Source organism: Allopontixanthobacter sediminis (assembly GCF_009828115.1).
Taxonomy (GTDB): Bacteria; Pseudomonadota; Alphaproteobacteria; order Sphingomonadales; family Sphingomonadaceae; genus Allopontixanthobacter; species Allopontixanthobacter sediminis.
This window is the reverse complement of record NZ_WTYL01000003.1, coordinates 72501-185060: the sequence shown is the minus strand read 5'-3', so window position 1 is coordinate 185060 and position 112560 is coordinate 72501. Positions and strand designations below refer to the sequence as shown.

Here is a 112560-nt window from a genome sequence, read left to right as displayed (position 1 = left end):
GCGGCCCCGGTCGAGCGTGAAAGCCGCGAACATGGCGGAGAAAAAAACAAAGGCAGCCAGCGCCATGTGACCGCGGCTTTGATCGTTTCCGTCAGTAATCAGGTAGACAAGCAGATCTGCCACGCCAAGCAACAGGCCCAGCACCCACGGGCGCAGCGACCAATCGCTATCAAACTGAACCGGCGAAGCCTGCGTGTCTGGGGTCATGCGGCGTTGTCTGCCTGTTCACCGCTTACAGCAAGCCCCGAAACATCCGAGTTATTATGGCTGCGGCGGTGCGGGTGGCGGCGGCGCGCCGGGTGCGCCCTGCTGCTGTTGCTGCATCATCTGCTGCATCTGCTGCATTTCTGCCATGCGCGCCTGGAAATCTGCCAGCGACATGAAGTCGATCAGTTCAACATCGAACACCAAATCGCTGTTCGCGGGGATCACTTCCTCGCCGGTTTGGGGGTTTGCCTTGCTTTCCGCGCCATAGCCCTTTTCCGAGGGGATCGTCATGAGATACGTCCCGCCCTTCTGCATTTTCATCGCGCCTTCGCGGAAGCCGGGGATCATCCCTTCCAGCGGCAGCGGCGTCTGCTGGCCTTCATCGAACACCGTGCCATCCGCAAGCTTGCCGGTGTAATTCACCAACACCACGTCGGTTGCCGAAGGATTTGGGCCTGCGCCCGCGGTTACCGTTTCGACCGACACACCGGCAGGCATGGCTGCGTAGGCGATGCCGGCGCCGATCAGGATCACCGCAACGACACCCAGCCACAGCTTGGTCAACGACCCTCTGGCGATCGGATGCAGCGGAACACGGGTAATCTCGGTCATGAAAGGTCCTGTTTGGTGAATGGCCTGATTGGTGGATGGCATACACAAAGCAAAAAGGGCACGGAATGCACCGTGCCCTGATGGCTGATCATCGTGTCTGGTTCAAGCGGGAAGTCCCGCAATTGCCGGACGGAACCTACTTGATCCCGTCACGCTCCATCCGCTTGCGTTCCAGCTTGCGGGCGCGGCGAACGGCGGCAGCCTTTTCACGGGCGCGCTTTTCCGATGGCTTTTCATAGTGCCGGCGCAGCTTCATTTCGCGATACACGCCTTCACGCTGCAGCTTCTTCTTGAGCGCGCGTAGGGCCTGGTCGACATTGTTATCGCGAACCATGATCTGCATAAATTCAAACACCTCACAGCAAAGGTACAGAGCCCGCGTCACGGCGGGGTTGCGCCTACAGCTAACCATTAGAAATTGTGCCGAATCCTGTCCGGATCGGCTCGAACTGCGGTGCGCTTAACGAATCGAAGGTGTTTTGGCAAGGGTCTGAACGCGTTCCCGCGCCAAATACCGCCAAGTGCGCGCCCTGGAAGAGCGCAGATGACGAAAGGCGATTGTGCGTCTAAGGGACGGGCCATGACCTCTGTTTCTTCAATGGCCCCCCTGGCGGCCACCGTCAATGTGGCGCTGGGCGGCGCGGCAGGTGCGGTGCTGCGTTACCAGCTCGGCCGAACCATGACCCGCTTCATCGGCCCGCAGGCGATTACCGCATTCCCGTGGGCGACACTGACCGTCAACGTGCTCGGCGGGTTCGCGATGGGGTTGCTGGCGGGCTATCTCGCGCGCAGCGGGGCCAGCGGAGAGCAATGGCGGCTGCTGATCGGCGTCGGCCTGCTCGGCGGGTTCACCACCTTTTCGTCCTTCAGCCTTGAACTGATGCTACTGATCGAGCGGGGACAGCCGGCAGCGGCGCTGTCCTATGCGCTGATCTCCGTCATCGCCAGCCTTGCCGGGCTATATCTCGGCCTGATCATCACGAGGATCGCCGCATGAGTGCCGCCCAGTCGCCGCCCGCCGGGAACGCCGGTACCTCCGCCGAAGTCCGCCAGTTCACCATCGGACGCGATGACGATGGGGTACGGCTCGACCGGTGGTTCAAGCGCCATCTGCCGCAGATCGGCTTTGCCACCGTTTCGCGCTGGGCACGGACCGGGCAGATCCGGATCGACGGAAAACGGGCGAAGGTCGACGACCGGATTGCTGCGGGCCAGATCCTCAGGGTGCCGCCGGGCGGGGATACGCCGGACCGCGGACCGAACCAGCGCCGCGTACTGACCGAAGACGAAATCGCCGAAGCGGACGCGATGGTCATCACGCAAGACCGTGCGGCGATCGTGCTCAACAAGCCGCCGGGCCTCGCCACGCAGGGCGGCACTGGCATGGTCCGCCATGTCGACGGTCTGCTGGATGCCTTCGCGGAGACTGGCCCCCGCCCGCGGCTCGTCCACCGGCTCGACAAGGATACCAGCGGTGTCCTGCTGATTGCCCGGACCCCCGGCAGCGCTGCTTTCTTCTCCAAGCGGTTCTCCGGCCGTACTGCGAAGAAAGTCTACTGGGCGCTGATCGTCGGGGTGCCCGATGTCTACGAAGGACAGGTTGACGCGCCGCTATCCAAGCAGCCGGGCACCGGCGGCGAAAAGATGCATGTCGACGAAGCCAATGGCCAGAAGGCCAGCACCCGCTACCGGGTGATCGAGCGGGCCGGAAACAGCGCGTGCTGGGTCGAGTTGCAGCCGCTCACGGGGCGCACGCACCAGCTTCGCGTCCACATGGCGGCAATTGGTCACCCGATCGTCGGCGACGGCAAATACGGCGGGCAGGATGCGTTCCTGACGGGCAGCATCAGCCGCAAGCTGCACCTTCACGCGCGGCGGCTGGTGATCGACCACCCCGACGGTACGCCGCTGGATGTGACGGCAGACCTTCCCCCGCACTTTGCTGCCAGCATGGAGCAGATGGGTTTCGACCTGACGCTGAGCGACGCCCTGCCCAGTGACGAGCCCACCCCGATGTCGCGTGACCAGAAAAAGCAGTCCGCGCGCCAGCATTCCAAGCAGATACGCAAGGAACGCCGCGGTGAGCGTCGCGAACGGGTCGCCGGTGGACGGAATGAAAAGGACGGTATCGCCAAGGGTCGGCCCAAAACCGGCGGCAAGGCAGCGGCCCCCGCGAAACGCGGTCCGACCAAGGGCAAGGGTTCACCCAAGCCCGCCGCGAAAGCCGGTACCAAAACCGGCGCGCCAAAGCGGGGCGGACCGAGCAAAAAGGGACGCTGATGCACCCGATCAGAGCTTTTCGGGACGAAGATCGCCGGCTGCACGAAGCCCTGATCGACCAGATCGGCTTCGGGATGATTTTCGCGCAGACCCCCTTGGGGCCGCGGGTAGCCCACACGCCGCTCATTTCCACCGGAGACGGCGCGCTGCAGTTTCATCTTGCCGTCGGGAACGGCCTGACGCAGCACTTGCCCGGAAACACCGCCCTCGCCGTGGTAAATGGGCCGGACGCTTACGTCTCGGCTCGGTGGTATGGTCAGCCGGACCAGGTGCCAACGTGGAACTATGTCGCACTCGAACTGGAAGGCCACGTCCGGCGGATGGAGGAGGAAGGTCTGAGCGCCTTGCTTCAACAGTTAGTCGACCGGCAGGAGGCGAGGGTCACGGAAGGTCAGCCGTGGACCATGGACAAGCTCTCGCCCGCCCGCCTCACCGGTTTGCTGAAAGGCATCGTCGGCTTCGAAATGGAAATCGGCAGCTGGCGCGAGACGGTCAAATTATCACAGAACAAGTGGGCAGCCGAGCGCGAACGGGTCACGCGTGGGCTGGATAGCGCGGGCGCCAACGGAATTGCCCGGCTGATGCGGGACTTGGTTTCATGAGTGTGCGACTGGCGGTATTCGACTGCGACGGGACGCTGGTCGACGGGCAAGCAAGCATCTGCGAGGCTATGGACCGCGGGTTCGCATCGGCGGGGCTGCCACCGCCCGATCACCATCTGGTTCGGAGGATCGTCGGTCTCAGCCTTCCGCAAGCGGTAAGAATATTAGCGCCCGGCGCCGCCGCCTCCGATCAGGTCCAGGTCGTCGAAGGTTACAAACAAGCCTTCCGCGACAGCCGAACCGAAGGCCGATTGGAAGAGCCGATGTTTGACGGAATTGCCGAATTGATCGTGCAATTGCGCGAACGCGGTTGGCTGCTTGCCGTGGCGACCGGTAAATCGGATCGCGGCCTCGAAAGCTGCCTTGCGGGGCACGGCGTGATCGACCATTTCATTTCCCTGCAGACGGCGGACCGGCACCCTTCGAAACCACATCCGGCGATGCTCGAAGCGGCCATGGCAGATGCCGCCGCAATGCCTCGGGATACGGTGATGATTGGCGACACCAGTTTCGATATCGACATGGCCCGCGCGATCAATGTGCGCGCCATCGGGGTCGACTGGGGCTATCACACTTCGGCCGAATTAACCGCGGCAGGCGCGCAGGCGGTTGCTACGTCGGCACAAAATCTGGGAGAATTGCTGGGATGAACGATGATGCGGCGAGGAACCGGTGGTTTCTTCTCAACCTGGCGAGAATTCTCGGCGTAGCGCTGGTGATCACCGGGTTGCTGGTGACGCAGGGCACCATCGGCTGGCCGATCGAGGTTGGCTATGTGCTGATCGTGCTTGGGATTATCGACGCATTCGTGGCCCCGCAATTTCTCGCACGCCGCTGGCGGAGCCCGAAAGAGTGAAAAGATTCTACCGGGACGTAAGTGTCGAGCCGCGTGAGCACGGGTTTGGCGTGCTGCTGGATGGCCGCCCGATCAAGACCGCTGCGGGTTCGCCGCAGACTGTTCCCAATCGCGCTATGGCCGATGCGTTGGCGGCCGAATGGGCAGCCCAGGGCGAAGAGCTCGACCTGGCGAAGTTCCGCTTCCGTGATCTCGCCGATTACGCGATCGACATTGTCGGCCGGGAACGCGGCACTACCCTCGATAAATTGCTCGGCTTCGCCGAAACCGACACACTGTGCTACCGCGCCGATCCGGAGCAGGCATTGTACCGCCGCCAACTGGAGATGTGGGAACCGCTACTAACCGCGCTGGAGGATGCTGAGAACGTCCAACTCGCCCGCGTCAGCGGGATTATCCACCGCGCCCAGCCAGCGGAAACACTGACCGTCCTTCGCACTCGGCTTGCGGCACTGGATGATTTCACTGTTGCGGGGCTGCTGACGTGTACGTCGCTTGCGGCGTCGCTGTGCATCGGATTGGCTGCGCTGAGGCCGGATGCCGATCTCGATGCGCTGTGGGATGCCGCCAATCTCGAAGAGCTTTGGCAAGCCGGGCTTTGGGGAAAGGATGCCGAAGCGGAGGCCCGGCTGGCGCAGCGCAGTGCGGAATTCCGGCGCGGCGCAGAGTTCTTGCGGCTGGCAGCAGGCTAAGTCAGCCGACCCAGTCGGAAACCTGTCCCGCAACATCGTTGGCCGCGCGGTTAATCGCGTCGCCGACAGGGGCTGCTTCCGCCGCCACTCCCGGTACGATGCTTTCGAAACGGCGGGTCTGCACTTGGTCACCCGCGCCGCTCCGGATCGCATCGAACCGCACGATGACCGATTGGGTGCGCGCGTCATAACCAAATTCCCGAAGCGTCCCCCGGACGCTTTCGGATGGCGGCACAGCGACTTCATCCGTGTCGACCACGATTCGGCCCGACCGCGTGCGGATAGTTTCCGCAAGTAGACGGCGGAACAGGCGGGCAGGCTGTTCGACCCAGAATGCCTCCTTTAGATACGCCACACTGGAATCGTCGATCTGCACCGGGACGCGTTGGACCGCCAGCTTTGCCGGCGCCTCCAGCTCCATGACCATGATTGCGCCGCTGATCGTCCCGCTCGGCCCCGCACCCGCAGGGGCCTGGGTGGTCGGGGTCAGTGTCAGCAAGCTCGGTGGAGGCTCCGACCCGATGCTGATACAACCCGAGAGCGAAAGGGCCAGGGCCGCAAGGACCAGACCGGCGGCGGGCCTGCTGCGCCGGAACCGGCTTCCGTTGGACGCACACTGGGCATCGAACATAGGATTGGCCTTCTCGTTAAGGACGTCAGTGATCATTCTTCATAGTCCGGCAGTTTAGGACCGCTGAGGATGGACGTAGCGCCCTGTGTTTCAATCTTTTCGGTCACCTTGCGCAGCGCCTTGCTGGTCGCCTGCAGATCGCGCAGGGTTGCTTCGGCCGCGGGCAGCGTGGTTTCGGTAAGTTGCTTCGTGACCGGCCGCGCATCCTCCAGCGTGTCGGAGAGGGACTGCGCCGCGTTGCTTGCCGAGGTTAGGGTACTGCGCAGTTCCACCGCGAGCGATTGACCTTCCTTGTTCAGCAATTGATCGGTCGATCCCATGACTTTCTCGAACGCGTCGAGTGCTTCGGAGGATTCACGCAAGGTAACCTGCAATTCTGCGAGCGTACGCTCCACCTGCGGGGCGGCTTCGGCGAATTGCGCGGTCATCTGGTTGGTGTTGCGCAGTATTCCGGCAATCTGGCTCTGGTTATCATCCGAAAGCACCGTCGTCAGGCGCTCGGTCAGGGTTGCCAGCCGTTCCAGCAGCAGCGGCGCGTTGGCGAGCAACTCACCCAATCCGCCGGGCTTGGGCGGGATCAACGGCACGCCTTCCGGGCAAGCGGTGGATTCGCAGGTGATCGGCGGCGCACCCTTGCGGGCACCATCCAGCAGGATTGTCGAAACACCGGTGAAGGAACCCTGGATGGTGGCGGTTGTGCCGACCAGGATGGGCACCTTCTCGTTCACCTTGATTCGTACCCGGACATATTCCGGATCCGTTTCCCACAGCGAAATCCCCGTCACCTGGCCCACGGGAACGCCGGCAAAGGAAACTTCGGATCCGCGGGCAAGACCTGATACGGATTGCTTGAAGAGGATGTCGTAGTCGTTCTGGTCCTCCGCGCTAAGGCGCGAAAGCCAGACGATACCGAATGCCAGCGCCGCCACCAGTAACAAAGTTATGGCACCGACCCAGACATGATTTGCGCGTGTTTCCATTGCCTGCCCCTATGCCCTTGAGGATGGCGCATTGTCCATCATGTTGTCGGCCCTGGCCGCTGACTTTTCAGAGGATTTGGCCATTGACCCCTGCGCAGCGCGGCCGCGTGCGCCGTTGAAATATTCCTGGATCCACGGATGGTCGGTTGCCAGCAGTTCAGGGATCGTGCCGACCGCGATCACCCGCTTGTCCGCCAGCACCGCCACCCGGTCACAAATGGCATACAGAGTGTCGAGATCGTGAGTGATCAGGAAGACGGTCAAACCCAGCGTCTGCTGCAATTCGCGGGTCAGCCGGTCAAATTTATCCGCGCCGATCGGATCAAGGCCGGCGGTCGGTTCGTCCAGGAACAGCAATTCCGGATCGATCGCGAGCGCCCGGGCGAGACCGGCGCGCTTGCGCATGCCGCCGGACAGTTCGGATGGGTACTTGTCCACCGCATCTTCCGGCAGGCCGGACAGGACCACTTTGTACCGGGCGATTTCGTTCAGCAGTTGTTCGCTGATTTCGGGATAGAATTGCTTGATCGGCACTTGCACGTTTTCACCGACCGTAAGCGTCGAAAACAGCGCGCCGCCCTGGAACAGCACACCCCAGCGGTTGCGAGCGCGGATATCTTCGTCCGTTTCGGCTTCAGTGATCGACCGCCCGAACACGTCGATGTTTCCCTCGTTGGGGCGCTGCAACCCGATGATTGAGCGCATGAGCACCGATTTGCCGGTGCCGGACCCGCCGACCACGCCTAATATCTCGCCGTTACGGACCTTGAGGTCGAGGTTCTCGTGCACTGTCTGGCTGCCGAACCGGTTGACCAGCCCTTCCACCACGATCGGGAAATCCCCCTTGAAACGTTCGTGCCGTCTTAGGGTCCGGGGTTCTTCTTCGTCGCTCATGCCCAGCCAATCTGCGTAAAGAACACGGCGAAGAACGCGTCGAGGACGATGACCATGAAGATCGCCTGGACCACGGCCTTGGTCGTCCGCAGGCCAACCTGTTCCGAATTGCCCGACACCTGCATGCCCTGATAACAGCCCGCGATCGCCACGATCAGTCCGAACACCGGCGCTTTGACCATGCCGACGTAGAGGTCATACATCGGCACGACTTCTTGTATCCGCGACAGAAAGGTCAGAAACGGAATATCCAGGGAAATACTGGCGATGAAAGCACCGCCGATAATCCCCATGCAGGCGGCGTAGAAACCCAGCAGCGGCATCATCAGCACCGCGGCCATGATCCGCGGGATCACCAGGGCTTCGATCGGGGAAATCCCGATCGTACGCATGGCATCGACTTCCTCGGTAAGCTTCATTGTGCCGATCTGCGCGGCAAACGCAGAACCCGACCGTCCCGCGACCATGATCGCGGTCATCAGCACGCCCAGTTCGCGCAGGGTAAGCCGCCCGGTCAGGTTGATGGTGTAGATTTCCGCACCGAATTGCTGGAGCTGCACCGCTCCCTGCTGCGCAACGACGATCCCGATCAGGAAGCTCATCAGGCCGATGATCCCGAGCGACGTTACACCGACCCGTTCCAGTTGATGCACGAAGGCCTTCCTGCGGAAGCGGCGCGGGTGCCGGATGATCGAACCGAATCCGGCGATGACCTCTCCCAGGAAACTCAACAAAGTGAGGACGCCAGCACCGAAGTTGGCGACGCCCTCACCCACGGCGCGCGGTACCCGCATCATCACGCCTTCGCGGGGCGCCCGGACGGTCGAAGAATCCGCGCTTTCGCCCAGCGCCTTTATAAGCCGCTCGGCGCGGCTGCTCGCGCCGACCACCTTGGCGCTGTGCTTTTCGGCGAGCTGGCTTGCGGTCCACGCCCCAACGGTATCGATTTCGGTAACGCCTGACAGATCGATCTCATCAAGTTCGACATCGATCTTGCGGAGTTCGCGGTCGACGAAGCCAATGGTGGAAACCAGGTAGGGGCCGGTCAGCACCAACCGCGGCGGGCCATCGCCGCCTTCATCAAGGTAAAATTCTGCCGGGGAAGTCACCGAGGAACTCATAAGTGCCAGCTATGGTGGCAAAAGTCCGCCACGACAAGCGGGATACTGCGCTGCACGGCCAATGATGCGGCGCTCATCATCGTTGCTTCTGGCTGGCCCCGCTGGCAAAGGCTGCGGCGATATGACCAGCGAACTTTCAAAGACCTTCGACCCGGCCGCAATCGAACAGCGGTGGTACGCTCATTGGGAAGCATCGGGCCTGTTCCGTCCCGAACGGCCCGATGCGCAGCCCTTTACGATCGTCAATCCGCCGCCCAACGTCACAGGGTCCCTGCATATTGGCCACGCGCTCGACAACACTCTGCAGGACATCATGGTCCGCTATGAACGGCTGCGCGGCAAGGATGCGTTGTGGGTGGTCGGCACCGACCATGCCGGGATCGCCACGCAAATGGTGGTCGAGCGGCAACTGGAAGAATTGCAAGACAAACGCACGAACTATTCGCGCGAGGATTTCATTTCCAAGGTCTGGCAATGGAAGGAGGAAAGCGGCGGCACGATAACCGGCCAGCTGCGCCGCCTTGGCTGCTCGATGGACTGGTCCCGCGAACAATTCACCATGGACCCGCACTTTTCCGACGCGGTGATGAAAGTGTTCGTCGACCTCTATAACGATGGACTGATCTACCGCGACAAGAGGCTGGTGAACTGGGACCCCAAGCTGAAAACGGCGATCTCCGATCTGGAAGTCGAAACACAGGAGCTCAAAGGCAGTTTCTGGCATTTCAAATACCCTCTTGCCGACGGTGAAACGCTAGCAGACGGCCGCAATTACATCGAGGTCGCAACTACCCGGCCCGAAACGATGCTCGCCGATATGGCGGTGGCGGTCCACCCGAAGGACGAACGCTACGCCAGCGTGGTCGGCAAGTTCGTTACCCTGCCGATCACCGGCCGGCGCATCCCGATCGTGGCCGACGAACATGCCGACCCCGAACTGGGTAGCGGTGCGGTGAAGATCACCCCGGGCCATGACTTCAACGATTTCGAGGTCGGTAAACGGGCGGGCTTCGCGCCGGGCGAGATGCTCAACATGCTCGATGGAGAAGCGAATGTCTGCCAGACTTCGGACGAACTGATTCCGGATGAATTCCTCGGCCTTCACCGTTTCCGCAAAGAAAAGCTGGACGGCGCGCGCGAATTGGTGGTCCAGCGGCTGAAGGAACAGGGTTATCTGATCCCGCACGTCACGAAGAACAAGGAAGGCGAAGAGGAATTGCACGATGCGGAACCGCGCACGATACAGACCCCGTTCGGCGACCGCGGCGGCGTGGTGATCGAGCCATGGCTGACCGACCAATGGTATGTCGATGCCGAGACACTGGCGATGGCCCCACTGGCCGCAGTCCGCAGCGGCGAAATCGAAATCGTCCCGAAAAGCTGGGAAAAGACTTTCTTCAACTGGATGGAGAATATCCAGCCGTGGTGCGTGTCGCGTCAATTGTGGTGGGGCCACCAGATTCCCGCCTGGTTCGGGCCGGATGGTGAAATCTTCGTCGCAATGACCGAAGAGGAAGCGCAGGCCAAAGCTGGTCCCGATGTTATTTTGATGCGGGACAACGACGTCCTCGACACCTGGTTCTCCTCCGCCCTATGGCCCTTCGCCACGCTTGGCTGGCCGGACGAAAACGCGCCGCTTTACCAGAAGCATTATCCCAACGATTTGCTGATCTCCGGCTTCGACATCCTGTTCTTCTGGGATGCGCGGATGGCGATGCAGGGGATGCACCTGACCGGCAAGGCACCGTGGAAGCGGCTTTACCTGCACGGGTTGGTGCGCGCGGCGGACGGGCAGAAAATGTCGAAATCCAAGGGGAACGTGGTCGATCCGCTCGGCCTGATCGACCAGTATGGCGCGGACGCGCTGCGGTTCTTCATGGCGGCGATGGAAAGCCAGGGCCGCGACATCAAGATGGATGACAAGCGGGTCGAGGGATACCGCAACTTCGCCACCAAGCTGTGGAATGCCACCCGGTTCTGCCAGGCCAACGGCATCGGCGCATCGACCACTCTGGCAGCCCCCGCCGCGACCAGCGCGGTCAACCGCTGGATTATCGGCGAGGTGGTCGAGACGCTGGCGAAACTGGATCAGGCGCTGGCCGACCTGCGGTTCGATGCCGCCGCCAACACAATTTACCACTTCGTCTGGGACAATTTCTGCGACTGGTACATTGAGCTCATCAAGGGCAATTTTGACGAGGAAACCAAGGTCGTTGCCGGATGGGTGCTCGACCAGATCCTGGTCATGCTCCACCCCTTCATGCCGTTCGTAACCGAGGAATTGTGGAGCAAGCAGGGCGACCGGGCAGATTATCCGCTGATCACCGCCAAATGGCCCGAGCCGAACGCCGCCGTCGACGCGAGTGCGAAGGCTGAAGTCGAATGGCTGATCGCGCTCACCAGCGCCTTGCGGGCGGCCAAGAATGAACTCGGAATACCGCCGGGCGCCAAGCTGGAAGCCTATCTGGCGCAGCCTTCGCCAGCGGCAAAGACCGTCATCGCCGGAAACCAGGCCGCGATCGAACGAATTACCCGGATCAGCGCGGTCCACTTCGAAGCGGCACCCGCTGGCCCAGGCATGCAGATCGGCGTCGGTAAGGACAGTTTCGTGGTTCCGCTGGAAGGTCTGGTCGACATCGAAGCCGAAAAGTCACGTCTGACCAAGGCACTGGAAGTGTCCGCTAAGGAAGCCAAATCGCTCGAGGGGCGGCTTGGAAACGCCAATTTCGTCGACCGTGCAAAACCTGAAGCAGTCGAGAAAGCCAAGGCCGATTTCGCACACCACAGCGCGGAGGTCGAGCGGATTACGGCGGCACTGGGGCGGCTGGGGTGAGCTACGGCGGGCCTTTCCCCATCCTCTTCAGTGGAGGGGAGGCGAGATTTTGCGAGGCCAAGCGGAGCCTAGTCGCAGCAAGGTGGTGTTTTCTTCATTGCCGAAGTCACCACCCCCAACCCCCTCCTCTGAAGAGAAGGGGGCTTTAGTGGCGCTTATTCTCGCCACTACGGTTCCCGGCGAGCCGGAGATCTTCGCCTCGGTTCAAGGCGAGGGCCCTTCTGCTGGTGCGCCCTGCACTTTCATCCGCCTGTCACGCTGCAATCTAGCCTGCGTCTGGTGCGATACCGCCTACACCTGGTATTTCGAAGGCGATGATCGCCCGCATCGCATCAGCGAGACTTTCAACCGCAAGGCCAATCAGATCACCCTGAGCGAAGCGGACGTTGCGCAGCGGATCACCGAACTTGGCCAACGGCGTCTGGTGATTACCGGCGGGGAACCGCTGCTTCAGGCACCTGCCCTTGCCGCGCTGCTGGAACTGCTGCCCGACCTGACGGTGGAGGTCGAGACCAACGGCACCACCACCGCCCCACCCCGGCTCGATATCCGGATCGATCAATATAACGTCAGCCCGAAACTAGCGCACAGCGGCAATCCGGCAGAATTGGCGCTGCTGGCGGAACGGCTCAGCCATTATAGCGCGGATAGCCGGGCGTTCTTCAAATTCGTGATCGCGTCGCCGAGTGATGTGGACGAAGTGACCGCCCTCGTCCGCGCTCACGCCATCCCGCCCGCGCGCGTGTTTCTGATGCCCGAAGGCACCGACAGTGCTACGCTGCGAGAGCGGGAAAAGTGGCTGGTGCCGCTCTGCCTCGAACACGGCTTCCGCATGAGCGACCGCCTCCACATCCACCTGTTCGGCGATACCAGGGGAACTTGAGAAAAGGAGGGCTGCGGCAGCAGGCTCAAAGGCCGACCGGCCGCCGGCCGGTCGGCCGCCAACGCGAAGGCGTTGGCGAAGTTAACTGGCCGCGAGCGAGAACTATGCCCCTTGGCTGCGCCACCTTTGAACGGTGCGCTGCACAGCATCCTCTTCACCACCGCTCTGGCGCCAGAGCTCGACGAAGCTTGGGTCTTCCGACGCGGGGCGCTTCGATTCCTCGAGGTTATCGAACGAAACGCGGATCGGAATTGCCACGCCTTCACCGCAGATGATGCATTCTCGGTTGCGCAGCGCGGGGATTGAATCGAGGAACCCGCGCGCGCCTTCCGGCATGGCGGATTTCACGAAAGCCTGGTCGCGGTCGTTGTTGAGGCGCATCGAAATAATCGTGCCGCATTGTGACAGCACGCCTTCGGCAAGGTCGGATGGACGCTGGGTAATCAGGCCCAGCGAGATACCGTATTTACGACCTTCCTTGGCAATCCGGCTGAGAATCTTGCCAACCGAAGACCCGTCGGCGTTGGCTTCGTTGGGAACATAGCGGTGGGCTTCTTCGCATACGAGCAGGATCGGCGAGGTCTTTTCGTCACGCCCCCAGATCGCGAAATCGAACACCAGCCGCGACAGGACGGCAACGACGGTGGCGGTAATGTCCGATGGCACACCCGAGACGTCGATGATGGAGATCGGCTTGCCGGCGCTCGGCATGCGGAATACCTTCGAAATGAAGTCCGCCATCGTGTCGCCAACCAACATGCCGGAGAACATGAACTGGTAGCGCGGATCGCTCTTCAACTCGTCCAGCTTGGTCTTGATCCGCATGAACGGCGCGCTGGATGTTGCCTTGTCCAGCTGGCCCATTTGGTTCTGGATTTCGTTCGACAGGTCGGACAGCAGATAGGGTACCGGCGAATCTACGGTGATCTTGCCCATCGTTTCCGCGAGCCGGTTCTTCATCCGCGCTTTCAGCAGGCACCGGGCGAGAATATCGGCATCGACCTGCCGCTCGTTGCCATTGGAGGACAGCAGCACTTCGCAATGCTCTTCAAAATTCATCAGCCAGTACGGCATCTGCAGATTGGTGACGTCGAAGATCTTGCCGGTCGTCTTGAACGCCGCAGAATATTCGCCGTGCGGATCGATCATGACGATGTGGCCTTCGGGCGCGGCTTCGCAGATCCGGTGCAGCAGCAGCGCCGCACTGGTCGATTTCCCGGTACCGGTCGAGCCCAGCAGCGCGAAATGCTTGCCCAGCAGCGCATCGACATAAATACCCGCGCGAATGTCCTTGGTCGGATAGACGGTGCCGATCTGGATGTTGGCGCGGCCATCGCTGGCGTAGATCTGCCGCAAATCGGCCGTCGTGGCTGGATAGATCAACGCGCCCGGAATAGGATAACGGGTCACACCGCGGCGGAAACTGTGGATCTTGCCGGTCAATTTTTCTTCCTGGCCCTCGCCGAGGAAATCGATGTTGGCGATGATCCCGCCACCTGCCCGGCGGTCCTGCCGCTGATTGCGCACGCTGGCCAGCAGCCAGCTGTTGCCCACGCGAATCTTGATCTGGCTACCGACCTGACCGGCCAAGCCGATCGACGGATCGTCATCGGCCATGCATTCGTTCAGCCGATCGAGATCAAGCGCAATTTGCGAACCGGAACCGGCGATTTCCAGCACTACCCCGATCGGGCGCACCGCGTTGTCGGCCGTATTCAATCCGGAAGACGTATGGCCGGGAAGCGCGCTATCCGCGTCAGGCCGGTGAAGGTTTCCGTGAGCCATATCAGTCATGATTAGGTATTTTTCCCGTTGAACAGTATCTGATTGGTAGTCCGCGGAGGGTTAATATCGCGTCAACGACTGCCCTGCGCGTCAGCCGGGAAATCGTCACATCATCGCAAAGACACGTCCGGCCATCCAGCCCATGAAAATCGACAGGAACACCGCGATCAGGCCGTAGAAAAAGGCCTGCTTTTGGGAGAACACCTCGACGAACCGTTCGAAGCCGACCTTCCTGACCTCGACCTCCGCAATTGCAGATGCAATCACGCGGCCCCGGGTGATCGCGAAGGTCTCGGCGGTGTAGGTGCCGGTCTGGACATTGGAGGGCAGCGAAATGCGCGCCTGGTACAGCACCTGTTCGTTGATCTGCACTCCGCCCATGTCTTCCTTGTACAGCCCTTCGCGCTGGCGCAGGTCGACGAGTCCTTCGGTAAATTTCGTCTGCTCTTCGGGATCGATCGTTCCCGTCGGCGAGAGCTGGATGAAACCAAGCCCCAGTTCGTAGATTGCGGCAGTCCGTTCATCCACGATCTCCGAAATCGGCGCCGAGGAGGCGACCGCGAAGAATGACGGGGCGGACCGGAAATCGGTGGTGGTGGCATTGATCCAGATGCCGCCGATGCGTTCCTTCTCGCGCACCCGGATCGCTCCGGTCGGGCCCTTGAGCACCACGACGATTTCGTAATCCCGCCCCGCGCGTGCGCCGCTCGGGTCGAGGATCGCGCCAAATAGCAACAACTCCGTGCCGACGAAACCCTGCCGCACCTGCACTTCGTGCTGCGAAACTTCCGGCACAAGGATGGGATCGCGCTGGGCACTGGCCGGCTCGGCCAGGCAAAGCGCCATAACGCAGATTGCGAGAAATGACCGGACTAGGTTCATAGAGAAACCACAGTGAAAATCTCGTCAGGCCGGAAGCCCAGACCGAACAGCATTCGCAGCGCCACCATCAGGACGATCGAAGACAGCACCAGCCGAAGTATTTCCGGACGAGCCACCTGGGCAATTCTGGCCCCGATTTGTGCGCCCGATACAGACCCTAGCAGCAGCAGCACCGCAAGGACGATGTCGATCGCCCGGGTCGTCAGCGCGTGCATCATCGTAGTAGCAATGGTTACAAACAATATCTGGAACAGCGACGTTCCAACGACGACATTTGCGTTCATGCCGAGGATGTAGAGCATCGCAGGAACCAGGATGAATCCGCCGCCAACACCCATGAGCATGGTCAAAATCCCCACCACGATGCCGAGAATGAGCGGGGCCAACGGGGAAATGTACAGGCCCGAACCGTAGAACCGCCAACGAAGGGGAAGCGCGGTCACAAGTGGGTGATGGCGCCGCTTCTTCACAGACCGGCTGATGCCCTTTTCAGCGGGCAGCATCGTCTGCAATGCTTCCTTCAGCATCAGCGACCCGATGGTGCCGAGCATCAGCACGTAAAGCACGTTGATCACGATATCGATCTGGCCGATCGCCTGGAACCAGCGAAACAGGATCGCCCCAATCCCTGCACCGAATATGCCGCCGACGACCATCACGGTGCCCATCCGGTAATCCACCCCGCCGCGCCGCCGGTGGGCAAAGACTCCGGACACGCTGGCCCCCGTCACCTGGGTCGAAGCGGATGCCGCGGCGACGGTAGGGGGGATGCCATAGAAGATCATCAGCGGTGTGGTCAGGAACCCGCCGCCGACCCCGAACAAGCCGGACAGCACGCCGGTGATCATGCCCAACAGCACGATAACCAGCCCGTTGACTGACAAATTCGCGATAGGAAGATAGACGTCCATTAACGTTGCCCTAAACCACGCCCGCAGTGGATTAAAGCTGAACCGTGCAAGGCATCCGGTTAAACCGCCATGCGCGGGTCAAAAGCCGGTCGTGAGCGTGATCGCGACGCCGGACTTGGGCTGAGCGTCACCTGCTGCGCTCAGACGGTGTCAACTGCTAGACGGACGGGTACTTGCCTCAACTGGACGTTAACCGAAGCGCTCGGTCCGATGTCGAGCCGGGCGCCTCCTTTTTGCGCTCCGCCCCACGCGCCCGCTCCGGCTCGCAAACTACCGCTATCGAAACGCAGAAAGTCGCGATCGACCTTTGCCTGCTCGTCAACAAACGCGGTCGCGAAATCGCCGCCGACGTATCCTGCCGCGAGGTGGGTCTCGCCGCGCAATCCGAATGGCAAGGATACCGGCGGAATCTCGGTCACCACGAACGCAGCCGGCCTTAGTTCCACGACCATGCCAGATACATGCAGATCTCATCCGCCGCACCAATGAGAAAAAACACCACGGCAAACAGCAACAACTCATGCTGAAACAGCATAAGCCACTCAAAAGCCGTAAAAGCTCCGAAAGTCAAAACAGTGCCCCCTATAGGTATTTGTTCCTCCCGGAGGCTTAGGAAGCTTGCAACGCGCAAAGATTTGCGAAAGAGGGGGCCGCATCTGATTATGGCAAAGACAACTCCCCCCCTTCGCGAATTTTTCGCGCCCGTGCGCGCCCTGTTTGTCGGCGATGCCTCGGCAGGCATCCTGCTCATCGTGGTAGCTGCCGCGGCAATGGCGATGGCGAATTCGCCGCTGGCGTCCGAATACTTTCACTTGTTCCACGGCGCGCTGCCATGGACACCGATCGCCAAGCTGAACACCGCGCACCTATGGATCAACGACGGTTTGATGGCGATCTTCTTTTTCGTCGTCGGACTTGAGGTCAAGCGCGAATGGATCGAGGGCCAGCTCTCGACCAACGAACAGCGGCGCCTGCCCATCCTTGCCGCAGCGGCGGGGATGGCAATCCCGGCGCTCGTCTACTCCTTCTTTGTTTGGAATGAACCCGCCCGTCTGCTGGACGGTTGGGCAATTCCCGCCGCGACCGATATCGCCTTCGCGATGGGCGTTCTCGGGCTGCTCGGCAATCGGGTTCCAGCGTCGCTGCGACTGTTCCTGCTGACCGTAGCCATTGTCGATGATATCGGCGCGGTGCTGGTCATCGCCCTTGTCTATACGCCAGGCATCAAGCTGGCGTGGCTGATCGCCGCGCTCGTGACTGTCGGCGTCATGTTCGGGCTCAACCGGATGCGCATCACCAACACCGCGCTGTTCATCGGTCTCGCCATCGTGCTGTGGTACATGGTGCTCAATTCAGGCGTTCATGCGACCATTGCAGGGGTGGTCGCAGCGCTGACCATCCCGATGGTGGGCAAGAACGATAACACCATGCTCGAGCGCATCGAACATTCCATGGCGCCGTGGAGTGCCTACCTGATCGTGCCCATCTTCGGCTTCGCCAACGCCGGCGTTGCGCTGGCGGGTATCGGTCTCGCTGGAATCCTCGCGCCCTTGCCGATTGCGATCGCGGCAGGACTGTTCCTCGGCAAGCAGATCGGGATATTCAGCGCCATCTGGATTGCCGACCGGATCGGTTTTGCAGAACGCCCGCACAATGCGAGTTGGCCCGAGGTATGGGGTGTGTCAATCCTGTGTGGGATCGGCTTCACCATGTCGCTGTTTATCGGCGAACTCGCCTTCCCCGGTTACCGCCTGCTGATCGATGAAGCGAAGATCGGCACGTTGCTCGGCTCGCTCATCTCGGCGGTCGTCGGTTTCACGATCCTGCGCATGACTACAGCCCATCCCAAGGAGCGGTACGGCAACCAGGATTAGGCGGCGCGCGGGTTTACCACCCTACCAGCTGCCAGTGTTTTCCATGCTTGCCCAGGGTTCCTGCGGCGGCAGGTTGCCTTCCTGAAGAAGTTCGACAGAAATGCCGTCGGGCGAACGGACAAAGGCCATATGTCCATCGCGGGGCGGGCGGTTGATCGTCACCCCCGCGTCCATCAGCCGCTGACACGTTTCATAAACGTTATCGACGCGGTAAGCGAGATGGCCGAAGTTTCGCCCCCCGCTGTATTCTTCCGAAGCGCTGCCATCCTCTGGCGGCCAGTTGTACGTCAATTCGACTTCCGCTACCCCCTCTTGTCCCGGCGCCGCGAGAAAAATCAGGGTGAACCGGCCTTTCTCACTGTCGAAACGCCGCGTCTCCTCCAGGCCGATGAGGTTGAAGAACCTTACCGTGGCATCTGGATCGGAGACGCGGATCATGGTGTGGAGGTAATGGGTCATCTGGTAGTCGCCTTTTCGTTCAAAATCAGTTCATCGACAGAAATGCACATTTCATCGCAGATGAGGCGCCACGCCGAGTTACTCGAGGGACGATTCGATGAATGGACTTTCTGATCAAGCAACGGGCAGAGCAAGCGATGGTTCTCTCGAGCGCCGAAACTATTTCAAGGATCCACTAACGCTGCGCTGGCTCGGAACTGCTGCGATCCTTTCGGCAGGAATGATCGTTGGCGGCTACCTCCTCGGCAATGGACTGTTGCGCGCCAAGGAAGCCGAACATGCGGTGACCGTGCGCGGCCTTGCGGAACGTGACGTGACTGCAGATCTGGCGACCTGGACGATCTCCTATGCGACTACTTCAACTGACCTCGCCACCGCTCAGGAGAAAGTGCGCCAGGACACTGCAACGATCGAGAAATTCTTCGCCGACCTCGGCTTCCCCGGCGCTGAACTGCAGCCGACCGGGGCCAATGTCGCGAGCAACACCTATGAAGGGGTGACCAGCTATACGGTACGGCAGCGGCTGTCGCTGCGCACAACCGATATCGACCGCGCGCAGAAAGCTGTCAGCCGCCAGTTCGACCTGGTCAATCGAGGAGTATTCCTCGAGGAAGGGTCTGCCATGGCCTATTCATTCACGAAGCTGAACGAGATCAAGCCGGAGATGGTGGCGGAGGCCACTCGGGATGCGCGCTCGTCGGCGGAACAATTCGCGGAGGATAGCGGTACCGGTGTCGGCGCAATCAGCGACGCGACACAAGGGTATTTCACCATCGAGGCCCGCGACGGGGATGTCGGCGGCTGGGGTGTCTCCGATACACCGTTCAAAAAAGTCCGGGTGGTGACCACAGTCAACTTTCTGCTGAACTAAATAAAAGGGGTCCGCGCCGTTATGGCGCGAACCCCTTTTTGACTCTGTAACGTCCGCTTAGAAGCTGGCGCTCAGGGTGAACACGAAAGCGTCATCGACGAAATCGTAGGCGCCTACGGGGATGTCACCTTCGGCACCGATGTACGCAACACCAACGCTGACCGGACCGTAGACGGCTGCTTCCGCGCCGATCGACCAGTCGAAAGCCTTGCTGTCGTTGGTGTAGGTCAGGAAGCCATCGGTGTAACCCAGATGGCCGGTAACGGTGACCGGAGTGCCGGGAATGCCGACGCCGAGATCGGTGTAGAGATAGAGGTTGTCCGTCCCGCCAAGCGAATCCTGCTCGGGCGCATAGGCCACGCCGACAGTCGCTTCGGCAGGCCCAAAAGTGAAGCCGAGCGAGCTATAGAATTCGGTATAATCGAATTCGCCCGGACCAGCGTTGGGATAGATATACTGAATCACCCCGACGTCGAGCGCGAGCCCTTCGGTCACGTTGCCGCTCCATCCGCCATAGATGTCGAGTTCGGTTGCGCCGTACCCTACCGTGTCCTCATCCAGCGAGGACGCCCAGGTGCCAATGTAAAAGCCCGAATCGTGAGCAACATCGACGCCGCCCTGGATGGCAAGATCGCCGCCAGACAGGTCGACGCCGCGGAACCGGTATTCGCTGGCGATAGCGACGTTGGCAGAAACCGTAATCGACGATTCGCTTTCTTCCTGCGCAAAGGCCGGAACCGCGAAAAGTGCCGAAGTAGAAAGAATAGTTGCAGCGGTGAGGCTGCGAATGGACGTTAGCATGACAAACTTCCTTGTTTGTGTGAGTTGCTTCGTCCCACCTGCGTGTCTGCTGGCTGCATCATTTGCTGTGCGAACTCTAACAAATACGCAATAAACTTGCCGCATTGTTGTGCACCGCACAAGAGAAATTGCGCCTCTCGTCACGCGAAGACTTACACTGTGCTCTTTATGCACCATATGTTGGGCGATCGACGAAGCATCGCACCGATTGATTCAGCAATCCGACAGGCGTTGCACTGCAAGAAGGCCTCGCTTAAGCGCCGGACAGAATCGGCTACACAAGCAATTTCAGAATGTCGTCATAAAATTTTACCGCCGGGATCGAACGGCAGTGCCGTAGAGTTATCCAGTACCACAACCAGGTTTCCTAACCACGCCATGTTTGAATATTTTCGTCAGTTTTTCCGCTCCAAGCCTTCCGGACCCGCCGCACGGCTGCCCGAGGGTCAGCGGGCCTATGTTGTCGGCGATATCCACGGCAGGCTTGATCTGTTCGAAGAATTGGTCGCCGCCATCGAGCGGGACGATCGGGACGCCGGACCAGCTGAAACGACTATCATCCTCCTGGGCGATCTGGTGGACCGCGGACCTGACAGCGCCGGTGTGATCGACCGGGCACGCCGGCTGCAAGCATCGCGCAATGTCCGCATACTTGCGGGCAATCATGAGGAAATGTTCCTCCAGGCCTTTAACAACGTCAATATGCTACGGCACTTCCTGAAACATGGCGGCCGCGAAACCGTGCTTAGCTACGGGGTCGATCTCCAATCCTACAATGGAGCGTCGCTGGAAGAATTGCAGGCAATTATGGTGCGTTATGTGCCCGAGGCGGACCGCCAGTTCGTCCAGTCATTCGAAGAGTATCTGACGCTCGGCGATTATGCTTTCGTCCATGCCGGCATCAACCCGGAAGTGCCGCTGGAGGATCAGACACGTCAGGACCTGCTGTGGATTCGCGATCCGTTTCTCGGATTCTCCGGCGCGCATTCACATGTTATCGTGCACGGGCATACCATCGTCGAGAAAGTTGAAGAACGGGACAACCGGATCGGCATCGACACGGGCGCATACCGGTTCGGGCGGCTTACGGCGCTCGTCCTCGAAGGTGCCGAGAGGCGCTATATCCAAGCGGTCCAACGCGAAGGCAGTGTAAGCTCCGAGCACCTGCCGGTTGCGGCCTGAAAACGGCCCATTCACAACAAATCCCGTATAGTTCCTATCGGACCGCTCCGCCGCTCACCAAAGCAGCGGAGCCTGTCCGTATTACCCATCACCAGTAAGGGGTGACAGTCCAATATGCATAAGCGCGGCTCTGGTAGTCGCGGTCATACGCGGTGTCCCGTTCGGATTCGCCATAAGTTGGGGCGTTGCGAAGTTCGTCTTCGGTGACGTTCAGCTTGTACCCGCCGAGATCGGTGTCGTAGTCGAATTTTTCCCATGGCAGGCTGTGCAACTCACCGCCCATGCCAAGAAATGTGCCGACGGCAATCTCGACATCGCGGGCCTGGCCGCTTTCCTTCTCGATCATGATCCGGCGCACGGACCCCATCTTGTTGCCGTCTCGGCCAAACACGTCGGTGCCTTCAACACGGTCGCTTCCAATAAGGTTGCTACCGCGAACTCTTTCATCAAGCATCATGGCTTCTCTCCTTCGTCATGTAGCGCCGGAGCCGGGTCAAGGCGCTGCGAATAAAGGATAACCCCGGCTATACCTGACCAATGCAGACACCGGAAAATTGTTTCCGTTTCGCCGGGAGACGGGAGGGATAGCGAGACCATTAGAAAGGTCGAAATTGCCAGGGGGCCTGTAAGCCGGGTTCTGTCCTGCGCGCGGTATCCAAACCCAGGTTTCCCTGGGGGCGGACCGGCCGCGCAGGGGCAGCCATTCATCTAGACCGCATGTTGCCATACGGCTCAAGCAGCCAACCCGGACGATCGATGCAAAACACATCTGCCTCTGACGTAAAGCCATCGGCGCGCCGCCCCTATTTGGCTTTGCTCCGGACGGGGTTTACCATGCCGCTGCTGTTGCCAGCCGCGCGGTGCGCTCTTACCGCACCCTTTCACCCTTACCTCCGGTCCTTCGACAAGCTCAGGACGAGCTGAGGCGGTATACTCTCTGTGGCACTTTCCCTAGGTTTGGGACCCCAGGCTCGCACCCGGAGACTTTAACCCGGCGGGCATTACCCGCCGCCCTTGTTTCGTGGAGCCCGGACTTTCCTCGGTATCCTTGCGGATAACGCGGCTGCCCGGCCCCCTGGCAATTCCTATCTAGCGGTTCCGCGGTCGCGATCCAAGAGCAATTGGAAAAGGATGGCGCGCAACTGTCCGTCAATCTCGCCGTCGATACGGTGGGGGCGCCAACGTCGCTGAAACGCTTCGACCGCCTTGTGACCGTCGGTAATGTCGTAGCCCCAGCGTTCCAGCGCCATGTAGAACGCACCGTCGTTGTCGAACGGGTCGCCCATCCGGATGTCGGGAGTCGGCAGCGCGAGGCCATATTCCGCCAGGCGCTCCCACGGAAACAATTCGCCCGGATCGGTCTTGCGCGCCGGGGCAACGTCGGAATGGCCGATCACATTGGCACGCGGGATGTCGTATTCCTTCACGATCCGCGCCAACAGGGGAACCAGTGAATCAATCTGGGGCTCGGCGAATGGGCGGTAACCCAGGGCGTGGCCGGGGTGATCCAGTTCGATCCCGATGCTGGCGGAATTCACATCCTTGTGGCCGCGCCAGTAACTCGCGCCCGCGTGCCAGGCCCGCTTGTCCTCCGGAACCAACCGGGTAACCTCGCCCGCTTCACTAATCAGGTAATGCGCGCTGACCTCCGTATCGGGGTCGCACATGCGCTGCAGGGCCACCTCAGCATCGGCCATTTCGGTGTAATGGATCACGACCATCGAGATCGGCAGTTGCCGTTCGCCAAAGTTCGGCGATAACACTTCGCGGTGGACGAGTTCGTCCTTCACTGAAGGGGCCGCTCGTTCGCAGCGTGTCGAGCAAGTCCCCGCCGGAAGTTCACCCGATCATGCCTTCGGGTTGAGGCAATACAGCACCCAGCACCAGCGCTTCGTCGGTACGCTGGTACTGCAGCCCGCCGCCTGCCGCGTTCGCCACCATGTAAATCATGTGCGCCGGTGCGGTCCGGCTGGAGAGTTCGCTGGCGGGCAGCGTGCCTTCCAGCGCCTTGCCAATCGTATCGTCGAAGGCGATCTTCGGGCCAGCCGCGCGGACCACGATTTCGCTCGCCCCGTCACGCAGTTCCGCGCCGATATCCAGCGTTCCTCCGCGCACCAGTGCGTCGATTGCGATATGCGAGAAATTAAGCAGAACCTTGACCGCGTCCTTGGGCAGCTTGTCCGCAGCGAAAGCCCAGTTCACCTGCACCTTGGGCTTGTCCGCCACCAGCGCTTCGACCAGCGCCTTGGGCTCCTGGATGTCCACAAATTCGCCGAAGCCGCCCGCAGCGCCAAATGCCAGGCGGAAAAATTTCAACTTGTCGGTGCTGATCCTGGCACTTTGTTCGAGCAATTCGAAACACCGCGCACGCATTTCAGGGTCCTTCTCGTCCGCCAGCAGCTCCAGGCCGTTGCTCAGCGCGCCCACCGGACTTAGCAAGTCGTGACAAAGGCGGGAGCATAGCATTGCGGCAAGATCGACGGAGGCAGTGTTCATGCGAGAAAGTTTCCGGATTTGAGTGTGGTTAACCGTCTTAGCGGGCCGGGCAGCTATAGCCAACCGGTACGAAACCGGAAGGCCCATCGCGCCAGAACTCCACTCGGCCCAGCCCGATAATTGCCCAGATGCTCCCGTCTGCCGCCGCCATGGCGCGGTCAGTGGATGATGGCTCGGGCGGGCCGGCGGGGTGCGAGTGATAATACCCGAGGACTTGCGGACCGCCGCCGCGCGCGTCCCGGTATGCGTCGATCAAGGCGCGGGGGTCGATCTCGAAGCGGGCTTCCGGTTCTGAATGGACATTGGCGGCCGGACTGATGCGCTCGATATCGTGCCCATTCCCCAGGAGGATGCCGCACGCTTCGCGCGGGGCCGCCTTTGCCGCTTCGGCGTGAAGCGCACCGAGTAAACGGGCGGGAATTGTGACCTTCGTCGGATCTTCCATCGTGTCCGCCAGCCATAATGCAAAACTGTCCTTCGACAAGCCGCGGGGGAACGGATAGTGGGGCCGGGTGACTGACATCGAAACGATCACCGGGATATTGCCGGAACCCGCCCAGCGCTTGGACAAGGGGCTGGCCGAGGCGTCAGGCCTGTCGAGGGAGCGAATCAAGGCGCTGATGGCCGAGGGCGCGATCGTGGTCGGCAAGACCACCGCCTCCAACCCGTCCAAGAAGATGCAACCCGGGGCGCATTTCACCATCACCCTGCCCCCGCCGGTCGAAGCCGCTGCTCAGGCGCAGGACATCCCGCTCGATATTGTGTTCGAGGACGAGCACCTGATCGTGGTCAACAAGCCCGCGGGCCTGGTGGTGCATCCTGCCGCCGGGAACCATGACGGCACCTTGGTCAATGCCCTGCTGCACCATTGCCGCGGCCAGTTGTCCGGTATCGGAGGGGTGGCACGCCCCGGCATCGTCCACCGGATCGATAAGGACACTTCTGGTTTGCTGGTGGCTGCAAAAACTACTGCGGCACATGAAGGTCTGGCCCGGCAGTTCGCCGACCACTCGATCGAGCGGACGTATGTGGCAGTCTGCGCCGGACACCCCGCGCCGCCATCCGGGACCATCGAAAAGCGCATTGGCCGGTCGGATCACAACCGCAAGAAAATGATGACGCTGGATGATGTTTCGTCCCGCGGAAAGCGCGCGGTCACGCATTATAAGACCCTGAAACCCTTGCGGTTTTCAACGCTGATTGAATGCCGCCTCGAAACTGGCCGCACCCACCAGGTACGGGTTCATCTTTCGTCAATCGGACACCCGCTATTAGGGGATCCAATCTATGGACGGACACCTTCGCAATTACGGCCGGTTTTACGCGATCTCGGCTTTGCCCGGCAGGCACTTCACGCCGCCTCGCTTGGCTTCCTCCACCCGGTTACGGATGAAAAGCACGAATTTCACGCCGAAATGCCCGCGGATATGAGGGAACTGATCGACGAAACCGTTCGTTTAAATCGATGAAACGCGCTTCAAGACGCGAAGAAATCCTCTATATGTAACCATGTGGCCCGCACGGACGGATGCCCATCAGGGGTCTGGCATCGCGAGTCGACGCAAGAAAGGTTAGGGAAGAAGTGAGCACCAAGAAAAGTTTAACCGTTCCGGCACTCAGCGGTGAGCAGAGCATCAACCGCTATCTGGCCGAGATCAAGAAATTCCCCATTCTGACGCCCGAGCAGGAATACATGCTCGCCAAGCGTTATGCCGAACATGAAGATCCCGAGGCGGCAGCGCAGCTGGTAACCTCGCACCTGCGGCTCGTGGCGAAAATCGCCATGGGTTACCGCGGTTATGGCTTGCCCGTCAGTGACCTGATTTCCGAAGGGAATGTTGGGCTGATGCAGGGCGTCAAGAAATTCGAACCCGATCGCGGCTTTCGCCTCGCCACCTATGCGATGTGGTGGATCAAGGCGAGCATGCAGGAATTCATCCTGCGCAGCTGGTCGCTGGTCAAGATGGGCACAACCGCCGCACAGAAGAAACTGTTCTTCAACTTGCGCCGGATGAAGAAACAGCTCGAAGCCTATGAGGATTCGGACCTCCACCCCGATGACGTGACCAAGATTGCGACCGATCTGGGCGTTCCGGAGCAGGAAGTCATCAACATGAACCGCCGGATGATGATGGGCGGCGATGCGTCCCTCAACGTCCAGATGCGCGGCGATGAAGATGGTGGTGGCCAGTGGCAGGATTGGCTCACCGACGACGGTCCGTTGCAGGACGAGATGGTTGCGGAAGCCGAAGAAGCTTCGGTTAGGCATGAGATGCTGGGCGAAGCGATGGATAGCCTCAACGACCGTGAAAAACACATCTTGACCGAGCGGCGCCTGACGGACAATCCGCAGACGCTGGAAGAACTCAGCCAGGTGTATTCCGTCAGCCGCGAACGTATTCGCCAGATCGAAGTGCGCGCGTTTGAAAAGCTGCAGAAGGCGATGAAAACAATCGCAGGCGAACGGCTGATGCCAACCGCAGCTTAATCCTCACTGCATAATCATGGACGGCCCCGATCGCGAAACAGCGATCGGGGCCGTTTTTGTTTGGCCGAGTGTACCGGAGGTTGTTATCACTCCGCGATGATCCGGGCTGCCAAACTACTCGTCAAAATCGTTCTATGGTTCATCGGCATCAGTCTCGCGCTGGTGCTGCTGTTCAAATTCGTGCCGCCGCCGGTCACCGCCACCATGATCCTCAACGGTGACGGGATTACCAAGGACTGGGAATCACTCGGCAACATCGATCGCAACATGGTGACCGCGGTGATCGCTGCGGAGGACGGAAAGTTTTGCAGTCACAACGGCTTCGACCAGGAAGCGATCGAGCAGGCCATCAAGCGTAACGCCGAAGGTGGCCGCATCCGCGGGGGTTCTACGATCAGCCAGCAAACCGCAAAGAATGTCTTCCTGTGGCAAGGCGGGGGCTATTTCCGCAAAGGGCTGGAAGCGTGGTTCACTTTCCTGATCGAAACGATCTGGGGCAAACAGCGGATCATGGAAGTGTACCTTAATGTCGCGGAGACCGGCATCGGAACTTACGGGGCGGAAGCCGGGGCGCAGCGCTATTTCCAGCATTCCGCCGCGCGCCTGACCAAGACCGAAGCGGCGCGTATGGCTGCGGCCCTCCCCTTGCCGCAGAAACGATCCGTAACCAATCCGAAAGGCTTCACCCGCCGTTACGGTAACACTATCGCAGCCCGGATGGGTGTGGTCCGGCGTGACGGGCTCGACGCCTGCGTGTACGACTGACCCCGATGGGCAGCGGACATTCTCACAATCACGGGCACGCGCACGCGCATGGGCATTCGCACGCCCATGGACACGGGCATGCGCCAGCCGATTTCACCAACGCCTTTGCTATCGGGGTGGTCCTGAACACCGGCTTCGTCATTATTGAGGCTGCCTACGGGTTCTGGTCCGGCTCGATGGCTCTTATTGCCGACGCCGGGCATAATCTGTCCGATGTGCTGAGCCTGCTGCTCGCCTGGGCCGCGAGCGTGCTGGCCAAGCGCGCACCTTCGCAGCGCTTCACCTATGGCTTCAAGAGTTCGACCATCCTCGCGGCGATGGCCAATGCGGGCCTGCTGATGGTGGCCTTGGGCGCGATCCTGTTCGAAACGATCAACCGGCTGGCCGATCCCGCACCGGTAGCCGGCATGACCATGGTGATCGTGGCCGGAATCGGCATCGCCGTGAACACCGGCACCGCCTTGCTGTTCATGCGGGGGCGCAAGGACGATCTCAATATCCGCGGCGCGTTCTTGCACATGGCGGCCGATGCACTGGTGTCTGTCGGAGTTGTGGTGGCTGGAATCGCCATCCTGCTGACCGGCGCATGGTGGATCGATCCGGTCACCAGCCTAGTTATAGTGGCGGTTATTGCCTGGGGCACATGGGGGCTCCTGAGGGACAGCGTGAAGATGGGCCTGCTCGCCGTGCCCGAAGGTATCGAGGAGGGCGAAGTCCGAAATTTTCTTTCCAGCCTCCCTGGCGTTGATGCCGTGCACGACCTCCACATCTGGGCGATGAGCACTACCGAGACGGCGCTGACCGCACATCTCGTCATGCCCGCTGGCGCAACCGGAGACGGATTTCTCCGCGATGTATCGGACCGGCTGGCGCATGATTTCCGGATCGGGCATACGACTATCCAGATTGAAACCACACGGGACTGCGACAGCTGTTGACGATGAGCGAACCAGACCCGACCCTGAACAATGCCGACCTCGCCCGCGCCCAGCTACGCGAAGCGATGGCCCAGCTCGCCAGCGGCGACCGCGGCGCACTGGAACGCATCTACCAGGCGACCTCCGCGAAACTATTCGGCATCTGCCTCCGTATCTTGGGTGACAGGGGCGAGGCGGAGGATGCATTGCAGGACGTGTATGTCAGCCTGTGGCAACGGGCGAAAAATTATGATCCCGAGAGGGGGAGCCCGATTAGCTGGCTCGCGGTGTTCGCGCGCAACCGCGCGGTTGACCGCCTTCGCAAGGGCAAGGTGCGAAGCGGTGCGGTGGCGGTGGACGAAGCTGCGGGCATCCCCGACCGCCGGCCTCTGGCCGACGCGGTGCTGGAAAGCTCCGAACGCAGCGCGCGGGTCCATCATTGCATCGGGACCCTTGAAGAACGCCAGCAGGACGCGATCCGGACCGCGTTTTTCGAAGGAACGACTTATGCGGAACTGGCCGAGAAACGCGGTGTGCCACTGGGAACAATGAAAAGCTGGGTTCGGCGCGGCCTGGCCCGGCTGAAAAGGTGTCTCGAAGAATGACAGAGCCCGAACTGCCAGAGCGCGAGGTACTCGCCGCCGAATATGTGCTGGGCCTGCTTGACGCGGAAGCCCGGCTGAACGCACGCGGTCTGATGGCAAGTGATGCCGCCTTCGCTGCGTCGGTCGCGTATTGGGAAGATCGGTTGGCGCCGCTGCTCGGTGCGATCCCTCCGGCAGCGCCCGGCAGCGATGTGTGGGAACGCATCCAGGCCGCGCTGGATCAGAACGACCTTGCCGACGAACCAGTGATTGAAGTGCTCGCGCTCCGCCGCAGAGTCCGTCAATGGAAAATTGCCACCGGCTTTGCTGCAGCGGCTGCGGTCGTGTTGGCATTCCTTGCGCTGCCTGCGACCCGCAATCCGGGCCCGGACGCGCTTCCCGCGCAGCAGATTGCCACGGCCGACCCCCTCGTGGCATCGATCCCGATTGGCGATACACCGCTGCGTCTGGGCGTGACGTACCTGCCGGACCGCGAGGAAATGCTGGTATCCGCCAGCGGGCTGACGGCGGACGGAGTGCACGACCATGAATTGTGGCTCGTGACACCCGGTGAAGACGCTAAATCGCTCGGCGTGGTCGTGCCGGGGGAAGAGCGGCGGATGTCCGTCGACGAGGCACTTGCACAGCGCATCGAAGCCGGTGCGGAACTGGTCCTCACCCGCGAACCACTGGGCGGGGCTGTGCCCGGAACCGATGCTGGCCCGATGGTGGCCAGCGGCAAACTGCAAGCGGCGCGAACCTGACCTCGCATTTTTTGCATCCATCGGCGGAGGCGCTGCGTATCTTCCGCACAAGCTAAAACGGCTTGCGATCGATGGAGATAGATATGCCGAGCAAATTTCAAAGACTGGCGGTCCCCCTTACCGCCTTCGCAATCATGGGCAGCGGCTGCACCACCATGGACAGTGGCATGGATTCGGGCATGCAGTCCGCCAGTGCCAGCAGCGAACAAACAGTGATGGTTGGCGGTGCGGAAATGTTCCCGACCCGCAACATCATCGAGAACGCCGTAAATTCGGCGGATCACACCACCTTGGTTGCCGCGGTGAAGGCTGCCGGCCTGGTTGAGACCCTGTCTGGCCCCGGCCCGTTCACGGTCTTCGCGCCGACCAACGCAGCATTCGCAAAGCTGCCCGCAGGCACCGTAGACACGCTCCTGAAGCCGGAAAACAAGGCAGCATTGTCCGGCGTGCTGACCTATCATGTTGTTCCCGGCCGCGTGACGGCCCGTGATCTGATGCGCATGATCGACGCAGGCGGCGGCATGGCGCAGCTTAAAACGGTGAACGGCGGAACGCTGACGGCGCGCCTCTCGGGCGGCAATGTCGTGCTGGTTGATGCCAAGGGCGGCACGGCCACCGTAACCCAAGCGGACGTGATGCAGTCCAACGGCGTGATCCACGTGACCAACGCGGTTTCGCTGCCTGGCTAAGTCCTGGCTAAGTTATAGCCAACCATTTCGGATGCGGCGTTATCCCCTCACCCGCGTCCAACGATCCCGTCCGGTGCCACTTGGGCCGGACGGGATTTTCCGTTCGGGCGCTGGAATGCGACATAGCGGTTTATCGCAAAAGGCGGCTGAGACACTTGGCTGAACCATTCGACGTCGAACCCGCCAAGGAATCCGAGTTTACGGATCAGTTCGTCCCAATACGGCATCTCTTCATGCGCGAATATCACATCGCCAGCGTCAGCTTTGCCAACAAGCGCAATTTCGCAGCAGATCAGATCGCTGGTCACCTCGTCGCGCTTGAAGAATTCGACCCGGCCTACTGATGAAAGCAGGAAGGGCGGCAAACTAAGCCGCCTTTTCCTTCTTCGCTTTCGCACCCATCACCCGCACGGGATCCTTGCGGCCTTCGACCACATCCTTGTCGATCACGATCTCGGTGACGCCTTCCATATCGGGCAGGTCGAACATGGTATCGAGCAGAAGACCTTCCACGATCGAGCGTAGCCCGCGCGCGCCAGTCTTCCGCAGAATCGCCTTTTCCGCGATCGTTTCGAGCGCATCCTGGGTGAAGGTCAGTTCGACATCTTCCAGTTCGAACAGCTTGGCGTACTGCTTCGCCAGCGCGTTCTTGGGCTGGCTGAGGATCTCGACCAGTGCGCCCACATCCAGATCGCGCAGAGTGGCGATCACCGGCAAACGGCCGACGAACTCAGGGATTAGCCCGAATTTGAGCAGGTCTTCCGGCTCGGCCTTTTCCAGCAACTCGCCGACGCGGCGCTTGTCCGGATCGGCAACATGGTTGCCGAAACCAATGCTGCGCTTCTGCAACCTGTCCGCAATGATCTTGTCCAGTCCGGAGAACGCGCCGCCGCAGATGAACAGGATGTTGGTCGTATCGACCTGCAGGAATTCCTGCTGCGGATGCTTGCGCCCACCCTGCGGCGGGACGGAAGCAGTGGTGCCTTCCATCAGCTTGAGCAACGCTTGCTGCACGCCTTCGCCCGACACGTCACGGGTGATCGAGGGATTTTCGGCCTTGCGGGTGATCTTGTCGATTTCATCGATATAGACGATCCCGTGCTGCGCCTTGTCGACGTTGTAATCCGAAGACTGGAGCAACTTCAGGATGATGTTCTCGACATCCTCGCCCACGTAACCAGCTTCGGTCAGGGTCGTCGCGTCGGCCATGGTAAACGGCACGTCAAAGGTCCGGGCCAGCGTCTGCGCGAGCAGCGTCTTTCCGCAGCCGGTGGGGCCAACCAGAAGGATGTTCGATTTCGCCAGTTCGACGTCGCCGGCCTTGCCGCCATGCTTCAGCCGCTTGTAATGGTTGTGCACGGCCACCGACAGCACGCGCTTGGCGCGGTCCTGCCCGATCACATAATCGTTGAGCGTGGTGAAGATATCCATTGGTGTGGGAACGTCGCCATCCTTGCGGCCAGCAATGCCCGCCTTGGTTTCTTCGCGGATGATGTCGTTGCACAGCTCCACGCACTCGTCGCAGATGAACACGGTCGGTCCCGCGATCAGCTTGCGCACTTCATGCTGCGATTTCCCGCAGAAACTGCAGTAAAGAGTACTCTTGGAATCAGTTCCGCTCAATTTGGTCATTTCCCGTGTTCCCGAATCCCCGCGCCGAAACGACGGGCAAGGATTCTACCGACTGTATAGCCGGATTGCCGATAATCAACATCTAGCGCTAACATACGCCATCTTACGGACAGCTGAAGCAGCACGGTTGCTGAATTGCTACACGTGTCCGCGCCAGGGGCAGCCCGTGAAATACGGGCGCCGGATCACTCCGGTGCGCCGCCCGATCCCATCTCGTCCTTGGGTTCTTCACCCTCGGGACGGGTTTCGAAAACCTTGTCCACGATACCGAACTTCATCGCTTCGTCAGCTTCGAGGAAGGTGTCGCGGTCCATCGCCTTTTCGATCTCTTCCAGGCTGCGCCCGGTGTATTTCACATACAGATCGTTCATGCTCTTCTTGATCCGTAGGATTTCGCGGGCCTGGATTTCGATGTCAGACGCCATCCCGCGTGCGCCGCCGGAGGGCTGGTGGACCATGATCCGCGCATTGGGCAGCGCGACTCGCATGCCCGGTTCACCCGCTGCGAGAAGGAAGCTGCCCATACTGGCAGCCTGTCCCATGCAAACGGTGGAAACCCGCGGCTTAATATATTGCATCGTGTCGTGGATCGCCATGCCCGCCGTCACCACGCCGCCGGGCGAGTTGATATACATCGAGATCGGCTTCGAGGGATTTTCGCTCTCGAGAAACAGCAGCTGCGCAGTAATCAATGACGCCATGCCGTCTTCCACCTGGCCGGTGACGAACACGATGCGTTCACGCAGCAGGCGGCTGAAGATATCGAAGCTGCGTTCGCCCCGGCTGGTCTGCTCGACCACCATCGGCACAAGCGCACCGGTTACCGGGTCCTGGGAGAACTGGCCCTGCGTTCCGTAAGTTTCGCCGGAGGTGCCAAACAGATCGATCATGAGAATCCTTAAACCTTGCGGGAGATGACCGCTTATGTCGCGACTGCGCAGCCGATGTTCAAGGGCGTTAATCCTGACCGGTGGAAAACCTGGTTGCGCGAGGCCAAGCGCCAGCGTGGGAATTCGTCAGAGGTTGCTCGCTGTACGTGATATCCGCACTCCGTCACGGGGCCGGCGGGTCGCTGACAAGCGGGCGCTGCACCGAGAGATTGCATGATTGATCCGGGACACTGGAATAAGGAACGTCGTTAACGCTCAACGGTATTTTTCTGGCCGCTTTCGATTTCCTTCTGAAGGAAGTAATTCAGCGCGGTCCGGATTGCTGCGATCGCAGCCAACTGACCGATTTCCGACCAGCTTGGCGCGACCGCGGTCCGCAGGATATCCGCTCCGAGCAGCAATTCCAACGCCAGTGCCAGCCAGCGGCCCAGACGTAACCTGATCTCTTCCTTGACGTTATGTGCCTGGTCGGCGGAACTGTTCCCGCTGTGTCCCGAAACCGAAAAGAGGAGGCGGATCACCGCTTCTGCCACCGCATAGGCCACGACCACCGCGGCGATTCCTTCGACTGCGAGGGACACACCCAGGCTCATCTCGCGGAGCCAGACTTCGATCATCACGGTTACCCTATCCTGCTGCGCCCGAAAATAGGAGCCGGGCCAATGCGATAGAGATTATAACCAAAACGGCCCCTCCCGCCAGATGCGGAAAGGGCCGTCATACGGAGGAGATGGCTGCCGGCTTCGCCGCCCGCAAGACCTACCTTATTTTTTTGGCGGGAGATTTCTTCGCAGCCGGCTTTTTCGTCGCTGCAGCCTTGGCCGGTGCTTTCGCTTCAGCCTTGGGTGCCGCAGCCTTCTTTGCCGGAGCCTTCTTGACTTCGGGCTTATCGACAGGCTTGGCTTCGGTCTTGGGGGCGTCAGCCTTGGGCGCGGCAGCTTTCTTGGCCGGAGCCTTCTTCGAAGCTGCTTCCTTGGCCCGCTTTTCGTCCGTTTCCGATGTCTTGGCAGCTGCTTTCTTCGCGGCCGGCTTCTTCGCCGCCGCCTTCTTGGCAGGCTTGGCATCGACGGTTTCTTCCGCCTCGATCGCCGCTTCCAGTTCCTCGCGGGTTACTTCCCGCTCGGTAACGTCAGCCTTGCCGAACAGGAAATCGACCACCTTGTCTTCGTACATCGGCGCACGCAGCTGGGCAGCTGCCATCGGCTCGTTGGCGATGAACTGGAGAAAGCGCTCGCGGTCTTCATTGCGATATTGTTGGGCGGCCTGCTGGGTCAGCATCGCCATTTCCTGCTGGGTCACTTCGACGCCGTTCTTTTGCCCGATTTCAGACAGCAACAAGCCGAGGCGAACGCGGCGTTCCGCGATATGCCGGTAATCGTCCCGCTCGGATTCGATTTCCTTCATCGCCTTGGCAGGATCTTCGTCCTTGGCGGCTTCCTGTTCCAACTGCGCCCAGATCTGATCGAATTCAGCGTCGACCATGCCCTGCGGCACTTCGAAATCGTGGCCGGCCGCCAGCGTATCGAGCAGCTGACGCTTCATCTGCGTGCGGGTCAGGCCATTGGTTTCCTGCTCGAGCTGGCCGCGCAGCAGTTCCTTCAGCTTGTCGAGGCTCTCGAGACCGAGCGACATGGCGAATTCATCGTCCGCCTTGCTTTCGGTCTCGGTCTTGACCTGCTGGACGGTGATCGCGAACTGCGCGTCCTTGCCCTTGAGGTTTTCGGCTGGATAATCTTCGGGGAAGGTAACCGTGATGGTCTTCTCGTCGCCGGTCTTCACGCCCGTCAGTTGTTCTTCGAAGCCGGGAATGAACTGGCCGGAACCGATTACGAGCGCGGCGCCTTCGGCCTTGCCGCCTTCGAATTCCACGCCGTCGACACTGCCGGTGAAATCGATGATCAGCTGGTCGCCATCAGCGGCCTTGTGGCTCTTCGGCGCGTCCTTGTAGCTTTTCTGCTGGTCGGCGATGTTCTTGATCGCCTCATCGACCTGGGCATCACTGACTGGAACGGTCAGCCGCTCCAGCTTGAGGCCGTCCAGTTCGGGCAAGGCGACATCGGGAAGGATTTCGAGCGAGACATTCAGCTCGGCGTCCTTGCCTTCCGTATAGCCTTCTTCGAGATCGATGCTCGGCTGCATCGCGGGACGCAGCTTCTTTTGCTGCATCAGCGAATCGATCGATTCGCGGATCACGTCATTGACCATCTGCGCATGCAGTTGCTCGCCATGCATCTTCTTGACCAAATTGGCCGGAACCTTGCCGGGGCGGAAACCGGGCATTTTGACCTGCGGGGCAATCTTCTTCACCTCGGCATCGATTCGCGAAGCGATATCGGCGGCGGGGATGGTGAGCTTGTACGCGCGCTTCAGCCCGTCACTGGTGGTTTCTTTGATCTGCATGAGGTGCAACTTTGCCTTTATAGAATCTTTTTCAACGGTCCCGCTTACGTACCCAACGGTCGGCGTCTGGTGCGGGCGAAGGGACTCGAACCCCCACATCTTACGATACTGGTACCTAAAACCAGCGCGTCTACCAATTCCGCCACGCCCGCGGGGCCCAAACGACGCCGCAGTGGCCAGACTTCGCAGTCTTGCCTACACGGACAAGCCAGCGCCCTTAAAAGGCCGCGCGCAAAAGGGCAAGCGCGGAACAGGCTGCCCGCCGCTTCGTTGGCTGGATGGAAGGAATAAAGCGATGAACATCGATCAGTATGGAGCCGTTACCGCAGCGACCCAGCCGGGGCAACAGCCGGACGAGGTCAACCCGGACCAGGGCGGCGACACCGTCAACCCGCAGAGTCCGACCGAATTCCCGCCGGGCCGAGAGGATATCGACGAACCGCAGCCCGCCCAGCCCGACATTACGCCCCCGCCGCTTGAAACGCCTCCGCCGCCCGATTGAGGCGTAGCATAACGTAAAGTCTCATGTTGCCTGCCCCGCGCGCAGCTAATAAGGGGCAGCGCATGAGCGAAGAAAAAAACCCCGAAGCCGCCCCGGAAATCGTTTCCAACGCCGAGACGGATCCAAGCGACGTGCCGCCCGACCGGTTATCGGTAAACCCGCGCAGCAACCTGTTCGACGAAGAAAAGCTGCGCCGCGGCGTCGGCATTCGTTTCAAGGGCGTCGAGCGCACCAACATTGAGGAATATTGCATTTCCGAAGGCTGGGTGCGGGTGCAGGCTGGAAAATCGCTTGATCGGAAGGGTCAGCCGCTGACCATCAAGCTGACCGGTCCCGTGGAGGCTTGGTACGAAGATCTAGGCGAAAATCCGCCGGTCGCGAAAGCCTGAATTTAAGCGCAATTTAACGTTCGTAGCGGGCGATCGCTTCGCGGACCGGGTCGGACCGAAGCCGCGTTTTATCGCCGCTGGTTACCGACGTCCGCGTTAATACTGGCGAAGCAGGAATGCTCATGTCGGCGAACGCGTTGTCGAACTGTTTCGAGACTGCCGCGCGGCCCGCTCGGGGGTTCGATGCTTGTGTGAGCCGGGTTGCAGCAAGCGGCGGTTTATCGGCGTCCTTCAAAGTATTGTTGTAGATAAATCCGCGCACCGGCCATGCCGTGGCTCCGACGGCTTGCAGAGGATGATACCAGACCCGCACCATGCTCCAGTCGTTAGCAGGCGAGACGTCAACCGCGCGGACATCGCGCTCGATCTGACCGCGACGCCCGTTGATCGGCGACCAGTTCGAATGGCTGATCAAGACCGTGCGGTCATCGATAATCCTGCTGACCGCCGCGACATGGCCTAGTGTCATGTTGCGGTGCGGCTGGAATGCCATCACGGCGCCGACTTGCGGGCGGTTGCCTCGCTGGTACTTTCCTTCGGCCTGCGCCCACCAGCTATGGGCATCTCCGTATATCCGGATCCCGGAAAGTTCTCGCGCGAACGGAACACATTGCAGATAGGGCGGTAGTTCGGTGTCTGAACTGGCGTCCGCCTGATTATGGAACCCGACTGCTATGTCTGCGGAAGATTCGGCGGCGGCGACCGCGGGAACGGACATCATTGCGCCTAATGCGAACAGGGAAAACGACAATTTCATGCCGCCACCCTGCCAATTTTTGGTTAGGATCGACCTGCCGGCTAAGGTTAACAGGAATTAGCCATGACCTCCCGCTGCGGCGATCGAACTTGCCAATTGACCGTGAAAGGCCCACCTGCCCCGCAATGTTACCTCAAGTCATCATTATCGGCCGGCCCAACGTCGGCAAATCGACGTTGTTCAACCGGCTGGTCGGCAAGAAACTGGCGCTGGTCGATGACCAGCCCGGCGTTACGCGCGACCGCCGGTCGGGCGATGCCGAAATTGCGGGTCTGAAATTCAAGATCGTCGACACCGCCGGGTGGGAGGATGACGATCCGGAAAGCCTGCCCGGGCGGATGCGCAAGCAGACCGAAATCAGCCTGATCGGCGCTGATGTCGCGCTGATGGTGATCGACGCCCGCGCCGGGATCACTACCCTGGACCAGGAAATCGCGCTGTGGCTGCGGGGACAGAAAGTCTCCGTTGTGATGGTTGCGAACAAGGCTGAGGGCAAGTCTGCCGAGCCGGGTATCTATGAGAGCTACGCGCTCGGCTTCGGTGACCCAGTGCCGATTTCCGCCGAACATGGCGAAGGAATCTCGGACCTCTTCGGCGCCTTGTGGCCGCTGATCGGCGAGAGTGAAGAACGCATCGCCGTCGAAAACGCATTCGAGGCCGAACAGTTGAAGGTTGCGCGGCAGGCTGCCCGTGACGCCGCCGAAGAGGCTGGCGAGGAATACATCGAGGAAGAGGTGGTCAAGGGGCCGCTGAAACTCGCCATCGTCGGTCGTCCGAATGCGGGCAAGAGCACCCTGATCAACCGGTTGCTGGGCGAAGACCGGCTGCTGACCGGACCCGAAGCAGGGATTACCCGCGACTCGATTGCGGTCGACTGGAAATGGAACGATCCGAAGACCGGCGACGTGCGCGACATCCGCCTGATCGACACCGCCGGAATGCGCAAGCGCGCCCGCGTGGTCGAAAAGCTGGAAAAGCTCGCGGTGCAGGACGCCAAGCTCGCGATCGACTTCGCCGAAGTCGTGGTGCTGCTGCTCGACGCGACGCAGGGCCTGGAACACCAGGACCTCAAAATCGCCAGTCAGGTGCTCGAAGAAGGCCGCGCCCTGATCATCGCAATCAACAAGTGGGATGTTGCCGAAGATGCCAGCGGCCTGTTCAACGGCGTGCGCCATGCGCTCGACGAAGGCCTGGCGCAGGTCAAGGGCGTGCCGCTGTTCGCGGTGTCCGCGCGCACCGGCAAGGGGCTGGACACGATGCTGTCATCCGCCTTTGAAATACGTGCGAGCTGGTCGAAGCGCGTGCCGACCGCGGCGCTGAACCGCTGGTTCGACGACGCGCTGGAAGCCAACCCGCCGCCCGCACCCGGGGGCAAGCGGATCAAGCTGCGCTACATTACGCAGGCAGGCACGCGCCCGCCCCGTTTCGTGGTGTTCGGCAACCGACTCGACATGCTGCCAACCAGTTACGAACGCTATCTGGTAAACGGGATACGGAGATCGCTTGGATTTGACGCGGTGCCGGTGCGGGTCACGCTGAAGGGCAACAAGAACCCCTTCGATAAAAAGAAATAGCGGCGGAGCCGGCGCGACCGGTAACGGGTGGTTGCTGGCCCGCGATCTTCAGTCCTCGCCGGCCGCCTTGCTCTGTAGCTGGACGTAATTTTCGAGACCCATTCGCGCGATCATGTCGAACTGCTTCTCGAGGAAGTCGACGTGTTCTTCTTCGCTTTCGAGAATGCGGGCAAGGATTTCGCGGGTCACGTAATCGCGGACGCTTTCGCAGTATTCGATGGCATCCTTCAACAGCGGGATTGCTTCGTGTTCTACCGCGAGATCGGCGCGGAGGATTTCCTCGACCGTCTCGCCGACCTTCAGCTTATGGATCGCCTGGAAATTGGGCAGGCCATCGAGAAACAGGATACGCTCTGCCAGCGTATCGGCGTGCTTCATCTCGTCGATGCTCTCGTGCCGTTCGTACTCGGCGAGTTTGTGAACTCCCCAATTGTCCAGCACGCGGTAATGCAGCCAATACTGGTTGATCGCGGTCAACTCGTTGGTGAGCGCCTTGTTCAGATACTCGATGACTTTGGCGTCGCCCTTCACGCGAATTCTCCTTGCTGCGAATGCGAACGATTTATGCGCGCCTCGGGATGCGTTGGCAAGGCTTCGGCCTACGATGAGCGCCGAAAAACCGCAGAAATCCGCCAGTTGCGAGTGATTTGCGTTAGTAGTGCCCTATTCCGCGTAGACCGGTTCGAAGGCCAGTTCCCGCTCTTCAAACAGGATCGCTTCGGCATCGTCAAGGCAACTGCCGCAATTGGGACGCTTGCCCAACGCGGCATAGGCGGTCTCGGCATCGCCGCCGGAATGGCGCGCAACCCGGCGCAATTCGCATTCCCTGATCGCATTGCAGACGCAAACGTACATGCACAAATCTCCACGCGAGTCGCCGAACGACTGGACATAGAGTTACTGCGACTTAGTCGCAATAGCAAGGTGATTTGTCATCGGCGCAGTGCAAACAATTTTCCGTAGGTGAGACAGCGCCACAGCCATTCCAGCGGTCCATAGCGGAACCGTTCAAGCCAGGGCTTCGACCACAGCAGCATCAACGCCCATGTCATTGCGACCACCAGATACAGTTCCGGCCGGCCAAGTTGGCCGTAAAGTCCGCCCGCCCAGCCGTGAAACACCAGCAGCATGACAATCGAAGTGCCGAGATAGTTTGAAAACGCCATCCGCCCGGCGGCGGTCACCCGTTCCCCCAGCCAGCCGGTCGCCGCTGTGGGGGCCCAGAGCGCCAACAAGGTGAGCAGCCCCAGCACGGCGGCCAGCCTCGGCAGGGGAGAAACGCCCATGAACGCTGCCAACGTACCCCAGTAAGTGAAGCCTTCACCCATGGCCCACAGGGCGATCGGCAGCGTAAGCGCGCTTCCGACAATCAGCCCGGCCCAGCCCCACAACCGCATCTTTCGCCGGTCCATCTCGCCGCCAAACAACCCCATCCGGTAGAGCGCCATCCCGATCAACATCAGCGGAAAAGTTTCCAGCCCGAAGATAAACAGCATCGTGAACGGATCTGTCCCGTGCTCGGTGAAATTATGGCCTACATAGTCGGCGTAGCTGCCGCCGCGGATAATCGCCGTTTCGCTCACGCCTTCCGCGATGTCCGTTTTCTGCTGGGACGCCAGCTCGTCGCGCATTTCGATATATGAGGGCTGATTTCCCAACTCGGTATCGGCCACCAGATAGGGCAGGAACATCGCGCCGAGGAACATGATCGCCCCGACGGCATATCCCAACAGGCCGATAACCAGCTGGGTTTTCGCCTTCCATCGAAGGCATGCCATGGCGACGAAGCCGACAACGGAATACAGCACCAGGATGTCGCCCCGCCAGATGAAGTAGAAATGGATCAGTCCGAAGCCGAAAAGCCAGAACAACCGTCTCGCCTGGAGCGAGCGGGTGGCACCCCTAGCCCACGCCTTTTCCATGAACAGCATCATCCCGGCCCCGAACAGGAGCGTGAACAACCCCCGCATCTTGCCGTCAATCAGAACGAACTGCACGACCCATAGCCAGTCCGAAAACTCGCCGTGCGGAACCTTGAAGGCCGCAGGGTACATATAGGCCGCCCACGGCTGGCCGAAGGCGACGATGTTCGCCCACAGGATTCCCATAACCGCGATCCCGCGGATGAAATCGAGGCTCACCAAGCGGTCGGTCGCGGGAACAGTTCTGGCTTCGGCCTCGTCCGGTGTAGAAGCTCCGCTGGCCATTTCGTGCGTTGTATCCATCAATGCCCCCCTGATCACGATTACCGGCTTAGCATTACCGGACAGCGGGGCAAGACGGCTTCGCCTAACGCGTCACCAGGCAGCTATGGCCGGCTCGCTTGAGACTCGCGCAGGCCTGATTGGCGGCGGCTTGGCTCGGATACCCCCCGGCCAACAGCCTGGTCAGATTGCCCGCTGAAACCAGCAGACGGGTTCGCCCCGCCAGTTCGCTTCGTGATGACAGCTGGCGCCACAGCTTTTCCGCATTCCCGCCGACTGAAAATGCACCGAGTTGAACCTTCCACACGCCATTCGGGGCAGCGGGCGGTTTGGAAGCCTGCGCGGTGCGGACCGGGGCTTTCTGCGGGTCCGGTTCTGGCGTGGACGCAGCCGCCTGGCGGGCAGGCCGGGCATAGTCCGCACCGGCATTGGCGGGATTCTCCGTACCCGTTGCTTGCGATGCGGCCGAAATCGCATCCCGGGCCGCTTCGGCGGAAGACTGTGCCGATGCGGAGCGAATCGGTGTCGCGGCAGGTGGTGAGGGTACGGCCGCGACGGCGGCCGGCGCAACCGATTGGCTTGGCATATCCGCGCCGAGGTCGGCTGCGGCCAATTGCGCCGAGCGCGCGGCATCGGCGTCGCGATTGAGAGCCTGCGCCAAGGTCTGAGCCTGTTCCCGCTGTTCGCGCGGAATGAAGCTGTCCATCTGCTTGATCGCGGGCGCCGCCTGCGGCAGGCCCGCCGAGTTGGACAAGGTCAGCAAGGCATAGGCGCGCACCCAATCCTTGGGCAGCAGGTCCCCGTTGAAATGCGCCAGGCCAATGAGATATTGGGCGCGCGGATCACCGCGTTCCGACGCGGCGGTAAGATACGGCATCGCGGCTTCTCGCCGACCGTCCTGAAACAGCAGCAGCCCGTAATTATCCGCCGCCTTCAGATGGCCCTGCGCCGCAGCCTTGGCATACAGCACTTCGGCTTGTGCCGGATCGGCCTCCACCCCGCGGCCCAGACGGTACGCCTGCGCCAGGTTGAACTGCGCATCGGGATCGCCTTTCGCGGCGGGTTCACGCCATTCACGGACCGCAGCGGCGTAATCACCCGCAGTCCATGCATCGACGCCCGCTTTTACATCCGCCAGCGCTGGCGCTGCGCTGACAGCCGCGCAGAGGCAAAAAGCGTATAAAAAACCACGTGTATCCATCATCGGTCCACAGATCCCATTTTGCACCGGCCGGCCAAGCCGCGGTCCCAGAGCTGCTCCGGCCGCGTAATCGGCCTGTTCGCTGACCTGTCATAGTAAACGACCTGTTAGCAAAGAGTTTCTTTTCCGGTAATTTTTTGGCAGCCAAATCTTGCGCGCCAATCAAGAAGCCCACCCAAAACAGCCAAATATTCATCTTCGGGCGAAACAAGTGCCCGCCAGCGTTAACTCAAAATTAGTTGTATCCTGCGATCTCCGAGGTCGACCCGCAGTGGTGCGGTGACGACATACGGAATTTCAGGGGGATCGCGCTTTGCGTGTACTGGCATTAGCTTCGCAGAAGGGTGGATCTGGCAAGACCACGCTCTCAGGCCATCTGGCCGTCCAGGCGCAGCGCGCCGGAGCAGGACCGGTGGTCTTGATCGACATCGATCCACAAGGCTCGACCGCCGATTGGTGGAACGAGCGGGAGGCGGAATATCCCGCCTTCGCCCAAACCACGGTTGCACGGCTCGCATCCGACTTGCAGATCCTGCGTCAGCAGGGTTTCAAACTAGCGGTAATCGACACGCCCCCGGCCATTACCATGGCCATCCAGTCGGTAATCGGAGTTGCGGAACTGATCGTTGTCCCGACCCGCCCCAGTCCGCACGATTTACGCGCTGTAGGTGCCACCGTCGACCTGTGCGAACGGGCCGGCAAGCCGCTGGTCTTCGTGGTCAACGGCGCTACCCCCAAGGCCAAGATCACCTCGGAAGCCGCAGTTGCCCTGTCACAGCACGGCACCGTTGCCCCCATCACTCTCCATCACCGGACCGATTTCGCCGCCTCGATGATCGATGGCCGCACGGTCATGGAAGTCGATCCCGGTAGCCGCTCCTCCGCAGAGGTTGCCGCCCTGTGGAACTACATAGCCGACCGGCTCGAAAAGAATTTTCGCCGTACCGTATTTGCAGCTCCTAACATGGCCGCGCAGGCTGCGGGAGCAAGCCGTCCCGGTGGCGGCTTCGGTCGCCGCGTTGCTCAGTGAGCACTGGTAGAGCCATCATGAACGAAGCTTCCTTTGCCTCCCTGAGTCCGAATCTGCTCGCCCGCAAGGGCGGTGCCCGGCCAGCCATGCGGCCGCAGCATGGCGGATTGCTCGGCTCGATCGGCTCCGGTTCCGGGACCGATTCCTTTTCGGAAGAAAGCCTGGATGATCTGGGCTGGAACGACATGGGCGACGAACTCGCGCCGCACCAGGACCATGAGCCGCTCAAACTGACGCCGTTTCCGGCAAACGAAGTAACCGCTGCAGAAGCACGCGAACTCGATGAACAGTCCGGCGCAAAGCTGGCGGAATTCGCAGTTTCGAGCAATCCGCTCGGCAATGGCGGCGCGGGCGACGCGCGCGGGCAGCAGGAAGTCCTGGCCCGGCGACTCGAACGCAAATCCCCGCCGATCCTGTCCGACGCGATCATGTCCAACGATGACGAGCCGCAGGATGAACTCGAAGACGGGTCCGAACCGTTCGGCGATGAATCGATCTACGACCTCGGGAATGCCGCCGAGTATATCGCGGAAGCCGACTACGGCCTCGGCGAAAGTGACCTTCAGGACGGCGCAGAAAATCTGGCGGAGTCCAGCGTTGCCGATCTCGCCGGATACGAAGCGCCCCGGATCATCGCAGTCAAGGCGCCGAAGACGGTCCGCACCCGGCGGGTCGCCGCGGTGGATCAGGGCAAACGGGCGGCGTTCACGCTTCGTCTCGATGCCGAACGGCACCTCAAGCTACGTCTGGCCAGCACCATCGGCGGCCGCAGCGCGCAGCAGATCGTGACCGACGCGCTCGATGCTTTTCTGGGTGACATGCCCGAACTCGCCACGCTGGCCGCCCAGGTGCAGCGCAATGGCACCGAAAATAGCTGAACAGGGGACTGACCATGAGCCGATCCGCACATAACGCCCGCTTCGTCACGCTGGCCGTCACGACCGCCCTCGCCACTTCGGCGCTGGGCGGTTGTACGACCACTGCCGCACCGCGCGCCGATATGTCCGCGAGCAAAGCGCAAACCGCGTTGGCCAAAGGGGAATCCGGACGGGCGTTGAACCATGCAGAAGCCGCAGTCCTCGCCGATCCCCGCAACCCCGCATACCGCGCCATGTTGGGCGCGACCTACATGGAGGCCGGCCGGTTCCAGTCGGCGGTGACCAGTTTCAGCGATGCACGCGCGCTTGGCGATGACAGCCCGCGCACCGCGCTCAGCCTTGCGCTGGCGCAAATTGCTGCGGGCGATGGCCGCTCGGCGCACGCGCTGCTGACCGAATACCGGGACGATCTGGATCCGGCCGATCTCGGTCTGGCGTTCGCGTTGTCCGGGGATGCCAATCAGGGTGTGCACATCCTTTCCAACGCGATCCGCAGCGGACAAAGCAATGCCAAGACCCGTCAGAACCTTGCCTATGCTTTCGCACTGAAGGGTGACTGGCGCTCTGCCAGGGTGATGGCAGCAGAAGACGTCCCCGGTAACCAGATCAATGACCGGATCGCAGAATGGGCCAGCACCATCGCGCCCGAAGATACTCATCGCCGCGTGGCAAAACTGCTCGAAGTTCCGGTGGTGGGCGACAGCGGGCAGCCCGTACAACTTGCGCTGGCCAACACACCAAGCACCGAGCAGATGGTAGCCGAGGCAGCGGCCGAACTTCCGGTAGCAACTCCCGAAGCGCCGGCGGTGATGGCTGCCGTCAGCGCCCCGCGCGAATTGCCCGCGCTCGCAAATTACATGGCCGCAAAGGAAGCTGCCGAAGCACCCGCTGTGCGCGAAATCGCGCCACCGGTGGCCCGTCCGCTCGCCGCGCTCGTCCCTGCACGTGCGGAAACCAAACCTGCCAATTTCAGCGATGCATTCGCCTCTGCGGCATCCGCTCCGGTGGCCGCGACCAAGGCGCAGCCTGCTGTGGTCCAAACCCAGCCCGCTCCCCAGAAAGCTCCGGCGCGGACCGCACGAGCAACCGTGAAGCGCGGCGATCACATGATCCAGCTCGGCTCGTTTTCGACCAGGGAACTGGCGCAGCGCGCGATCGGCATCTACGCCAAGCGCTATGCCAATTTGAACCAGTACGACATGATGATCTCGGAAGCCCGCGTGAACGGAAAGACGTATTGGCGCGTCGCGGCTGGCGACATGGGCAAGAGCGAAGCCCGCTCGATGTGCTCGGGTCTTACCGCCCGCGGGTACGGCTGCATCGCCTATGCCGCAGCGACCCCGTTACCCGGATCTGTCGACAAGAGCGTCCGGATGGCCCGCCGCTAGAATTTCTCCTGTAATACAGCGAAAACTGCCCCGCCCCCCGAAAAGGAGGCGGGGCTTTTTTTGGGCGGCGGGGATTACACCCGCTCGTCGCATTATAGTACTTGGTACAACCTAGAAGCCATCGACGCTCTTGCTGACCAGGATATTCACCGCGACCCGGCGGTTTTGCGCCTTGCCATATGCGGTTTCGTTATCCGCCAGCGGGTCGGCTTCGGCCATGCCGGTCGGGGTCAGCATTCGGTACGGCTTCCAGCCGCACGCCTGTTGGAGGTAGTTGACCACCCGGCTCGCACGCTTTTCGCTCAGTTCCTGGTTGAATTCCTGGCTGCCGGTCGAATCGGTGTAACCGACCACCAGCATCAAGGCGTTGTCCATCGCTTCGGCTTGGCTCGCCGCGGCACAAAGGTCGGCCTTGCCCTGTTCGGACAGCACGGCCTTGCCGGTGTCGAAGTTCACGTTGGTCGTGCCCTTGATGTTGTACTTGTCGATGTCGCCCATGCGGCCGCGCAGCGCTTCGGTCGCTGCGGTCTGTTCGGCAAACCCCTGCGAGGTGCCGGTACGGATCATGGTGGCCGTCTTGAGGTCCTTGGTCTTGAGATCGATCCGGCTGGCGACCAGACCGCGTCCCCATTGCACAGTTTCGACGGATACCGGCAGGCCGTTCAGCAGCGAGGCTGCGGCGAGCTTGTCGCTGTTGAGGCCGAGGAAACCGCCCTTGGACCTGATCTCGGTAGCTTCGCTGATATGGACGATGGTGCTGGTGCCGTCGGCGCCCATCACCTGCATGTTGTTATCGCCGCGCGCCGAGATGAAACCTTCAATTTCCGGCCCTTCGGTCATGCCGGACAGATCGGCAGGCGGGGTGCCGTAGACGGTCGCCATGACCTCGCCTTCGGATTGCATTTCCTGCTGCTGCTGCTGCTGCTGCTGCGCATACAGTCCGCCAGATGCAGGGATGGCAAGTGCGGCGAACAGCGAGAGCATCAGCGGCCCTCTGGTGAAAATATTCATTACGCTACTCCTTCAATTGGTCCGGACCGGTCATGCAAATCCGTAGCCGTTGCTGCGGCCCCCCGTGATGGCATGTCCGGCTGTCAGAGCCCCCTTCATAGTGCGTTTACAGGACGCGCAACGTGAACCGCTGCACGGAAATTGCTGCCTGTTCAGATCGACCTTTCTGTCAGATGAACGCATCCGCCATCATGGTTAATTCTGCGGGCAAATCGGGCGCAACATGCGGCGAACCGAGCGCGAGGGCGTCACGGTGGAAGCCGCTAAACGGCAACCCCACCCTTCCACAGCCTGGTCACGCGGCCTTGGGTGGGCTGACCATCGAAGGGGGTGTTGCCCGCGCTCGCTTCCATCTTGCGGCTGTCGATGACCCAAGGCTTGTCGGGGTCGATCAGGGCGATGTCAGCTTCGTACCCTTCGATCAGCGCGCCCGCTTCCACGCCCAGCAGGCGCGCCGGCGCAGCAGCGACAAGGTCGAAAGCGCGCGGCAATTCGATCACCTCGTCGCGGACGAGTGTCAGCACCATCGCCAGCAGCGTCTCGGCCCCCGCCATCCCGGGTTCGGCATCGGCAAAGGGCAACCGCTTGCCCTCGGGCCCGCGCGGATCGTGACCGGAGGAAATGACATCAATAGTGCCATCGGAAATCGCCTCGCGCACCGCTTCCCGGTCGCTTTCCGGGCGCAGCGGCGGTGAGAGGCGGGCGAACGTGCGGAAATCCATGGTCGCGAGGTCCGAAAGCATGAAATGGGCGGGTGTGACCCCAGCTGTGACGGGGCAGCCCTGTGCCTTTGCCTGACGGATCAGGTCGAGCGCTCCGCGCGTGGTCACTTGCCGGAAATGCACCCGTGCTCCTGCCATCTGAGCGAGAGCGATATCCCGCGCTACCGCCAGCGCCTCCGCTTCGGCGGGAGCGCTCGGCAGGCCGAGCCGCGTCGCCATCTCGCCGGCAGTGGCGGCAGCGTGACCGGCCAGCCCGGCATCTTCCGCGTGGCAAACCACCACCAAATCCAGCATCGCGGCGTATTGCAGCAGCCGCAGCATGGCGCCGCTATCGCCGATCCACTGACGTCCGGTCGCCACGCCGCGAGCGCCCGCATCCCGCATCAACCCGATTTCAGCCAGTTCGCGGCCTCCAAGGCCCTTGGTCGCGCCTGCGAGCGGATGGACCCAGAAATCGGGCTTGCCGCTCTGGGCTACGAACCGCACCCGGCTTGGTACGTCGAGAGGCGGCGACTGGTCGGGCATCAGCGCCGCCCGGGTGATGCCGCCGAAATGAAACGCGGGCTTGTCCACCGCGAAGACACCGAAATCGACGAGGCCGGGCGCGATCAATTGGCCCCTCGCGTCGAGCACCTCGTCGCCGTCCTGCGCGGAGATTTCGCCAAGTCCGACAATTCGCCCATCGATCAGCCGGACCGCGCCATGGGAAATGCCGTCCGCAAGGGCCAGCCTGCCGCCGGTGATGGTGAGGGGTTTCAGCTGCTTCATGCCCACCGCCCCGTATTTACCGCGTCGCTCCAGTCGGGCACCTTGCGGGCACGGCGAGTAAGAACATCGAGCGCCGCCATGCGAATTGCTACGCCCATCTCGACTTGCTGCGTGATGATCGAGCGGCCGGCCATGTCGGCCACGTCGCTGTCGATCTCCACGCCGCGATTCATCGGGCCCGGGTGCATAACCAGCGCGTCGGGGGCGGCCTTGGCAAGCCTGCTGCGGGTGAGACCGTAGAGATGGCGGTATTCGCGCGGGCTGGGAATGAATTGTCCGTCCATCCGCTCGGTCTGCAGCCGCAGCATCATCACTGCGTCGCTCCCGGCCAGGGCCTCGTCAAAATTGTGGAACGGCGTAACGCCCATCCGTTCGATCCCGGCAGGCATCAGGGCGGGCGGCGCGCAGACCCGCACATTCGCACCCAGCGCTGTCAGGCAGAGCACGTTCGAGCGGGCAACACGGCTGTGCAGGATGTCCCCGCAAATCGTCACCGTCATGCCGGTAAAGTCGTCCCCGCTCTCTCCCCGCGCCCGCAACGCGTGGCGAAGTGCGAGAGCATCGAGCAGGCCCTGGGTCGGGTGTTCGTGGCTGCCGTCTCCCGCGTTCAGGACCGGGCAGTCGACCTTGCCGGCGATCAGCGCCACGGCGCCCGAACTGCCATGCCGAATGACGATCGCGTCCGCCCGCATCGCGTTCAGGGTGATCGCCGTATCTATCAGGGTTTCCCCCTTCTTCACGCTGGATTGGGCCGCGTGCATATTGACCACGTCGGCGCCGAGGCGCTTTCCCGCGATCTCGAAACTGAGCAGCGTCCGGGTGGAATTTTCGAAGAACGCGTTGATGATCGTAAGACCGCCGAGGGCATCGCTATGCTTGGTAGCCTGGCGGTTCAGTTCGACCCACTGTTCCGCTTCGTCCAGCAGGTACAGGATCTCATGCCGTTCGAGCTGGCCGATGCCAAGCAGGTCACGGTGCGGAAACGCCGCGCCGCCCGCAGGGTAGCGGCCGGCGAACGAGGATTTTTCTGTCGATGTCATTAAAGCCAAGTCCCTAGTCGAACGGTGTATGCTGCTCAAGCGGTTTCGGCTGGCAAGGTTCACCTCCAGCCCCTACATGCACGTCGTCGAACAAAAACCGGGGTAATTGATAGATGGGTTTCGCGCGTAAAGTCTGGCATCTGCTAGTAGCCGTCAAGGACGGGCTCAGCCTGGTGTTCCTGCTGCTGTTTTTCGGCCTGCTGTATGCAGCGCTGACCGCGCGCCCCAGCCCGGCGCAAATCCGCGACGGCGCGTTGCTGCTCGAGCTCGACGGCGTGATTGTCGAGGAAAAATCGGCCGTTGACCCCATTGCGGCGCTCCTGTCCGGCACCGCCCCGATCGGTGAATACCAGGCCCGAGACATGGTGCAGGCGATCGAAGCGGCAGCACGGGATGACCGGATAAAGGCCGTGGTCGTTGACATGACCAATTTCCTTGGTGGCGGACAAGTCCATATGGAGGCAATCGGCGCTGCGCTCGAACGGGCGAAAGCGGCGGACAAGCCAGTGCTGACCTATGCCGTCGCTTACAGCGACGATGCGATGATGCTGGCCGCCCACGCGAGCGAAGTATGGGTCGACCCTCTGGGAGGGGCCATGATTACCGGCCCCGGCGGCACCCGCCTGTATTACAGCGACCTGCTGGCCAAATTGAAAGTCAACGCACGGGTCTACAAGGTCGGCACCTACAAATCGGCAGTCGAGCCATATTCGCGCAATTCCATGTCGCCCGAAGCGCGTGAAAACTATCAGTCCCTGTATGGCGCGCTGTGGTCCGAATGGCAGGCCAGTGTGCAGAAAGCCCGGCCGAAACTGAAGATGGACCTGGTTACCAAGACCCCTGCCGAGTGGGTCGCGGCGAACAATGGTGATCTGGCGCAAGCGGCGCTCGGCGCCGGATTGGTCGATAAGCTGGGTAGCCGGACTGAATTCGGTCAGCGGGTTGCGGAACTCGTCGGCGAAGATCCGATCGAAGACACCCCCGGCAGCTTTGCCCATACGAAATTCGATCCGTGGGTGGCCGATAGCGCCCCGCCCACACCGGGCAAGGCCATTGGGGTCGTGACCATCGCCGGCGAAATCGTCGACGGTGACGCTGGCCCCGGCACGGCGGGTGGAGACCGAATCTCCGACTTGCTGGACGAAGCCCTGGACGACGATCTCGCTGCGCTTGTGGTTCGCGTCGATTCGCCTGGCGGATCGGTGCTCGCCTCCGAAGAAATTCGCCGCGCGATCCTGCGCCACAAGGCGAAAGACATCCCCATCGCCGTATCGATGGCCAATGTCGCGGCCAGCGGCGGGTACTGGGTTGCCACTCCCGCCGACCGCATCTTCGCCGAACCGGAAACGATCACCGGTTCGATCGGCATTTTCGCGGTAATCCCGACATTCGAAAACGCGGCAGCGGAACTCGGTGTCAATGCGGACGGAGTGCAGACCACGCCGCTATCGGGTCAACCTGACCTGGTTGCCGGCTTCACCCCGGAAGTGGATTCGATCCTGCAGAGCACTATCGAGGATGGCTATCGCCGCTTCCTCACCCGCGTTGCGAAATCGCGTAACATGACCAACGAACAGGTCGACCGGGTTGGTCAGGGCCGGGTTTGGGATGGCGGTACGGCGCGGCAGATCGGCCTTGTCGACCAGTATGGCGGTATCGAAGACGCGATTGTCTGGGCCGCCCGACAGGCCGATCTCGAATGGGGTGATTACCACGTGAAATACCTTGGCGGGGAACTTGATCCCTACCAGTCGCTGATCCAGTCGCTGGTGTCGGACGGATCGGAAGCACGCGGTAACGGTGGGCAGGATATGTTCGGCATGGTGGCCCTGCGCCAACAGGCGCTTGCCGGACAAGCCACCAGCGATTTGGAACGCCTGCTCGGCAGCCGCGGAATGCAGGTATATTGCCTGGAATGCCCGGTCGCACCCCGCGCCCGCGCCGAGGCGGAACGGCGAGGCGGTTGGTTCGATTCAATGATGAAATTGGTGCTGCACTAAATCAGGCAGACTTGTTTTCCCGGCAGGCACGTGGCAATGGCCCGCTCCTGCCGGGAGACACTTCAGATGTCTTTGAGTGCGGGCGCGTAGCTCAGTGGTAGAGCACACCCTTCACACGGGTGGGGTCGCAAGTTCAATCCTTGCCGCGCCCACCATCCCTGATCGGATGACCTTATATTATTGAAAGACCAGCCAGGTCAGGCCGCCGTTGGCTTTACTTCGGGCGGAGTTCTCGTGCCTGTTTGGTCTGCATCTTTCTTGTCCATGTGGCGTTTGACCAGATAGCCGCCAGCCCCAAGGACCAACACTGCCGGGATGCTCAACCGGCGAACTAGCGAGGCTGCGCCCCAACCCAGGATCGCGCCACTCGGGCCGCCGATTCCTCTGGTCGATTCTGCAATTTTCGATCCTGCGACCGCGCCGATAATCTTTCCAAACATTTCAATCTCCTTGTTGCACGATCAACTGGTCGGGGGCGCTTATGTTCCGACTGTCCGTCGCGTGCGTGTCGTCCCCATCTTCGATCGGTATTCCGTAAGCCCGAACATAGTCGCCGAGTTGTTTCATTACCCCGGCTTCGCTCAGTCCGAACTGGGCCAAGCTGTAAGTATGGGGGCGGCGCTTCAGTTTGCGGGAGCGTTCGAGATAATCTTCCATCCCCGGCAGGGCTGGTTGGATATCGAGCGACAGGAAATCGTAAACCCGCCCCATCGTACCGCGCCAATCGGCTTCCATGTCGTCGTATTGCACATCGATCATGCGGCTTGGCGGGATCGCATCGCGCGCGGCGCGCATCCGCTCGATCTGGAGGCTGGTCTTGCGCAGCCATTCCTGCCCGATCGTGTTTGCATCGACGTGGTCGGAATAAATGATCGTCTGGTTCCACGTGAGACTGGCGGCGCTGCCCACAACCTTCAGCGGGTCGCGATGCGTGAAGATCAACCGCGCATCGGGAAACACTTCGAGCAACGCGGGCAGGTCCAGCATATGTTGCGGCGTCTTCAATATCCATGGACGAAGCGAGGATTCCTGCTGCGACCAGCCGACCAGGCGGAGCAGGTTCGCCATGTGGCGATACGCCGGAACAGCACTCTGCCCTTCGCACCAGCGGCCATAGCTGGGCACGTTCCACTGTGCTTCGTGTTTCATGCCCCACATCGAGGATACCAGCAGCCCTAGCTCCTCCTCCGGCTCATAAGGACCGGTCGGATGGATCGACAGGGTGCGCGGATTGGCCAGCCGGGCGACCTTCATGATGCGCGATGCAAGGATCGGGCGGAAATCGCGGTCGGCTTCCTCGAAATCGGGGCGCGGCACCGGTGATATCGTCTCGAAACTTCGCAGATGGGCGAAGCGCCGATCGCCCGCGAGCAGGCGGTGCATTCGCGTGGTGCCCGACCGCATCGGCCCGACAATTACGACCGGGCGCCGGATCGGCCGCGCGAGGATTTCCGGATGCCGCGCGAACCACATCTGCGCCCACAATCGGTCCGCCAGCACCTTGCGAAACTGGGCCTGCGCGGAGACCTTGCCCGCCAAGTTGAGCCGCGCCTCGCGCCGGACTGCATCGAGCAGGACCTCCATCGGCCGTTCGAACCACGGATCCCCGAAATCCTCCAGTCCCGTCTGGTGCCGCGCATGGTCCAGCAACGCCTGTTTTTCGAGCTTCGGTTCGTCGACCAGTCCGATAGCCCGGCCAACACGCAGCGAGCGGTCCAGCGCCCCGATGAACGGCGTACGGCGGGGCGGCTGGACGGGCGATTTCTGCACAGGCTCTCCCAAACATCGAAACGGGTGCACGACGTGCTGCGACGCCGCTCCCGTTGTCTCTACCCGCGGGGTATGGGGTTGTTCCCCGGTCCCCTCTGGACAAGCCGCCCTCGAGGCGGGCATAGCGCGCGCCATGCACGACATTCGATCCATCCGCGAAAATCCCGAAGCTTTCGACGCCGCTTTGGCGCGGCGCGGGTTGGAGCCGGTGGCTCAAAAGCTGATCTCGCTGGACGAAGAACGCCGCGCGCTGACCACGCAGGTGCAGGTCGCGCAGAGCCGCCGCAACGAGGCATCGAAGCTGATCGGCGCGGCGATGGCCAAGGGTGACAAGGACACGGCCGAGACGATCAAGGTCGAAGTCGCCGCGATCAAGGAGGAAATGCCCGCGATCGAGGCCCGCGCTGATGAGGCTGCGGCAAAGCTGAAGGCGGAGTTGGAGATCATCCCCAACCTTCCTTCAGAAGATGTGCCGGATGGTGCGGGCGAGGATGAGAATGTCGAGGTCGCCCGCTGGGGCACGCCGCGCAGTTTCGATTTCACCCCGAAGGAACATGCCGACCTTGCGCCCGCGCTGGGGATGGATTTCGAAACCGGTGCGCGGCTATCGGGTGCGCGCTTCACCTTCCTGCGCGGCGACATGGCCCGCCTGCACCGCGCGCTCGGCCAGTTCATGCTCGATGTGCAGACGCACGAACACGGCTACGAGGAATGCAACCCGCCGGTGCTGGTCAGGGATGAGGCGATGTACGGCACAGATAAGTTGCCGAAGTTCGCCGAGGATAGTTTTCGTACGACCGATGATCGCTGGCTCATCCCCACCAGTGAAGTCTCCCTCACCGCCAGCGTCATGGGCGAATTGCTCGATGACAGCGCCCTCCCCATGCGACTTACCGCGCTTACGCTGTGCTTCCGCTCCGAAGCGGGTGCGGCGGGGCGCGATACGCGGGGCTTCATCCGCCAGCACCAGTTCGAGAAATGCGAACTGGTCAGCATAGTCCGGTCTGAGGACTCCGAAGCCGAACATGACCGCATGGTCCGCGCGGCGGAGGCGATCCTCGAGCGGCTGGACCTTCCGTATCGCAAGCTGCTGCTGTGCACTGGCGACATGGGCTTCGGTGCGCGCAAGACCTATGATCTCGAGGTGTGGCTGCCCGGCCAGGGCGCTTACCGCGAGATCAGTTCCTGTTCGAACACCGGCGACTTTCAGGCGCGGCGGATGAACACACGTTACCGTCCGGCGGGCGAGCAGAAGACAACCCAATTCGTCCATACCCTCAACGGTTCCGGTCTCGCGGTCGGTCGGACGCTGGTGGCGGTGCTCGAAAATTACCAGAACGAGGACGGAACTGTCACCGTCCCGTCCGCACTCCAACCCTATATGGGCGGTATCGAACGGCTGATGGCGGAGACATAATGCGCATCCTGATCACCAATGACGATGGTATCCATGCCCCCGGCCTCGCCATGCTGGAGGAAATCGCGCGGCAGTTCAGTGACGACATCTGGGTCTGCGCGCCGAGTGAGGAGCAATCCGGCGCGGGGCACTCGTTGACACTGAACCACCCGGTCCGGCTGCAAAAACATGGCGAGCGACGCTTTTCCGTGACCGGTACCCCAACCGATTCGGTTACCCTCGGCCTGCGGCGCGTGGTCGATGCAGCACCCGACGTGATCCTGTCGGGGGTCAATCGCGGCGCGAACCTGGGCGACGACATCACCTATTCCGGCACCGTGTCCGCCGCTATCGAGGGTGCCCTGGCGGGTATTCGCTCGATTGCCTTCAGCCAGGTGTACTCCCGCGAATGGAACGGCGAGGCGGCATTTGACACCGCCCGGCAATGGGGCGCGAAGGTTCTCGCTCCACTGCTCGATACACCGCTGCCTTCGCGCACGCTGATCAACGTCAACTTCCCCGCGATTGCGCCTGAAAAGGTCAAGGGAATCCGGGCCGTACGGCAGGGTTTTCACGATTACCTGCGGGGATCGGTCGTGGAAGGACGTGACCCGCGCGGCCAGACCTACTATTGGTTCGGGCTGGACGCGATCGAGCATACGCTCGATCACGGCACCGACCTGGAGGCGATTGACGATGGTTATATCTCGGTGACCCCGCTCCAGCTCGACCTGACCCACCATTCCTCGCTGGGTGATATCGCGGAGCGTTTCGCCACGTGAGGCAAGTGTTCCGGATTCCCGCCGTAATGCTGATGGCGCCGCTGGTGGTGGCGGCCAGCGATCCGGCGGCGGAAACCGAACATGTCGTTACAGAAGGCGAGACACTCGGCGGCATTGCCAATCGTGCCCGGGTTCCTGTCGCGGTAATCGCGGCGGCAAACGGCCTGACGGAACCGTACAATGTGCGCGCCGGCCAGACGCTGGCTATTCCCCGTCAGCGTAGCCACTTGGTGAAGGAAGGCGAAACCGGTCTCGGGATTGCGCTCAAATACGGCGTGACGCTCGAGAACATCGCCGTCGCCAACAGCATCCCCGCCCCGTACACGGTTCGTGTCGGTCAGAAGCTGATCATTCCGGCAGTGATGAACACCCCGGTTCCTGGCAAGCCTGTTCGAACAACGCCCTACTTCCGTTATCCGCACGATGGCGCGGTGCTGCTCGGTTTCGCCGTTCGTCCCGGCGGCGGCGGGCATGATGGCATCGACTTCGCCGCCAAGGCGGGCGACATGGTGCGAGCATCTTCTTCGGGCACGGTGATCTTCGCCGGGCCGGAGCCAGAGCGGTTCGGACGGATGGTCGTGATCGATCACGGCAACGGATGGCACAGCGCCTACGGCCACCTGGCGCGGGTGACCGTGGCCGCGGGCGAGGTAATCAAGTCCGGCGAGCGGATCGGCATTGCCGGTGATGCCGGTGACGCCGACCGGGTCGAACTGCACTTCGAAATTCGCCGCAACGAACTGCCCGTGGATCCGGCCACAAAGCTACCTGCCCGGCGCGAGAATGCCCGGTAATGCGTAACCGGCAATTACTACCCCCGCGGATCCGCAATGCGCGGCTCAAGGGCGAACTGTCCAAGCCGCTTCGGCGGGCCGTCAAGATCCCCGTGTGGGGCGATCTGGGTATCCGGCTCGGGATGGCGCTGCTGCTGATCTCCATCGTCATCCTGATTCACTGGTGGGACCGCGGCGGGCTGGTCGACAATCTCGACGGCGAGGTCAGTTTCACCGATGTCGTCTATTTCACGATGATTTCCATCACCACCACCGGCTTCGGCGATATTGCGCCGATTACCGACCGCGCACGGATGGTGGAAGCGATCATCGTCACCCCGATCCGGTTCGCCGTGTTCTTCATTTTCGTTGGCACCGCATACAATTTCATCATTAAACGCAGCTGGGAGAATTGGCGCATGGCCCGCATCCAGGAACATCTCTCGGACCATATCGTGGTGCTGGGCTACGGTGTCAGCGGTTCGGAAGCCGTCACCGAACTGATCGAGCGCGGCACTGATCCACGTTGCATCGTGATCATTGACCCGAGCGAGGAGCGCCTGGCGAGCGCGGAAGCAATCGGCTGCAACGTGATGGCGGGTGATTCGACCCGCGATGAAACTCTCAAGGCAGTGCGGATTTCAGAAGCACAGACCGTGTTGGTATCCGCCGGGCGGGACGATACCTCGATCTTGATCGTGCTGACGGTCCGGCACCTTGCGCCGAATGTGCCGATCAGCGTGGTGGTTCGCGCGGACGATAACGAACTCCTTGCCCGCCAGGCTGGGGCGAACAATGTGATCAACCCGGTCCGGTTTACGGGGCTGTTGCTGGCCGGATCCGCGAAGGGCGCGCATATCGCCGATTATCTCGCCGATCTCGCGTCCGTCAGCGGCCGGGTCCAGTTGGTCGAGCGCGAGGTATTGCCGGAGGAATGTGGTTCTTCGATCAGCGACCTGAAGAGCGGCGGCCGGGGACTTCGGGTCTACCGCAACGGCGAAGCGCTCGGGTTCTGGGAAGATGCATGCCAGACCCTGCAGACGGGCGATATCGTGGTCGAAATTATCCCGACCGAGAATGGCGACGGGGAAAGCGGTTAGCCCGCGTTTCGCGCCGCCTCAGCGCAACCAGACGAACACCGCGCCCATCGCCGCCATGCCGAACAGGAAGTGTCCGGCGTCGATGGCGAACAATTTGCCGGAACAGCGCTGGAACAGGTAATTGATTCCTGTTGCCGGGATCATCAGGCCCAGCGCATAGCCCGTTGAAATCATCATGATCCCCCGCGTGCTCGGATCGCTGCGGGCGAACTGGTGGCCGAGCGTCAACGCGATCAGCAGTTCGAACAGGAAGCACAGGCCGAAGATCACCGGCATGTTCCCGCCGGCTATTTGCTCCTCGGTTAGCCCGACCTCGCGTTGCCAGGTCTTGCCGAACAGCACACCGTACCAGATCATACCCACCACGAAAAACGCCAGCGCACCCAGAAAGACCGCCAGCAGATTTATCTCACCGATCGGATTGCCCTCCATCCCGGTCCCAAATGCTGCTATAGCGCAGCGCGCGCTTCGGGTGTAGAGGGCGCGGCAATCATGAACACCGCAACCACAATTTCAGACCAGAAAAAGGTCGGCATGGTCAGCCTCGGCTGTCCCAAGGCGCTGGTCGATTCCGAACGGATCCTCACCCGGCTGCGCGCCGATGGCTACGCGATGAGCCCCGATTATGCCGGGGCCGATGTCGTGCTGGTCAACACCTGCGGCTTTCTCGACAGCGCCAAGGAAGAAAGCCTGGCCGCGATCGGAGAAGCGATTGCAGAAAACGGCCGCGTGATCGTGACGGGGTGCATGGGCGACGAAGCGGACGCCATCCGCGCCGCGCATCCGCAGGTTCTCGCGATCACCGGCGCGCACCAGTACGAAGATGTCGTCGCTGCGGTGCACGAAGCAGCTCCGCCGTCTCAAGGGCCGTACATCGATCTGATTCCCCAGCCGGACGTCAAGCTGACGCCGCGCCATTACAGCTACCTGAAGATTTCCGAAGGCTGCAACCACAGCTGCTCCTTCTGCATCATTCCCGACCTGCGCGGCAAACTTGCCAGCCGCAGGATCGACGCCGTGCTGCGCGAAGCGGAGAAACTGGTCGCCGCCGGCACCCGCGAACTGCTGGTAATTTCGCAGGACACCTCTGCCTACGGGGTCGACATTCGGCACGATGTCCGGACGTGGAAGGGCCGCGAAGTCCGCGCCCACATGACCGATCTGGCGCGCGAACTGGGCCAATTGCGCACGCCCGACGGGCAAACCCCGTGGACTCGCCTGCACTATGTCTATCCCTATCCGCATGTCGACGCGATCATACCGCTGATGGCGGAGGGGCTGCTGACCCCCTATCTCGACATTCCGTTCCAGCACGCCTCGCCCTCAGTCCTGAAGCGCATGAAGCGGCCTGCGAACGAAGCGAAGGTTCTCGAGCGGCTAAAAAGCTGGCGCGAGATCTGCCCCGACATCGCGGTGCGTTCCAGCTTCGTGGTCGGATTTCCAGGAGAAACCGAGGCCGATTTCAATTACCTCGTCGACTGGCTTGAAGAAGCGCAGCTTGATCGGGTCGGCGCGTTCCGGTTCGAACCGGTGGCCGGAGCGCAGGCGAATGCCTTGCCCGACCACGTGCCGGAAGAAGTGAAGGAAGAACGCTACGCCCGGTTAATGGAAGTCACCGCACGGATCAGCGCCGCCAAGCTGGAAGCCAAGATCGGCCGTACCCTTCCCGTCATCATCGACGAGGTCGGCGAGCCGGACGAAGACGGGGATATCGGCGCGACCGGCCGCAGCCAGGCCGATGCGCCTGAAATCGACGGAAACGTTTATCTCCGGAACGTGCCGGAATCGCTCGCGCCGGGTGATTTCGTGATGGCCGAGGTCGAGGACGCCGATGCACATGATTTGTTCGGGGTACTCGTTTGATCCCTGAAATCTTGGCACCAATCCGGCCCGCCGAGCATTGCGCTACCATGACCGTCAAAATTTCCGTGCGCCTGCTGTTCGAACTTTCCGAGCCAACCGACACCATGCTGCAGTTCGAAGCTGCAGCCATCCCGGAACAGCAGATAATTTCGACGCAGACAGTGATGGGCGCGGCGCTGCATTGCGCGCGTGTGGCCGCGCAGGATTCGATCGGCGAGCGGCTGATGCTGCGGATCGAGGGCAAGCAGGCGATCGATTACGACGCCGTGGTCCGGGTCGATCGCAAGTTGCCGGACATTTCCAGCCTTAAGGCGATGCGGCCGCACGAATTGCCGGGCGAGGCGATCCAGTACTTGCTCGACTCCCGCTATTGCCTCGCGGACAAGTTCCGGTCCTTCGTCGATTCCGAGTTCGAGGGGCTGCAAGGCGGTGCGCAGATCGCGGCGATGCGCGATTGGATCCAGGACTATTTCGTCTACACGCCGGGCAGCTCGAACGGCGATACCACTGCGCTCGATACCTTTATCGAGCGGCGCGGAGTATGCCGCGACTACGCGCATGTGATGGTGACGCTGGCCCGAGCAGCAGGGATTCCCGCACGCTACTGCAGCGTTTACGCGCCCGGAGTGGAGCCGCCCGATTTCCACGCGGTAGCCGAGGTATTTCTGGCCGACCCGGACGGTCCGGGCGGCACGTGGCAACTGGTCGACGCGACCGGCATGGCCGACGCCGCCGAGACGGTGAAGATCGGGGTAGGCCGCGATGCCGCCGATGTCAGCTTCATGACGACCTTCGGCATGGCGGATCTGACCTACAAGGATGTGCAGGTTTCAACTCTCTGAGCATTAACCTCCACAGTGCATTCGTATTTGCGCCCTGTAGGCCGTGACATTGCCGACGCTTGCGCATAGCCCCTATCCTGGGCTGTAATGGGCCGATTACTGGCAAGGATATTGAGCGCATGAACTTTACCGCCGACCGCTTGCTCCTGTTTGGTGCAACTGGCGATCTGTCGCAGCGCATGTTGCTTCCCTCGCTTTGCGCGCTCGATGCGGACGGGTTGCTCGGTCCCAACGTCAAGATCATCGGCACCGCCCGGTCCGAATACAGCGACAGCCAGTTCCGCAACTTCGCCCGCGCCGCGCTGGAAAAATTCCTTCCCGCCGATCGCCGCGGTTCCATGGCAAGCTTCCTCAACCGGCTGAGCTACCAGAACCTCGATGCCACAACCCTCGATGGATTCGACGACCTGGCGGCCAAGGTTGGCAAGACGGAACACGGCCTGGCCATCTTCCTGTCGACCGCCCCCAGCCTGTTCGAACCTACTATCGCTGGCTTGCAGCACGCCGGGCTTGCCACCGGCAATGTACGCATTGGCCTTGAGAAGCCGCTCGGCACCGATCTAGCCAGTTCCCGCGAAATCAACGACGCGGTCGCCTCGGCGTTTAGCGAGGACCGTATTTTTCGGATCGATCACTATCTTGGTAAGGAGACGGTCCAGAACCTGCTGGCGCTGCGCTTTGCCAATATCCTGTTCGAACCGCTGTGGAACGCGGCGCATATCGATCATGTCCAGATCACCGTAGCGGAGACTGTCGGGCTGGAAGGCCGCGTCGCCTTTTACGACGATGCGGGCGCCATCCGCGACATGGTCCAGAACCACATGCTGCAACTGCTGGCGTTGGTGGCGATGGAACCACCGGGGAGTTTCGATGCAACTTCGGTCCGTGACGAGAAGGTGAAGGTGCTGCGTTCCCTGCGCGATGTGGAAATTGGCCAGACCGTCACCGGCCAGTACCGGGCCGGGGCGATCTCCGGCAAGGCGGTGCCCGGCTATGATGAGGAACTGCAGAAGGCGTCGAACACCGAGACCTTCGTCGCGATCAAGGCGCATGTCGACAATTGGCGCTGGAAAGGCGTTCCGTTCTACCTGCGAACCGGCAAACGCCTGCCCGAACGGGTCACCGAGATCGTTGTGCAATTCCGCAGCGTCCCGCATTCGATCTTTGCCGACAAGGGTGCGAAAATGATTCCCAACCGGCTGGTAATCGGCATCCAGCCCAAGGAAAACATCAGCCTGTCGTTGATGACCAAAGTGCCTGGCCTTGACCGCGAAGGTATTCGCTTGCGCAGTGTTCCGCTGGATATCGCCTTGCCCGGTGCCTTTACCGGAACGCACAGCCGGATCGCCTACGAGCGGTTGCTTCTCGATCTGATCGAGGGTGACCAGACCCTGTTTGTCAGGCGCGACGAAGTGGAAGCACAGTGGGAATGGATCGATGCGATCCGCGCGCTGTGGACCGCGCACGGGTTGGAACCGAAGACCTATACCGCCGGCAGCTGGGGCCCAAGCGCCGCCATTGCGCTGGCAGAACGCGATGGAGTTACCTGGCATGAGTGAGGCCCTTCACCCGGTCCTGCAACGGGTCACCGACCGGATCATCGAACGCTCCAAGTCCAGCCGCCGTGCGTATCTGGACCTGATCGAGCACGAAGCCGAGCATCAGCCCGACCGCAACGCGGTGTCCTGTTCCAATCTCGCCCACGCCTATGCCGGCGCGCTCGAGGACCAGCAGCAACTCAAGACTGGTCGCGGCGTCAACATCGGCATAGTCACCGCCTATAACGACATGCTGTCCGCGCATCAGCCCTATGGCCGCTATCCCGAACGGCTGAAAATCTATGCCCGCGAAGTCGGCGCCACGGCCCAGGTCGCCGGCGGCACCCCGGCGATGTGCGACGGGGTGACGCAGGGGCAGGACGGCATGGAACTGTCGCTGTTCAGCCGCGACGTGATCGCGCTCAGCACCGGGGTCGCGCTCAGCCATGCAATGTATGACGGCAGCCTGCTGCTCGGCATCTGCGACAAGATCGTACCCGGGCTGGTGATCGGCGCGCTGCGGTTTGGCCACCTGCCGGCGATACTTGTGCCCGGCGGTCCGATGCCGACCGGGATCGCCAACAAGGAAAAGCAGCGAGTCCGCCAGCTCTACGCCGAGGGCAAGGCGACCCGCGCCGACCTGCTCGAGAGCGAGAGCGGCAGCTACCATTCCCCTGGCACCTGCACATTCTACGGCACCGCCAATTCCAACCAGATGATGATGGAAATGATGGGCCTGCACATCCCGGGCGCCGCCTTCATCCAGCCCGGGACGAAGCTGCGCCAGGCACTGGACCGGGCCGCGGTGCACCGCGTCGCGGCAATCGGGAGGGATGGAAACGATTACCGTCCGCTGGGTCGCTGCATCGATGAGAAGGCGATCGTGAACGCCGCGGTTGGCCTCCTCGCTACCGGCGGATCAACCAACCACGCGATCCATATTCCGGCAATGGCGCGGGCGGCAGGCGTGATCATCGACTGGACCGACCTCGACGAATTGTCCTCTGCCGTGCCGCTGCTCGCCCGTGTCTATCCCAACGGATCGGGCGACGTGAACCATTTCCACGACGCCGGAGGGATGGGCTACGTCATCCGCGAATTGCTCGGCGCAGGGCTGGCGCACCGCGACATCATGACCGTCGGCGGGGCGGACCTTGGCGCCTATGCCGAGGAACCCGGCCTCGAAGGCAAAGACTTGGTCTGGCGCCCGATTGGCGAAAGCGGTGACGCGACCATGCTGCGACCGGCCGCGGACCCGTTCCTGCCCGACGGCGGGATGCGGCTGGTCACCGGCAACCTCGGACGTGCAACCTTCAAGACCAGCGCGGTCGATCCTGACCGCTACACGATCGAGGCACCGTGCCGCGTGTTCCGCACCCAGCACGCCGTGGCGGAAGCCTTTGCCAAGGGGGAACTGGACCGCGATGTGGTCGTGGTTGTCCGGTTCCAGGGGCCGCGCGCCAACGGAATGCCGGAATTGCACGCGCTGACCCCGCCGCTCGGAGTATTGCAGGACCGCGGCTACAAGGTCGCACTGGTTACCGATGGACGCATGTCGGGTGCCAGCGGCAAGGTACCCGCCGCGATCCATTGTTCGCCCGAAGCGCTAGGCGGAGGCCCCCTGTCGCTGTTGCAGGACGGCGACGTGGTTCGCCTGTGCGCCGTTACCGGCACGCTTTCGACCACCGCAGATCTCTCGGTCCGCGAACCGGCCGATCCGCCGCCGCCCGCCAGCGGAATGGGCCGCGAATTGTTCGCCATGTTCCGTCACGCTGCCGATGAAGCGGAAAAAGGCGGTTCGGCCATGCTCGCGGCGGCCGGCCTATGAGCTACGATCTGGTCGCGGTAGACATCGGCGGTACGCACGCCCGCTTCGCCATCGCGACGGTCGCGGACGATTGCACGATCACCCTGGGTGAGCCCGAAACGCTGCACACCGAAGACCATGCGAGCTTCCAGACCGCGTGGGAGGACTTCCGCGAACGCCGAGGCGGCACCCTGCCCCGTGCGGTTGCGATGGCGATCGCGGGTCCGGTCGGCGGGGACGTGATCCGGTTCACCAACAATCCGTGGATCATCCGCCCGGCGCTGGTCAAGGAAAAGCTAGACGTCGACGATTTCGTCATCGTCAACGATTTCGAGGCGGTTGCCCATGCCGTAGCGCGGGCCAGCGAGGACCAGTTCATCCATCTGACCGGCCCCGAAGGCCCGCTGCCGAAAACCGGCCGCCTGACGGTCCTCGGCCCGGGAACCGGCCTCGGCGTCGCCCATCTCTACCGCGAGCCGACCGGCGAATACCGGGTGTCTGCGACCGAGGGCGGGCATGTCGACTTCGCTCCGCTCGATTCGATCGAAGACGCAATCCTCGCCCGCCTGCGCAAACGCCACAACCGCGTCTCGGTAGAGCGCGTGGTCGCTGGCCCGGCAATCTCCGATATCTACCAGACGCTCGCCGCGATGGAGGGCAAGGCGGTGTCCGAAGAGGATGACATCGCTATCTGGACCCGCGGGCAGGATGGCAGCGACAGTCTCGCGGCGGCGGCGGTCGACCGGTTCTGCATGTCACTCGGCAGCGTTGCGGGCGATATGGCGCTGGCCCACGGGGCGAAGGGCGTCGTCATCGCGGGCGGGCTTGGCTACCGTATCCGCGACGCATTGCTCGCGTCCGGCTTCGCCGAGCGCTTTCGCGCCAAGGGCAGGTTCGAATCCATGATGGCCGGCATCCCGGTCAAGCTGATAGTCCACCCGCAGCCCGGCCTGTTCGGCGCTGCTGCAGCGTTCGCATCGGAAGCGGGCAGCGCCAAGGAAACCAGAGGAAATCCATCTTGAAACCTATCGAATCCATCCTGCGGTCGGCGCCGGTTATCCCGGTAATCGTGATCGACGACCTGGCTCACGCCGTACCCCTGGCCCAGGCGCTGGTGGCGGGCGGGCTGAATGTGCTCGAAGTCACTTTGCGCACCCCCCAGGCGCTCGATGCGATCCGTGCCATGAAGCAGGTCGAAGGCGCCATCGTCGGGGCCGGCACCGTTACTAATCCAAGCGAACTGGATGCAGCGCTGGAGGCGGGCAGTGAATTCATCGTATCGCCCGGCCTGACCACCCGGTTGGCCAATGCAGCGATCGAACACGACGTGCCGTTTCTGCCCGGAATTGCCAACGCCGGTGACATCATGATGGGGCTCGACCTCGGCCTGACCCACTTCAAGTTCTTTCCGGCGATGGCCGCGGGGGGGCTGCCGGCACTGAAAGCGCTTGCGGCACCGTTCGGCCAATGCCTGTTCTGCCCGACCGGCGGTATCAGCCTCGCCAACGCACCCCAGTGGCTCGCGTTCGAGCCGGTCCTGTGCGTTGGCGGTAGCTGGGTCGCTCCGCAGGGCAATCCCGACGTACCCAAGGTGGAAGCGGTCGCTCGTCAGGCTGCCGCCATGGGAAGTGCGGGGGCCGGGCTCGCCGGTACATGACCCAATTCGAAAACACTGTCGCCGGATTGACCGAACGCCTTCAGGAAATGCACGCGAGAACGCGGGAAACACCGCTGTTCAACCCGGTGTTCCAGCTGTCGCTAGACCTGTCGCGCAAGTTGGAAAACGGTGATCTCACGCTGGACTGCGTGCAGAACCTGGTAAGCGAGCTCGATTGCGACGCCCTGCAAAGCCGCGCCAAGCGGTTGCGGCGACTGGTCACCCCGGTCTCGCGGGAAAGCAATCTTGCGGCGCTGACATCGCGCGATAGCGTGGCGAGCTTCGATGAATTCCGTGCCCGGTGGGAACAGCCGGCCATGCATGCCGTCTTTACCGCCCATCCGACTTTCCTTTTGTCCCCCGCCCAGACAGGCGCGGTGGCGAAGGCCGCCAGCAGCGACGAGGAAATCTCCGATTCGGTCTGCACCGTCTCTGGCGGACGTCCTGAAATCACTCTTGCCTACGAACATGGCCGCGCCATGGACGCCATTGCGCATGCGCAGGATGCGCGCGACACGATCGTCAGCCACACGCTGGCCCAGGCGCGCTCCAAATGGCCGGACCAATGGCTCGAACTGGCCCCGCTGCCAGTCCGCTTCGCCAGTTGGGTAGGCTATGACATGGACGGCCGGACGGACATCCGCTGGTTCGATTCAATCGGGTTCCGGCTGTCCGAAAAGGCACAAAGGCTGGAGCGATACGCCGAAAGCCTGGCTACCATCGACAGCGGCCATCCGCTGCTCGGGCAATTGCAGGAGGCCGCAGAGTATACTCGCCAGCGGACCGAAGATTTTCGCGCCGACCTGTCCGATCCGGCACAATTGTCAGCGGCGGCCAACCGGCTGACGCGGGACGATCCGGCAAAGCTGCTGTCGCTATCCCCGATGATCGAGGCACTGGAGCAAGAGGCCCGCGGCGCCGATGCGAACCGCGCCGTCAAGCTCAAGACGCTGTCCGCCGCAATGCGCGCCGATGGCCTTGGCATGAGCTGGATCCATTTCCGGGTCAATTCAAGCCAACTCCACAACGCTATCCGCCGGCTCATCGATCCCGACAACTCGCTGGATCTCGGCAGCAAGGGCGCGATGGCGACCCTGCGCGAATTGTTGACTAACGTGAAACCACTACTGTCCAACTTCGCCGCGCTCGCAATCGAAAGCAGCACGGCGATCCGCCAGTTCCTAGCAATGGCGCAAATCCTGCATCACGTGGACAGCGACGCGCCGATCCGGATGCTGATTGCCGAATGCGAGCAACCCTCCACGATTCTGGCTGCGCTTTATTTCAGCCGCCTGTTCGGGATTGAAGACAAGGTCGATGTCTCGCCGCTGTTCGAGACCGAAAGCGCATTGGAACATGGCGGGCGCTTTCTCGATGCGCTGCTGGCGGAGCCCATTTATCAGGATTACGCCCGGGTGCGCGGCCGGGTGGCGATCCAGACCGGGTTTTCAGACGCCGGGCGGTTCGTCGGGCAAATCCCCGCCAGCCTCGCGATCGAACGCCTGCAAGGGCGGATGGCGGATGCGATGCGCAGCAACGGGATGACCGATGTTGCCGCACTCATCTTCAACACCCACGGCGAGAGCATGGGCCGCGGTGCCCATCCGGAAAGCTTCGCGGACCGGCTGGCATGGCCGCTCAGCGCATGGACCCGCCGCCGTTTTGTACGTGCAGGTATCCGGCTGGAACCGGAAGTCAGCTTCCAGGGCGGCGACGGTTACATGTTCTTCGCAACCCCTGAACTGGCCCTGGCAACGCTCACCCGGATCGCAGAAAACCGTCCCTCCGATACCGACCCCGCCGCGCCGACCGATCCGTTTTACCGGCGGACCGATTTGAGCCTCGATTTCTACCGGGCCATCCGGTCGCACCAGCGCGACCATCTCGAAAGCTCTACCTATGCCCGCGCGATCACCGCGTTCGGATTGGGACTGCTGAATGAAACCGGGAGCCGCAAGTCGCGCCGCCAGTCGGACCTTTCGGCCGACCGGGACATGAACCTGCGGCAGATCAGGGCGATCCCGCACAACGCGATCCTGCAACAGCTCGGCTATCCGGTGAATGTCATCGCCGGGGTCGGAAGCGCCGCTGACGGCAATTACGAAGACGTCGCGGCGTTGCTTCAGGAAAGCGAGCGCGGCCGCCAGCTCGTCCGGCTGCTGCGGGCCGCGAATGCGCTTGCCAGCATCAAAACCGTCGCGGCGTTCGGCGAATTGTTCAATTCCGCCTATTGGGCGAGCCGCCCCTATCGCGGAACCGAAAGTCACCTGTCCGATGCGTGCGAAGCGCTTGCCGAATATCTCACCAAGGACGACCGGACCGGCGTGTTCCGCCGCCTGGCGAGCCGCTTGCGGGTGGACGCGCTCAAATTACACCGCCTGCTCGACCTGATACCGGACGAAGCGCCGCTGCCGGACCGCGAACACACCCGCCGCACGATCGGCGTGCTCCAGGCGCTGCGGCTGGCTCTGCTCCAGCATATGTTCCTCAAGGCCGTGTCGATCCCCGCATTCAGCCGCGCCAACGACATCAGCCGTGACGATGTGCTGGAAATGGTCTTCACCTTGCGGATCGACGACGCACTGGAGCAATTGCGCCGTGCCTACCCGACCAGCTTCCCGCAATTGGGCGACTTCGAGGTCGATGAACCGAGCGATTATCCTGACGGGGACGGAACGGGCTATTCTGCAATCCGGCGCGATTATATCGAGCCGCTGGAGCGCGCTTACGGCCTGACACTGCAGATCGGTACCGCCATCGCAAACGAGTTCGGCGCCCACGGATAGCCGATAGCGTCGGTTAGTTTGTAGGAGTGCCACGTCTCGCAGTGGGACGTCGGATCGCCAGCTCTGGCAAATTGATCCGTTTGCCTTCATTATCGCGGCATGGACCCGATGATCAAATGGATTGGCGGCGCGACCGCCGCGCTGGTGCTGGCGATTGGCGGTGCCACGCTGGCGGGCGGAGTGTTCTCCGAGGAAGCGGGAGATGTCGCTGCGGAAACGACTGGCTCAACCAACCCGCAGTCTGAGATAACTTCCGAGCCGGCAGTCCAGCCCGTTGCCGAAGCGGCGCCAGAAGACGAACCGCTGGTGATCAAGCGAATCCTGCCGATCAGCGGCCCAATCAAATATGGCGAATGGCACTGGGACGATGCAGGGGTGCCCGATGGCCCCGTAGTGATGACGGTCGATCTGGAGGCCCGGGTGATCTCGGTATTCCAAGGTGGGTACGAAATCGGCGCGGCGGCGGTGCTGCTGGGCACTGAAGATCACCCCACCCCGCTCGGCACGTTTCCGATCCTGTCGAAGGAGCGGCACAATGTGTCGGAAAAGTACAACAACGCGCCCATGCCGTGGACTTTGCGGCTGACCTGGGACGGGGTCGCCATACATGGCGGTTCGACAGTCGAAAACGGTTATGCGAGCCACGGCTGCGTGGCCGCACCCGACGGGTTCATGGACAAATTGTACAAGGTCGCGGCCAAGGGTGACAAAGTCGTGATCACGCGCGGCAAGCGCATCGGGATGGGCGACCCGATCATCTAGTTCTTGCGGATTTTAGGCTCCGGGACGAAATGCCAAATTTCGTTTTCAACCTTAGCCAGCACACCGCCGAGTGAACCGGCGCTGCCGGCTTCCAGCAGATCGACCAGTCGCGCCGTAGCGCCGCCGCGCGGCATTTCGCCAAGCTGCGAGATAATACGGGCGACGATGCGGATCCGGACTGCCCGCGGCGCAACAGGAACATAACGCAAGCCGTGCACAACCTCCGACACTGCTTCCAGCCATTCGCGGTCCACCGTCCAATCGAGCGCCGCGTCGGCGTCGGCCAGATGACCCGCAGAGGCCGCAACTGCCAATGGATCAATCCAGTCGATATCAGCCATGGCCCGGCGCAGCCGAACCCGGTCAAAGCGCTCGTCCGCGTTGGAAGGATCGTTCGCAACCGGAGCATCCGCTGCCATTACCACCCGGCCCAGTTCCTCCCGCCGCCAGCGGAGAAGGGGGCGCAGCAGCACAAGCCCACTACCGGCTACCAGCCCGCGCGGGCGCACTCCGGCAAGGCCCGCGACCCCGCTGCCGCGATTAAGCCGCATCAGCAGCGTCTCAGCCTGGTCGTCTGCATGATGCGCGGTAGCCAGTACCGCCAATCCGCGCTCTTTCGCCCAATCAGCGAGCGCAAGGTAGCGTGCGCGACGCGCAGAGTCCTGCAGATTGCCCGGTCCGACGTGTACCCGCAGCGTCCGGTGCGGCACCTCAAGCGTGGCGCAGAAAGCTGCGACCATTTCAGCCTCCGCCGCAGCGCCCTCGCGCAGGCCGTGATCGACTGTCGCGGCCTCGATCCGCCCTGCCATCGCGGCGTGTGCGAGCAGCAGCAGGGCAGTGGAATCCGGACCGCCTGAAACGGCGAGAGCCAGGCTGCCCTCGCCCATGTCCGGCCAGACGGTTTCGAGATCGCTTCGGAAGCGCTCGATCAGCTGCGGATCGATCGACCTATCAATTGCAGGTAACCTTGCGCAGGTTGGATTGGTACTGGTCGGCGAGACGGCCCGAAGCGAGCGCTGGGTAGGTGTCGCCGAATTCCGCCAAAGCAATACACGCGCGGCTGGTGTCCTTCTGCGCGATCATCGCTTCGGCCAGGTACAACAGGCTGTCGGGGGCACGGGCGGCTTGCTTGTCAGACTGGTAATTGCGCAGGAACCACGGTGCGGCTTCCTTCGGTTTGCCGTTGTCCAGATAGGCCCGGCCCAGCAGATTCCGGCCGAAGGTTGCCCGGCTGTGGGTCGGGTATTTCTCAACGAACATCGTCAATTGCTGCTGCGCCTCGGGATAAAAACCGGCATCCCACAGGCGGAAACCGTAAGTGTATTCGTCGTCTCCCGGGTCGTCTGTCTGCGGCTTGGCGATTTCCTGCACCGCCGCCAGCCGTGCGGCTGTCGGACCTGCCGGGGCGGCCTGGACAGGTTGCGCCGTGCTCGATGCACCGCCGGTCATCGCACCGAGATTTGCGGCAGGGGTGCTGGTCGTCGGCGTGGTCACTGTTGGAGCGCTTGTGGTGGGCGAAGGTCCGAACGGCGAAGGTGCGGCCGGTGTTTCCAGCGCTGCGACCCGCGTCGACAGCAGGTTGAGGGAATTGGTATTCTGCTCCGTTTGCGACGTCAGGCCCTGGAGCTGCGCCTCCAGCGCATCAAGCCGGACCAGAATATCAGTCACCGCGGTTGTGGAATTTGGTACCGTGGTCGTCGGCGAAGCGGAGTTGCCGGAGATTTCCGGTTCGAAGAATTTGCCGGTCCCGCCCGGGAACACGCTCCGCTGCAAGGCTCGTACTTCCGCTTCGATCTTGCGGATCCGCGACTCATCCACGCTTTGCGCCGCGGCAGGCAGCGATGTCGCCGCTACCGCGGCCATTGCGAGGCCACCGAGTACTGTCCGCGAAAAAGGTATGGTGGTGAAACGAATGGTCATCGCGCGATACGCTCCTGTAATATTTTCAAGCCAGATCAGTTAATGGTATGTCCCCGGCACACCGAACCGCTGCTGAATATGCCCCTGCTAGTCATGCCGCCGAATTCCTGCCGCAGAGATGGTTAATTGTCGAGCGATAACCCCGGAAATGCGGGGAAACGCCTATCGATGATCAGGTATCGGTCAACGGTTCCGGAGACTGGGGCGATTGCGCGGCAGGGTCGGCCCGCGCCAGCAGCGCTTCCGCGCTAACCGGGACATCACGCAAGGTCTGCAATTCTTCCGCCAGCTTGGGCACCGCCTGTCCGCCGACCGTTATAGCCAGGGCATCGGGCCGCGCGGTCCATATCTGGGGTCCTTCCGCGTCGGGGGGAACGGTAAAGCTTTCATCCAGCGCCATCTGCTTTTCCATCAGCCGGTTCCCCTGAGCGTCATAGAACTTGACCCAGATACCGTCTTCCAACGCTGTAAATATTACCTCGCCGCCGCCGGGCGTGCTGTCAGGGACAGCGGCTCCTGCTACCTGCGACGCCGTGGGTTCTGAAACCGGCGCTTCGGCAACGAGTGGCCCCGGCCCTGAAGCGGGGAAAAAATAATCACGAAAATAGGCTAGCCCGCCTGCAATCAGCAGGATTGCTGCCAGTGCGCTGAGCCATGCAAGGCCCCGCGTAGGGATACGGGCCGGGTCTCCCGGTTCGAAACCATCCGCATTTCCACGGTCATCATAGCCGCTCTCCGCGAGTTCGGCGCGAACCAAGGTAGCGATTTTCCGATCATCGAGTCCGACTGCCTTGGCGTAACTTCGTGAAAATCCGATCGCATAGGTTCGTCCGGGCAGACCGTCGAAATCGCCGGCTTCGATTAGGCGGAGATGGCGCTGGGTAATCCGGGTTTCAGCGGAAACCTGCTCAATCGAAAGTTTCGCGTCCTCGCGGGCACGGCGAAGGAGAACACCCGCTGTGTCGAGCGGCAAAGTCCCGTCATCCGTGTTTTCTTCATCCGCCATTGTTAAATCCTTGGACCCCGTTTTGTTTTGACAGAGCAGAAGATTGCTCGCGGCGCTGTGTCAAGCGGGATACCCCGATCGTTAGCAGCATATCGACGAGGCGGCTCAATAGCACGTCGAATTATCGCACGTATGCGTCAATCTACCTCGATGCCGTTTCCTTCGGCCCACTCCTGCAGCGCTACCCGAATATCAGGTGGCGGCTGCGACAGCCAGCCGTTCATCAGGCCCGAAATTTCCGCGAGGTCCACCTTGCGAACGAGCTCCTTGATCGGCCCGACGGAAACTGGCGTGATCGAAAACCGCCTAAAACCAATCCCCAGTAGTGCGAGAGCTTCCAGACGGCGTCCGCCCATTTCGCCGCAGATGCCCAGATCCACCGGTGCCCCGTCAGTCGCAAGGGCGACGCGCTTGAGAAACCGGAGGATTGCCGGGCTCAGCCAGTCATAACGCTCCGCCAGTTTCGGGTTGGCCCGGTCCGCTGCAAACAGGAACTGAGTCAGGTCATTGGTACCGACCGACAGAAACGACAGCTTCGGGATCAGTAGGTCGAGCACTTCGGCCAAGGCAGGCACTTCGAGCATCGCCCCGTAATTGATCGATTCGGGCAGGACTTTCTTCTGCGCCTTGATATATTTGAGCTGCGCTTCGAACACGCTCTTGGCGGCTTCGAATTCCCACGGTTCGGAAACCATCGGGAACATTACGTACAGCGCCTTGCCCGCCGCTGCTTCTATAAGTGCGCGGGCCTGCACCTTCAGCAAACCTTCGCGTTCGAGCGCCAGTCGCAGCGCACGCCAGCCCATTGCCGGGTTTTCGTCATTTTCCGCTTCGCCCGAACGGAGATAGGGAACCGCCTTGTCGCCGCCGATGTCCACCGTGCGGAAGATGACCGGCTTCTCGCCCGCGGCATCCAATACATCACGGTACAGCCGGAACTGCTTTTCGCGCTGCGGAAGAGTGGCAGAAACCAGGAACTGGAATTCGGTGCGGAACAGCCCGATCCCGTCGGCGCCAACCAGGTTGAGGCTGGACAAATCGTCCCGCAGTCCGGCGTTCATCATCACCTGGATGCGCGTGCCGCAGCGGGTGAACGGTTCGACATCGCGCAGTTCGGCATAGATTGCCTGGCGCTCGCGCGATTTCGCAAACCTTGCGTCGAACGCGTCCAGCATTGGCTGGGCCGGGCGGATAATCGCGTTACCCGAATCCGCATCGATCAACACTTCGTCGCCTTCGCGCACCAGCCCTCGCAGGCCGCGAGCCCGGCCGAGCACCGGGATCCCCATCGCCCGCGCCACGATGACGACATGCGCGGTGAGCGAACCTTCTTCAAGGATCACGCCCTTGAGACGGCGACGGTCATATTCGAGCAATTCCGCCGGCCCGAGGTTCTTGGCGATCAGGATCGTATCCCGCCTCAGTCCCTGGGTGGCCGCTGTTCCAAGTTGCCCCGAAACGATGCGCAGCAGGCGATTGGACAGATCCTCGAGGTCGTGCATCCGGTCGGCCAGCAACGCATCGTCGATCTCGCGCATCCGCATCCGGGTACGCTGCTGCACCCGCTCGATGGCGGCTTCCGCGGTCAGTCCGGAATCAATCGCTTCGTTGATGCGGCGCGACCAGCCTTCGTCATACGCGAACATCTTGTAGGTCTGGAGAACCTCCTCATGCTCGCCGCCGACGCCGAATTCGGCTTGGCTGGTCATCGAATCGATGCCTTCGCGCATTTTGTCGAACGCGCGGTAGACCCGCTGCCGCTCCGCCTCGGTATCATCCGCCACGACCTGCGTGATCGTGACCCGGGGCTGGTGGAATACGGCTATCCCGCTGGCCAGCCCCTTCACCAGCGGCAAACCGGTAACCGTCTGCGGGCCCGACTTCGCGGAATTGAGGCCGAGCGCTTCTTCTTCGTCCACCAGTTCGGCGTGGGCAATCAGTTCGGAGAGGACCATCGCGGTGGTCTGGAGCGCTTCGATCTCAATTTCTTCGTACCGCCGCGGCTCGACATGCTGGACGCACAGGACGCCGACGGCGCGTTCGCGGTAGACGATCGGCACCCCGGCGAAGGAATGGTACTTTTCCTCGCCAGTTTCGGGCCGATACTGGAAGTCAGGGTGCGCTTTCGCTTCGGCCAGGTTGAGGGTTTCGATCTGGTCCGCAATGACCCCGGTCAAACCTTCGCCGATTGCCATGCGGGTAACGTGGACCGCGCTGGCGTTGAGCCCGCGGGTCGCGAACAGTTCCAGCATGCCTTCGCGCAGGAGATATATCGAGCAAACCTCGCTATCGAGGTTTTCTCCGACGATCTCTACGACCTTGTCCAGTTTGCCCTGCGCGTGCATGCGCGAGGCCATGACTTCGTGCAATTGCGTGAGGATCTGGCGGGCAGAGGCGGCGGCGGTCATGCCAGGGTTGTATAGCACGCAAGTCCCGTTGGGAACTGCCGACCGTCCGCCGCAGACTACCTAAATTTCGCGGTACCAGAGACTCTTAAAGGATAGCCGCCTTAAGCTTGCGCGAGCTCTTCCTTGATTCGGAGTTTCCGCTTCTTGAGAGCCTGGATCGTCGCTGTGTCTGGCGCTGGGCGGTTCAGTTCGGCGCGGATTTTCGCATCGAGACCGGCGTGCTTTTCCTGCAAGGCGCTGACGTGGGACGTTGCCATATGGCTCTCCTTTGGATGAAGCCCTGAAACGGGCGAGACGCCCGACTCGGAACAGTATTCCAGGCCGGGTAACAGGATAAAAACATATCGCAGACCATTTGCGAAGAGCGGAGTCTTCCCTAAGCGGCCAGTTACTGCGATGGTGCGATGAGGCGTTGATCCGCACGGTAGCGATTGAACGACTGGCGAGAGGATAAGCCCGGGTGAACGAGCAGGAATTGCGCAAGCGGTTGGCGGGCCTTAAAACCGAACACCGCGATCTGGATGCCGCGATCGATGCGCTGCTGCTGTCCGGTTCGACCGACCAGCTTCAGATCGCCCGGCTCAAGAAACGCAAACTGCGCCTCAAGGACCAGATATCGATGGTCGAGGACGCGCTGCTGCCGGATATCATCGCCTGAACCAGGCAATCCGTTTCATCTTGGGACGGTGGACAAAATAATGCTTGTTCCCGATTCTCGACGCTGGCGAAATGCTTGCCGTGGGGCTAGCCTCCCCCGCCATGACACTGCCCACCGATCTCAATCGAAAGATTGTCGAAGACCTGTATTGCGAAGCCTTGATGCTCGCAGACGAGGTGCGCTCGATCTTCGACCTGACCCCTGTCCGGGAAGCGGGTGATACAGCCGACCGGTTGCGGCTGGCGCTTTCTGTGGAAGGGCTGCGCACCACCACGCGGGTGATGCATGTACTGGCCTGGCTGCTCAATCACCGCGCTTTCTACGCTGGGGAGCTCAGTGAATTCCAACTACGGCGCCATAGCAAGTTGCCGCCTGACCGCGCTCCTGAACAAGCCAATCTCGACCTGCTGGAAAAAGAGACCTGCAGCCTGGTGCTGCAGTCACAGACGCTTCACCAACGGATCGCCCGGCTCGATACTGCCTGGCGCGGGCGCTATGAAATGCAGCCTGCCGCGGTCTTGCGCCTGCGCGAACGCCTGAGCCAAGCGGTGTTCAAAGCTTGACGTTCGGGGCCAGCCGGTTGGTACGGGGCCTGACGTTCGGGACCCGATTTGGTAGGCCCGATCCGGTCAGGCCGCCGAGAGAGCCTTGCTCCATTGCCGGCGGCGAATATCCCGTTCCTCCGGCGACATCCTGGGCGTGAAATGGTCGATCCCGCCGCGCATTGCAGCCGATGCATCCTCCAGCGAGGCGAATAGGCCGGCCCCGACACCCGCCAGCATCGCTGCGCCGACCGCGGTGGTTTCGACAAATGTCGGGCGCTCCACCGGCAGGTCGAGAATGTTGGCGATGTCCTGCGCCATCCAGTCGTTTGCGCTCATCCCGCCGTCGATTTTCAGCGAGGTCCATTCCGCGCCGTCAGCGGCAAAAGCGCGAGCGAGGTCATCGGTCTGATGAGCCATCGCTTCCAGTGCCGCACGAGCGATCTGCGCGCGGCCGGTGGCGAAGCTGAGCCCGGCAATTACCCCGCCAGCCTCCGGGCGCCAGTGCGGTGCGCCAAGGCCTGAGAGCGCAGGAACGATCACCACCCCGCCGCTGCCGGGAATAGACCGGGCGAGAGTTTCCGTTTCAGCGGCGGTACCCAAGAGGCCAAGCGAATCGCGGAGCCACTGGACCAGGCTGCCTGCCACGAAGACCGACCCTTCGAGCGCATAAATCCGCTCCCCACCGAGCTGGTACAACACCGTACCGAGCAGCCGGTTGGCCGAGGCGGGGATATCCCGCCCCTTGTTTGCAAGGATGAACGCCCCGGTACCGTAGGTGGCTTTGGTTTCGCCGGGTGACAGGCAGCCCTGGCCGATGGTCGCGCTTTGCTGGTCCCCCGCAAGGCCGGTGATCGCGATCGGCGTGCCGAACAATTCCGGCAGGGTCGAACCGAAATTACCGGCGTTGTCGCAAACCTCCGCCAATGCAGAATGGGGTACTTCGAACAGGTCGCACAGGCCGGGATCGAAGTACGATCCATCCAGCCGCATCAACAAGGTCCGGCTGGCGTTGCTGGCGTCGGTCAGCAGCGCGCCGCCGGTCAGTTTAAACACCAGCCAGCTTTCCACCGTCCCCAGTGCAAGAGTGCCGGCCTTGGCGGCGCCTGCGACAGCCGGTTCATGCTCGACCAGCCAGCGCATCTTGGTGCCGGAGAAATAAGGATCGAGCAGCAGCCCGGTAGCCCGCTGCACGTCGTTCTCGTGCCCGGCCTCGCGCAATGTCATGCAGAAATCCGCGGTCCTCCGGTCCTGCCAGACCAGCGCGTTGGCCAGCGGCTCGCCGGTTGCCGTGTCCCAAGCCACAACCGTTTCACGCTGGTTGGTGATGCCGATTGCCGCGACATTGTGGGCCCCGCCTGACTTCTCGACCATTTCACGGGCGCAGGCGAGCGTCCGGTGCCAGATTTCCCGCGCATCGTGCTCGACCCGGCCGGGCGCCGGGTAAATCTGGGTCAGTTCTTGCTGCGCACTCCCGATCAACCTCCCATCCGCGCCGAACAACATCGCGCGCGTTGAAGTCGTGCCTTCATCCAGGACGAGTATGTTTGCCGTCATGCAGCCTCCCTTGCCCGCATTACTAAACCACTTCGCGCAGTAGACCCAGCACCCGCAATTGACAAAGCGTGGACAGGCTGTCCAAGGGTCCCCATATCGCGCCTATGGCTATCCCACCCAAACCCTGGCCGACCGGTCTTGTCGAACAGCCGGAACCGCTCGTCCGGCGTGTGCTGGCGCCAAACCCGTCGCCATACACCTATACGGGTACCCAGACGTATCTGGTCGGCAATGCGGGAACTATCGCCGTGATCGATCCCGGTCCGGACGATGACGAACACCTCGCAGCGCTCGAAGCCGCAATCGGCGGCGCGAAGATCGCTGCGATCATGTGCACCCATACCCACCGCGACCATTCGCCCGCGGCGAAACCCCTAGCCCAGCGAACCGGCGCGCCAATTGTCGGCTGCGCTCCGCTGGTGCTCGATGATGCTGGCCCGCGCGCCGATGCGCCGTTCGACCGGACCTACGCGCCGGACCGCGTGCTGGAGGACGGCGAGAGCATGACCGGACCCGGCTGGACGCTGACCGCGGTTGCAACGCCGGGTCATACATCGAACCACCTGTGCTTCGCGCTGGAGGAAAGCGGGGCCCTGTTCACCGGCGATCACGTAATGGGCTGGTCGACCAGCGTTATCGTCCCGCCCGACGGCGATATGGGCGATTACATGGCCAGCCTGGCTAAGCTCTACGAGCGCGAGGACCGCGTCTATTATTCCGCGCACGGCGCCCCCATTGAAAAGCCGCGCCAGCTCGTTCGCGGAATGATCGGGCATCGCCGCCAGCGCGAAAACCAGATCCTGCGCCTTTTGGGCGGCGCGCCTGGTGCAATCGAAGGTCTGGTGCCGCAAATGTACAAGGGCCTCGACCCACGCCTTACCGGCGCAGCGGGAATGTCCGTGAAGGCGCATCTGATCGATCTGGAACGTCGCGGCATGGTCAGCCGTTCAGGAGATATATGGCAGACAATCTGAAAGAATCCGAAGCCGAACGCATGGCAGCCGGCACTGGCGCGCCGGGTGCCGAACGGCAGAAGTCCCTCGCGCGCGTTCAGGCGGTGCCGTGGCTGATGTTCATCGCCATGCTGGCCCTGGCCGCATGGCTGGGCTGGAAGGCTTTCGGAACCGACGACCTTGGCGATCCACTGGCGACCAGCCTGGTAGCGTTCGAGAAACAGAACCGCCTGACGGTGTTCAGCGCAGAACTCGCGCCTGTGGTGGCCAGTGACGACAGCCGGTTCCTAGGGATGGTCCAGAGCCGCCAAGTCGCCGTGATCCCGGCGCGGGTGGACTACACGCTCGACCTGTCGCAGGTCGGTGAGGAGCGCTTGTCTTGGAACCCTGAAACCGAAGTGCTCGATGTCCAGCTGCCGGCGATCCGGGTCGGCAAGCCGAACCTCGATGAAGCGCGGGCGCAATACCTGCGCGAAGGGATCTGGATCAGCCGTGACGCACAGGACAACCTCACCCGCAAAAACACCCAGCTGGCGGAACAGCAGGCCGTGAAGCAGGCGGTCAACCCCGTACTGATGGAAATTGCCCGCGGTGCGGCGAAGGATGCAATCCGCCAAAACCTTGCTATACCGCTGCAAGTTGCCGGCTACGGCAATGTGACCGTCAATGTCCGTTTCGACGGAGAGAAAGCCCCGCAATGACCGCACAATCCGCTTTGCCCACCGGGACCGACCTGCGCGCCGAAATCGACCGGCTGCGGAAAGACCGCAACGCGGTGATCCTGGCGCATTACTACCAGAAGCCGGAAATCCAGGACATTGCCGATTACGTCGGTGATAGCCTCCAGTTGAGCCAGCTCGCGGCGGATACGGATGCAGACGTGATCGCGTTCTGCGGGGTCAAGTTCATGGCCGACACCGCAAAAATCCTCAGCCCCGAAAAGATCGTGGTGTTGCCGGACATGGACGCTGGCTGCAGCCTCGAAGACAGCTGCCCGCCGGACAAGTTCCGCGCGTTCCGTGAAGCCCACCCCGACCATATCGCGCTCACCTATATCAACTGTTCGACTGAGGTGAAGGCGCTGTCCGACGTGATCGTGACCAGTTCCAGCGCCGAGACCATCCTGCAGCAGATCCCTGAAAGCCAGAAGATCATCTTCGGCCCCGACCGGCACCTTGGCGGCTATCTCAACCGGAAATTCAATCGCGATATGCTGCTTTGGCCTGGTGTCTGCATCGTGCACGAGGCGTTCAGCGAAAGCGAATTGCTGAAGTTGATGCAGCAACATCCCGACGCGCCGGTCGCCGCTCATCCCGAATGCCCGCCCCACGTGGTGGAGCACGCCGACTATGTCGGATCTACCAGCGGCATCCTGCAATTCGCCAAGACTTTCCCCGGGGACACACTGATTGTGGCGACCGAGCCGCATATCATCCACCAGATGGAGAAGGCGCTGCCGGAAAAGAACTTCATCGGTGCGCCCGGTGCAGACGGAAACTGCAATTGCAATATCTGCCCCTACATGGCGCTCAACACGATGGAGAAACTCTACACAGCGCTCCGCGATCTGGAACCGCGCATCGAGATCGAGGAAGGTCTCCGCCTTAAGGCAAAGCAGAGCCTCGACCGGATGCTGGAGATGGCCAGCGGCACGATCGGCATGGGTGATCTGGGCCGGGTCTGACCCCGCTCGGCAGTTTGGCGCGTAGATGGGCATGACCGAATATCCGCGCTGGCTGTGGGCCAAGCTCAATTCGAACTACTGGTTCTATCCGGCGCTCTTTTCGCTGCTTGCTGCAGGCTTGGCCCTCGGCATGGTCTGGGCGGACCGCAACGGTTTCGCCGAATTTCTCAATGACGTAGAATGGATCATACCCGCCCGGCCGCAAGGCGCGAGCAATATGCTCACCGTGATCGCCGGATCGATGATCGGGGTCGCGTCGACGGTGTTTTCGATCACCATCGCCGCGGTTGCCTATGCCAGCGGTGCCTACGGTCCGCGGCTGCTGACCAATTTCATGGAGGACAAAGGGAACCAGTTCAGTCTGGCGACCTTCATCGGCACCTTTGTCTATGCTCTGGTCGTGCTGCGGGCGGTACGCAGCGAAGACGAAGTCGCGCCGACTGCCGCCGATGCTGCCGCTACCACCCTGCCCGGTTTCGTTCCGCAATTATCGTTGCTCGTCGGCCTGGGCCTGATGGCCATTTCCATCGGCGTGCTGGTTTTCTTCCTCAACCATATCCCGGCGAGTATCCGCATCAATACGGTTCTCGAGGGGATCGGTGAACGCTTGCTGGGAGGGATCGAGGACACCTACCCTCGTCCCGACACCGGGCTTCCGACAGCAACGCCGCCGCAAGGAAGGCCGATCCTTTCGGAGCGTACCGGATACGTCCAGATGATATCGTTCGACGCCCTTGCGCGGATGGCAAAGAAGTTCGACGGGCGGGTTTCCCTAGCCGTCCGGACCGGGGATTTTGTGCATCCAGGCATGGCGATCGCGGATTTGTGCGACGCCGATTTCGGCGGCGAGAAGCTTGACGATGCGCTCATGGACGATTTGCGCGACTGTTTTACCCTGGGAGCAACCCGGACGCCCGAACAGGACCTGCAATTCCTGATCGACGAATTGGTCGAGATCGGCCTGCGGGCGCTGTCCCCAGGTATCAACGATCCGTTCACCGCGATAACCGCCCTTCACTGGCTCGGGGCGGCGACGGCGCTGCTGGGCACGCGCGATCTCAACAAGCACATCGGCAACGGTGATGACGAGTTGGTGGGACGGGTCATTCCCCTGCCCGACGATTTCACCCATTACGTCTCCCGCGGCTTCGGCAATTTCCGCAGCGCTGCGGCGACCAGCACCCCCGCCGCACTCGTAATGCTCGACACGTTGCGCAACTGCGCAGCGCCGATCGACGACGAGACGCGGCAAGCGGTCCTCCGCCGCGAAGGGGAGCGGCTGATCCAGCAGGCGCGCGAGCACTTGACCGGCCCCGACCTCGAAGATGTCGAGGCACGCTTTGTAGGCTTCAACCGCGCCATGGCAGGATAGCGCCCGCCTTTATTCCGCTGGCTCCGGATTGACGGGGTTCGCTTTGCTCCCGCGAGCCAGTACCAAAGCAGCGCCGAGCAGCGCCATGCCAAGTAAATCGACAGGGCCGATCGTTTCGCCGAAAGCATACCAGCCGCTAAGAGCGGCCACTGCGGGCTGGGTCAGTAATGCGAGCCCGATGATCAATGGCGCGAAATGCTTGAGCGAGAAAACCAGCAAGCCTTGGCCGACCAACTGGCTGAGCACGAAGAGGGCAACCAGCGGGGTCCAGTCTGTCGGCCAGATCGGCTCCCCGCGCAGGACAGCCATGGCCAGCAGGACAGGAGCGCCCGCCAGCGAGCTCCAAGTGAGCAAGCTCCAGCTGCCGAGGCCGGCGCGCGCGTTCTGCAGGATCAGCAAGTAACCTGCGTAAAACAGTCCTGCGAGCAGGCAGAACAGGTCGCCGACTAGCGTTTCGCGCGAAATCTCCAGCGAATTGCCCATCAGGATGACTGCCCCGGCCAGCGCGGAAACCATCGCCAGCCATTCCGTTCCTCGCGGCAGGCGGCGCCACATCACGAAGCCCCAGATCATCAACACCAGACTGCCAGAATTCCCGAACAGCGTCGCGTTGCCGAGGCGGGTGGCCTCGATCCCGATGTGCCAACTTGCAAGGTCCAAAGCGAAGACGACGCCCGCCAGCAGCACGAGCATCAGGGTCGGCCGCGCAATGCCGCCCAAGCGCTCACCATTGGCCCTGGCCAGCATTGCCAGGAACGGCAGGGCAAGAAATAATCGCCAGAATCCCGCCGAAACGGGTCCGCTGTCAGCCAGCCGAACCGCCCAAGGCCCTAGCGCCAATGCGACATTCCCCGCCAACAGCGCAGCCACCAGCAGCCACCGCGGCTTCTGGTCCAGTTCGGGCGCGATGGTTGAATTGGCCATGGGCGCGCCTTAGCTGCCAGTCTGACAATGAGAACAGCAAAAAAGGACGGCACCTTGCACGAAGCACTTTTCACTCCGATCACCCTCGGAGCAATCGAGGCCAAAAACCGCATCTTCATGGCGCCGCTGACCCGCGGACGGGCCAGTATGCCAGGCTTTGTCCCGAACGAGATGATGGCAACCTATTATCGCCAGCGCGCCGGTGCGGGCCTGATCATCAGTGAAGCGACCGGTATCAGTGTCGAAGGGCTCGGTTGGCCTTCCGCGCCCGGTATCTGGAGCGATGAACAGGTCGAGGGCTGGAAACAGGTCACCGAAGCGGTGCATGAAGACGGCGGTAAGATCGTGCTGCAGATGTGGCATATGGGCCGGATCGTGCATCCCGTTTTTCTTGGCGGTGAACAGCCGGTGTCGGCCTCGGCAACGACTGCTCCGGGACAGGCCCACACGCCGGAAGGCAAGAAAGATTACATGGAAGCCCGCGAGTTGAGCGTGCAGGACATCGCCCGGGTAGTCGAAGATTACCGGCATGCCGCGCAAAATGCCAAGAAGGCAGGCTTCGACGGGGTTCAGCTCCACGGCGCAAATGGCTATCTGGTCGACCAGTTCCTGCGGGACAGCACCAATCTACGGACCGACGAATATGGCGGTCCGCCGGACAATCGCGTGCGGTTCCTTCGTGAAGTCCTCGAAGCGTTGATTTCCGTCTGGGGCGCGGACCGCGTCGCTGTCCGGCTATCACCCAACGGTGACACGCAAGGCTGCGATGACAGCGATCCCGCGGCAACATTCGGCGCGGCAGCCAAGGTGTGCGAAGACCTCGGCCTGGCGTTTCTCGAACTGCGCGAACCGGGGCCCGATGGCACTTTCGGGAGCACCGACGTTCCCAAGCAAAGCCCGCTGATCCGCTCGATCTTCTCCGGCCCGCTCGTTCTCAACAGCGATTACGATGCGGCCAGCGGCGAGGCTAATGTCGCGTCCGGCAAATGCGATGCCATTGCTTACGGAAGGCCGTTCATTTCCAACCCCGACCTGCCCGAACGGATCCGGGTCGGCGCCGAGTTTGCTCCAAACGTGAACGTGCCGGAAAGCTGGTACCTGCCGGGACCTGCCGGGTATATCGATTATCCGGTGATGGCCGGCGAGCAGGAAGCCGCCGAATAGACCCCTTGGCTATTCCTCCGGGGCGGGTTCTTCCGCCTCGGGGTCTGGCTCTGCTTCTTCGGCAACCTCTACGGGTTCGTCGGTGTCCGGATCATCCGCGTCGCTTGCCTCGGCGCGCGGGACTTCCAGCGGCGGCGATTGCGACTGGACGGTATCGAGCGGTAGCATCGCGTCGCTGATCGAACCTTCCAGGACTTCTCCGGATGCGGAGCCGTCTTCATCCGAAGCGGGATCATTCCCGCAGGCGGACAGCGTCAGGGCTGCGGCCAGAATTACAATATGACGTATCACTCGATTACTCCGCATGTCTTGCCACATCGGCGAAAAAATCGTCGGCGCGGGCTAGCAATGCCTTATCCCACGCATCCGGCGCAAGCGGGATCCCGAGCCGGGCGAGGCTGGTGACCCCGTATTCGGCGATCCCACATGGCACAATACCGGTGAAATGGGATAAATCGGGGTCTAGATTGACCGAGAAGCCATGCATCGTAACCCAGCGGCGGACGCGCACTCCGATCGCGCCGATCTTCGCTTCGCTCCCGTCGATATCGTGGGTCCAGATGCCGATCCGCCCTTCCGACCGCCAGGCTTCGACGCCGATATCGGCCAATGTGCCGATCACCCAGCCCTCAACGGCATGGACGAAATTTCGTACGTCGCGGCCACGGCGCCCGAGGTCGAGCAGCACGTAGCCGATCCGCTGCCCAGGCCCATGATAGGTGTACCGGCCGCCGCGCCCCGCCTCCACGACTTCGAACCGCGGATCGAGCAGTTCCGCTGCAGCAGCGCTGGTTCCGGCGGTATAGATCGGTGGATGTTCCAGCAGCCAGACAAGCTCCCGCTCCGTCCCGGCCGCTATCGCGCGGTTGCGCAGATCCATCTCTGCCAAGGCCTCGCGGTAGGGCACCAGCGCGCTCTCGCAGCGGTATTCCGGCTGTGCGAGCGGCGCCTGCGCGGAGGATGGGAACAGGTTTTTTTCCATTTGATTTGCGTGGCAAGTCCAGTCCGGCTTATCAAGAGGCTTGTGTTCTAATGAATTTTCCCGGGGGAGTGCTTCGAAATGAAACTGGATATGGGCAACGCGTGGAGCGAGGCGACCGCGATGATCTCTGCCAATCGCGAACTGGTGGCGATAATTGCAGGCATTTTCGTGTTCTTGCCGACCATCGTGCTGGCCGTGATCGCTCCTGAAGCCGCCACAGGCCCCACCGAAGTCAATCAGAACGACCCGATGGCTACGATGCAGGCGTTTTATGCGCAAAATGGCATTTGGCTGTTCGTGATTGCGATTATCAACGCGATCGGATCACTGGCATTGTTTGCTCTCTTCGCCGATAACCGGCCTACCGTCGGTGATGCCATCACCACCGGCATAAAAACGCTGCTGCCCTATCTTGCAGCGCAAATCCTGCTGATACTCGCACTATCCATCCTGCTGGGTATCCCCGTGGGCCTGGCGGTTGCTGCCGGAGGATCGGCAGCCGGCGTGCTGGTCGGGATCGTGGCATTCGTCGCGCTGGTTTATGTCATGATCAAGTTTTCGCTGCTCGCACCGGCGATGATTATCGGCGGTATCCTCAATCCGGTTCGGGCGCTGCGCGCATCGTGGAACGCCACCAAGGGCAACAGCCTGCGGTTGCTGCTGTTCTACTTCCTGCTCGGGATCGCGGTCGTAGTGGTCGCCATGGTGTTTGGCCTGGTGACCGGATTGTTCGTCGCGATGCTGGGAACGGGCGCGGTCGCTGTGATGCTTGGCGGTGCGCTAAACGGCCTGGTCAGCGCCGTGTGGGCGGTGGTGATTGTCGCGGTCCTTAGTGCGACCTATCGCCAGCTGACCGGCCCATCGACGCAATCGGTGACCGAAACCTTCGAATAGCTATGGCGGGACGCAGGCGGGCGGGAAACGCCCGCCCTGCCCTGGTCAGGCCGCGTCTTCCTTCCAGCCCCAGAAAAGCTGGCAAGGCAGGACATTAAGCCATTGGAAGCCCTGTTCGATGTGGGCGAAATGCTTCGCCATAAAATCCCTCGCGGCGGCGGAGAACTGGTACACCAGGAATGCGCCGCCGGGACGGATAATCCTGTGCGTCGCCTCGACTATCGCCGGGCCCACGCCGGCTGGCAACGTCGAGAACGGCAGCCCCGACAGAACATAGTCCGCATGGTCGTGCCCGTGGTCGTGCACGATGCGTTCAACATCCTCCGCCGACCCCAGGACCGCCGTGAAACGGCTGTCGGTAATCGTGCGGTTGAGATAATCGATGAACAGCGGGTTGGTGTCGATCACCAACAATGCGCCGTCCTGACGCAGGCGTTCCAGCACCGGCCGGCAGAAGGTGCCGACGCCCGGCCCGTATTCGACGAACAGGCGGCATTCGTCCCATTTGACCGGCTCCAGCATCTGGCGGATGGTGAACCGCGACGAGGGGATGATCGATCCGACCATCTTGGGATGTTCGACGAAGCCGCGGAAAAAGACCGCCCATTGGCCCAGCAATTGATCGAAACGTAACCGGCTGAAACGATGTGGCTGTACGCCTCTGGGAGAGGCTGCGAGCTGGTTGGATTTGGTCAAGAAGTGCGTCCCGATAGCTGGGCGCGGCGTGTTTGCCGCTAGGTATATGTGCGTTGCCAAATGCCCATACCGATTGCAAGGTGCTGCTTGCAACCCTTCGCTTGCAACCCCGCCGTGCGAAGCCTAGCGCCGGAACCCGATATGGCCGATGCAAACCCGCCCGAAAGTCTGACGCCCCACCCTGCCCCGGTGCGCCCGATTTCGCGCAACCGGATGGCTTTGCTGTTTGCGGTGATGTTGACGACCGCCGCGGGCAATACCGCCATGCAGTCGGTTATGCCCGCGATCGGTACCTCACTGGGCGTGGCGGACGTCTGGATCAGCCTTGCCTACAGCTGGTCGGCGCTATTGTGGGTGATCTGCGCGCCGATCTGGGCGCGTAAATCCGACCAGCGCGGCCGCAAGGCGATGATGGCGCTGGGCCTGATCGGTTTCAGCGCATCGATGGGCTTGTGCGGGCTTGCCTTGTGGGTAGGCCTCAACGGTTGGCTCCCTGCCTTGTGGACCCTGTTACTATTCGCGGCGGCGCGCAGCCTCTATGGCGGTTACGGTTCCGCCGCTCCGCCCGCGGTGCAGGCCTATGTTGCATCGCGCACGGCCCGGTCGGAGCGGACGCAGGCGCTGTCGCTGATCGCGTCGAGCTTTGGCCTCGGGACGGTAATCGGCCCGGCGCTGGCGCCGCTGATGGTCATGCCGGGGCTCGGACTGGTCGGTCCGTTCGCGGCCTTTACCCTGCTTGGCGTGGCGACGCTGGTGGCCTTGCGGATTTTCCTGCCCGATGACGTTCCGCAATTCGCGGCGCGGGGGGCTGCCTATGACGCACCCTATGGGTCCGGCGGTTCGAGCCGCGAGCCGCAAGCGGATGACGAAGACGACGGGCCAGCGGCGCAAGGCCCCGCAGACAAACTCGGCTGGTGGGAGCCGCGCCTGCGGCCATGGGTCATCTCGGGCCTTCTGGGAGGTCATGCACAGGCGATGGTCCTGGGTATTTCGGGCTTCCTCGTGCTCGACCGATTGGGCCTTCGTAGCACGCCGGAAGCGGCGACAGGGTCCATTGCAATCGTGCTGATGTGCGGCGCGATTGCAACCTTGCTGGCGCAATGGGGGTTGATCCCGCGCCTCAATCTTGGCCCGAGGGCGGCGATCCTGTGGGGCTGCGCGCTGGCTGCCGTCGGAACGCTGATGTTCGGCACCGCGGACGAACTGCACGGGATTGCACTGGGTTACTCGGTCGCATCACTTGGCTTCGGCCTGTTTCGGCCCGGCTTCAACGCGGGAGCTTCCTTGGCGGTTTCACGCCATGAACAGGGGGAGGCCTCCGGAGTCGTCGCCTCGGCCACCGGCGCTGCATACATTGTCGCACCGGCCATCGGGGTCTGGCTGTACGGCCATTCCGACTGGCTGGCCTTCGCGGTCATCATCGGTCTGTGCTTTGCCGTGCTGGTGATCGGCTGGAAATCGCTTTCCGCCGACGAGGTGCTGACTGCCGACCGCTAGAGGATTTCCTCTAGCTTCTCCTTGGGTCGGCACAGACGGACGCCTTTCTCCGTTTCCACCAGCGGCCGGTTGATCAGGATCGGTTCGGCCATCATCGCGTCGAGTACCGTGTCGTCATCGGCATCGGGCAGGCCGCGCTCCTCGGCATCCGTCCCCATCAGCCGCAACCCCTCACGCGGGGCCATCCCGGCGTCTCGGTACAATTGCGCCAGCTTGTCCCGGCTGGGAGGGTTTTCGAGATAGCGGACCACGGTCAATTCGACGTCGTCCCGCTGTTCCAGAATCGCTAGTGTGTTGCGGGACGTCCCGCAATTGGGGTTGTGCCAGACGGTCGCTTTCATGCCGGTCCTTTGAAATATGGTGGCGCGAATTTTTCGTTACCCAACAAAGAATTTCAAGCCAACTGAATTGCACAAATAGAAGTGCAAACGGGTTCGGAACGTTCCTGCGGATCGACCGGAATAGCAACAAGGCGCGCGTTGCGCATCTTCAGCTCTTCGGACGGCGCGCATCAATCCATGCCGGAACCTTCCTTGCCAGCTCATCGAGTGTTGCCTTCAGCCGAGTTTGTTCGGATAATTTTGGTGGTTTAGGATCGTATCGCGTAACCAGATATTCACGCCTCGTACAAATCTCTTTCAGGTGTTGTATAGTTCGTTTCCTGAGCGCAAGTTTTGCGTCGAGTGCCCAGTCTGTTCGGGACACGAGGTCATGTTGAAGCCCTCTGTTTGATCGGCTGGCCGTCCTGCTGCTATGAGGATTGCGTTGAGGTAAAGCTCGATTGCATGAAGACTGACGAGACGGCAGGGAGCGAGCGACAAACGAGCACCGAGCCGTCCAGTTTGCGCCAGATTTGCAGCTGCTTGCCGGTATTCATCCGCAAGTTCAGCTATCTGCTCTGCCGAGGCGTCATGTCCCGGATAGAATTTTTGGCCTTCGACCGTCATATTTTCCTGATAACCAACAAGCTCAAAATTTCTTGTTAACTCCCAGTTCTGACACCGAATCTTTTTTCAGTGCCTAATCTTCCGGCCCAGTCCCTACGTCCGGCGCGACCATTGCCGGTACGGTGCGGGCGGCGTCTTCTCCGCTGATTCCGGGGGCCGGGGCGGCGCTGATCCGTTCCTGGCGGCGGGAGACGCGGCCCGCTTGCTGGATCGCGGCGACCAGCCGGGGGTACACGCCGCAGCGGCACAAGTTCGGCACCGCCGCCTCGATCTGTTCCTTCGACGGGTCGGAATTACGCTGGATCAACGCGGCGGCGGCGATGGCGATACCCGGAGTGCAGAAACCGCACTGAATTGCCTGCTGGGCCACCAGGGCTTGCTGCACCGGGTGAGACCGGTCGCGCGACAGACCTTCGATCGTGGTAATGAAGCGGCCCTCCGCCTCGGCGATCGTGATCAGGCAGCTGCGCAGCGCCTCGCCGTCGATCAGGACCATGCATGCCCCGCAATCGCCGGTCCCGCAGCCATATTTGGTGCCGGTCAGATTGGCCGCATCCCGCAGCGCCCACAGCAGGGGCGTTTCCGGGTTCATGGCGAATTCCAGCGGCCGTTCATTGACCGTCATGCGCGGCATGGCGTCAGTTACGCCAGCTGCTGTCGATCCGGTCGATCTTGCGCTTCCAAGCTTCGAAATCGGCATAGCCCGGTCCGCCCGGGGCCTGCGCCTGAATGATGTCACGCTGGTGCACTGCGATCACATCATCCGGGACATGGATCGGAATGCCCATCGACATCGTCGCAAGCTGGATTTCGCACGCCCGCTGCAGGGCCCAGGTTTGCACGAACATTTCGTGGATCGTCCGGCCCATCACCACCGGCCCGTGGTTGCGCAGCATCAGGATCCGCTTGTCGCCAAGGTTTTTGAGCAGGCGTTCGCCTTCCTCCGCGCGCACGGTGACGCCCTCGAAATCGTGATAGCCGACTTGGCCGATGAAATTGCAGGCGTAGAAATTGATCGGCAGGATGCCGCCTTCGCTGCTGCACACCGCCATCGTCGCGGTGGTGTGCATGTGGCAGATCGCGTTGGCAGCCGGCGCATGTTCATGGAAATAGGCGTGCTGGGTGAAACCGGCCTTGTTCACCGGATAAGGGCTGCCATCGAGCGTGTTGCCGCGGATGTCGATCTTCACCAGGTTCGAGGCCGTAACTTCCGAATACAGCAGGCCGAAGGGATTGATCAGGAAGGCATCGTCTTCGCCGGGAACGCCCACGGAGATGTGGTTGTAGATCGATTCCGACCAGCCCATGTGGTCGAAAATCCGGTAGCAGGCGGCGAGGTCCAGCCGTGCCTGCCATTCCGCTTCACTGCAATCCAACCCGGGTTTCGGATGGCCGGATTCTGCTTGGCCGGATTTTAGCTGGGTCGCCATTTTTCTCTCCTGACATCGTGATTTGCCCCAGTATCGCACGGGTGCGGCGCGCGCTGCAAGGCGGTGTTGCGGATTTCCCGCCAAACCGCTTTGCACCTGCGCCCCGCACCGCTAACGCACAGTCATGAGCGAGGCGGCGAAACTGACGCGCGGGACGATCCGCGGACATCTCGTTACCCAGACCCTCCCGATGGTTTTCGCGGTAGCGGCGGTAATGTCGATCGGGCTGGTCGATTCCTATTTCATCGGCCAGCTAGGCAGCAGCGAACTTGCCGCGATCAGTTTCATCTTCCCGATCACGATGGCGATCAGCAGCCTTGGAGTGGGCATATCGGTCGGCATCAACTCGGTCATCGCCCGCTCGCTCGGCGAAGGCGATGTCCCGCGCGCGGCCCGCCGGGCAAACTTCGGCCTGCTGTTCGCATTGGTGATGGGCCTCGCCTTCGCCATTGCCGTGTTCACTCTGGTCGACCCACTGTTCCGCCTGATGCAGGCCCCGCCCGAGCTGATGCCGCTGATCCGCGCCTATATGCGGCCCTTCGCGATGGGCCTGCCACTGCTGATGGGGATCATGGGGGTAAACGGTATCCTGCGCGGCCAGGGCGAAGCCAAGCGGACGTCAATCATCTCGATCACCTATGCCAGCATCAACTGGGTGCTCGATCCGATCCTGATAACCGGCGCCTTCGGGATCGAGGGTTTCGGTATTGCGGGCGCCGCCTATGCGTCGATCACGGGTTACGGCATCGCCTTCGCTCTTGGCATCTACCTGCTGCGAAAGACTCCGCTGCCGATCAACCCGGGGATGCTGAAGGATTCCGACCTCGGAGCGTCCTTCAAGGCGATCCTCAGCGTTGCCGGACCAGCGTCTTTTTCCAACGCGATCAATCCGATAGGCCTGTCTATCCTGACCGCGCTGATCGCGAGCCAGGGCCAGGCAGCGGTCGCAGGTTTCGGAGCGGCAGGACGTCTGCAAAGTTTCGCGGTGGTACCGCTGCTGGCGCTGTCATCCTCCATCGGCGCGATAGTCGGGCAGAACTGGGGCGCGGGCAAACCGGAACGGTCGCAGCGCGCCATGCTGTGGGCCGGGGCCTTCGCCGTCGGATACGGCCTCGTGCTAGCGGTTGTGCTGTTCGCCGCGGGGGAGTGGTTCGCGGATTTCTTCACCGAGGATCCGGCAGTTATCGCGGCCTTCGCCAGCTATCTGTCGATTGCCGCATGGGGGTATGCCGGGTTCGGCGTGCTGATCATCAGCAACGGGGCGCTTAACGGTGTCGGACGCGCGGGTACGGCGCTGCTCCAGTCCTGCGGCCGCGTGTTCCTGGTGATGCTGCCGTTCGCCTGGCTGCTGCGTCCGGCGTGGGGAGCGGAAGCCATCTTCGCCGCCGAACTCGCCGCAAATGTCATCGGCGGGACGGTCGCCGGCCTGGTTGTGTGGCGGGTGCTACGAGCTGGGCAGCCCAGAACCGCCCGATCGGCGGCGGGCTGACCCGGGCCGCGCTGTCGCCTCCCGGTGACAGATAATTAACCATCAGCCGCCATAGCAATCGAAGCTATTTTCGGGGGCGTGTATCGATGGATGACCTGCTGGCAGAATTCGTCGCGGAAACGCGCGAAATGCTCGAGGCGATCGAAGGTGAAATCGTCGCCTGGGAAGCTGATCCGGACGACCGCGCACGGCTCGATTCAATTTTCCGCTTCGTCCACACGGTCAAGGGCAATTGCGGCTTCTTCGACTATCCCGAACTTGAAAGCCTCAGCCACGCCGCGGAAAGCGCGCTCGCCGAGGTGCGTGCTGGCCGGCGTGTTGCCGACTTCCAGCTGGTTAACGGGGTTCTCGCGATCATCGACCGGATCGGTCGTATGACCGCCCAGATCGAAAACGGAGACGCGCTGAACTCTTCGGGCGATGACCTGCTCATCGCGATGCTCGATCCCGATAGCGAAGAGCACGACGAGCCACAGGAAATCCAGGCGACCGAGAGCACCCCCGCCAAACCCAGCACGCCCGCCGCAACGCCGCGCAGCATCCGCTTGCCAGTGGACCTGCTTGACCGGGTCATGAGCGGGGTTTCCGACATGGTTCTCGCCCGCAATGATTTAGCGCGCCGCCTGCGGGCTTCCGGATCCGAACCCTCCATCGATGGCCCGTTCGAGCGGCTTTCCGGCATCCTCAACGATGTTCGTGAAGCTACCACCCGGATGCGGATGCAGCGGATCGAATATCTCTACAATCCGGTTCCGCGCCTGGTCCGCGACCTGTCCGCCGAACTGGGCAAACAGGTCATGGTCGACCTCGAGGGCGAAGACGCGGAAATGGACCGCGAAATGATCGAAATGATCCGCGACCCGGTTACCCACATCATTCGCAACGCCATTGACCATGGCCTCGAAACTCCCGCCGAGCGCCGCGCCGCTGGCAAGCACGAGGTGGGCTTGCTGGGCATGACCGCGCGCCAGTCCGGCAACCGGATATCGATTGCGATCAGCGACGACGGCAGGGGCCTGGACTGCGCGCGGCTTGGCGCCAAGGCCGTGGCTGCGGGCTTGCTGACCGAGGCGCAGGTCGCCGAAATGTCGCGCGAGGACCTGCACCAACTGATCTTCGAACCCGGCCTATCCACCGCCGAAGTTGTGAGTGAAGTATCAGGGCGCGGCGTGGGCATGGACGTGGTCCGGGCAAACCTGGACAAGATCGGCGGCACGATTACCGTTCGGAGCACCCCCGGCGAGGGTACCGTGTTCATCCTAGCAATCCCGCTGACGCTCAGCATCGTCGCGGGCCTGACGGTGGCGGTCGGCGATCAGCGCTTCGCAGTGCCGCGTTCCTATGTTGAGGAAATCATGCACGGAGCGGCCAGTTCGCTGGAGTTTTCCAGCCTGGGAGACGCCGACCTGGTGACCTTCAGGGGCCGCCGGATACCGTGCCTGTCCCTCGCCCGGGTGTTGAACCTGCGCGAATCCACCGATTTGCGGCGCGAAACGCTGCTGTTGATCCGGCTCGGCACCGGCGACCTGTTCGCGCTCGCGGTGGACCGGGTATTCGATCACGAGGATCTGGTCGTGAAGCCGCTGGCGCCCGCGGTAATGGCGACCGGGATATATGCCGGCACGACCTTGCTCGACGATGGCAGCCCGATCCTGATGCTGGACGTGCAAACGATCGCCGCACAGAACGGGCTGGTCAGTGAAGTCAGGGTCCGCCCCTCGCCCCCCGAAAACGCAAATCGTGAACGCGCTGTCCGTACCCGTCCGGTCATGCTGTTTACCGGCATGGACGGCCGGCGCCGCGCCATTGCGATGGACCTGGTCCGGCGGATCGATGTCCTGTCCAGCGACGCCGTGGATATCGAAGGAAGCCGGTCGCAAATCGTGATCGAAGGCAGCATCCTGCCGCTGATTGGCCTTGATGACAGGGCGGGCACCGGCACGATCCCCGAAGGCAAGCTCAAACTGCTGCGGTTGTCGGACGGGCAGTGCGAACTGGCCTATGCAGTCTCCGACGTCTCGGATGCCTCGGCAATCGAGAACGAGATCGTGCCCAGCGAAGACGATCCGCTGATCGAAGGTGTGACCATGATCGGCGGCTACCCGACCCCGGTGCTGGACGGACTTGCCCTGTTCGCAAGGCATGGCCGGAAAATGCACCCGGGCGCGCCGGTGACTTGCCGCCTGCCAGCGAATGACGAATGGTCCAAGGCCATGTTGCAGCCGCTGGTCGAGGCTGCCGGATATCGTATCGCCGCATCCCCAGACGAGCCCGCGAATGTGACCATCCTGATGGATGACCAGCCGGTACCGGCGGATGTGTCCGCCACCGTGATCCGGCTCCATTCCGACAGCAACCAGCCGGAGGGGCGGGAACGCGGGATTTACCGTTACGACCGCGATGCCTTGCTGGCTGCGCTGAAACAGGCCCTGGCGGGGAGCGTGCGATGAACGAACTCCTGGTCATGACCCGGATTGCCGGCCGCCGTGCGGCGTTTCGGGCGGTTGAAATCCAGTCGGTAATCGAAATCGATTCGATCGCTCCGGTACCCCGCGCCCCCGACTTCATCTCCGGGTTGACGGCGATGCGCAGCCGTTCGCTGACCGTGATCGATTGCCGCAAATCGCTCGGCCTGGTTCCCGAGACTGCGCCCGACAGCCGCGCCGCCGTGGTCGAGATCGAGGGACATCTTTACGCCCTGCAAGTCGATAAGGTCGAAGATGTCACCGATGCGTTGTCCGAACCCGATCCGGTGCCGGGCGGCTTCGGCGAATCATGGGAGCGGGTAGCCTTGGGCATGGTGGAAACCGAGCAAGGTCCGGCGTTGTTGATCGACATCACCCGAATGGTCGCGGGGCCGCCCAGCCGAATACTAAAAAAGGCCGGAAAAACGGCCGAACCGAGTGTCAGCTTAAGCCGATAGTTACCTTAACCCCATAGGGCAGAGCGTGAAAGGGATCGTACCATCATGAAGAGCTGCCTCGTTGTCGACGATTCGCGGGTCATCCGCAAAGTGTCGCGCCATATTCTAGAAAGCCTCGGATTCTCGGTTGCAGAGGCGGAAAATGGCAAGGTCGCTTTGGATCATTGCCTCGATACGATGCCCGACGTGGTCCTGCTAGACTGGAACATGCCGGTCATGACTGGCATCGAATTCATCGTCCAGTTGCGCAAACAGCCCGGTGGGGACGTGCCCAAGGTGGTCTTCTGCACCACCGAAAACGATATCGCCCATATCCGCGAAGCCATCAGCGCCGGAGCGGACGAATATGTCATGAAGCCATTCGATCACGAGACGCTGCAGATAAAGTTGCAGCTGGTTGGCATGGCCTGAGAGCCTGCCAGTTATGCGCCATCTGTTTTCCCTTCCGACGCGGACGGAAACCCGTGCCGCACGGACAAACCGTGCCGGACGAGCCGCCGTTCGGGTTATGATCGTCGACGATTCGCTGATCGTGCGCACGGTCCTGTCCCGCATCATCGAGGAAGCTGACGGCTTCGAGATTGTCGCGAAATCCAGCAGCGCAGAACTGGCAATTGTGGACCTTGCGCACAAGCGTGTCGATGTGATCCTGCTCGACCTGGAAATGCCTGGCATGGGCGGACTTGATGCCCTTCCTACGCTCCTCGCCGCAGGCAGGGGTGCGCAAGTGCTGGTGGTATCCTCCCTGACCGAGGAGGGTGCCGAACACACCATCGCCGCGCTTCGAATGGGGGCCGCCGACACCATGCTGAAACCGAGGTCGGGCGGGTTCGACCAAGCCTACCGCACCGCCCTTCTCGAGAAAATCCGCGCGCTTGCGCCCTCCGCCCCGGGTTGTGTCGAACCCGTCGAAACAGATTTGCGCGAAACGGAAAGCGCCGCACCAAATGCCGCCCACCCCGCCTTGCGCAAGGCAGCGTCAAAAGCGCCCAGAGTGATCGCCATCGGCGCTTCGACCGGTGGGATCCATGCCTTGTGCATCCTGCTGCGAAACTTGCCCCCGCAACTGAATTTGCCGATCCTGGTCACACAGCACTTGCCCGAAAGCTTTATTCCGGTGTTCGCCCGCCAACTCGAAACCGCAGGGGGCCGAAAGGCCGTCGTGACTGGCGCGCGCACGCCGATCGAGGCCGGCTGCATCCATATTGCACCGGGCGGCGGACACATGATGGTCCGCGAAAGCGGAGGGCGCCTGATAGCCGAAATCGGCCATTTCCCGGTCGCCAGCGGGTGCCGCCCATCGGTCGACCCGATGTTCGAAACGCTAGCCGACGCAACCGGCGGGCATGCGCTGGGTATCGTCCTGTCAGGTATGGGCCGGGACGGCGCGGACGGCGCGGCTCGTCTGGTGGAGGCTGGCGGAACCATCCTGGCGCAGGATGAATCCAGCAGTGCAGTCTGGGGAATGCCGCGTGCCGTGGCCGAGGCCGGGCTGACCAGCGCAATCCTTCCCCCTGCCGAAATTGCCAAACGCATCGCACTGAACGTCGGAGCCTCGCCATGGAAGTGAGCGAAATTTCCCACCGGATCATTGCCGACTTATTGACCGCGCGTTCCGGCCAGCAGCTTACCGAAAGTCGCCGGTGGCGGATCACTTCAGCCCTTGGCGGAATTTTCCGGGACCGGGGCATCACCAACACGGACCAATTGGTCTGCCTGCTGGCCGAACCGCACGGCGACCAGCTCGCGCGGGAAGTGGTCGAGGCGCTGCTCAACAACGAAACCTATTTTTTTCGTGACCGGGTCATGTTCGCCTTGCTCGATACGCACGCTCTGCCGGCGCTGGCGAAGAAGCGCGCATCGTCGAAACGCCTCTCGATCTGGTCGGCGGGTTGCTCGACCGGGCAGGAGGCACTTTCCCTCGCAATGATGTTTGTCGAACAACCACAAAGATGGGCCGGCTGGCAGATCGATATCTTCGGCACCGATGTTTCGGCAGCAGCTATCAGAACTGCAAAGCGCGGCTGCTACAGCCAGTTCGAAATCCAGCGCGGCCTTGGCATCAGCCAGATGATCGCGCATTTTCGCGAAACTCCGGAGGGATGGCAGGCAAAGCGCAATTTGCAGCGAATGATCCGCTTCAAGGTCGGAAACATTCTCGATCCGGCGGGTGAATTGCAACGCCATGACCTGGTTCTATGCCGCAACGTGCTGCTGTATTTTGACGAAGTAACGCGTGAGCGGGCATTCAAACGGCTCGCCCAGAATATGGCGCAGGACGGATTGCTGATGCTGGGGGCCGGCGAAACAACGGTGGGACGGACCGGAACTTTCAAACCGTCGCGCGGAATGCAGGGCCTTTACACCAAAGCCAGCCCGGAATTGATCGCCAACCGGTGGAACACGGAAAGCCGGCCCGCCCGGGCCGATTTCCTGGCAACAGCCTCTACAGCGCGAAAATCAACACAGTAAATTCCGACTTAACGGTTCTTTAGTCACATCGGTCTACCCCGTTCGCAGAGATCGGGCTGTCACCGGTCCGCGGGGGCGAAATGGCGAAATCGCTGAGTAAACTGGGTTCAAATCCGCGGCTTCTGGTGTTCGCGCCAATGCTGGTGCTGACGCTTATCTTCGTCATTACCTGCGCGCTGCTGCTGTTCAGCGGCGACGTACCCCGCGCATCGGCTTCCGCCCTTATCATCGGCGGAATTGCCACCTACTCACTTGCCGCCGCATTCCTCGCCCATATCGGGATCAAGACGGTCGACGAGCTCCAGAGCATGGGCATGACGGACAGTCTCAGTGCACTGCCCAACCGCCGCGCGTTGCACCATCATGCGATCACCAGGACGAAGGACAGCGACGAACTGGCTGTCGCGTTGATCGATCTCGATGGCTTCAAGATCGTCAACGACCTCTACGGCCACCATGTCGGTGACCAGGTTATCAAAGAAGTAGCCGCCATGCTGCGCAGTGTCTGCGGCAAGGATGCTGTGCCCTACCGGCTGGGCGGTGACGAGTTTGCCATCGGCATGGCGGGCCCCCTCGCCGGTACCATCCTCGAAGGGATCTGCCGCAACCTGCTCGACAAATTATCGCAGACCATTCCGGTACAGGATCGAAGGATCGGCATCGGCGCGAGTATCGGCCTGGCACGGTCCAGTCCTGCTGATCGGCCGAATTCGTCCGAATTGCTCCGACGCGCCGACGTGGCGATGTACGCTTCGAAACGCGGCGGGAAGATGCGCTGCAGCTGGTTCCGTCCCGAATTCGATCGCAATCTCGAAGCCATTCGCGACATGAACAACGAACTCCGCGATGCCCTGCTGAACAACGAATTTCGCATCCAGTACCAGCCGCTCGTCGATGCTGCCTCGCGTCAGATCGTCGCGGTGGAATCCCTGCTTCGCTGGGAACGGCCCGATGGCAAGATCATCGGCCCGGGCGCCTTTGTGCCGATTGCTGAAGAGACCGGCCTGATCAACGCGATCGGCCTGTGGGTTCTTCGCCAAAGCTGCCAGGATGCCCTGGGTTGGGGCAAGATCAAGCTGTCCGTCAACATTTCGGCCGCCCAGTTGCGCAATCCCGAATTCCCGATCCAGCTGGGCCAGATCATCGACGAAACGGGGTTTCCCGCGGAACGGCTGGACCTGGAGATAACCGAAACCTCACTGATCCTCGATCCGGTCGTCGCAGAACGGAGCCTCGACATCATTCGCGGCTTTGGCGTCAACGTGGTGCTCGACGATTTCGGGACCGGATATGCCTCGATCGGGTTCCTGCGCCAGTTCCGTTTCAACAAACTCAAGCTCGACCGGTCGTTGATCGTCAATTCCGCCGCCGACGAAAGTTTGCGGGCGATGATGCTGTCGAGCATCTCGATGGCCCGCGCGCTGAATATGGACGTCACTGCGGAAGGTGTCGAAACACAAGCACAGGCCGATCTGGTCCGCGCGGCGGGATGCGACCAGATCCAGGGCTGGCTCTACTTCAAGGCGATGCCTGCCAAGGACATCGAACAGCATTTGTCCGTGCCCGCAACCGGGACCGATTTACTGTCTGCAAGTAGCCACACCGTCAAATCGACCGACCAGGAGAGCGCGGCAGCATGAACGCCATGACCGAAATCACGCCGGAAACCGCCGCCGAATTTGCCGGCGACTTTCCGGCCGCCCCTGCTGCGGAGGACAGCCGAACCGGACCAGGCGTCAGCAACGCTTATCCTGACCAGGATCCGGTTTACTCGAACCGGTTGACCCGGTGGTTCGCGCAGCAATCGATTGCCGGAAAACTGCGCGCGACGTTTGGCGGAAATCTCGCTTTTGCGGCGGTAATCGCTGCTGCCGTACTGCTCGGCTACACCTTGCTGTGGAACAAGTCCCAGACCATTAGCCAGCAATACGAACTGACCCTTGGCGCGACCCGCACCATGGCCGGAGTAGAGGAAATTCGCCGGCTGACCGACCGCTACCTCGTATCCGGTGAACTGACGGACGCGGGGGCAGCGATTGCCGCGATCACCGAGGAAAAGCAGCACATCGAAGCGATGCGCGATTTCATCACCTCGCGGCAAGTCGACGTCGGTGTCGCAATCGAGCAGATCGACGGCGGGTTGGCCGACATGGAAACAGCGATCCGGCGCACCGACGCGGAGCGGGCGGCGTCGGCTGGAGCATCACTGACCGAAAGCTCCGCGGTGCTTTCCCGGCAGCTGATTGATCAGGTGAAAGTGCTCGGCGCGGAGCACAGTCTGCTGCTCGCCCAGCAGATAGTCGGGTTTATCATGCTGGTGATCGTCGCGCTGACCTCATCGCTGATGGTGATGCGGTTTTTCCAGCGGGACATTGGAGACGTAATCGCGCAGATTACCAGCCAGATGGCAGCGCTCGCCAAAGGCAAGAAGGACCTGACGATCCCTGGCATGGACCGGGCCGACGAGATCGGAAAAATGGCGCGCACTCTCGAGCAGTTCCGTCTTGTTGCTTTCGAACTGGAAAAACTTCAGGCCGACGCAGCGGAACAGGCTAAGCTTGCCTTGGCCAAATCGGCGGAAGAAGCACAGGACCGCGAAGACCGCCGCAAGCGTCAGGCGCAAATGCTTTCCAAGATGGCCAGCAAGTTCGAAACGACCGTCGGCGATATCGTCAGCAGCGTCGCAGCCGCCTCGACCCAGCTCAAGACGACAGCCGGCGCGATGGAGAAAACAGCCGAAACCGCATCCGACCAGGCCAGCCGGGCCGCACATTCGATGCATGAAGCGTCTTCGGGTGTCACTGCGGCGGCGGCAGCGAGCGATGAATTTGCCATGTCGATCGGCGAAATCAGCCGCCAGGCAGCCACTTCGGCAGAACTGGCCCGCAAGGCTTCGGAATCCGCCGATGTGGCGGATGGCAAGATGTCGACCTTGGCCGCATCAGCATCTCAGGTGGGGCAAGTCGTGGAACTGATCCAGTCGATCGCCCGCCGCACCAACTTGCTCGCGCTCAATGCCTCGATCGAGGCCGCGCGCGGCGGCGAGGCGGGCCGCGGGTTTGCGGTGGTCGCTTCCGAGGTCAAGGAACTGGCTGCACAGACCAGCCGCGCGACCGAAGAAGTCGCCCAACAAATTCGCGACATGCAGAACTCCACCAACGATTCGGTCCTCGCGCTCCGCTCCATCAGCACCCAGGTCGAGCAGCTCGAAACGACCGCGATCTCGATTGCTTCAGCGGTGGACCAGCAGTCGGTCGCCGGTCACGACCTGGCGCGCAGCATCGACCTTGCCGCACGCAGCAGCGGGGAAGTATCGTCCGGTATCGGCAGCGTGCGGGAAAGTTCGCTGGCGACCGGAGCCGCGGCATCGCAGGTCCTGAATTCGGCCACCGATCTGGAAGGCCAGGCTGCCACGCTGCGCAGCCAGGTGGACATGTTCCTCCAGCGCATCCGCAACGAAGACGATTAACCTGCGGGGAAATATACCGGCGCGTCGCCCGGCGCCCACGGCTGGCGCTTGTCCATCACACTCTTGAACAGAGGTGATTCGAGATGCCCGTCCAGCCATGCCTGAAGTCCGGGGAGGCGCTGGTCCGCAAACCATTCCCAGTCGGTGGCCGCGAACTGCCGGATGAAGGGCATGATCGCCATGTCGGCCAATCCGCGTTCACGGCCGCATAACTGCGGCTGCGTCTTCAACCGTTCTTCCAGCACCTGCAGATACTTCAAACCAGACTCGCGGTGCTGCCCGGCATCGCAATCGTCGTATCGGCCAGGGTATTTGTAGCGGTCGAGATGGTGCTTGAAGGGTCCGTCATTGGCCGCAATCAGCGCGGCGTCATCTCGCTCCAGCCAATTTTCCGGATCGTTTCGCGCGAGCGCCCAGCGCATGATGTCGATACTCTCGTCGACTAGCTCCCCGCCGGGCAGCTGCAGCACCGGAACCGTAGCCTTCGGGGATATCGCGATCAGGTCGTCGGGCTTGGCCGACAATTTCACTTCGCGCAATTCGCACACCGTGCCGCTGACCATCAGCGCCAGCCGCGCTCGCATCGCATAGGGGCACCGGCGAAAGCTGTAGAGGATCGGAAATTCCGCCATCAGCGCGCTTTGGCGGGCTTCAGCCGCGCTCCGACATGGGCGACCCCGGCCATCGCCGCCTTGGTTTCCTGACACTGACGTTCCCGGTAGCCAGCGCGCTGCGCCTCGGTTCGCTCGTCATGGCAGGCGGGGCAACTGACCCCGGTCTCGTACAGGTCGGACCCGACGTCCTCCGCCGTCAACGGCCGCCGGCAGGCATGGCAAAGCTGGTAGCTGCCCGGCGCCAGGCCGTGGCCTACAGTGACCCGCTGGTCGAAAACGAAGCACTCGCCTTCCCACAGCGATTCTTCGGCACTGACGGTTTCGAGATATTTCAGGATGCCGCCCTGGAGGTGGTACACCTCGTCGATCCCCTCGGCCTTGAGAAATGCGGTCGATTTCTCGCAGCGGATGCCGCCGGTGCAAAACATCGCCACCTTGGGCGGTTTGCCTTCGCCCAACAACCGTTCGCGCTCGGCGCGGAACCACGCGGGAAAGTCGCGGAAGGTCTTGAGATCAGGGTCGATCGCGCCTTTGAACGTTCCAACCGCCGTTTCGTAATCGTTGCGGGTGTCGATCACGATCGTGTCGGGATCGGTAATTAACGCGTTCCAGTCCCCCGGGTCGACATAATGACCAACGCCGGCCAGCGGATCAATGTCCGGCTGTCCCATGGTGACGATTTCGGGCTTGATGCGCACCTTCATGCGGTGGAACGGCATCGCCGCAGCACGGGAAAACTTCACCTCGAGTTCCTCGAAACCGGGGATCGACCGGATGGCACCAAGTATTTCCGCAAGTGCGTCATCAGTTCCCGCGATGGTTCCGTTCAACCCTTCGCGGGCGATCAGGATCGTCCCCCGGATCCCAAGCACATCACAGGTTTGCGCAAGCGCCGCGCGGCGGGCCTCCGCATCCGGTACAGGAGCGAATTTGTACAGCGCTGCAACGCAGACCGTCATCGGATCGATTGTCGAACTCATCGCAGGGCTACTTAAGGACGATCGGGCGGTAGTCCAGTGCCGTTTGGTTGCGCATGCCGCCCTGAACCCCGCAAAACATGCCCCGCCGCTTGCAGTGAGGCGCACTCGCTGGGTATGGTGGTGCCCACGCGTTTCAGCTCCCATCCTACTGGATTTCCCCATCTCGATGTCACCCGCCGCATGAGCCAGCCAGAATTCGACCTGATCGTCATTGGCGGCGGGGTAAACGGTACCGGGGTCGCGCGCGATGCGGCCGGGCGCGGCGCTAAGGTGCTGCTGCTGGAATGCGGCGACCTGGCTCGGGGCACCTCGTCAGCTTCCACCAAGTTGATCCATGGCGGCCTGCGCTATCTGGAGCATTACGAATTCGGCCTGGTGCGCGAGGCACTGCAGGAACGCGAGACCCTGTGGCGGATCGCGCCGCATATCATCTGGCCCATGCGGTTCATCCTGCCGCACCGGTCCGGACTGCGGCCACGCTGGCTGCTGCGTTTCGGGCTGTTCCTGTATGACCATATCGGCGGCCGCAGGAAGTTGCCCGCCACCACGTCAGTCAACCTGCGCAAACACCCTGCCGGAGCGCCGCTGAAGCCGTTCCTGACCAAGGGGTTTGAATATTCGGACGGCTGGGTGGACGATGCGCGGCTGGTGGTGCTGAACGCGATGGACGCCGCGGATAGAGGGGCGGAAATCCGCACCCAGACCAAGGTCACGCGGCTTGAGCAGGTGCCGGAAGGCTGGCGGGTATTGGCGACCGGCGACGACGGCACCGAAGTTTCCATCACGGCCAGGGCCGTGGTCAACGCGGCCGGCCCTTCGGTGCTGGGCCTCCTCGATCGAGCCGACGTCATGACGCCGCGCAAGATGCGGCTGGTGCGCGGTTCCCACATCGTGGTGAGCCGCCTGTTCGAACACGAATACGCCTATTTCTTCCAGCTGCCGGATGGGCGGATATTCTTCGCCATTCCCTACGAACGGGATTTCACCCTGATCGGGACAACCGATCAGGACCACCACGCCAGCGAGTTCGAGGCTGCTGCCAGCGCGGAGGAAATCGACTATCTATGCGACAGCGCAAACCAGTATTTCGAGGCGGCAATAACGCCGGAGGATGTGGTCTGGACCTATTCCGGAGTGCGCCCGCTGCTTGATGACGGCTCGGGTCGGCCGGAAGCGGCGACGCGCGGGTATGCGCTGGATCTGCATCTTTCGGACGGCGGCCATCCGCTGCTGTCCATCTTCGGCGGCAAGATCACCAGCTACCGGCACGTGGCAGAAGAAGCGGTGGACAGGCTCGAGCCCTACCTCGCGTTGGAAAGCAATGCCCACTGGACCGGTTCGGCAGCACTGCCAGGGGGTAATTTCCCGCCAGACGGTGCCGCCGACCTGATGGCGATCTTCCTCACGGACTATCCGTTCCTGCAACCTGCAGACGCCGACCGGATCATCAAGGCGTATGGCACGAGAGCACGGTTTTTCCTCGACACCGCCCAATGCCGGTCCGACCTGGGGCAAGATTTCGGACATGGCTTGTCCGCTGCGGAAGTAGACTATCTGGTGACCCACGAATGGGCCCGAACCGCGGAAGATGTGCTGTGGCGCCGCAGCAAACTTGGCCTGCTGTTCAGCGCGCGCGAGGTAGAAGTGCTGTCGGAATATCTGCACCGCACGGTTGCGAAAGTTTAATACGTCAAAGGCCCAGCCACGCGCGGATGACCATCGCCACCGCGCCCAGCACCAGCACGCTGGCCGCCCAAATTGCCGCCATCCACGCGAGCCGTTGCCACAGCGGGCTTTGGTTTCTGTCCTTACCTTGTGCCATCAATGGTAACCCTCGTGCCCCACCTTGCCGCGGAACACCCAATAGGCCCAGGCGGTGTAACCGATGATCAGCGGCATGGTGATCGCCACCCCGATCAGCATGAAAACCTGGCTGCGTTCCGGCGCAGCGGCATCCCAGATGGTAACCGTCTCGGGCACGACATAGGGCCACATCGATACGCCGAGCCCCGCCATTCCCAGCAGGAACAGCCCCAGCGATAGCCAGAACGGCGCAGCTTCCCATTTCTTGGCCAGGCCGCGAAACAGGAAATAGGCGATGATCAAGGTCAGCAGCGGAACCTGGCTGGCGAACAGGATGCTGGGCATGGCGAACCACCGGTCGAAATACGCTGCATCCAGGAACGGCGTGTACAGGCTGACCGCGCCGAGCAGCGCCAACGTTGCGATGGCTGCGCGAAAAGACAGCCGGTAGGCGTGCTCCTGCGCCGGGCCTTCCAGTTTCCACACCAGCCACGTCGCGCCCAGCAGCGCATAGCCCGCAACGGTGCCGACACCGGTAAGCAGCGTATAGGGCGTGAACCAGTCGAACCAGCTGCCCGCATAGGCGCGGCCATCGACCTCGACACCCTGCAGCAACGCGCCGAGGATCATCCCCTGCGCCATCGCAGCGACAAACGATCCCGCGGTGAAGGAGAAGTCCCAGAATCCGCGGTGCCTCGGGTCACGCCAGCGAAATTCGAACGCCACCCCGCGAAACACCAAGCCTAGCAGCATGGCGATGATCAGCGGATAGGTGGCCGGCAGGATGATGGCATAGGCGAGCGGAAACGCGGCGAGCAGCCCGCCGCCGCCCAGCACCAGCCAGGTTTCGTTGCCATCCCACACCGGCGCAATGGAATTCATCGCCTGGTCGCGTTCCTGCCCGACGTCGAAGGTCGGGAACAGGATGCCGATGCCGAGATCGAACCCGTCCATCACCACATAGGCGAACACGGCAAAGGCAATGATGAAGGCCCAGATGACTGTGAGGTCCATTATTCCGGCTCCTTCCCGTCTGGCATGGTGCCTATCCGTCCCGGGTTCTGCGTCGGACCGGGGGTAATCCCGGCCGTCCGGATGGGCCCGGTATCGCCCCGCTTGACGCCGGTCTCGCCGGTATGGGGATGATGGCTCATCAGCCGCAGGATATACCAGGTGCCGACCCCGAACACTGCGAAGTACACGATCACGAAGGCGAGCAGCGATGCGCCGACTGCCGGTGCATCGAGCGGGCTGGCCGCGTCCGCGGTGCGCAGCAGGTTGTAGATCACGAACGGTTGGCGGCCGACCTCGGTCGTAATCCAGCCGGCGATAACCGCCACGAACCCGCTCGGTGCCATGATCAGAGCTGCGCGGTGCAGCAGCGACCAGTCGTAAAGCTTCCTGCGGGTGCGGGCGAGCAAGCTCCACATACCGAGGCCCAGCATCGCAAATCCGATCATGACCATGATCCGGAAGGACCAGAACACGATGCCTACCGGAGGCTCTTCGTCATCGGGAATGGTATCCAGCCCGGCGAGCGGCGCGTTCAGATCATGCTTGAGGATCAGGGACGACGCCTTGGGAATTTCGATCGCGTAATCGACCCGCTTTTCCGCGCTGTTGGGGATACCGAACAGGATCAGCGGAGCGCCCTCGGGGTGGCTCTGGTAATGCCCCTCCATCGCCATGACTTTCTGCGGCTGGTGCTCAAGTGTGTTGAGGCCGTGCATGTCGCCGGCGAAAATCTGGATCGGCGCGACGATAGCCGCCATCCACATCGCCATGGAAAACATCTTGCGGGCGTGCAGGTTGGATTTGTCTCGCAGCAAATGCCACGCACCAACGCCGCCCACCACGAACGCGGTCGTCAGATAGGCGGCGATTACGGTATGGACCAGCCGGTAAGGGAAACTGGGATTGAAGACGATGTCCCACCAGCTCGGGCCGGGCAAAAATTGGCCGTTCGCGCCCATTTCAAAGCCCACGGGGGTCTGCATCCAACTGTTGACCGACAGGATCCAGAAGGCTGAAACGAAAGTCCCCAGCGCAACCATGCAGGTTGCCGCATAATGAAGTTTGGATCCGACCCGGCTCATCCCGAACAGCATAACTCCGAGAAACCCGGCCTCCAGGAAGAATGCGGTCAGCACTTCATAAGCCATCAAAGGCCCGATAACCGGCCCCGCCAGATCCGAAAATACCGACCAGTTGGTGCCGAATTGATAGGACATCACAATGCCCGACACGACACCCATGGCGAAAGCGATGGCAAATATCTTCAACCAGTACTTGAACAGGTCGAGATATATCCGCTTACCGGTTTTCAGCCACAGTCCCTCCAGCACCGCCAAATAGCTTGCCAGACCGATGGAGAACGCCGGAAAGATGAAGTGGAAGCTTACCGTAAAGGCAAACTGGATACGCGCGAGCAACAGGGCATCGACATTTTCAAACATGATGCGACGGTTATAAGCGTCCCAGATTATTTTGGTAACGCTAATGCCGTCATCTGAGTTGCAACAAACGCAACGCTCAACCGGGTTCCGCAATCTGTTTTGGCTGCGAGAGTTGCCGGGAGTAGAACCAGCCGATCCCGATCAGGCTGAACCCCAGCGCCATGATCGATGCAATCCGGGTCAGTCCCTCCAGCGCGGCGGTATCGAACCAGAAGACTTTCAAGACTGCCCCGAGCATCAGCACCAGCGAACCGATCCTCCACGACCGAGTCCCGGTGCGTGACCCCCAAAGCAGGAACGCGATTGCCAGAACGATCCCCAGCAGCGAACGCAGCAGGTCTTCCGTCTGGGCGACGGGAACAGAAGTCAGCCACCCGCCCGCGAACAGATTGCGTAATTCAGATAGCGCAAGCAGCGAAATGAGGACCATTGCAGCCGTATCGAACAGCGCGTCTGTCCATGCCGGAGCGCCGCGCGCCGTCTTCCGCAGCAGGGCAAGGGCCGCCCCGCCAACCGCATAGGCCACCAGCAACCACGTCAGGAGCGGGAATGGCCCCACCCATTGCGCCGCCCACAGCGGATTGTGGATCAGCACGGTGAAATACGCAAAATGCGTAAAGGCGCCCGCTACCGCCAATTGCCCCGCCAGCTTCAGCCCGCCCGATTCCCGCAGCACACCAAAATGCCATGCTGCGAAAGCGACCGCGAGCAGAGCGGCTTCCCACGTCGACCGTTCGACCAGCCCGAGTTCGCGGAATTGCTCGACTGACTGCAACGCGAACACATGTTTGAAAAATACATGGACGCTTATTACGCCTAACGCTGCAACCGCCCCTGTCAGGACCTTTCGTGTCGTTTCGTGCAGATTGGCCGCAAACCACAACAGCGCGGAAACGGCCACCAAGGCCGGCACAATTCTTCTGGATACTTCCGGGATCGCGGGCAATTCAGTCACCAGCATCGGAACCCCGTAAAGTGCCGCGAATCCGCCCGACAACCAGTGGGCAAGCGGGAAAAGTGCCCACAGGCCGGCAATCGCAAGCAGGGCAAGCTGCGCGGCAACCCGGATTGGCAGGCGCCACGCGGTCAGGATCGCAGCCCCAGCTGTCATCCACGGCAGATACGCTGCAGGGACGACTTGCGCCGCGCCCATATAGGCGAACAGAGCGGCGAACACTTCGGCTATCCGGCGTAGCGAATGGCGAGGTTCGCTTGCGGCCAACAAGGCGAACGGCACCGCAGCGGCGAACCAGCGCACCGTATTCCGGAACGGTTCGGCTGCCTCGGCTTCGCCTATCGCGCGCAGCAATTGGGTTTCGTCAGTAGCGGTCAGCAGACAGCCAACCAGCGTGACAAAGGCGGCGCCCCAGCCAATATTGGTAATTGCGTGGTCAGCCCTGTTCCAGCCGAGCGCACCGACGATGCAGGCAATCGTGCCGCCGACCAATGGCGCTGCCCATAGCGGTGTCGCCAACAGCCCGGCTGCAAACAGTACCGTGGTCGCCGCAGTCAAGGTGACCACTCCAAAACTTTGCAGCGGCTCGCTGTTCTTGGGCCAAAGTCTCCACGCCGCAGTTGCCGGGAACGCCGCGAGCGCGACCGCTGCGCAGGCCAGACCGATCTGGACCGCGTTGAAATCCAGGCTGAAATGCCAAGTCGCTACGCCGATCAGGCCCAGCGGAAATGCGCTTAGCTGCCAAATGTCGACCGCGCGGTACTGGCCCCGCAGCAGATGCCACAGCGGCAGGCCAGCAAAGATCGCGGTGAAGGCAGTAGCAATCGCCGCGAATTCGTCGACACCGGGGCCCGGCCAGATCGCCAGCAGCCACAACGCGGTCGCAGCGGCAACGGCACTGCCCTCGCGCGCTCGGGGTTGCTGCCAGCCCAGCGCACCGATCCCCGCGGCCAGCAGCGCATAAAGGCTCCACGCGAGGAATGTGTAACTCGCCTGGTCGACCAGCGCCGCCATCTGCAATGTCGCCAACCCGGCCACCGCCAAGCGGCCAAATCCGCGCAGGCTTCCGTGCGTGAGCAGCAGTGGCATCGCAGCCCCGACCAGCAGCAGGAACACGCCCACCGCCAGCGTATCGGCCGCACTGGCGAACCCGTTGGTCAGCATCAGGACACCCCAGCCAAGCGCACCGCCCAGCGAAGCAAGCCCCAGCCATGCGCGGTCCTGCCGCTTGCCGGTGAGGGCTAATCCAGCCGTCACCAGTGCCAGGTACAGCGCAAGCATCGGCAGGTTGGCGTCTTCGCTGCCAACCAGGGTGGGCGCGGCAAATCCGCCGACCAGCCCGAGGACAGCGCAAGGCAAACCGAAGCGGAAAGACAGCGCAATCGCCGCCGCCGTCACCGATGCCAAGCCGAAGAAGGAAAAGGTCGAACCGACCAATCCGTAGACCGAACCAGCAAGATAGAAGCTGGCATAAAGTGTGGCGAGCCCGGCCCCGGCCAGCGCCTGCCGCACCCGCTCGTCCTTGACCACACTCTCGAACCGGAACGCCGCTTCCGCCGCGGCCACCAGCGCCAGTCCGAAAGCGAAGCCGAGGATCACACGGACCGACGGGGTAATCAGCCCTGCCTCGATCGAATAACGTACAAGGAAAAACCCGGCGACCGCCAGAGCGATACCGCCAGCCCAGATCGGCAATCGCCGCCCGAACAGATCCTCGAAATCAAGCGAAAGCTTTGGCATCGATAGCCGCTCGCTCAGGCCAGAGGTCTTGAATTCAGGAGCGGCATCCGAGGACATTGGCGCCGGAACAGAAACTGCGGGGCGAAGCGCTGATGCCGGCTTGGCCAAGGGTACGTCGAAAGGCTTCGACCTTCGCGTCACCACGCTCGCAGTCGCCGGTTCAGTCACGGCCCGCGCGGCAATCCGGGGTGCCGCGTCGTCGAGCATCGCCTCGAGCCGGTCGATCTGGCGCTGCTGGTTGGAGGTACGGTTCCACAGATAGATTAACGCGCCGCCAAGGACGATCAGGATCAACCAATCCACGGCGCGCTCCCTGTGCGCGAACGCCGGCTAGGCATCCGGCATACGGTCCATCATATCCATGAAGTCACGCGCCGCGTTCCGGTCCTTTTCCTCATTAAATGCCACATCCAGATCAGGTGCATCCCCCAGGATGAACATCACCGTCCACAAGGCAAAACGGTGACCGCGGTCTTTCTCGAGCCCGAAATCCACCTGCATCCGCTCCAGACCCGCTGTGACGGCATCCGGCGGAACCTCCGTGAGGTCGGTCGTACCAAAATATCGCTGGAGTTGGTCGTCGAACGTCATTCGCGCAAGGTGCGCCTTCGGGGCAATCCCCGCAAGACCTTCAGCCAATCTGTCCTCTCAATTTGCGCGCGCCGCAGATTCGCGTATCGCGGCTCCGGTCCGGTACACAGGAGGCGAGCAATCCGCACGCGGCAAAGCATCTGCGCAAAAAAACAGCGCTATCGATCGGAAGCGGAAGCGCTGGCCGTAGCCAGCAGTGCGGATTTTCCGCTGCGTCCCTATCGCTGCGACCGATGTTTCCAGTTTCACCTGACGGGCCGGACGCGGGGGAAGCGAACGCCCCGGTTCGCGGTGCAACGGGCCAAGGCCAAGGGCGGGTTGTTGGCAACGTTAGTAAAGCCAGTCTCACCACTGGCCCAGCCGGATCCCCGCCCACAAAGTCCGCGGAACCCCCAAGTCGATCGACCCGCCCTGGTTTCGGGTCACGATCTCCGTGTCGGTAAGGTTTTCACCGCGAAAGACGAGGGATAAACGCTGTGAGAGCGGTATTTGCACGAATGCATCGAGCGTAGTCGCAGCGGGAAGGACATCGCTTTCCTGATCGTCCTCGAATTGCCTGCCGACATGACGCATTGTTGTCGCCAGCCGCCACCCCGGGGAAGGCTCGTATGCAATCGTAGCGCTAGCCGACAGAGCCGGGGTTTGCGCCGGTCGCATCCCATCGAGACCGGCGGATAGTCCGCTGCCCTCCACTTCTGCATCGGTCCAGGCGAGCGATCCATTCATCGTGACCTCGCCAATGCTTGCTTGTGCCGCCAATTCCAACCCGCGCGCACGGACGACGTCGACATTGCGGCGCTGGCGCAAATCTGGCCCGATCGTCACGTTTGCGACTGCGTTCTTTACCTTGTTGTCGAAGGCTGTGAGGGAAAACCGGACATCTTGCGCCGGCGTGTAATCGAAACCGACCTCGTAGCCACGTAGCGCCTCGTTCTCGAGCCCTTCGTTGGCCAGCGTAACCACCGGAAAGACGACGAACGGGCGGTAAAGCTCATTCAGTGTGGGCAGGCGCACGCCGCTATAGGCTGCCGCGCGCAGAGCCAACCCCATCCTGGCATCATAGAGGGCCCCGCCACGAAACGAGACGTCCCAGCCGCTACGATCTGCGAAACTGGTGTCTGACGCTATCGCGCCTGCACCGTCACGCTCGAGGAAAAAGCCGTCGGAAATCGTCCAGCGATCTGCCCGTGCACCCGCGGTCAGTACCAACCTGCCGAGTGTCCAATCGTCTTCGATGAACAGGCCGAAGTCGCCATTGTCGCCTCCAGCACGGCGGCGCGCGGTGATTTCGCCCGTGAACGCGCTATATGCGTCCTCCTGCAACTCACCGGAGGATTTTCGGTAGTCGGCACCGACCCGCAGCACATGGCCCCTGCCAACGGGTGGGCGAACCTCGAGCTTTCCGCCTAGGCCTGTCGACGGCGTCCGCCGCTGGTCCAATACCGGGACGAAGCGGGTTGAACTGACCACGACGTTGCTGAAATCGCGCGCCTGGACGTAGGCCAGCACGTCGAATTCCCACCTCCCGCGGCCGACCAGTCTCAAACTGGCGCCCTGACCCGAGCTGGTACTGTCAGCTCCGTCGAACCGTAGTGTGCGCTTGTCGTCGAAAATCAATGTACGTGCCTGCAATTCGACTTGGTCCGACAATGGCGCGGCGCCGCGTAGCCCGATCGACCAACTGTCGTAAGCGGAGCGCGCACTGGCCGGCGCACGTTGGTCTTCTGGTGTGGTGAAGAAGCCAGGCCCTCGGTCCCACCGGCCAGACAATACCGCAAATCCCGATCCCAATCGGGGTGCCAGGGTTCCGCTCACCTCCGTTCCGCCACGGTCGTTGGCAATCAGCGAGCCGCTGACGGGGCCAAGAGCGGCAGCGTCGGCACTCTCAAGTTCGATTGTGCCGGCAACAGCGCCAGAACCAAACGCACCCGATCCACCGCCACGGGTGACGCGGATGGAAGAAAGCCGTTCCGGCACGATCGCCGAGAATGGGATATAGCCGAAAAACGGGTCGGCCATCGGAACACCGTCAAGCAGGATAAGCGCCCTGCTGGTGGCGTTCCCGCCCAACGCACGAAGCGTTACCCCCTGAGCGGACGGGTTGGAGGATCGGCTGTCGGACCGGCGAAACTGCTGGAAACCCGCGACATCAGACAGCACATCCTCGATCCGGCCGGAGGCTGACGCGGTGATGCGGTCACGGTCGATCGTTTGCACGTCGTAAGCGGGGGTGGCTGGTGTCTCGTCGAGTCCGCGGCCCGTAACTACGATGACAGGTTTTGAGGTCGGCGTCTCAGCGGGCTGCGCAGATGCTGCTGCAGGACACGTGATGACTGCCGCGAGTAAAACAGAATTCAATTTTCGATTGGTCAATCCATACCATCCGTCGGTAACGGCGTGTTGGCCGCGTTGGTCAAATATCGTGCAAGTCCTGAGGCCCTGCCGCGCTCTAGCAGAAGAACCTAGACCTGCCAAAAACGATCCAACCTGAATTCCTGTTCTTCCGGTGGGAACAGCCGTCGTGACGAGCATATACGTATCGAAGATTGCTCAGTTCGTTGACACGGGCCAATTTCTGCCTGGACGCCTTTGCGGCGCGCCAAACGCAAAAAAGCCCCACTGACGCCAGTGGGGCAAAATATCCAGGATTGGCAAGGTGGTTGCGGGGGTTGGATTTGAACCAACGACCTTCAGGTTATGAGCCTGACGAGCTACCGGACTGCTCCACCCCGCGTCACCGTGTTCGCGCCTGACAAGGCGCAGTGCCGTTTGCGGTAAAAGCAAAGACACCAAAAGGGCTGGCCCGTTAGGGACAGCCCTTTTGAATTGCGAATGGGTTATTTCCTGCACACTCACTGGCTACAATGCCTGGCGACGACCTACTCTTCCAACGCTTGAGCGTTAGTACCATCGGCGCTGTCTGGTTTCACGGCCGAGTTCGAGATGGGATCGGGTGGGTCACAGACGCTATGGTCACCAAGCAATGAAGCCAGTGTGTGTGCGGGTTTAAATCGATGTACTTATATATGGGCAGATCTGGCTGTGATGTTCTTCCAACATCGACGACTTCCAAGCCTTGCAGCAAGATTGTCGTTGATGGTGCAAATTCATCAAGCGCGATCAGAGTTATTAGGACTGGTTAGCTTCATGCATTACTGCACTTCCACACCCAGCCTATCAACGTAGTGGTCTACTACGACTCGAAGATACCTTATCTTTAGGGAGGCTTCCCGCTTAGATGCTTTCAGCGGTTATCCCGTCCATACATAGCTACCCAGCGGCACGCCTGGCGGCATGACTGGTACACCAGAGGTATGTTCACCCCGGTCCTCTCGTACTAGGGGCAACTCCTATCAAGTATCGACGCCCACGGCAGATAGGGACCAAACTGTCTCGCGACGTTCTGAACCCAGCTCACGTACCACTTTAATTGGCGAACAGCCAAACCCTTGGGACCTGCTCCAGCCCCAGGATGTGATGAGCCGACATCGAGGTGCCAAACGATTCCGTCGATATGAGCTCTTGGGAATCATCAGCCTGTTATCCCCGGCGTACCTTTTATCCGTTGAGCGATGGCCCTTCCACGAGGGACCACCGGATCACTATGACCGACTTTCGTCTCTGCTCGACTCGTCAGTCTCGCAGTCAGGCAGGCTTATGCCATTGCACTCTTGCAGACGGTTTCCAACCGTCCTGAGCCTACCATCGCGCGCCTCCGTTACTCTTTAGGAGGCGACCGCCCCAGTCAAACTACCCGCCACAGAGGGTCCTACTACCGGATAACGGTAGTTAGTTAGACATCAGAAAACAGCAGGGTGGTATTTCACCTATGGCTCCACTCGGACTGGCGCCCAAGTTTCAAAGCCTCCCACCTATGCTACACAACTCTTTCCTAATGCCACTCTGAAGCTGCAGTAAAGGTGCACGGGGTCTTTCCGTCTAACCGCGGGTACTCCGCATCTTCACGGAGAATTCAATTTCGCTGAGCATATCCTGGAGACAGTGGGGAAGTCGTTACGCCATTCGTGCAGGTCGGAACTTACCCGACAAGGAATTTCGCTACCTTAGGACCGTTATAGTTACGGCCGCCGTTTACTGGGGCTTCAATTCGGAGCTTGCACTCCTCCTCTTAACCTTCCAGCACCGGGCAGGCGTCAGACCCTATACGTCGTCTTGAAGCCGACTTAGCAGAGTCCTGTGTTTTTGATAAACAGTCGCTACCCCCTGGCCTGTGCCCCCCGACAGTGCTTGCGCATAGCCGGGGCCTCCTTCTTCCGAAGGTACGGAGGCAATTTGCCGAGTTCCTTCAGGATACTTCTCTCAAGCGCCTTGGTATACTCTACCTGACCACCTGTGTCGGTTTCGGGTACGGTCTATATGAAGAGGCTATTTCCTGGAACCGCTTGGCCGCCCTCTCAATCCAATAAGAGAAAACAACGTCCACGATCCGTCACACATCTTCAGGCCCACGAATATTAACGTGGTTCCCATCGACTACCCCCTTCGGGCTCGTCTTAGGGGCCGGCTTACCCTGCTCCGATTAGCGTTGAGCAGGAACCCTTGGTCTTTCGGCGAAAGGGTATCTCACCCTTTTTATCGCTACTCATGTCAGCATTCGCACTTCCGATACGTCCACCGTCGGTTACCCTTCGGCTTCATCCGCTTACGGAACGCTCCGCTACCGCTCATAGTAAACTATGAACCCTAAGCTTCGGTGCATATCTTTAGCCCCGTTACATCTTCGCCGCAGGAACCCTTATTTAGACCAGTGAGCTGTTACGCTTTCTTTAAAGGATGGCTGCTTCTAAGCCAACCTCCTGGTTGTTTTGGGATTCCCACATGCTTTCCCACTTAGATATGACTTGGGGACCTTAGCTGTAGGTTAGGGCTGTTTCCCTTTTGACGACGGACCT

The 112560-nt window shown here is 61.8% G+C and carries 110 protein-coding genes, 3 tRNA genes, 2 rRNA genes and 1 other RNA gene (2 of these 116 running past the window's edge); 56 read left to right on the top strand and 60 right to left on the bottom strand.

Going from position 1 to position 112560, the window contains the following annotated elements:
- The 3 genes from GRI65_RS11725 to rpsU all read right to left on the bottom strand — a co-directional run.
- On the bottom strand, positions 1–207 hold the beginning of the coding sequence (locus tag GRI65_RS11725; protein WP_160756753.1) for a DUF4153 domain-containing protein. It extends 1497 nt beyond the left edge of the window; only the first 207 of its 1704 coding nucleotides appear in the window; the start codon lies at positions 205–207; its stop codon lies off the left edge, out of view.
- A 54-nt stretch (positions 208–261) separates the two neighbouring features.
- Positions 262–819, bottom strand: a complete 558-nt coding sequence (locus tag GRI65_RS11720) for an FKBP-type peptidyl-prolyl cis-trans isomerase (protein ID WP_160756752.1) — start codon at positions 817–819, stop codon at positions 262–264.
- A gap of 136 nt (positions 820–955) precedes the next feature.
- Positions 956–1162 (bottom strand): 30S ribosomal protein S21, encoded by a 207-nt coding sequence (rpsU, locus tag GRI65_RS11715; protein WP_006834591.1) that lies wholly within the window; start codon positions 1160–1162, stop codon positions 956–958.
- Between the two features lie 237 nt (positions 1163–1399).
- Between rpsU and crcB the strand changes: the two genes are divergently transcribed.
- Genes crcB through GRI65_RS11685 form a run of 6 tightly spaced genes read left to right on the top strand, consistent with a single transcriptional unit; the run spans position 1400 to position 5249 of the window.
- A complete protein-coding gene (crcB, locus tag GRI65_RS11710; protein ID WP_202391305.1) occupies positions 1400–1816 on the top strand; it encodes a fluoride efflux transporter CrcB in 417 nt (138 codons plus the stop codon).
- Positions 1813–3099 (top strand): RluA family pseudouridine synthase, encoded by a 1287-nt coding sequence (locus GRI65_RS11705; protein WP_160756751.1) that lies wholly within the window; start codon positions 1813–1815, stop codon positions 3097–3099. Before crcB ends, GRI65_RS11705 begins: the two co-directional genes overlap by 4 nt.
- Positions 3099–3701, top strand: a complete 603-nt coding sequence (locus GRI65_RS11700) for an FMN-binding negative transcriptional regulator (RefSeq protein ID WP_160756750.1) — start codon at positions 3099–3101, stop codon at positions 3699–3701. Before GRI65_RS11705 ends, GRI65_RS11700 begins: the two co-directional genes overlap by 1 nt.
- Entirely contained in the window at positions 3698–4351 is a 654-nt protein-coding gene (locus GRI65_RS11695) for an HAD-IA family hydrolase (protein WP_202391304.1), read from the top strand. The genes GRI65_RS11700 and GRI65_RS11695 overlap by 4 nt, the downstream gene beginning before the upstream one ends.
- Positions 4348–4557 (top strand): hypothetical protein, encoded by a 210-nt coding sequence (locus GRI65_RS11690; RefSeq protein WP_160756749.1) that lies wholly within the window; start codon positions 4348–4350, stop codon positions 4555–4557. Before GRI65_RS11695 ends, GRI65_RS11690 begins: the two co-directional genes overlap by 4 nt.
- Positions 4554–5249 (top strand): ATP12 family chaperone protein, encoded by a 696-nt coding sequence (locus GRI65_RS11685; RefSeq protein WP_160756748.1) that lies wholly within the window; start codon positions 4554–4556, stop codon positions 5247–5249. Before GRI65_RS11690 ends, GRI65_RS11685 begins: the two co-directional genes overlap by 4 nt.
- Before the next feature lies 1 nt (position 5250).
- Here GRI65_RS11685 and GRI65_RS11680 read toward each other — a convergent pair whose 3' ends face one another.
- The 4 genes from GRI65_RS11680 to GRI65_RS11665 are packed head-to-tail and all read right to left on the bottom strand — an operon-like array spanning position 5251 to position 8863.
- A complete protein-coding gene (locus GRI65_RS11680) occupies positions 5251–5916 on the bottom strand; it encodes an ABC-type transport auxiliary lipoprotein family protein (protein ID WP_232844118.1) in 666 nt (221 codons plus the stop codon).
- Positions 5913–6860 (bottom strand): MlaD family protein, encoded by a 948-nt coding sequence (locus GRI65_RS11675; RefSeq protein ID WP_160756747.1) that lies wholly within the window; start codon positions 6858–6860, stop codon positions 5913–5915. The genes GRI65_RS11680 and GRI65_RS11675 overlap by 4 nt, the downstream gene beginning before the upstream one ends.
- A gap of 9 nt (positions 6861–6869) precedes the next feature.
- Positions 6870–7754 (bottom strand): ABC transporter ATP-binding protein, encoded by an 885-nt coding sequence (locus GRI65_RS11670; protein ID WP_160756746.1) that lies wholly within the window; start codon positions 7752–7754, stop codon positions 6870–6872.
- On the bottom strand, positions 7751–8863 hold the full coding sequence (locus tag GRI65_RS11665; RefSeq protein ID WP_332872645.1) for an ABC transporter permease: 1113 nt from the start codon (positions 8861–8863) through the stop codon (positions 7751–7753). The genes GRI65_RS11670 and GRI65_RS11665 overlap by 4 nt, the downstream gene beginning before the upstream one ends.
- Positions 8864–8996: 133 nt before the next feature.
- On the opposite strand from GRI65_RS11665, the gene GRI65_RS11660 reads away from it, so the two are divergent.
- Positions 8997–11708, top strand: coding sequence for a valine--tRNA ligase (locus GRI65_RS11660; RefSeq protein ID WP_160756744.1), 2712 nt, complete (start codon positions 8997–8999; stop codon positions 11706–11708).
- 148 nt (positions 11709–11856) lie between these two features.
- A complete protein-coding gene (locus tag GRI65_RS11655) occupies positions 11857–12591 on the top strand; it encodes a 7-carboxy-7-deazaguanine synthase QueE (RefSeq protein ID WP_160756743.1) in 735 nt (244 codons plus the stop codon).
- Between the two features lie 102 nt (positions 12592–12693).
- On the opposite strand, the gene GRI65_RS11650 is transcribed toward GRI65_RS11655, so the two are convergent.
- The 4 genes from GRI65_RS11650 to GRI65_RS11635 all read right to left on the bottom strand — a co-directional run bounded on the left by GRI65_RS11650 (position 12694) and on the right by GRI65_RS11635 (position 16621).
- Complete coding sequence (locus GRI65_RS11650; RefSeq protein ID WP_408609049.1) at positions 12694–14385, bottom strand: ATP-binding protein; 1692 nt, start codon at positions 14383–14385, stop codon at positions 12694–12696.
- A 96-nt stretch (positions 14386–14481) separates the two neighbouring features.
- Complete coding sequence (locus GRI65_RS11645; RefSeq protein WP_232844161.1) at positions 14482–15222, bottom strand: TIGR02186 family protein; 741 nt, start codon at positions 15220–15222, stop codon at positions 14482–14484.
- A 32-nt stretch (positions 15223–15254) separates the two neighbouring features.
- Complete coding sequence (locus GRI65_RS11640; RefSeq protein ID WP_160756741.1) at positions 15255–16169, bottom strand: sulfite exporter TauE/SafE family protein; 915 nt, start codon at positions 16167–16169, stop codon at positions 15255–15257.
- 140 nt (positions 16170–16309) lie between these two features.
- The gene (locus GRI65_RS11635; protein ID WP_160756740.1) at positions 16310–16621 is read right to left on the bottom strand and encodes a hypothetical protein; all 312 of its coding nucleotides are present in this window, start codon (positions 16619–16621) and stop codon (positions 16310–16312) included.
- Between the two features lie 210 nt (positions 16622–16831).
- Here GRI65_RS11635 and nhaA point away from each other — a divergent pair, with 210 nt between their 5' ends.
- Positions 16832–18043: a Na+/H+ antiporter NhaA gene (nhaA, locus tag GRI65_RS11630; RefSeq protein ID WP_160756739.1), complete on the top strand. Its 1212-nt coding sequence runs from the start codon at positions 16832–16834 to the stop codon at positions 18041–18043.
- A 21-nt stretch (positions 18044–18064) separates the two neighbouring features.
- On the opposite strand, the gene GRI65_RS11625 is transcribed toward nhaA, so the two are convergent.
- Positions 18065–18502, bottom strand: coding sequence for a VOC family protein (locus tag GRI65_RS11625; protein WP_160756738.1), 438 nt, complete (start codon positions 18500–18502; stop codon positions 18065–18067).
- Positions 18503–18722: 220 nt separating this feature from the next.
- Here GRI65_RS11625 and GRI65_RS11620 point away from each other — a divergent pair, with 220 nt between their 5' ends.
- The gene (locus GRI65_RS11620) at positions 18723–19373 is read left to right on the top strand and encodes an SIMPL domain-containing protein (RefSeq protein ID WP_232844160.1); all 651 of its coding nucleotides are present in this window, start codon (positions 18723–18725) and stop codon (positions 19371–19373) included.
- Between the two features lie 57 nt (positions 19374–19430).
- Here GRI65_RS11620 and GRI65_RS11615 read toward each other — a convergent pair whose 3' ends face one another.
- Complete coding sequence (locus tag GRI65_RS11615; RefSeq protein ID WP_160756736.1) at positions 19431–20174, bottom strand: TorF family putative porin; 744 nt, start codon at positions 20172–20174, stop codon at positions 19431–19433.
- 378 nt (positions 20175–20552) lie between these two features.
- Between GRI65_RS11615 and GRI65_RS11610 the strand changes: the two genes are divergently transcribed.
- The gene (locus GRI65_RS11610; protein WP_160756735.1) at positions 20553–21356 is read left to right on the top strand and encodes a metallophosphoesterase family protein; all 804 of its coding nucleotides are present in this window, start codon (positions 20553–20555) and stop codon (positions 21354–21356) included.
- 88 nt (positions 21357–21444) lie between these two features.
- Here GRI65_RS11610 and GRI65_RS11605 read toward each other — a convergent pair whose 3' ends face one another.
- The 5 genes from GRI65_RS11605 to GRI65_RS11585 form a co-directional block, all read right to left on the bottom strand.
- Complete coding sequence (locus GRI65_RS11605) at positions 21445–21813, bottom strand: PRC-barrel domain-containing protein (RefSeq protein ID WP_232844117.1); 369 nt, start codon at positions 21811–21813, stop codon at positions 21445–21447.
- A 153-nt stretch (positions 21814–21966) separates the two neighbouring features.
- Positions 21967–22435, bottom strand: an RNA gene (gene rnpB, locus GRI65_RS11600) — RNase P RNA component class A.
- 6 nt (positions 22436–22441) lie between these two features.
- Positions 22442–23146, bottom strand: a complete 705-nt coding sequence (locus GRI65_RS11595) for an N-acetylmuramoyl-L-alanine amidase (protein ID WP_160756734.1) — start codon at positions 23144–23146, stop codon at positions 22442–22444.
- Between the two features lie 49 nt (positions 23147–23195).
- The gene (locus GRI65_RS11590) at positions 23196–23852 is read right to left on the bottom strand and encodes a histidine phosphotransferase family protein (protein ID WP_160756733.1); all 657 of its coding nucleotides are present in this window, start codon (positions 23850–23852) and stop codon (positions 23196–23198) included.
- A 37-nt stretch (positions 23853–23889) separates the two neighbouring features.
- Positions 23890–24375, bottom strand: a complete 486-nt coding sequence (locus tag GRI65_RS11585) for a M67 family metallopeptidase (protein WP_232844116.1) — start codon at positions 24373–24375, stop codon at positions 23890–23892.
- Between GRI65_RS11585 and GRI65_RS11580 the strand changes: the two genes are divergently transcribed.
- The 7 genes from GRI65_RS11580 to GRI65_RS11550 all read left to right on the top strand — a co-directional run bounded on the left by GRI65_RS11580 (position 24365) and on the right by GRI65_RS11550 (position 30059).
- Positions 24365–25321, top strand: a complete 957-nt coding sequence (locus GRI65_RS11580) for an RluA family pseudouridine synthase (protein WP_160756732.1) — start codon at positions 24365–24367, stop codon at positions 25319–25321. The two genes, GRI65_RS11585 and GRI65_RS11580, sit on opposite strands and share 11 nt — an antisense overlap.
- Before the next feature lie 59 nt (positions 25322–25380).
- Positions 25381–26340, top strand: coding sequence for an RNA polymerase sigma factor RpoH (rpoH, locus tag GRI65_RS11575; protein WP_160756731.1), 960 nt, complete (start codon positions 25381–25383; stop codon positions 26338–26340).
- A 96-nt stretch (positions 26341–26436) separates the two neighbouring features.
- Positions 26437–27105 (top strand): monofunctional biosynthetic peptidoglycan transglycosylase, encoded by a 669-nt coding sequence (gene mtgA, locus GRI65_RS11570; protein ID WP_160756730.1) that lies wholly within the window; start codon positions 26437–26439, stop codon positions 27103–27105.
- Positions 27106–27110: 5 nt separating this feature from the next.
- The gene (locus GRI65_RS11565) at positions 27111–28043 is read left to right on the top strand and encodes a cation diffusion facilitator family transporter (RefSeq protein ID WP_160756729.1); all 933 of its coding nucleotides are present in this window, start codon (positions 27111–27113) and stop codon (positions 28041–28043) included.
- A gap of 2 nt (positions 28044–28045) precedes the next feature.
- On the top strand, positions 28046–28627 hold the full coding sequence (locus GRI65_RS11560) for a sigma-70 family RNA polymerase sigma factor (RefSeq protein ID WP_160756728.1): 582 nt from the start codon (positions 28046–28048) through the stop codon (positions 28625–28627).
- Positions 28624–29370: an anti-sigma factor gene (locus GRI65_RS11555; RefSeq protein ID WP_160756727.1), complete on the top strand. Its 747-nt coding sequence runs from the start codon at positions 28624–28626 to the stop codon at positions 29368–29370. The genes GRI65_RS11560 and GRI65_RS11555 overlap by 4 nt, the downstream gene beginning before the upstream one ends.
- A gap of 155 nt (positions 29371–29525) precedes the next feature.
- Positions 29526–30059 carry a fasciclin domain-containing protein gene (locus GRI65_RS11550; RefSeq protein WP_408609053.1) on the top strand — a complete coding sequence of 178 codons (534 nt, stop codon included), beginning with the start codon at positions 29526–29528 and terminating at the stop codon, positions 30057–30059.
- Positions 30060–30106: 47 nt separating this feature from the next.
- On the opposite strand, the gene GRI65_RS11545 is transcribed toward GRI65_RS11550, so the two are convergent.
- The 6 genes from GRI65_RS11545 to GRI65_RS11520 form a co-directional block, all read right to left on the bottom strand.
- Positions 30107–30286 carry a hypothetical protein gene (locus GRI65_RS11545; protein ID WP_160756725.1) on the bottom strand — a complete coding sequence of 60 codons (180 nt, stop codon included), beginning with the start codon at positions 30284–30286 and terminating at the stop codon, positions 30107–30109.
- A 139-nt stretch (positions 30287–30425) separates the two neighbouring features.
- A complete protein-coding gene (clpX, locus tag GRI65_RS11540) occupies positions 30426–31691 on the bottom strand; it encodes an ATP-dependent Clp protease ATP-binding subunit ClpX (protein ID WP_160756724.1) in 1266 nt (421 codons plus the stop codon).
- A gap of 185 nt (positions 31692–31876) precedes the next feature.
- A complete protein-coding gene (locus GRI65_RS11535; protein ID WP_160756723.1) occupies positions 31877–32581 on the bottom strand; it encodes an ATP-dependent Clp protease proteolytic subunit in 705 nt (234 codons plus the stop codon).
- Between the two features lie 248 nt (positions 32582–32829).
- Positions 32830–33198 carry a DUF1622 domain-containing protein gene (locus GRI65_RS11530; protein ID WP_232844115.1) on the bottom strand — a complete coding sequence of 123 codons (369 nt, stop codon included), beginning with the start codon at positions 33196–33198 and terminating at the stop codon, positions 32830–32832.
- Positions 33199–33340: 142 nt separating this feature from the next.
- Entirely contained in the window at positions 33341–34981 is a 1641-nt protein-coding gene (gene tig / locus GRI65_RS11525) for a trigger factor (protein ID WP_160756722.1), read from the bottom strand.
- Positions 34982–35048: 67 nt separating this feature from the next.
- Positions 35049–35133: transfer RNA gene (locus GRI65_RS11520), tRNA-Leu, on the bottom strand.
- 143 nt (positions 35134–35276) lie between these two features.
- Between GRI65_RS11520 and GRI65_RS11515 the strand changes: the two genes are divergently transcribed.
- A complete protein-coding gene (locus GRI65_RS11515; protein WP_160756721.1) occupies positions 35277–35483 on the top strand; it encodes a hypothetical protein in 207 nt (68 codons plus the stop codon).
- Between the two features lie 62 nt (positions 35484–35545).
- Positions 35546–35872: a DUF3297 family protein gene (locus GRI65_RS11510; protein WP_160756720.1), complete on the top strand. Its 327-nt coding sequence runs from the start codon at positions 35546–35548 to the stop codon at positions 35870–35872.
- Between the two features lie 13 nt (positions 35873–35885).
- On the opposite strand, the gene GRI65_RS11505 is transcribed toward GRI65_RS11510, so the two are convergent.
- Positions 35886–36629 carry a CHAP domain-containing protein gene (locus GRI65_RS11505; RefSeq protein WP_160756719.1) on the bottom strand — a complete coding sequence of 248 codons (744 nt, stop codon included), beginning with the start codon at positions 36627–36629 and terminating at the stop codon, positions 35886–35888.
- A 125-nt stretch (positions 36630–36754) separates the two neighbouring features.
- Between GRI65_RS11505 and der the strand changes: the two genes are divergently transcribed.
- Complete coding sequence (gene der, locus GRI65_RS11500) at positions 36755–38203, top strand: ribosome biogenesis GTPase Der (RefSeq protein ID WP_160756718.1); 1449 nt, start codon at positions 36755–36757, stop codon at positions 38201–38203.
- A gap of 48 nt (positions 38204–38251) precedes the next feature.
- Here the strand turns inward: der and bfr are convergent, their stop codons facing one another.
- The 4 genes from bfr to GRI65_RS11480 all read right to left on the bottom strand — a co-directional run bounded on the left by bfr (position 38252) and on the right by GRI65_RS11480 (position 41611).
- Complete coding sequence (gene bfr, locus GRI65_RS11495; RefSeq protein WP_160756717.1) at positions 38252–38734, bottom strand: bacterioferritin; 483 nt, start codon at positions 38732–38734, stop codon at positions 38252–38254.
- 132 nt (positions 38735–38866) lie between these two features.
- Positions 38867–39019: a (2Fe-2S)-binding protein gene (locus GRI65_RS11490; protein WP_408609048.1), complete on the bottom strand. Its 153-nt coding sequence runs from the start codon at positions 39017–39019 to the stop codon at positions 38867–38869.
- Between the two features lie 116 nt (positions 39020–39135).
- Positions 39136–40428: a DUF418 domain-containing protein gene (locus GRI65_RS11485; protein WP_160756715.1), complete on the bottom strand. Its 1293-nt coding sequence runs from the start codon at positions 40426–40428 to the stop codon at positions 39136–39138.
- 64 nt (positions 40429–40492) lie between these two features.
- Positions 40493–41611, bottom strand: coding sequence for an SPOR domain-containing protein (locus GRI65_RS11480; protein WP_160756714.1), 1119 nt, complete (start codon positions 41609–41611; stop codon positions 40493–40495).
- Positions 41612–41921: 310 nt separating this feature from the next.
- Between GRI65_RS11480 and GRI65_RS11475 the strand changes: the two genes are divergently transcribed.
- From GRI65_RS11475 to GRI65_RS11465, 3 genes are read left to right on the top strand one after another with little or no spacing between them, the layout of a single operon-like run.
- Positions 41922–42638 (top strand): ParA family protein, encoded by a 717-nt coding sequence (locus GRI65_RS11475; RefSeq protein ID WP_160756713.1) that lies wholly within the window; start codon positions 41922–41924, stop codon positions 42636–42638.
- Positions 42639–42655: 17 nt separating this feature from the next.
- Entirely contained in the window at positions 42656–43516 is an 861-nt protein-coding gene (locus GRI65_RS15540; RefSeq protein ID WP_202391302.1) for a hypothetical protein, read from the top strand.
- A gap of 14 nt (positions 43517–43530) precedes the next feature.
- Positions 43531–44904, top strand: coding sequence for an SPOR domain-containing protein (locus tag GRI65_RS11465; protein ID WP_160756712.1), 1374 nt, complete (start codon positions 43531–43533; stop codon positions 44902–44904).
- Positions 44905–45015: 111 nt separating this feature from the next.
- On the opposite strand, the gene GRI65_RS11460 is transcribed toward GRI65_RS11465, so the two are convergent.
- The 3 genes from GRI65_RS11460 to GRI65_RS11450 all read right to left on the bottom strand — a co-directional run bounded on the left by GRI65_RS11460 (position 45016) and on the right by GRI65_RS11450 (position 48445).
- On the bottom strand, positions 45016–45915 hold the full coding sequence (locus GRI65_RS11460; protein WP_160756711.1) for an OmpA family protein: 900 nt from the start codon (positions 45913–45915) through the stop codon (positions 45016–45018).
- Between the two features lie 263 nt (positions 45916–46178).
- Positions 46179–47405 (bottom strand): dihydroorotase, encoded by a 1227-nt coding sequence (locus GRI65_RS11455; protein WP_160756710.1) that lies wholly within the window; start codon positions 47403–47405, stop codon positions 46179–46181.
- Positions 47402–48445: an aspartate carbamoyltransferase catalytic subunit gene (locus GRI65_RS11450; RefSeq protein WP_160756709.1), complete on the bottom strand. Its 1044-nt coding sequence runs from the start codon at positions 48443–48445 to the stop codon at positions 47402–47404. The genes GRI65_RS11455 and GRI65_RS11450 overlap by 4 nt, the downstream gene beginning before the upstream one ends.
- A 113-nt stretch (positions 48446–48558) precedes the next feature.
- Between GRI65_RS11450 and sppA the strand changes: the two genes are divergently transcribed.
- Positions 48559–50445, top strand: coding sequence for a signal peptide peptidase SppA (gene sppA, locus GRI65_RS11445; protein ID WP_160756708.1), 1887 nt, complete (start codon positions 48559–48561; stop codon positions 50443–50445).
- A gap of 80 nt (positions 50446–50525) precedes the next feature.
- Positions 50526–50600 (top strand) — tRNA-Val (locus GRI65_RS11440).
- A 42-nt stretch (positions 50601–50642) separates the two neighbouring features.
- Here GRI65_RS11440 and GRI65_RS11435 read toward each other — a convergent pair.
- Positions 50643–50885 (bottom strand): hypothetical protein, encoded by a 243-nt coding sequence (locus GRI65_RS11435; RefSeq protein ID WP_160756707.1) that lies wholly within the window; start codon positions 50883–50885, stop codon positions 50643–50645.
- A 1-nt stretch (position 50886) separates the two neighbouring features.
- The gene (locus GRI65_RS11430; protein WP_332872643.1) at positions 50887–52215 is read right to left on the bottom strand and encodes a sulfotransferase family protein; all 1329 of its coding nucleotides are present in this window, start codon (positions 52213–52215) and stop codon (positions 50887–50889) included.
- A 133-nt stretch (positions 52216–52348) separates the two neighbouring features.
- Here GRI65_RS11430 and serS point away from each other — a divergent pair, with 133 nt between their 5' ends.
- The 4 genes from serS to GRI65_RS11410 are packed head-to-tail and all read left to right on the top strand — an operon-like array spanning position 52349 to position 56266.
- Complete coding sequence (gene serS, locus GRI65_RS11425; RefSeq protein ID WP_160756705.1) at positions 52349–53632, top strand: serine--tRNA ligase; 1284 nt, start codon at positions 52349–52351, stop codon at positions 53630–53632.
- Positions 53632–54393 (top strand): 5'/3'-nucleotidase SurE, encoded by a 762-nt coding sequence (surE, locus tag GRI65_RS11420; RefSeq protein WP_160756704.1) that lies wholly within the window; start codon positions 53632–53634, stop codon positions 54391–54393. The genes serS and surE overlap by 1 nt, the downstream gene beginning before the upstream one ends.
- A gap of 5 nt (positions 54394–54398) precedes the next feature.
- Complete coding sequence (locus GRI65_RS11415) at positions 54399–55187, top strand: peptidoglycan DD-metalloendopeptidase family protein (protein WP_160756703.1); 789 nt, start codon at positions 54399–54401, stop codon at positions 55185–55187.
- On the top strand, positions 55187–56266 hold the full coding sequence (locus GRI65_RS11410; RefSeq protein WP_160756702.1) for a potassium channel family protein: 1080 nt from the start codon (positions 55187–55189) through the stop codon (positions 56264–56266). The genes GRI65_RS11415 and GRI65_RS11410 overlap by 1 nt, the downstream gene beginning before the upstream one ends.
- An 18-nt stretch (positions 56267–56284) precedes the next feature.
- Here GRI65_RS11410 and GRI65_RS11405 read toward each other — a convergent pair whose 3' ends face one another.
- Positions 56285–56698, bottom strand: a complete 414-nt coding sequence (locus tag GRI65_RS11405) for a DUF1761 domain-containing protein (protein ID WP_160756701.1) — start codon at positions 56696–56698, stop codon at positions 56285–56287.
- A 60-nt stretch (positions 56699–56758) separates the two neighbouring features.
- Here GRI65_RS11405 and rimO point away from each other — a divergent pair, with 60 nt between their 5' ends.
- The 8 genes from rimO to GRI65_RS11365 all read left to right on the top strand — a co-directional run bounded on the left by rimO (position 56759) and on the right by GRI65_RS11365 (position 67521).
- Positions 56759–58129 (top strand): 30S ribosomal protein S12 methylthiotransferase RimO, encoded by a 1371-nt coding sequence (gene rimO / locus GRI65_RS11400; RefSeq protein WP_160756700.1) that lies wholly within the window; start codon positions 56759–56761, stop codon positions 58127–58129.
- A gap of 47 nt (positions 58130–58176) precedes the next feature.
- Positions 58177–58971, top strand: a complete 795-nt coding sequence (locus GRI65_RS11395) for a transglutaminase-like domain-containing protein (RefSeq protein WP_160756699.1) — start codon at positions 58177–58179, stop codon at positions 58969–58971.
- 119 nt (positions 58972–59090) lie between these two features.
- On the top strand, positions 59091–60530 hold the full coding sequence (zwf, locus tag GRI65_RS11390) for a glucose-6-phosphate dehydrogenase (RefSeq protein WP_160756698.1): 1440 nt from the start codon (positions 59091–59093) through the stop codon (positions 60528–60530).
- Positions 60523–62337 carry a phosphogluconate dehydratase gene (gene edd / locus GRI65_RS11385; protein WP_160756697.1) on the top strand — a complete coding sequence of 605 codons (1815 nt, stop codon included), beginning with the start codon at positions 60523–60525 and terminating at the stop codon, positions 62335–62337. The genes zwf and edd overlap by 8 nt, the downstream gene beginning before the upstream one ends.
- Positions 62334–63338, top strand: coding sequence for a glucokinase (gene glk / locus GRI65_RS11380; RefSeq protein ID WP_160756696.1), 1005 nt, complete (start codon positions 62334–62336; stop codon positions 63336–63338). The genes edd and glk overlap by 4 nt, the downstream gene beginning before the upstream one ends.
- Positions 63335–63973, top strand: coding sequence for a bifunctional 4-hydroxy-2-oxoglutarate aldolase/2-dehydro-3-deoxy-phosphogluconate aldolase (eda, locus tag GRI65_RS11375; protein ID WP_160756695.1), 639 nt, complete (start codon positions 63335–63337; stop codon positions 63971–63973). Before glk ends, eda begins: the two co-directional genes overlap by 4 nt.
- Positions 63970–66759, top strand: coding sequence for a phosphoenolpyruvate carboxylase (locus GRI65_RS11370; protein ID WP_160756694.1), 2790 nt, complete (start codon positions 63970–63972; stop codon positions 66757–66759). The genes eda and GRI65_RS11370 overlap by 4 nt, the downstream gene beginning before the upstream one ends.
- Positions 66760–66858: 99 nt before the next feature.
- Positions 66859–67521 (top strand): L,D-transpeptidase family protein, encoded by a 663-nt coding sequence (locus GRI65_RS11365; protein ID WP_160756693.1) that lies wholly within the window; start codon positions 66859–66861, stop codon positions 67519–67521.
- Here the strand turns inward: GRI65_RS11365 and tilS are convergent.
- The 5 genes from tilS to GRI65_RS11340 all read right to left on the bottom strand — a co-directional run bounded on the left by tilS (position 67518) and on the right by GRI65_RS11340 (position 73112).
- The gene (gene tilS / locus GRI65_RS11360; protein WP_160756692.1) at positions 67518–68408 is read right to left on the bottom strand and encodes a tRNA lysidine(34) synthetase TilS; all 891 of its coding nucleotides are present in this window, start codon (positions 68406–68408) and stop codon (positions 67518–67520) included. The two genes, GRI65_RS11365 and tilS, sit on opposite strands and share 4 nt — an antisense overlap.
- Positions 68409–68472: 64 nt before the next feature.
- Positions 68473–69441 carry a tetratricopeptide repeat protein gene (locus GRI65_RS11355; RefSeq protein ID WP_160756691.1) on the bottom strand — a complete coding sequence of 323 codons (969 nt, stop codon included), beginning with the start codon at positions 69439–69441 and terminating at the stop codon, positions 68473–68475.
- Positions 69442–69613: 172 nt separating this feature from the next.
- A complete protein-coding gene (locus GRI65_RS11350) occupies positions 69614–70447 on the bottom strand; it encodes a helix-turn-helix domain-containing protein (protein WP_160756690.1) in 834 nt (277 codons plus the stop codon).
- 137 nt (positions 70448–70584) lie between these two features.
- A complete protein-coding gene (gene ptsP, locus GRI65_RS11345; RefSeq protein WP_160756689.1) occupies positions 70585–72855 on the bottom strand; it encodes a phosphoenolpyruvate--protein phosphotransferase in 2271 nt (756 codons plus the stop codon).
- 101 nt (positions 72856–72956) lie between these two features.
- Positions 72957–73112 (bottom strand): YdcH family protein, encoded by a 156-nt coding sequence (locus tag GRI65_RS11340; RefSeq protein ID WP_160756688.1) that lies wholly within the window; start codon positions 73110–73112, stop codon positions 72957–72959.
- 203 nt (positions 73113–73315) lie between these two features.
- Between GRI65_RS11340 and GRI65_RS11335 the strand changes: the two genes are divergently transcribed.
- Positions 73316–73513 (top strand): YdcH family protein, encoded by a 198-nt coding sequence (locus GRI65_RS11335; protein WP_160756687.1) that lies wholly within the window; start codon positions 73316–73318, stop codon positions 73511–73513.
- Positions 73514–73614: 101 nt separating this feature from the next.
- Positions 73615–74076 carry a DUF1465 family protein gene (locus tag GRI65_RS11330; protein WP_160756686.1) on the top strand — a complete coding sequence of 154 codons (462 nt, stop codon included), beginning with the start codon at positions 73615–73617 and terminating at the stop codon, positions 74074–74076.
- A 66-nt stretch (positions 74077–74142) separates the two neighbouring features.
- Here GRI65_RS11330 and GRI65_RS11325 read toward each other — a convergent pair whose 3' ends face one another.
- Positions 74143–75612 carry a glycerol kinase gene (locus tag GRI65_RS11325; protein ID WP_160756685.1) on the bottom strand — a complete coding sequence of 490 codons (1470 nt, stop codon included), beginning with the start codon at positions 75610–75612 and terminating at the stop codon, positions 74143–74145.
- A gap of 104 nt (positions 75613–75716) precedes the next feature.
- Here GRI65_RS11325 and GRI65_RS11320 point away from each other — a divergent pair, with 104 nt between their 5' ends.
- The 4 genes from GRI65_RS11320 to GRI65_RS11305 are packed head-to-tail and all read left to right on the top strand — an operon-like array spanning position 75717 to position 79621.
- On the top strand, positions 75717–76586 hold the full coding sequence (locus tag GRI65_RS11320; protein ID WP_160756684.1) for an MBL fold metallo-hydrolase: 870 nt from the start codon (positions 75717–75719) through the stop codon (positions 76584–76586).
- The gene (locus GRI65_RS11315; protein WP_160756683.1) at positions 76571–77266 is read left to right on the top strand and encodes a DUF4230 domain-containing protein; all 696 of its coding nucleotides are present in this window, start codon (positions 76571–76573) and stop codon (positions 77264–77266) included. The genes GRI65_RS11320 and GRI65_RS11315 overlap by 16 nt, the downstream gene beginning before the upstream one ends.
- Positions 77263–78249, top strand: a complete 987-nt coding sequence (nadA, locus tag GRI65_RS11310; RefSeq protein WP_160756682.1) for a quinolinate synthase NadA — start codon at positions 77263–77265, stop codon at positions 78247–78249. Before GRI65_RS11315 ends, nadA begins: the two co-directional genes overlap by 4 nt.
- A gap of 31 nt (positions 78250–78280) precedes the next feature.
- Positions 78281–79621: a DUF2254 domain-containing protein gene (locus GRI65_RS11305; protein WP_160756681.1), complete on the top strand. Its 1341-nt coding sequence runs from the start codon at positions 78281–78283 to the stop codon at positions 79619–79621.
- A 9-nt stretch (positions 79622–79630) separates the two neighbouring features.
- Here GRI65_RS11305 and GRI65_RS11300 read toward each other — a convergent pair whose 3' ends face one another.
- Positions 79631–80545: a DMT family transporter gene (locus GRI65_RS11300; protein WP_160756680.1), complete on the bottom strand. Its 915-nt coding sequence runs from the start codon at positions 80543–80545 to the stop codon at positions 79631–79633.
- 54 nt (positions 80546–80599) lie between these two features.
- On the opposite strand from GRI65_RS11300, the gene GRI65_RS11295 reads away from it, so the two are divergent.
- Positions 80600–81709: an alkene reductase gene (locus GRI65_RS11295; protein WP_160757113.1), complete on the top strand. Its 1110-nt coding sequence runs from the start codon at positions 80600–80602 to the stop codon at positions 81707–81709.
- Positions 81710–81718: 9 nt separating this feature from the next.
- Here the strand turns inward: GRI65_RS11295 and GRI65_RS11290 are convergent, their stop codons facing one another.
- Both GRI65_RS11290 and lipB read right to left on the bottom strand, forming a co-directional pair.
- Entirely contained in the window at positions 81719–82000 is a 282-nt protein-coding gene (locus GRI65_RS11290) for a hypothetical protein (protein WP_160756679.1), read from the bottom strand.
- Between the two features lie 4 nt (positions 82001–82004).
- Positions 82005–82691, bottom strand: a complete 687-nt coding sequence (gene lipB / locus GRI65_RS11285; RefSeq protein WP_160756678.1) for a lipoyl(octanoyl) transferase LipB — start codon at positions 82689–82691, stop codon at positions 82005–82007.
- 78 nt (positions 82692–82769) lie between these two features.
- Here lipB and GRI65_RS11280 point away from each other — a divergent pair, with 78 nt between their 5' ends.
- Complete coding sequence (locus GRI65_RS11280) at positions 82770–83585, top strand: glycerophosphoryl diester phosphodiesterase membrane domain-containing protein (RefSeq protein ID WP_160756677.1); 816 nt, start codon at positions 82770–82772, stop codon at positions 83583–83585.
- Positions 83586–83630: 45 nt separating this feature from the next.
- On the opposite strand, the gene GRI65_RS11275 is transcribed toward GRI65_RS11280, so the two are convergent.
- Positions 83631–84203: a class I SAM-dependent methyltransferase gene (locus tag GRI65_RS11275; RefSeq protein WP_232844153.1), complete on the bottom strand. Its 573-nt coding sequence runs from the start codon at positions 84201–84203 to the stop codon at positions 83631–83633.
- Between the two features lie 219 nt (positions 84204–84422).
- Here GRI65_RS11275 and GRI65_RS11270 point away from each other — a divergent pair, with 219 nt between their 5' ends.
- Positions 84423–85778: an MFS transporter gene (locus GRI65_RS11270; protein WP_160756675.1), complete on the top strand. Its 1356-nt coding sequence runs from the start codon at positions 84423–84425 to the stop codon at positions 85776–85778.
- Here GRI65_RS11270 and arsC read toward each other — a convergent pair.
- The 4 genes from arsC to GRI65_RS11250 form a co-directional block, all read right to left on the bottom strand.
- The gene (gene arsC / locus GRI65_RS11265) at positions 85775–86119 is read right to left on the bottom strand and encodes an arsenate reductase (glutaredoxin) (protein ID WP_160756674.1); all 345 of its coding nucleotides are present in this window, start codon (positions 86117–86119) and stop codon (positions 85775–85777) included. The two genes, GRI65_RS11270 and arsC, sit on opposite strands and share 4 nt — an antisense overlap.
- Positions 86120–86416: 297 nt before the next feature.
- On the bottom strand, positions 86417–86725 hold the full coding sequence (locus tag GRI65_RS11260) for a hypothetical protein (RefSeq protein WP_202391301.1): 309 nt from the start codon (positions 86723–86725) through the stop codon (positions 86417–86419).
- A 73-nt stretch (positions 86726–86798) separates the two neighbouring features.
- Positions 86799–87359 (bottom strand): (2Fe-2S)-binding protein, encoded by a 561-nt coding sequence (locus tag GRI65_RS11255; protein ID WP_160756673.1) that lies wholly within the window; start codon positions 87357–87359, stop codon positions 86799–86801.
- Between the two features lie 4 nt (positions 87360–87363).
- Positions 87364–88155, bottom strand: coding sequence for a class II aldolase/adducin family protein (locus GRI65_RS11250; protein ID WP_160756672.1), 792 nt, complete (start codon positions 88153–88155; stop codon positions 87364–87366).
- 124 nt (positions 88156–88279) lie between these two features.
- Between GRI65_RS11250 and GRI65_RS11245 the strand changes: the two genes are divergently transcribed.
- From GRI65_RS11245 to GRI65_RS11210, 8 genes are all read left to right on the top strand, one after another.
- The gene (locus GRI65_RS11245) at positions 88280–89644 is read left to right on the top strand and encodes an MATE family efflux transporter (protein WP_160756671.1); all 1365 of its coding nucleotides are present in this window, start codon (positions 88280–88282) and stop codon (positions 89642–89644) included.
- Between the two features lie 86 nt (positions 89645–89730).
- A complete protein-coding gene (locus GRI65_RS11240; protein ID WP_160756670.1) occupies positions 89731–92094 on the top strand; it encodes a chemotaxis protein CheA in 2364 nt (787 codons plus the stop codon).
- Positions 92091–92567 (top strand): chemotaxis protein CheW, encoded by a 477-nt coding sequence (locus GRI65_RS11235; protein ID WP_160756669.1) that lies wholly within the window; start codon positions 92091–92093, stop codon positions 92565–92567. Before GRI65_RS11240 ends, GRI65_RS11235 begins: the two co-directional genes overlap by 4 nt.
- 45 nt (positions 92568–92612) lie before the next feature.
- On the top strand, positions 92613–92978 hold the full coding sequence (locus tag GRI65_RS11230) for a response regulator (protein ID WP_160756668.1): 366 nt from the start codon (positions 92613–92615) through the stop codon (positions 92976–92978).
- 13 nt (positions 92979–92991) lie between these two features.
- Positions 92992–94137: a chemotaxis-specific protein-glutamate methyltransferase CheB gene (gene cheB / locus GRI65_RS11225; protein ID WP_232844114.1), complete on the top strand. Its 1146-nt coding sequence runs from the start codon at positions 92992–92994 to the stop codon at positions 94135–94137.
- The gene (locus tag GRI65_RS11220) at positions 94128–95039 is read left to right on the top strand and encodes a CheR family methyltransferase (protein WP_160756667.1); all 912 of its coding nucleotides are present in this window, start codon (positions 94128–94130) and stop codon (positions 95037–95039) included. Before cheB ends, GRI65_RS11220 begins: the two co-directional genes overlap by 10 nt.
- Before the next feature lie 80 nt (positions 95040–95119).
- Positions 95120–96679, top strand: a complete 1560-nt coding sequence (locus GRI65_RS11215; RefSeq protein WP_232844113.1) for a putative bifunctional diguanylate cyclase/phosphodiesterase — start codon at positions 95120–95122, stop codon at positions 96677–96679.
- Positions 96676–98508 (top strand): methyl-accepting chemotaxis protein, encoded by a 1833-nt coding sequence (locus GRI65_RS11210; RefSeq protein ID WP_232844112.1) that lies wholly within the window; start codon positions 96676–96678, stop codon positions 98506–98508. Before GRI65_RS11215 ends, GRI65_RS11210 begins: the two co-directional genes overlap by 4 nt.
- On the opposite strand, the gene GRI65_RS11205 is transcribed toward GRI65_RS11210, so the two are convergent.
- Positions 98505–99140 (bottom strand): glutathione S-transferase, encoded by a 636-nt coding sequence (locus GRI65_RS11205; RefSeq protein WP_160756666.1) that lies wholly within the window; start codon positions 99138–99140, stop codon positions 98505–98507. The two genes, GRI65_RS11210 and GRI65_RS11205, sit on opposite strands and share 4 nt — an antisense overlap.
- Positions 99140–100102, bottom strand: coding sequence for an oxygen-dependent tRNA uridine(34) hydroxylase TrhO (trhO, locus tag GRI65_RS11200; protein ID WP_160756665.1), 963 nt, complete (start codon positions 100100–100102; stop codon positions 99140–99142). The genes GRI65_RS11205 and trhO overlap by 1 nt, the downstream gene beginning before the upstream one ends.
- 180 nt (positions 100103–100282) lie before the next feature.
- On the opposite strand from trhO, the gene glpD reads away from it, so the two are divergent.
- The gene (gene glpD / locus GRI65_RS11195; RefSeq protein ID WP_160757109.1) at positions 100283–101788 is read left to right on the top strand and encodes a glycerol-3-phosphate dehydrogenase; all 1506 of its coding nucleotides are present in this window, start codon (positions 100283–100285) and stop codon (positions 101786–101788) included.
- Positions 101789–101792: 4 nt separating this feature from the next.
- Here the strand turns inward: glpD and GRI65_RS11190 are convergent, their stop codons facing one another.
- The 9 genes from GRI65_RS11190 to GRI65_RS11150 all read right to left on the bottom strand — a co-directional run.
- On the bottom strand, positions 101793–101924 hold the full coding sequence (locus GRI65_RS11190) for a DUF2474 domain-containing protein (protein ID WP_160756664.1): 132 nt from the start codon (positions 101922–101924) through the stop codon (positions 101793–101795).
- Positions 101924–102919 carry a cytochrome d ubiquinol oxidase subunit II gene (cydB, locus tag GRI65_RS11185; RefSeq protein ID WP_160756663.1) on the bottom strand — a complete coding sequence of 332 codons (996 nt, stop codon included), beginning with the start codon at positions 102917–102919 and terminating at the stop codon, positions 101924–101926. Before cydB ends, GRI65_RS11190 begins: the two co-directional genes overlap by 1 nt.
- Positions 102919–104361 carry a cytochrome ubiquinol oxidase subunit I gene (locus GRI65_RS11180; protein WP_160756662.1) on the bottom strand — a complete coding sequence of 481 codons (1443 nt, stop codon included), beginning with the start codon at positions 104359–104361 and terminating at the stop codon, positions 102919–102921. Before GRI65_RS11180 ends, cydB begins: the two co-directional genes overlap by 1 nt.
- A 76-nt stretch (positions 104362–104437) precedes the next feature.
- On the bottom strand, positions 104438–107359 hold the full coding sequence (locus GRI65_RS11175) for a DUF2339 domain-containing protein (RefSeq protein ID WP_160756661.1): 2922 nt from the start codon (positions 107357–107359) through the stop codon (positions 104438–104440).
- Between the two features lie 27 nt (positions 107360–107386).
- Complete coding sequence (locus GRI65_RS11170) at positions 107387–107647, bottom strand: hypothetical protein (RefSeq protein WP_160756660.1); 261 nt, start codon at positions 107645–107647, stop codon at positions 107387–107389.
- A 345-nt stretch (positions 107648–107992) separates the two neighbouring features.
- Complete coding sequence (locus GRI65_RS11165; RefSeq protein WP_232844111.1) at positions 107993–110005, bottom strand: TonB-dependent receptor plug domain-containing protein; 2013 nt, start codon at positions 110003–110005, stop codon at positions 107993–107995.
- Positions 110006–110304: 299 nt separating this feature from the next.
- A tRNA-Met gene (locus GRI65_RS11160) sits at positions 110305–110381 on the bottom strand.
- A gap of 132 nt (positions 110382–110513) precedes the next feature.
- Positions 110514–110628, bottom strand: a 5S ribosomal RNA gene (gene rrf, locus GRI65_RS11155).
- Between the two features lie 128 nt (positions 110629–110756).
- Positions 110757–112560, bottom strand: a 23S ribosomal RNA gene (locus tag GRI65_RS11150); it runs 987 nt beyond the window's last position.

Excerpts from the sequence above, each read along its gene's own strand:
- arsC (WP_160756674.1), bottom strand. The coding sequence starts at position 86,119 with ATGAAAGCGACCGTCTGGCACAACCCCAATTGCGGGACGTCCCGCAAC.
- GRI65_RS11615 (WP_160756736.1), bottom strand. The coding sequence starts at position 20,174 with ATGCTAACGTCCATTCGCAGCCTCACCGCTGCAACTATTCTTTCTACT.
- GRI65_RS11230 (WP_160756668.1), top strand. The coding sequence starts at position 92,613 with ATGAAGAGCTGCCTCGTTGTCGACGATTCGCGGGTCATCCGCAAAGTG.
- GRI65_RS11565 (WP_160756729.1), top strand. The coding sequence starts at position 27,111 with ATGGGCAGCGGACATTCTCACAATCACGGGCACGCGCACGCGCATGGG.
- GRI65_RS11670 (WP_160756746.1), bottom strand. The coding sequence starts at position 7,754 with ATGAGCGACGAAGAAGAACCCCGGACCCTAAGACGGCACGAACGTTTC.
- GRI65_RS11215 (WP_232844113.1), top strand. The coding sequence starts at position 95,120 with ATGGCGAAATCGCTGAGTAAACTGGGTTCAAATCCGCGGCTTCTGGTG.
- GRI65_RS11650 (WP_408609049.1), bottom strand. The coding sequence starts at position 14,385 with ATGACTGATATGGCTCACGGAAACCTTCACCGGCCTGACGCGGATAGC.
- GRI65_RS11590 (WP_160756733.1), bottom strand. The coding sequence starts at position 23,852 with ATGAACACTGCCTCCGTCGATCTTGCCGCAATGCTATGCTCCCGCCTT.
- cheB (WP_232844114.1), top strand. The coding sequence starts at position 92,992 with ATGCGCCATCTGTTTTCCCTTCCGACGCGGACGGAAACCCGTGCCGCA.
- GRI65_RS11465 (WP_160756712.1), top strand. The coding sequence starts at position 43,531 with ATGAGCCGATCCGCACATAACGCCCGCTTCGTCACGCTGGCCGTCACG.
- GRI65_RS11605 (WP_232844117.1), bottom strand. The coding sequence starts at position 21,813 with ATGATGCTTGATGAAAGAGTTCGCGGTAGCAACCTTATTGGAAGCGAC.
- GRI65_RS11435 (WP_160756707.1), bottom strand. The coding sequence starts at position 50,885 with ATGTTTGGAAAGATTATCGGCGCGGTCGCAGGATCGAAAATTGCAGAA.
- GRI65_RS11405 (WP_160756701.1), bottom strand. The coding sequence starts at position 56,698 with ATGGAGGGCAATCCGATCGGTGAGATAAATCTGCTGGCGGTCTTTCTG.
- GRI65_RS11260 (WP_202391301.1), bottom strand. The coding sequence starts at position 86,725 with ATGACGGTCGAAGGCCAAAAATTCTATCCGGGACATGACGCCTCGGCA.
- GRI65_RS11690 (WP_160756749.1), top strand. The coding sequence starts at position 4,348 with ATGAACGATGATGCGGCGAGGAACCGGTGGTTTCTTCTCAACCTGGCG.
- GRI65_RS11585 (WP_232844116.1), bottom strand. The coding sequence starts at position 24,375 with ATGTCAGTCACCCGGCCCCACTATCCGTTCCCCCGCGGCTTGTCGAAG.
- GRI65_RS11305 (WP_160756681.1), top strand. The coding sequence starts at position 78,281 with ATGACCGAATATCCGCGCTGGCTGTGGGCCAAGCTCAATTCGAACTAC.
- nhaA (WP_160756739.1), top strand. The coding sequence starts at position 16,832 with ATGGCAAAGACAACTCCCCCCCTTCGCGAATTTTTCGCGCCCGTGCGC.
- GRI65_RS11545 (WP_160756725.1), bottom strand. The coding sequence starts at position 30,286 with ATGCCGTATTGGGACGAACTGATCCGTAAACTCGGATTCCTTGGCGGG.
- GRI65_RS11510 (WP_160756720.1), top strand. The coding sequence starts at position 35,546 with ATGAGCGAAGAAAAAAACCCCGAAGCCGCCCCGGAAATCGTTTCCAAC.
- GRI65_RS11190 (WP_160756664.1), bottom strand. The coding sequence starts at position 101,924 with ATGGCACAAGGTAAGGACAGAAACCAAAGCCCGCTGTGGCAACGGCTC.
- GRI65_RS11280 (WP_160756677.1), top strand. The coding sequence starts at position 82,770 with ATGAAACTGGATATGGGCAACGCGTGGAGCGAGGCGACCGCGATGATC.
- GRI65_RS11365 (WP_160756693.1), top strand. The coding sequence starts at position 66,859 with ATGGACCCGATGATCAAATGGATTGGCGGCGCGACCGCCGCGCTGGTG.
- rpoH (WP_160756731.1), top strand. The coding sequence starts at position 25,381 with ATGCCCATCAGGGGTCTGGCATCGCGAGTCGACGCAAGAAAGGTTAGG.
- GRI65_RS11315 (WP_160756683.1), top strand. The coding sequence starts at position 76,571 with ATGGCAGACAATCTGAAAGAATCCGAAGCCGAACGCATGGCAGCCGGC.
- sppA (WP_160756708.1), top strand. The coding sequence starts at position 48,559 with ATGGGTTTCGCGCGTAAAGTCTGGCATCTGCTAGTAGCCGTCAAGGAC.
- GRI65_RS11640 (WP_160756741.1), bottom strand. The coding sequence starts at position 16,169 with ATGGACGTCTATCTTCCTATCGCGAATTTGTCAGTCAACGGGCTGGTT.
- GRI65_RS11695 (WP_202391304.1), top strand. The coding sequence starts at position 3,698 with ATGAGTGTGCGACTGGCGGTATTCGACTGCGACGGGACGCTGGTCGAC.
- edd (WP_160756697.1), top strand. The coding sequence starts at position 60,523 with ATGAGTGAGGCCCTTCACCCGGTCCTGCAACGGGTCACCGACCGGATC.
- GRI65_RS11720 (WP_160756752.1), bottom strand. The coding sequence starts at position 819 with ATGACCGAGATTACCCGTGTTCCGCTGCATCCGATCGCCAGAGGGTCG.
- rpsU (WP_006834591.1), bottom strand. The coding sequence starts at position 1,162 with ATGCAGATCATGGTTCGCGATAACAATGTCGACCAGGCCCTACGCGCG.
- GRI65_RS11325 (WP_160756685.1), bottom strand. The coding sequence starts at position 75,612 with ATGACGGCAAACATACTCGTCCTGGATGAAGGCACGACTTCAACGCGC.
- GRI65_RS11395 (WP_160756699.1), top strand. The coding sequence starts at position 58,177 with ATGACCGTCAAAATTTCCGTGCGCCTGCTGTTCGAACTTTCCGAGCCA.
- GRI65_RS11355 (WP_160756691.1), bottom strand. The coding sequence starts at position 69,441 with ATGACCATTCGTTTCACCACCATACCTTTTTCGCGGACAGTACTCGGT.
- GRI65_RS11535 (WP_160756723.1), bottom strand. The coding sequence starts at position 32,581 with ATGATCGATCTGTTTGGCACCTCCGGCGAAACTTACGGAACGCAGGGC.
- GRI65_RS11515 (WP_160756721.1), top strand. The coding sequence starts at position 35,277 with ATGAACATCGATCAGTATGGAGCCGTTACCGCAGCGACCCAGCCGGGG.
- surE (WP_160756704.1), top strand. The coding sequence starts at position 53,632 with ATGCGCATCCTGATCACCAATGACGATGGTATCCATGCCCCCGGCCTC.
- GRI65_RS11635 (WP_160756740.1), bottom strand. The coding sequence starts at position 16,621 with ATGGTCGTGGAACTAAGGCCGGCTGCGTTCGTGGTGACCGAGATTCCG.
- rimO (WP_160756700.1), top strand. The coding sequence starts at position 56,759 with ATGAACACCGCAACCACAATTTCAGACCAGAAAAAGGTCGGCATGGTC.
- glpD (WP_160757109.1), top strand. The coding sequence starts at position 100,283 with ATGAGCCAGCCAGAATTCGACCTGATCGTCATTGGCGGCGGGGTAAAC.
- GRI65_RS11240 (WP_160756670.1), top strand. The coding sequence starts at position 89,731 with ATGGATGACCTGCTGGCAGAATTCGTCGCGGAAACGCGCGAAATGCTC.
- GRI65_RS11555 (WP_160756727.1), top strand. The coding sequence starts at position 28,624 with ATGACAGAGCCCGAACTGCCAGAGCGCGAGGTACTCGCCGCCGAATAT.
- GRI65_RS11450 (WP_160756709.1), bottom strand. The coding sequence starts at position 48,445 with ATGACATCGACAGAAAAATCCTCGTTCGCCGGCCGCTACCCTGCGGGC.
- GRI65_RS11170 (WP_160756660.1), bottom strand. The coding sequence starts at position 107,647 with ATGACGTTCGACGACCAACTCCAGCGATATTTTGGTACGACCGACCTC.
- ptsP (WP_160756689.1), bottom strand. The coding sequence starts at position 72,855 with ATGACCGCCGCCGCCTCTGCCCGCCAGATCCTCACGCAATTGCACGAA.
- tig (WP_160756722.1), bottom strand. The coding sequence starts at position 34,981 with ATGCAGATCAAAGAAACCACCAGTGACGGGCTGAAGCGCGCGTACAAG.
- GRI65_RS11505 (WP_160756719.1), bottom strand. The coding sequence starts at position 36,629 with ATGAAATTGTCGTTTTCCCTGTTCGCATTAGGCGCAATGATGTCCGTT.
- GRI65_RS11330 (WP_160756686.1), top strand. The coding sequence starts at position 73,615 with ATGACACTGCCCACCGATCTCAATCGAAAGATTGTCGAAGACCTGTAT.
- GRI65_RS11485 (WP_160756715.1), bottom strand. The coding sequence starts at position 40,428 with ATGGATACAACGCACGAAATGGCCAGCGGAGCTTCTACACCGGACGAG.
- trhO (WP_160756665.1), bottom strand. The coding sequence starts at position 100,102 with ATGAGTTCGACAATCGATCCGATGACGGTCTGCGTTGCAGCGCTGTAC.
- GRI65_RS11370 (WP_160756694.1), top strand. The coding sequence starts at position 63,970 with ATGACCCAATTCGAAAACACTGTCGCCGGATTGACCGAACGCCTTCAG.
- zwf (WP_160756698.1), top strand. The coding sequence starts at position 59,091 with ATGAACTTTACCGCCGACCGCTTGCTCCTGTTTGGTGCAACTGGCGAT.
- GRI65_RS11320 (WP_160756684.1), top strand. The coding sequence starts at position 75,717 with ATGGCTATCCCACCCAAACCCTGGCCGACCGGTCTTGTCGAACAGCCG.
- GRI65_RS11610 (WP_160756735.1), top strand. The coding sequence starts at position 20,553 with ATGTTTGAATATTTTCGTCAGTTTTTCCGCTCCAAGCCTTCCGGACCC.
- glk (WP_160756696.1), top strand. The coding sequence starts at position 62,334 with ATGAGCTACGATCTGGTCGCGGTAGACATCGGCGGTACGCACGCCCGC.
- GRI65_RS11660 (WP_160756744.1), top strand. The coding sequence starts at position 8,997 with ATGACCAGCGAACTTTCAAAGACCTTCGACCCGGCCGCAATCGAACAG.
- GRI65_RS11560 (WP_160756728.1), top strand. The coding sequence starts at position 28,046 with ATGAGCGAACCAGACCCGACCCTGAACAATGCCGACCTCGCCCGCGCC.
- GRI65_RS11460 (WP_160756711.1), bottom strand. The coding sequence starts at position 45,915 with ATGAATATTTTCACCAGAGGGCCGCTGATGCTCTCGCTGTTCGCCGCA.
- GRI65_RS11700 (WP_160756750.1), top strand. The coding sequence starts at position 3,099 with ATGCACCCGATCAGAGCTTTTCGGGACGAAGATCGCCGGCTGCACGAA.
- GRI65_RS11180 (WP_160756662.1), bottom strand. The coding sequence starts at position 104,361 with ATGTTTGAAAATGTCGATGCCCTGTTGCTCGCGCGTATCCAGTTTGCC.
- serS (WP_160756705.1), top strand. The coding sequence starts at position 52,349 with ATGCACGACATTCGATCCATCCGCGAAAATCCCGAAGCTTTCGACGCC.
- GRI65_RS11675 (WP_160756747.1), bottom strand. The coding sequence starts at position 6,860 with ATGGAAACACGCGCAAATCATGTCTGGGTCGGTGCCATAACTTTGTTA.
- GRI65_RS11245 (WP_160756671.1), top strand. The coding sequence starts at position 88,280 with ATGAGCGAGGCGGCGAAACTGACGCGCGGGACGATCCGCGGACATCTC.
- GRI65_RS11455 (WP_160756710.1), bottom strand. The coding sequence starts at position 47,405 with ATGAAGCAGCTGAAACCCCTCACCATCACCGGCGGCAGGCTGGCCCTT.
- GRI65_RS11620 (WP_232844160.1), top strand. The coding sequence starts at position 18,723 with ATGATCGTTGGCGGCTACCTCCTCGGCAATGGACTGTTGCGCGCCAAG.
- GRI65_RS11350 (WP_160756690.1), bottom strand. The coding sequence starts at position 70,447 with ATGGCGGATGAAGAAAACACGGATGACGGGACTTTGCCGCTCGACACA.
- GRI65_RS11550 (WP_408609053.1), top strand. The coding sequence starts at position 29,526 with ATGGACAGTGGCATGGATTCGGGCATGCAGTCCGCCAGTGCCAGCAGC.
- cydB (WP_160756663.1), bottom strand. The coding sequence starts at position 102,919 with ATGGACCTCACAGTCATCTGGGCCTTCATCATTGCCTTTGCCGTGTTC.
- der (WP_160756718.1), top strand. The coding sequence starts at position 36,755 with ATGTTACCTCAAGTCATCATTATCGGCCGGCCCAACGTCGGCAAATCG.
- GRI65_RS11625 (WP_160756738.1), bottom strand. The coding sequence starts at position 18,502 with ATGACCCATTACCTCCACACCATGATCCGCGTCTCCGATCCAGATGCC.
- crcB (WP_202391305.1), top strand. The coding sequence starts at position 1,400 with ATGACCTCTGTTTCTTCAATGGCCCCCCTGGCGGCCACCGTCAATGTG.
- GRI65_RS11410 (WP_160756702.1), top strand. The coding sequence starts at position 55,187 with ATGCGTAACCGGCAATTACTACCCCCGCGGATCCGCAATGCGCGGCTC.
- GRI65_RS11530 (WP_232844115.1), bottom strand. The coding sequence starts at position 33,198 with ATGATCGAAGTCTGGCTCCGCGAGATGAGCCTGGGTGTGTCCCTCGCA.
- GRI65_RS11340 (WP_160756688.1), bottom strand. The coding sequence starts at position 73,112 with ATGGCAACGTCCCACGTCAGCGCCTTGCAGGAAAAGCACGCCGGTCTC.
- GRI65_RS11680 (WP_232844118.1), bottom strand. The coding sequence starts at position 5,916 with ATGATCACTGACGTCCTTAACGAGAAGGCCAATCCTATGTTCGATGCC.
- GRI65_RS11300 (WP_160756680.1), bottom strand. The coding sequence starts at position 80,545 with ATGGCCAATTCAACCATCGCGCCCGAACTGGACCAGAAGCCGCGGTGG.
- GRI65_RS11235 (WP_160756669.1), top strand. The coding sequence starts at position 92,091 with ATGAACGAACTCCTGGTCATGACCCGGATTGCCGGCCGCCGTGCGGCG.
- tilS (WP_160756692.1), bottom strand. The coding sequence starts at position 68,408 with ATGGGCGAGGGCAGCCTGGCTCTCGCCGTTTCAGGCGGTCCGGATTCC.
- GRI65_RS11255 (WP_160756673.1), bottom strand. The coding sequence starts at position 87,359 with ATGCCGCGCATGACGGTCAATGAACGGCCGCTGGAATTCGCCATGAAC.
- GRI65_RS11480 (WP_160756714.1), bottom strand. The coding sequence starts at position 41,611 with ATGATGGATACACGTGGTTTTTTATACGCTTTTTGCCTCTGCGCGGCT.
- GRI65_RS11250 (WP_160756672.1), bottom strand. The coding sequence starts at position 88,155 with ATGGCGACCCAGCTAAAATCCGGCCAAGCAGAATCCGGCCATCCGAAA.
- GRI65_RS11270 (WP_160756675.1), top strand. The coding sequence starts at position 84,423 with ATGGCCGATGCAAACCCGCCCGAAAGTCTGACGCCCCACCCTGCCCCG.
- GRI65_RS11205 (WP_160756666.1), bottom strand. The coding sequence starts at position 99,140 with ATGGCGGAATTTCCGATCCTCTACAGCTTTCGCCGGTGCCCCTATGCG.
- clpX (WP_160756724.1), bottom strand. The coding sequence starts at position 31,691 with ATGACCAAATTGAGCGGAACTGATTCCAAGAGTACTCTTTACTGCAGT.
- GRI65_RS15540 (WP_202391302.1), top strand. The coding sequence starts at position 42,656 with ATGAACGAAGCTTCCTTTGCCTCCCTGAGTCCGAATCTGCTCGCCCGC.
- GRI65_RS11220 (WP_160756667.1), top strand. The coding sequence starts at position 94,128 with ATGGAAGTGAGCGAAATTTCCCACCGGATCATTGCCGACTTATTGACC.
- GRI65_RS11645 (WP_232844161.1), bottom strand. The coding sequence starts at position 15,222 with ATGGCGCTTTGCCTGGCCGAGCCGGCCAGTGCCCAGCGCGATCCCATC.
- GRI65_RS11210 (WP_232844112.1), top strand. The coding sequence starts at position 96,676 with ATGAACGCCATGACCGAAATCACGCCGGAAACCGCCGCCGAATTTGCC.
- nadA (WP_160756682.1), top strand. The coding sequence starts at position 77,263 with ATGACCGCACAATCCGCTTTGCCCACCGGGACCGACCTGCGCGCCGAA.
- GRI65_RS11705 (WP_160756751.1), top strand. The coding sequence starts at position 1,813 with ATGAGTGCCGCCCAGTCGCCGCCCGCCGGGAACGCCGGTACCTCCGCC.
- mtgA (WP_160756730.1), top strand. The coding sequence starts at position 26,437 with ATGATCCGGGCTGCCAAACTACTCGTCAAAATCGTTCTATGGTTCATC.
- lipB (WP_160756678.1), bottom strand. The coding sequence starts at position 82,691 with ATGGAAAAAAACCTGTTCCCATCCTCCGCGCAGGCGCCGCTCGCACAG.